The organism is Roseateles chitinivorans (assembly GCF_050632235.1).
GTDB classification, from domain to species: domain Bacteria; phylum Pseudomonadota; class Gammaproteobacteria; order Burkholderiales; family Burkholderiaceae_C; genus Roseateles; species Roseateles chitinivorans_A.
Genome location: NZ_CP192584.1, coordinates 2266955 through 2379043, shown reverse-complemented (window position 1 = coordinate 2379043; position 112089 = coordinate 2266955). Strand labels below are relative to the sequence as shown.

At 69.7% G+C, this 112089-nt stretch carries 97 protein-coding genes, 6 tRNA genes and 5 pseudogenes (2 of these 108 only partly in view); 42 read left to right on the top strand and 66 right to left on the bottom strand.

Annotated elements, in window-relative coordinates; translation table 11 throughout:
* The 3 genes in view from ACQ859_RS10720 to ACQ859_RS10710 are tightly spaced (at most 23 nt apart) and all read right to left on the bottom strand, a layout consistent with a single transcriptional unit that may run on beyond the window.
* Positions 1–585 carry the 5' portion of a substrate-binding domain-containing protein gene (locus tag ACQ859_RS10720; RefSeq protein ID WP_431265757.1) on the bottom strand. The gene continues 1041 nt to the left of window position 1, outside the view, so the window shows 585 of its 1626 coding nt (coding positions 1–585); the start codon lies at positions 583–585; its stop codon lies beyond the left edge, outside the window.
* Positions 582–1838, bottom strand: coding sequence for a toxic anion resistance protein (locus ACQ859_RS10715; RefSeq protein WP_431265756.1), 1257 nt, complete (start codon positions 1836–1838; stop codon positions 582–584). Before ACQ859_RS10715 ends, ACQ859_RS10720 begins: the two co-directional genes overlap by 4 nt.
* A 23-nt stretch (positions 1839–1861) precedes the next feature.
* Positions 1862–2986 (bottom strand): hypothetical protein, encoded by a 1125-nt coding sequence (locus tag ACQ859_RS10710; protein WP_431265755.1) that lies wholly within the window; start codon positions 2984–2986, stop codon positions 1862–1864.
* Between the two features lie 361 nt (positions 2987–3347).
* On the opposite strand from ACQ859_RS10710, the gene ACQ859_RS10705 reads away from it, so the two are divergent.
* Positions 3348–3875: a Csu type fimbrial protein gene (locus ACQ859_RS10705; protein WP_431265754.1), complete on the top strand. Its 528-nt coding sequence runs from the start codon at positions 3348–3350 to the stop codon at positions 3873–3875.
* 101 nt (positions 3876–3976) lie between these two features.
* Here ACQ859_RS10705 and ACQ859_RS10700 read toward each other — a convergent pair whose 3' ends face one another.
* The 5 genes from ACQ859_RS10700 to ACQ859_RS10680 all read right to left on the bottom strand — a co-directional run bounded on the left by ACQ859_RS10700 (position 3977) and on the right by ACQ859_RS10680 (position 8949).
* Complete coding sequence (locus ACQ859_RS10700; RefSeq protein WP_431265753.1) at positions 3977–5131, bottom strand: diguanylate cyclase domain-containing protein; 1155 nt, start codon at positions 5129–5131, stop codon at positions 3977–3979.
* Between the two features lie 257 nt (positions 5132–5388).
* A tRNA-Val gene (locus tag ACQ859_RS10695) sits at positions 5389–5465 on the bottom strand.
* Between the two features lie 104 nt (positions 5466–5569).
* Positions 5570–5646 (bottom strand) — tRNA-Val (locus ACQ859_RS10690).
* 117 nt (positions 5647–5763) lie between these two features.
* Entirely contained in the window at positions 5764–8037 is a 2274-nt protein-coding gene (locus tag ACQ859_RS10685) for a RelA/SpoT family protein (protein ID WP_431265752.1), read from the bottom strand.
* Positions 8038–8082: 45 nt separating this feature from the next.
* The gene (locus ACQ859_RS10680) at positions 8083–8949 is read right to left on the bottom strand and encodes an alpha/beta fold hydrolase (RefSeq protein WP_431265751.1); all 867 of its coding nucleotides are present in this window, start codon (positions 8947–8949) and stop codon (positions 8083–8085) included.
* A 48-nt stretch (positions 8950–8997) separates the two neighbouring features.
* Between ACQ859_RS10680 and ACQ859_RS10675 the strand changes: the two genes are divergently transcribed.
* On the top strand, positions 8998–9768 hold the full coding sequence (locus tag ACQ859_RS10675; RefSeq protein WP_431265750.1) for a 3-hydroxybutyrate dehydrogenase: 771 nt from the start codon (positions 8998–9000) through the stop codon (positions 9766–9768).
* 3 nt (positions 9769–9771) lie between these two features.
* Here ACQ859_RS10675 and ACQ859_RS10670 read toward each other — a convergent pair whose 3' ends face one another.
* Positions 9772–10188 carry an SIMPL domain-containing protein gene (locus ACQ859_RS10670; protein ID WP_431265749.1) on the bottom strand — a complete coding sequence of 139 codons (417 nt, stop codon included), beginning with the start codon at positions 10186–10188 and terminating at the stop codon, positions 9772–9774.
* Positions 10185–10511: an SIMPL domain-containing protein gene (locus tag ACQ859_RS10665; RefSeq protein ID WP_431265748.1), complete on the bottom strand. Its 327-nt coding sequence runs from the start codon at positions 10509–10511 to the stop codon at positions 10185–10187. The genes ACQ859_RS10670 and ACQ859_RS10665 overlap by 4 nt, the downstream gene beginning before the upstream one ends.
* A 237-nt stretch (positions 10512–10748) precedes the next feature.
* Here ACQ859_RS10665 and ompR point away from each other — a divergent pair, with 237 nt between their 5' ends.
* Both ompR and ACQ859_RS10655 read left to right on the top strand, forming a co-directional pair.
* On the top strand, positions 10749–11477 hold the full coding sequence (ompR, locus tag ACQ859_RS10660; protein WP_431258583.1) for an osmolarity response regulator transcription factor OmpR: 729 nt from the start codon (positions 10749–10751) through the stop codon (positions 11475–11477).
* Positions 11478–11481: 4 nt separating this feature from the next.
* The gene (locus tag ACQ859_RS10655) at positions 11482–12807 is read left to right on the top strand and encodes an ATP-binding protein (RefSeq protein ID WP_067269270.1); all 1326 of its coding nucleotides are present in this window, start codon (positions 11482–11484) and stop codon (positions 12805–12807) included.
* Between the two features lie 65 nt (positions 12808–12872).
* Here the strand turns inward: ACQ859_RS10655 and ispF are convergent, their stop codons facing one another.
* The 4 genes from ispF to ACQ859_RS10635 form a co-directional block, all read right to left on the bottom strand.
* A complete protein-coding gene (gene ispF, locus ACQ859_RS10650) occupies positions 12873–13364 on the bottom strand; it encodes a 2-C-methyl-D-erythritol 2,4-cyclodiphosphate synthase (protein ID WP_431265747.1) in 492 nt (163 codons plus the stop codon).
* 92 nt (positions 13365–13456) lie between these two features.
* Positions 13457–14212, bottom strand: a complete 756-nt coding sequence (gene map / locus ACQ859_RS10645; RefSeq protein ID WP_431265746.1) for a type I methionyl aminopeptidase — start codon at positions 14210–14212, stop codon at positions 13457–13459.
* Complete coding sequence (ispD, locus tag ACQ859_RS10640; protein WP_431265745.1) at positions 14209–14958, bottom strand: 2-C-methyl-D-erythritol 4-phosphate cytidylyltransferase; 750 nt, start codon at positions 14956–14958, stop codon at positions 14209–14211. The genes map and ispD overlap by 4 nt, the downstream gene beginning before the upstream one ends.
* A gap of 84 nt (positions 14959–15042) precedes the next feature.
* On the bottom strand, positions 15043–16005 hold the full coding sequence (locus ACQ859_RS10635; protein WP_431263498.1) for an IS110 family transposase: 963 nt from the start codon (positions 16003–16005) through the stop codon (positions 15043–15045).
* A gap of 282 nt (positions 16006–16287) precedes the next feature.
* Here ACQ859_RS10635 and ACQ859_RS10630 point away from each other — a divergent pair, with 282 nt between their 5' ends.
* The 6 genes from ACQ859_RS10630 (at position 16288) to ACQ859_RS10605 (ending at position 24904) form a co-directional block, all read left to right on the top strand.
* Complete coding sequence (locus tag ACQ859_RS10630) at positions 16288–17346, top strand: RNA methyltransferase (RefSeq protein ID WP_431265744.1); 1059 nt, start codon at positions 16288–16290, stop codon at positions 17344–17346.
* Positions 17347–17501: 155 nt separating this feature from the next.
* Positions 17502–20969, top strand: a complete 3468-nt coding sequence (gene mfd / locus ACQ859_RS10625; RefSeq protein ID WP_431265743.1) for a transcription-repair coupling factor — start codon at positions 17502–17504, stop codon at positions 20967–20969.
* A 183-nt stretch (positions 20970–21152) separates the two neighbouring features.
* Positions 21153–21572: a hypothetical protein gene (locus tag ACQ859_RS10620; protein ID WP_431265742.1), complete on the top strand. Its 420-nt coding sequence runs from the start codon at positions 21153–21155 to the stop codon at positions 21570–21572.
* A complete protein-coding gene (locus tag ACQ859_RS10615; RefSeq protein ID WP_431265741.1) occupies positions 21559–22140 on the top strand; it encodes a PIN domain-containing protein in 582 nt (193 codons plus the stop codon). Before ACQ859_RS10620 ends, ACQ859_RS10615 begins: the two co-directional genes overlap by 14 nt.
* A 133-nt stretch (positions 22141–22273) precedes the next feature.
* Positions 22274–22996, top strand: coding sequence for a phosphoserine phosphatase SerB (serB, locus tag ACQ859_RS10610; RefSeq protein WP_431265740.1), 723 nt, complete (start codon positions 22274–22276; stop codon positions 22994–22996).
* Positions 22997–23155: 159 nt separating this feature from the next.
* Entirely contained in the window at positions 23156–24904 is a 1749-nt protein-coding gene (locus tag ACQ859_RS10605; RefSeq protein WP_431265739.1) for a putative bifunctional diguanylate cyclase/phosphodiesterase, read from the top strand.
* A 33-nt stretch (positions 24905–24937) separates the two neighbouring features.
* Here ACQ859_RS10605 and rraA read toward each other — a convergent pair whose 3' ends face one another.
* The 4 genes and pseudogenes from rraA to ACQ859_RS10585 form a co-directional block, all read right to left on the bottom strand.
* Positions 24938–25474, bottom strand: coding sequence for a ribonuclease E activity regulator RraA (gene rraA, locus ACQ859_RS10600; RefSeq protein WP_431265738.1), 537 nt, complete (start codon positions 25472–25474; stop codon positions 24938–24940).
* 4 nt (positions 25475–25478) lie between these two features.
* The gene (locus ACQ859_RS10595; protein ID WP_421036040.1) at positions 25479–25709 is read right to left on the bottom strand and encodes an RNA-binding S4 domain-containing protein; all 231 of its coding nucleotides are present in this window, start codon (positions 25707–25709) and stop codon (positions 25479–25481) included.
* 36 nt (positions 25710–25745) lie between these two features.
* A complete protein-coding gene (locus ACQ859_RS10590) occupies positions 25746–27470 on the bottom strand; it encodes a thiamine pyrophosphate-binding protein (RefSeq protein WP_431265737.1) in 1725 nt (574 codons plus the stop codon).
* A gap of 147 nt (positions 27471–27617) precedes the next feature.
* Positions 27618–28882, bottom strand: a pseudogene (locus ACQ859_RS10585) (MFS transporter).
* A gap of 69 nt (positions 28883–28951) precedes the next feature.
* On the opposite strand from ACQ859_RS10585, the gene ACQ859_RS10580 reads away from it, so the two are divergent.
* The 7 genes from ACQ859_RS10580 to ACQ859_RS10550 all read left to right on the top strand — a co-directional run bounded on the left by ACQ859_RS10580 (position 28952) and on the right by ACQ859_RS10550 (position 36638).
* Entirely contained in the window at positions 28952–29821 is an 870-nt protein-coding gene (locus ACQ859_RS10580) for an AraC family transcriptional regulator (RefSeq protein ID WP_431265736.1), read from the top strand.
* Between the two features lie 12 nt (positions 29822–29833).
* Positions 29834–30946, top strand: a complete 1113-nt coding sequence (gene nadA / locus ACQ859_RS10575) for a quinolinate synthase NadA (protein ID WP_431265735.1) — start codon at positions 29834–29836, stop codon at positions 30944–30946.
* 111 nt (positions 30947–31057) lie between these two features.
* Positions 31058–31345, top strand: coding sequence for a late competence development ComFB family protein (locus ACQ859_RS10570; RefSeq protein ID WP_431258597.1), 288 nt, complete (start codon positions 31058–31060; stop codon positions 31343–31345).
* A 354-nt stretch (positions 31346–31699) separates the two neighbouring features.
* Positions 31700–32968: an HlyD family secretion protein gene (locus tag ACQ859_RS10565; protein WP_431265734.1), complete on the top strand. Its 1269-nt coding sequence runs from the start codon at positions 31700–31702 to the stop codon at positions 32966–32968.
* A 75-nt stretch (positions 32969–33043) separates the two neighbouring features.
* Positions 33044–33370, top strand: a complete 327-nt coding sequence (locus ACQ859_RS10560) for a hypothetical protein (protein ID WP_431265733.1) — start codon at positions 33044–33046, stop codon at positions 33368–33370.
* 157 nt (positions 33371–33527) lie between these two features.
* Positions 33528–34472 carry a hypothetical protein gene (locus tag ACQ859_RS10555; protein WP_431265732.1) on the top strand — a complete coding sequence of 315 codons (945 nt, stop codon included), beginning with the start codon at positions 33528–33530 and terminating at the stop codon, positions 34470–34472.
* Between the two features lie 15 nt (positions 34473–34487).
* Complete coding sequence (locus ACQ859_RS10550; protein WP_431265731.1) at positions 34488–36638, top strand: peptidase domain-containing ABC transporter; 2151 nt, start codon at positions 34488–34490, stop codon at positions 36636–36638.
* Here the strand turns inward: ACQ859_RS10550 and nadB are convergent.
* Both nadB and ACQ859_RS10540 read right to left on the bottom strand, forming a co-directional pair.
* Positions 36575–38188 (bottom strand): L-aspartate oxidase, encoded by a 1614-nt coding sequence (nadB, locus tag ACQ859_RS10545; protein WP_431265730.1) that lies wholly within the window; start codon positions 38186–38188, stop codon positions 36575–36577. The two genes, ACQ859_RS10550 and nadB, sit on opposite strands and share 64 nt — an antisense overlap.
* Positions 38189–38234: 46 nt before the next feature.
* Positions 38235–39215, bottom strand: a complete 981-nt coding sequence (locus tag ACQ859_RS10540; RefSeq protein WP_431265729.1) for a GlxA family transcriptional regulator — start codon at positions 39213–39215, stop codon at positions 38235–38237.
* 243 nt (positions 39216–39458) lie between these two features.
* On the opposite strand from ACQ859_RS10540, the pseudogene ACQ859_RS10535 reads away from it, so the two are divergent.
* Both ACQ859_RS10535 and ACQ859_RS10530 read left to right on the top strand, forming a co-directional pair.
* Positions 39459–40714, top strand: a pseudogene (locus ACQ859_RS10535) (MFS transporter).
* An 82-nt stretch (positions 40715–40796) separates the two neighbouring features.
* Positions 40797–41015, top strand: coding sequence for a hypothetical protein (locus ACQ859_RS10530; protein ID WP_431265728.1), 219 nt, complete (start codon positions 40797–40799; stop codon positions 41013–41015).
* 79 nt (positions 41016–41094) lie between these two features.
* Here ACQ859_RS10530 and ACQ859_RS10525 read toward each other — a convergent pair whose 3' ends face one another.
* Positions 41095–41874: a YkgJ family cysteine cluster protein gene (locus ACQ859_RS10525; RefSeq protein ID WP_431266511.1), complete on the bottom strand. Its 780-nt coding sequence runs from the start codon at positions 41872–41874 to the stop codon at positions 41095–41097.
* A gap of 52 nt (positions 41875–41926) precedes the next feature.
* On the opposite strand from ACQ859_RS10525, the gene ACQ859_RS10520 reads away from it, so the two are divergent.
* Positions 41927–42199 (top strand): hypothetical protein, encoded by a 273-nt coding sequence (locus ACQ859_RS10520; RefSeq protein WP_431265727.1) that lies wholly within the window; start codon positions 41927–41929, stop codon positions 42197–42199.
* Positions 42200–42215: 16 nt separating this feature from the next.
* Here ACQ859_RS10520 and ACQ859_RS10515 read toward each other — a convergent pair whose 3' ends face one another.
* Entirely contained in the window at positions 42216–42590 is a 375-nt protein-coding gene (locus ACQ859_RS10515) for a response regulator (RefSeq protein WP_431265726.1), read from the bottom strand.
* 412 nt (positions 42591–43002) lie between these two features.
* Positions 43003–44421, bottom strand: coding sequence for an aldehyde dehydrogenase family protein (locus tag ACQ859_RS10510; protein ID WP_431265725.1), 1419 nt, complete (start codon positions 44419–44421; stop codon positions 43003–43005).
* A gap of 113 nt (positions 44422–44534) precedes the next feature.
* Between ACQ859_RS10510 and ACQ859_RS10505 the strand changes: the two genes are divergently transcribed.
* Positions 44535–45458 carry a LysR family transcriptional regulator gene (locus ACQ859_RS10505; RefSeq protein WP_431265724.1) on the top strand — a complete coding sequence of 308 codons (924 nt, stop codon included), beginning with the start codon at positions 44535–44537 and terminating at the stop codon, positions 45456–45458.
* A 150-nt stretch (positions 45459–45608) separates the two neighbouring features.
* Here ACQ859_RS10505 and paaZ read toward each other — a convergent pair whose 3' ends face one another.
* The 11 genes and pseudogenes from paaZ to ACQ859_RS10450 form a co-directional block, all read right to left on the bottom strand.
* Positions 45609–47657, bottom strand: a complete 2049-nt coding sequence (paaZ, locus tag ACQ859_RS10500) for a phenylacetic acid degradation bifunctional protein PaaZ (protein WP_431265723.1) — start codon at positions 47655–47657, stop codon at positions 45609–45611.
* A 94-nt stretch (positions 47658–47751) separates the two neighbouring features.
* Complete coding sequence (locus ACQ859_RS10495) at positions 47752–48915, bottom strand: ABC transporter substrate-binding protein (RefSeq protein ID WP_431265722.1); 1164 nt, start codon at positions 48913–48915, stop codon at positions 47752–47754.
* 117 nt (positions 48916–49032) lie between these two features.
* Positions 49033–49695 (bottom strand): TetR/AcrR family transcriptional regulator, encoded by a 663-nt coding sequence (locus ACQ859_RS10490; RefSeq protein ID WP_431265721.1) that lies wholly within the window; start codon positions 49693–49695, stop codon positions 49033–49035.
* A 129-nt stretch (positions 49696–49824) separates the two neighbouring features.
* Positions 49825–50903: pseudogene (paaE, locus tag ACQ859_RS10485) on the bottom strand (1,2-phenylacetyl-CoA epoxidase subunit PaaE).
* Positions 50904–50912: 9 nt separating this feature from the next.
* Positions 50913–51500, bottom strand: coding sequence for a 1,2-phenylacetyl-CoA epoxidase subunit PaaD (gene paaD / locus ACQ859_RS10480; RefSeq protein ID WP_431265720.1), 588 nt, complete (start codon positions 51498–51500; stop codon positions 50913–50915).
* A gap of 11 nt (positions 51501–51511) precedes the next feature.
* Positions 51512–52285, bottom strand: a complete 774-nt coding sequence (gene paaC, locus ACQ859_RS10475; RefSeq protein ID WP_431265719.1) for a 1,2-phenylacetyl-CoA epoxidase subunit PaaC — start codon at positions 52283–52285, stop codon at positions 51512–51514.
* Positions 52286–52295: 10 nt separating this feature from the next.
* Complete coding sequence (gene paaB, locus ACQ859_RS10470; RefSeq protein ID WP_088408956.1) at positions 52296–52601, bottom strand: 1,2-phenylacetyl-CoA epoxidase subunit PaaB; 306 nt, start codon at positions 52599–52601, stop codon at positions 52296–52298.
* Between the two features lie 80 nt (positions 52602–52681).
* Positions 52682–53683 (bottom strand): 1,2-phenylacetyl-CoA epoxidase subunit PaaA, encoded by a 1002-nt coding sequence (gene paaA / locus ACQ859_RS10465; RefSeq protein ID WP_431258617.1) that lies wholly within the window; start codon positions 53681–53683, stop codon positions 52682–52684.
* Between the two features lie 79 nt (positions 53684–53762).
* On the bottom strand, positions 53763–55073 hold the full coding sequence (paaK, locus tag ACQ859_RS10460; protein ID WP_431265718.1) for a phenylacetate--CoA ligase PaaK: 1311 nt from the start codon (positions 55071–55073) through the stop codon (positions 53763–53765).
* Positions 55074–55126: 53 nt separating this feature from the next.
* Positions 55127–55594, bottom strand: a complete 468-nt coding sequence (gene paaI / locus ACQ859_RS10455; protein ID WP_431265717.1) for a hydroxyphenylacetyl-CoA thioesterase PaaI — start codon at positions 55592–55594, stop codon at positions 55127–55129.
* The gene (locus tag ACQ859_RS10450) at positions 55594–56466 is read right to left on the bottom strand and encodes an enoyl-CoA hydratase-related protein (RefSeq protein ID WP_431265716.1); all 873 of its coding nucleotides are present in this window, start codon (positions 56464–56466) and stop codon (positions 55594–55596) included. Before ACQ859_RS10450 ends, paaI begins: the two co-directional genes overlap by 1 nt.
* A 151-nt stretch (positions 56467–56617) precedes the next feature.
* On the opposite strand from ACQ859_RS10450, the pseudogene ACQ859_RS10445 reads away from it, so the two are divergent.
* Positions 56618–57228 (top strand): annotated as a pseudogene (locus ACQ859_RS10445) (phenylacetic acid degradation protein PaaY).
* 125 nt (positions 57229–57353) lie between these two features.
* Positions 57354–58247: a hypothetical protein gene (locus ACQ859_RS10440; RefSeq protein WP_431265715.1), complete on the top strand. Its 894-nt coding sequence runs from the start codon at positions 57354–57356 to the stop codon at positions 58245–58247.
* A gap of 3 nt (positions 58248–58250) precedes the next feature.
* Here ACQ859_RS10440 and ACQ859_RS10435 read toward each other — a convergent pair whose 3' ends face one another.
* Positions 58251–59213, bottom strand: coding sequence for a carbohydrate kinase family protein (locus ACQ859_RS10435; RefSeq protein WP_431265714.1), 963 nt, complete (start codon positions 59211–59213; stop codon positions 58251–58253).
* A 171-nt stretch (positions 59214–59384) separates the two neighbouring features.
* Between ACQ859_RS10435 and moaA the strand changes: the two genes are divergently transcribed.
* Genes moaA through ACQ859_RS10420 form a run of 3 tightly spaced genes read left to right on the top strand, consistent with a single transcriptional unit; the run spans position 59385 to position 61685 of the window.
* Positions 59385–60521, top strand: a complete 1137-nt coding sequence (gene moaA, locus ACQ859_RS10430; RefSeq protein WP_431265713.1) for a GTP 3',8-cyclase MoaA — start codon at positions 59385–59387, stop codon at positions 60519–60521.
* Positions 60521–61141, top strand: a complete 621-nt coding sequence (gene mobA, locus ACQ859_RS10425; RefSeq protein WP_431265712.1) for a molybdenum cofactor guanylyltransferase MobA — start codon at positions 60521–60523, stop codon at positions 61139–61141. Before moaA ends, mobA begins: the two co-directional genes overlap by 1 nt.
* Positions 61107–61685 carry a GNAT family N-acetyltransferase gene (locus tag ACQ859_RS10420; protein ID WP_431265711.1) on the top strand — a complete coding sequence of 193 codons (579 nt, stop codon included), beginning with the start codon at positions 61107–61109 and terminating at the stop codon, positions 61683–61685. Before mobA ends, ACQ859_RS10420 begins: the two co-directional genes overlap by 35 nt.
* A 161-nt stretch (positions 61686–61846) precedes the next feature.
* On the opposite strand, the gene ACQ859_RS10415 is transcribed toward ACQ859_RS10420, so the two are convergent.
* Complete coding sequence (locus tag ACQ859_RS10415) at positions 61847–62614, bottom strand: YceI family protein (protein ID WP_431265710.1); 768 nt, start codon at positions 62612–62614, stop codon at positions 61847–61849.
* Between the two features lie 180 nt (positions 62615–62794).
* Here ACQ859_RS10415 and ACQ859_RS10410 point away from each other — a divergent pair, with 180 nt between their 5' ends.
* Together ACQ859_RS10410 and ACQ859_RS10405 are read left to right on the top strand one after the other, a co-directional pair.
* Complete coding sequence (locus ACQ859_RS10410; protein WP_431265709.1) at positions 62795–63325, top strand: DUF962 domain-containing protein; 531 nt, start codon at positions 62795–62797, stop codon at positions 63323–63325.
* A gap of 130 nt (positions 63326–63455) precedes the next feature.
* Entirely contained in the window at positions 63456–63884 is a 429-nt protein-coding gene (locus ACQ859_RS10405; RefSeq protein WP_431265708.1) for a CBS domain-containing protein, read from the top strand.
* 12 nt (positions 63885–63896) lie between these two features.
* Here the strand turns inward: ACQ859_RS10405 and ACQ859_RS10400 are convergent, their stop codons facing one another.
* The 20 genes and pseudogenes from ACQ859_RS10400 to tolB all read right to left on the bottom strand — a co-directional run bounded on the left by ACQ859_RS10400 (position 63897) and on the right by tolB (position 84259).
* On the bottom strand, positions 63897–64475 hold the full coding sequence (locus tag ACQ859_RS10400) for a nitroreductase family protein (protein ID WP_431265707.1): 579 nt from the start codon (positions 64473–64475) through the stop codon (positions 63897–63899).
* A gap of 11 nt (positions 64476–64486) precedes the next feature.
* Positions 64487–66124 carry a phosphonate ABC transporter, permease protein PhnE gene (gene phnE, locus ACQ859_RS10395; protein ID WP_431265706.1) on the bottom strand — a complete coding sequence of 546 codons (1638 nt, stop codon included), beginning with the start codon at positions 66122–66124 and terminating at the stop codon, positions 64487–64489.
* A pseudogene (locus ACQ859_RS10390) lies at positions 66121–66935 on the bottom strand (phosphonate ABC transporter ATP-binding protein). The gene phnE and the pseudogene ACQ859_RS10390 overlap by 4 nt, the downstream one beginning before the upstream one ends.
* 15 nt (positions 66936–66950) lie before the next feature.
* Entirely contained in the window at positions 66951–67838 is an 888-nt protein-coding gene (locus tag ACQ859_RS10385) for a putative selenate ABC transporter substrate-binding protein (RefSeq protein ID WP_431265705.1), read from the bottom strand.
* A 17-nt stretch (positions 67839–67855) separates the two neighbouring features.
* Positions 67856–68743 carry a putative selenate ABC transporter substrate-binding protein gene (locus tag ACQ859_RS10380; RefSeq protein ID WP_431265704.1) on the bottom strand — a complete coding sequence of 296 codons (888 nt, stop codon included), beginning with the start codon at positions 68741–68743 and terminating at the stop codon, positions 67856–67858.
* Positions 68744–68928: 185 nt separating this feature from the next.
* A tRNA-Sec gene (locus ACQ859_RS10375) sits at positions 68929–69024 on the bottom strand.
* Positions 69025–69040: 16 nt separating this feature from the next.
* Entirely contained in the window at positions 69041–71098 is a 2058-nt protein-coding gene (selB, locus tag ACQ859_RS10370; RefSeq protein WP_431265703.1) for a selenocysteine-specific translation elongation factor, read from the bottom strand.
* The gene (selA, locus tag ACQ859_RS10365; protein WP_431265702.1) at positions 71095–72558 is read right to left on the bottom strand and encodes an L-seryl-tRNA(Sec) selenium transferase; all 1464 of its coding nucleotides are present in this window, start codon (positions 72556–72558) and stop codon (positions 71095–71097) included. The genes selB and selA overlap by 4 nt, the downstream gene beginning before the upstream one ends.
* Positions 72559–72578: 20 nt before the next feature.
* Positions 72579–73586 carry a formate dehydrogenase accessory protein FdhE gene (fdhE, locus tag ACQ859_RS10360; protein ID WP_431265701.1) on the bottom strand — a complete coding sequence of 336 codons (1008 nt, stop codon included), beginning with the start codon at positions 73584–73586 and terminating at the stop codon, positions 72579–72581.
* The gene (locus ACQ859_RS10355; RefSeq protein ID WP_431265700.1) at positions 73583–74203 is read right to left on the bottom strand and encodes a formate dehydrogenase subunit gamma; all 621 of its coding nucleotides are present in this window, start codon (positions 74201–74203) and stop codon (positions 73583–73585) included. Before ACQ859_RS10355 ends, fdhE begins: the two co-directional genes overlap by 4 nt.
* A 17-nt stretch (positions 74204–74220) precedes the next feature.
* Positions 74221–75201, bottom strand: coding sequence for a formate dehydrogenase subunit beta (fdxH, locus tag ACQ859_RS10350; RefSeq protein WP_431265699.1), 981 nt, complete (start codon positions 75199–75201; stop codon positions 74221–74223).
* 9 nt (positions 75202–75210) lie between these two features.
* On the bottom strand, positions 75211–78279 hold the full coding sequence (fdnG, locus tag ACQ859_RS10345; RefSeq protein WP_431265698.1) for a formate dehydrogenase-N subunit alpha: 3069 nt from the start codon (positions 78277–78279) through the stop codon (positions 75211–75213).
* 373 nt (positions 78280–78652) lie between these two features.
* Complete coding sequence (gene apbC, locus ACQ859_RS10340; protein WP_431265697.1) at positions 78653–79747, bottom strand: iron-sulfur cluster carrier protein ApbC; 1095 nt, start codon at positions 79745–79747, stop codon at positions 78653–78655.
* A gap of 163 nt (positions 79748–79910) precedes the next feature.
* Positions 79911–79986 (bottom strand) — tRNA-Lys (locus tag ACQ859_RS10335).
* Positions 79987–80150: 164 nt separating this feature from the next.
* A tRNA-Lys gene (locus tag ACQ859_RS10330) sits at positions 80151–80226 on the bottom strand.
* 47 nt (positions 80227–80273) lie between these two features.
* A tRNA-Lys gene (locus ACQ859_RS10325) sits at positions 80274–80349 on the bottom strand.
* Positions 80350–80445: 96 nt separating this feature from the next.
* Positions 80446–81225, bottom strand: coding sequence for a tRNA threonylcarbamoyladenosine dehydratase (locus ACQ859_RS10320; RefSeq protein WP_431266510.1), 780 nt, complete (start codon positions 81223–81225; stop codon positions 80446–80448).
* 82 nt (positions 81226–81307) lie between these two features.
* A complete protein-coding gene (ybgF, locus tag ACQ859_RS10315) occupies positions 81308–81952 on the bottom strand; it encodes a tol-pal system protein YbgF (protein ID WP_431265696.1) in 645 nt (214 codons plus the stop codon).
* Positions 81953–82125: 173 nt separating this feature from the next.
* The gene (gene pal / locus ACQ859_RS10310; RefSeq protein WP_431265695.1) at positions 82126–82656 is read right to left on the bottom strand and encodes a peptidoglycan-associated lipoprotein Pal; all 531 of its coding nucleotides are present in this window, start codon (positions 82654–82656) and stop codon (positions 82126–82128) included.
* Between the two features lie 277 nt (positions 82657–82933).
* Complete coding sequence (gene tolB / locus ACQ859_RS10305; RefSeq protein WP_431265694.1) at positions 82934–84259, bottom strand: Tol-Pal system beta propeller repeat protein TolB; 1326 nt, start codon at positions 84257–84259, stop codon at positions 82934–82936.
* 260 nt (positions 84260–84519) lie between these two features.
* Between tolB and ACQ859_RS10300 the strand changes: the two genes are divergently transcribed.
* Positions 84520–85119 carry a hypothetical protein gene (locus ACQ859_RS10300; protein ID WP_431265693.1) on the top strand — a complete coding sequence of 200 codons (600 nt, stop codon included), beginning with the start codon at positions 84520–84522 and terminating at the stop codon, positions 85117–85119.
* On the opposite strand, the gene rng is transcribed toward ACQ859_RS10300, so the two are convergent.
* The 9 genes from rng to ACQ859_RS10255 form a co-directional block, all read right to left on the bottom strand.
* Entirely contained in the window at positions 85098–86591 is a 1494-nt protein-coding gene (rng, locus tag ACQ859_RS10295) for a ribonuclease G (RefSeq protein ID WP_431265692.1), read from the bottom strand. The genes ACQ859_RS10300 and rng overlap by 22 nt on opposite strands.
* Positions 86592–86705: 114 nt before the next feature.
* A complete protein-coding gene (locus tag ACQ859_RS10290) occupies positions 86706–87314 on the bottom strand; it encodes a Maf family protein (RefSeq protein ID WP_431265691.1) in 609 nt (202 codons plus the stop codon).
* Between the two features lie 7 nt (positions 87315–87321).
* Positions 87322–87792: a 23S rRNA (pseudouridine(1915)-N(3))-methyltransferase RlmH gene (gene rlmH, locus ACQ859_RS10285; protein WP_431258647.1), complete on the bottom strand. Its 471-nt coding sequence runs from the start codon at positions 87790–87792 to the stop codon at positions 87322–87324.
* A gap of 4 nt (positions 87793–87796) precedes the next feature.
* On the bottom strand, positions 87797–88765 hold the full coding sequence (rsfS, locus tag ACQ859_RS10280) for a ribosome silencing factor (RefSeq protein ID WP_431265690.1): 969 nt from the start codon (positions 88763–88765) through the stop codon (positions 87797–87799).
* Entirely contained in the window at positions 88766–89410 is a 645-nt protein-coding gene (nadD, locus tag ACQ859_RS10275; protein WP_431265689.1) for a nicotinate (nicotinamide) nucleotide adenylyltransferase, read from the bottom strand.
* A 28-nt stretch (positions 89411–89438) separates the two neighbouring features.
* The gene (gene hemF, locus ACQ859_RS10270) at positions 89439–90374 is read right to left on the bottom strand and encodes an oxygen-dependent coproporphyrinogen oxidase (protein ID WP_431265688.1); all 936 of its coding nucleotides are present in this window, start codon (positions 90372–90374) and stop codon (positions 89439–89441) included.
* Positions 90371–91012, bottom strand: a complete 642-nt coding sequence (locus tag ACQ859_RS10265) for a 1-acyl-sn-glycerol-3-phosphate acyltransferase (RefSeq protein ID WP_431265687.1) — start codon at positions 91010–91012, stop codon at positions 90371–90373. The genes hemF and ACQ859_RS10265 overlap by 4 nt, the downstream gene beginning before the upstream one ends.
* Before the next feature lie 42 nt (positions 91013–91054).
* The gene (gene purD, locus ACQ859_RS10260) at positions 91055–92338 is read right to left on the bottom strand and encodes a phosphoribosylamine--glycine ligase (RefSeq protein WP_431265686.1); all 1284 of its coding nucleotides are present in this window, start codon (positions 92336–92338) and stop codon (positions 91055–91057) included.
* The gene (locus ACQ859_RS10255; protein ID WP_431265685.1) at positions 92335–93060 is read right to left on the bottom strand and encodes a YebC/PmpR family DNA-binding transcriptional regulator; all 726 of its coding nucleotides are present in this window, start codon (positions 93058–93060) and stop codon (positions 92335–92337) included. Before ACQ859_RS10255 ends, purD begins: the two co-directional genes overlap by 4 nt.
* A 105-nt stretch (positions 93061–93165) precedes the next feature.
* Here ACQ859_RS10255 and ACQ859_RS10250 point away from each other — a divergent pair, with 105 nt between their 5' ends.
* The 13 genes from ACQ859_RS10250 to ACQ859_RS10190 all read left to right on the top strand — a co-directional run bounded on the left by ACQ859_RS10250 (position 93166) and on the right by ACQ859_RS10190 (position 112068).
* Positions 93166–94791, top strand: a complete 1626-nt coding sequence (locus ACQ859_RS10250; RefSeq protein ID WP_431265684.1) for a helicase HerA-like domain-containing protein — start codon at positions 93166–93168, stop codon at positions 94789–94791.
* Complete coding sequence (locus tag ACQ859_RS10245) at positions 94739–98101, top strand: hypothetical protein (protein ID WP_431265683.1); 3363 nt, start codon at positions 94739–94741, stop codon at positions 98099–98101. The genes ACQ859_RS10250 and ACQ859_RS10245 overlap by 53 nt, the downstream gene beginning before the upstream one ends.
* 223 nt (positions 98102–98324) lie before the next feature.
* On the top strand, positions 98325–98843 hold the full coding sequence (locus ACQ859_RS10240; RefSeq protein WP_431265682.1) for a DUF6622 family protein: 519 nt from the start codon (positions 98325–98327) through the stop codon (positions 98841–98843).
* 147 nt (positions 98844–98990) lie between these two features.
* Entirely contained in the window at positions 98991–100151 is a 1161-nt protein-coding gene (locus ACQ859_RS10235; protein ID WP_431265681.1) for a sensor histidine kinase, read from the top strand.
* Positions 100152–100174: 23 nt separating this feature from the next.
* Entirely contained in the window at positions 100175–101038 is an 864-nt protein-coding gene (locus tag ACQ859_RS10230; RefSeq protein WP_431265680.1) for a LytR/AlgR family response regulator transcription factor, read from the top strand.
* Positions 101039–101111: 73 nt separating this feature from the next.
* On the top strand, positions 101112–102941 hold the full coding sequence (locus tag ACQ859_RS10225) for a glutamine--tRNA ligase/YqeY domain fusion protein (RefSeq protein WP_431265679.1): 1830 nt from the start codon (positions 101112–101114) through the stop codon (positions 102939–102941).
* A gap of 165 nt (positions 102942–103106) precedes the next feature.
* Positions 103107–104375, top strand: coding sequence for an efflux RND transporter periplasmic adaptor subunit (locus ACQ859_RS10220; RefSeq protein WP_431265678.1), 1269 nt, complete (start codon positions 103107–103109; stop codon positions 104373–104375).
* 81 nt (positions 104376–104456) lie between these two features.
* Positions 104457–105188 carry an ABC transporter ATP-binding protein gene (locus tag ACQ859_RS10215; protein WP_431048130.1) on the top strand — a complete coding sequence of 244 codons (732 nt, stop codon included), beginning with the start codon at positions 104457–104459 and terminating at the stop codon, positions 105186–105188.
* Positions 105189–105211: 23 nt separating this feature from the next.
* Positions 105212–106618: a TolC family outer membrane protein gene (locus tag ACQ859_RS10210; protein ID WP_431265677.1), complete on the top strand. Its 1407-nt coding sequence runs from the start codon at positions 105212–105214 to the stop codon at positions 106616–106618.
* 18 nt (positions 106619–106636) lie between these two features.
* On the top strand, positions 106637–107950 hold the full coding sequence (locus tag ACQ859_RS10205) for an ABC transporter permease (protein WP_431265676.1): 1314 nt from the start codon (positions 106637–106639) through the stop codon (positions 107948–107950).
* 18 nt (positions 107951–107968) lie between these two features.
* Positions 107969–109201 (top strand): ABC transporter permease, encoded by a 1233-nt coding sequence (locus tag ACQ859_RS10200; RefSeq protein ID WP_431265675.1) that lies wholly within the window; start codon positions 107969–107971, stop codon positions 109199–109201.
* Positions 109202–109312: 111 nt separating this feature from the next.
* Positions 109313–110662 carry a sigma-54-dependent transcriptional regulator gene (locus ACQ859_RS10195; RefSeq protein WP_431265674.1) on the top strand — a complete coding sequence of 450 codons (1350 nt, stop codon included), beginning with the start codon at positions 109313–109315 and terminating at the stop codon, positions 110660–110662.
* Positions 110659–112068, top strand: coding sequence for a sensor histidine kinase (locus ACQ859_RS10190; RefSeq protein WP_431265673.1), 1410 nt, complete (start codon positions 110659–110661; stop codon positions 112066–112068). Before ACQ859_RS10195 ends, ACQ859_RS10190 begins: the two co-directional genes overlap by 4 nt.
* A gap of 3 nt (positions 112069–112071) precedes the next feature.
* On the opposite strand, the gene ACQ859_RS10185 is transcribed toward ACQ859_RS10190, so the two are convergent.
* On the bottom strand, positions 112072–112089 hold the 3' portion of the coding sequence (locus tag ACQ859_RS10185) for a DUF3297 family protein (RefSeq protein WP_431265672.1). It continues 228 nt past the right edge of the window; only the last 18 of its 246 coding nucleotides appear in the window; its start codon lies beyond the right edge, outside the window; the stop codon is at positions 112072–112074.

The window sequence follows — 112089 nt, the reverse complement described above, 5'->3', positions numbered from 1 at the left end:
CTCGGTCTTGCCCGACGATGCGGCGGCGACCGCGAAGAGCGCGCTCATGCCCGAGTTCGAGCTGGCCGCATTGGTCATCGCATAACGCAGCTTGCCGGTGCTCGCGGCCTTGGCGATGTCGGCCCAGGTCGGTGCCCGCTGGCCCCAGCCGAGTTCGGCCAGCTTGGCCGCCTTCACGCCGAGCGCGATGCGCGAATAGAAGAGCTTCTCGCGCGCCAGCGGCGGCGTCTGCAGGGCCAGCGACGGATAGGCGCCGTTGGGCGGCAGGATCGCGTCGAAGCGCTCGCCGGCGTTGATCCGCTCGACGATGTCGAGCGTGCCGGCGTAGCTCATCTTCACCGTCACGCCGGCCGATCGCCCGGCCGCGACGATCGCCGGCTCCAGGTCCTTGACCTCGGAGCCCGCGAGCACGGTGAAGGCAGCCTCGGCGTCCACCACACCGGCCGCATCGGCCGTCGGCGCGTCGGACTCCCGCTTGCCGCAGCCGCCGAGCGCCAGCGCCGTCGACAGCAGCGCCGCCCACAGCAGCGTGAAGGACCGCCCACCGGGCAACCAGCCGATCACCGAGCGGCGCGCGCCGCTCACAGCGACACCTCTCCCGACGCCTGCAGCGCCGCGGCGGACTCCTGGCGCCGCACCCGGTCCAGGTAGGCCCGGCTCTTGGCGACCTCGTCGGACAGCGTGTCCACCGTCGTCTGCATGGATGCCAGCGCCTTCGTCTTGAAGTCGGCGATGGTGTCCATCGTCTGGTAGATGTTGGTGAAGGCCAGCTGCAGCTTCGCGATCTCGATCGTGCTGGACGCGGCCTGCTGATGGATCGCGGCGCTCTGGTCGCGCAGCATCTCGCTGGTGCCGGCGATGAGGTTGCCGGTCGTGGTGTTCAGCGCCGAGATCTGGTCCAGCACCAGCTTCTGGTTGTTGAGCGCCTGCGCGACGATGACCGCCGTGCGCAGCGCCGACACGGTCGTGGTCGTCGCGCGGTCGACGCCCTTCACCAGCTCCAGGTTGTTCTTGCGGATCAGGTCCAGCGCCAGGTAGCCCTGGATGTTCACCGCCTGCTGCGTCAGCAGGTCCGTCACCTTCTGGCGGGTGTAGAACAGCATCTCCTCGCGGACGACGCGGGCCTTCTCACCGTCCGAGAGTTCGAGCTCGCGCGCCTTCGTCTCGAGCTGGCCGTCGAGCGACCGGCCGATGTGGATGTACTTCTCCAGCCGCTCCATCAGCGTCCAGAGGTTGACCTTCTCCTGCTCGATGGCGGCGTTGTCGCGCAGCAGTTCGTCCTTGCCGCCCTTGAGCGCCTCGATGATGCCGTTCAGGTGCGACTGCGAGGACTGGTAGCGGTCGAAATAGTCGGCCAGCCTGTTCCCCAGCGGGATGAAGCCGAGCAGCTTGCGCGCCGAGAACAGGTCGCCCTGGCGCGACGGGTCGAGGTCCTCGACGGTGCGGCGCAGGTCGACCAGCGACTGCCCGATCTGCGCGCCCTGGTCGAGGAGACCGCTCTTCAGCGAGCCGACGGGCCGGTCCAGCATCCGGTTGGACGCGGCGGACGCGGCCTCGATGTCCTTGCTGCCCATCGCGTGGATGCGCTCGACGGCCTGCTTGAAGGTCGGATGCTGCGCGTCGTGCGTCGTGATGTCGTCGATGAACTGGCGCACCTGGCCGTCCAGCTCGGCGACCTCCTCCGGCTTGAGCCGGACCTTGCCTGCGGCCGCCTCGGCGGGCACGACCTGCACCGGCGCGGGCGGCTCCAGCGTGAAGGACTGCGGGGGCTGGAGCTGGTCCAGCGCGGCATTGCCGGTCGTTGTCGTGGTCTGCATCGGGGTCTGGGAAGCGGTCATGCGGTCCTCCTCGGGATGAAGCGTCACTTGAACCGGGCCTCGACGCCCTGGATCATTCGTTCGAGCCATTCGTGGCTGGGCGGGTCGACGACGTCGACGAGCACCGGCGGCACCTTGACGCCGCGCTGGGCCCAGGTCTCCGGGCCCTTCACGTCGCCGCCGGTGCGGAAGCCGTATTCATGCGCGAGCTCGCGCAACTTCGGATCGGTGTCCAGCGCCTCGCCCAGACGGGCGCCCTTCTCGTTGTAGGGCACCAGCACATGCTTGGAATACACGGTCGGGCGCGGGTAGAGCACGACCATGTCGCCCTTGAGCCGGTCCGGGTTGCGCAGCCAGAACTCGACCATCTGCGACTCGTAGGCCGCCAGCAGCGGCGCCTTGCCCATGCCCAGCGCCAGGTAGTCCTCGAACGGGCCGGCGGAGCTCTGCTCCTGGAAGCCCTGGCGCAGGAACAGCGGCGCGACCAGCGGCAGGACCTTGTCGACCTCCTCCTGGCTCTGGACGATCTGCTGCTGGTTGGCCAGGTAGCTGGCCAGCGCCAGGTACATCGCCGCCGAGTTGGAGGTGCGCACGTCGGTGGAGTTCACCAGCACCGCCTTGCCGGTGGCGAAGGCCTCGCTCTTCTTGAGGTCGCGCCAGCGGGCGTTCTGCTCGATCAGCGTCATCAGCCGCTGGAGGTCGACGATGTAATAGAAGTCGCCCTCGCGCTGCGCGATGCCGTTGGCGACCAGGATCTCGGCGATCGGTTTCCAGCTGGCGAAGACGATCGGCGTATAGAAGGGCGTGTAGACGTTGGCGGCCTTGGCGGCCGTCTTCAGCTGCTGCCCCGCCGGCGCGCCCGACGGGAAGCCGAAGTCGTACTTCGCGGCGTCGAAGCGGCCGGCGATGGCGCGCGAGCCGGCCTTCTCCACCGTGACGCTCAGCCCCCTGGCCGCCAGCGCCTGCTGGACGCGCGGGTCGTTGAAGAACGCTTCCTTCTCCGAGCCGATCAGGCCGCGCAGCGACACCTGGCGGTCCCTCACCTGCTGGGCGGAGACGGCGGCGACCTTGTCCTGGTCTAGCCGCGCGTTGGAATACCAGACGCCGCCGCCCACCGCGGCGAGGAGCGCGATCGCCAGCACGGGGGCGATCAGTTTGCGGATGTCCAAGGTGACGAGCCCCTGAGAGCGCGTGGAAGCTCACGCTGCCGGGGACGATATCGCCGGGTGATGACGGAAATATGTCACACGCCTGTCATGAGCCCGGACCCTGCGAGCAGCGCCAGCCCCGAGGGCAGCGAGCGGTGGTGGGGCCGGAATGATGCGGGAGGTTCGCGGACGCGAGGCCTCCTGCGTCGTGGAGTGCCCACGCTTGGCAAATCGAAGTCTGCGGGCCGGTGCTCCCCCACAACCGTCGGCACTTTCCCTACAAGACCGTGCGGGTCCCGCCCGACCCCTGGTACCGCTATCGGCTTCTGTTGGTAACGAGGCGTGAGAACGAAGATTCATTCATCGCAAACAGGGGGCCAACATGAACACGATCTCGAAGCAAGCCAGCAAGTTCAAGCACGTCGCCATCGGCCTGGGCCTGGCGGTTTCCGCCGCCACGGCAGTCAACGCCACCACCGCGCAGAACACCTTCCAGGTGACCGCGACGATCACCAGCTCCTGCACGGTGTCCGGTTCGGCGCTGAACTTCGGCAGCGCGATCGACCCCCTGGCCGCCGGTGTGCCGCTGGACGCCTCGTCCACGCTGACGATCACCTGCTCCAACACGACGCCCTACGCGGTGTCCCTGAACGCCGGCGCGAACGCGGGCGGCGCGTCCAACTTCACGTCCCGCACGATGAAGAGCGGCGCCAACACCCTGGGTTACCAGCTGTACATGGATTCGGGCCGCACGACCGTCTTTGGCGACGGCACCGCCAGCTCCAGCACCAAGAGCGGCACCGGCAGCGGCTCCGCCCAGTCGATCAGCGTCTACGGCCGCGTGCCGTCGCTGGCCGGCGTGGTGCCCGGTTCGTACACCGACACCGTGACCGTCACGATCACCTACTGATCAAGGTCGGGATCGGCATCCCGATCCCGATCCGGACATGGGGCCCGGTTCGACACCGCCCCCGCTCGAACCCCAGGACCCGCGTCCCCCGGAAGCTCCGTTCACGCCCGCAAGGGCGTCCGGAGCTTTCTTCTTTTCTTCTCTTCGTAGGACATGTCGTCCGCGGCTTCGAGCAGACGCTCGTAGCGGGTCAGGCCGTCGCCGACGGCGTAGCCGATGGACGCCCCCACGCTGACCATGCCGCCGTCGATCGCGATGGGTTCCGTCAAGGCCTGCAGCAGGCGCTGCCGGATCTGGGCCAGCCGGAATTCGTCCGGCGCACCGGAGAGCAGCAGCACGAACTCGTCGCCCCCCACCCGCGCGGGGACGTCGCCGTCCCGGCATTGCGCCCGCAGCCGCTGGCCCACGGCGCGCAGCACGGCGTCGCCTGCCGCATGGCCGTAGCGGTCATTGACCGGCTTGAAGTCGTCGAGGTCGAAGACGATGACGCTGATCGGCAGGCCGGCAAGCTCCTGCGCCCGACGTTCCAGCGCGCGGCGGTTGGCCAGGCCGGTGAGCAGATCCGTGTCGGCCGACGTGGCCAGCTGGGTCATGTCGCGGTCGCTTGCGCGGACCAGTCGGCTCGCGTAGACGATCATCCCGAGCGTGAAGGCGATGAACAGCGCCGCGAGCGCCAAGGCCGAGCGCTTGACCGACAACAGCCCGCGCGACTGCTGCTCCTGGCGCTCGGCGAGCAGGGCGCGCTCGGCGCTCTCCATGGTGTCGAGCAATTGCCGCAGCCGCTTGGCGGAATCGTTGGCGATGCGCGCGTCCAGGCCGTGACGCAAGGCGTCGGGACCGTCGCGCTCCGCAATCACCGCGGAAGACAGGTACCAGCCTGTGATCTCGAGCGTCTCGGAGCCCACCTCCATCGCCAGCGCCGATTGCGCACGGTTGTCCTGCACCAGCGAATCCAGCTTCTCGGCGGCCCGACGTGCATCGCCCGCGCCGCCGCGCAGCCGCTGCAGGGCTTCGGGCTGCGGCACCAGCGCGTAGTTGCGCAGCGCGACGCCGCCCCGCAGCAGGCTCGATCGGAGCTGGTTCAGTTGATCGAGCACTTCATGGGTGTGGGCGACCCAGTCGTTGGCATCGCCGTAGCGGCGTGCACTGTCGACCAGGACGCCGGCGGCGCCCAGCACCAGAACCAGGGCGACCGCCTGGGACAGCTGCAGGACGCGCGCGATGCGCCGGAGCAAGGGGTTGGAGACGGTCGCCAAGAACGTGTGCGAGTACCAGGATCGGCGCATCCTAGCGCCGGGACCGGAACGCCGCAGGGCGGAAAAGCAGGGCCTTCGCCGATCATCACGGCCATCGCACAAGCCGCAGGCCGGCAGCAGGCCCATGCCCTGCGACGGCAGGAAAGACCGAAGCCACCAAGCGAAACGCCCGCTCGCGGCGGGCGCACAAAGCAGAACGCCCGCTTGCGGCGGGCGTTTGCTGAGGTCTCGAGTCCCGGAGGACCTTCTACCAATTCTGGTAGGCGCGATTGGATTCGAACCAACGACCCCCACCATGTCAAGGTGGTGCTCTAACCAACTGAGCTACGCGCCTGAAAAACTCGGCCGACGGTGGTTAACCCGCCGGTCCGTAAAACAAATCGCCCGTTGAAGCGGGCGATCCGTCTGAGGTTGTCCCTGAGGACTGCCTACCAAATCTGGTAGGCGCGATTGGATTCGAACCAACGACCCCCACCATGTCAAGGTGGTGCTCTAACCAACTGAGCTACGCGCCTGGAGAAGCCTCGCAGTATAAGCCGGATTTTCAGGCCCGTCCAGGAAGCTGCGGCAAAAAGAACAGCAGTCGCACGGCGTCCTCGACAAGACCGCGAGCGGCAGACCCTGAGAAGACGTCAGCGACGCCGCGCGCTGCGGATGCCCGAGACCTGGGACAGCGCCACCAGCGTCTGCTGCAGGCGCTGCGCATCGCTCACCTCGACGGTGAAGTTCATCCGCGACAGGTCGTTGCGCAAGGGCTTGCCCTTGCCGCTCTGCTGGTTCACCGAGATCACGTTGAGCTTGTCCTTCGCGAACAGCTCCAGCACGTCGCGCAGCAGCCCGGGCCGGTCAGTGGCTTCGACGACCAGGTCCACCGGGTACATCGCGCCCTTGCCCGCCCGGTCCGGCGCGGGCTCGCCCCACGCGACGGCGATCACGCGCTCCGGCGCCGACTGCGCCATCTGGCGCAGGTTGGCGCAGTCGCAGCGATGGATCGCCACGCCCTTGCCGCGGGTCACGTAGCCGGTGATCGGATCCGGCGGCGCCGGCCGGCAGCAACGCGCGAGACTCGTCAGCAGCGAGTCTACCCCCACCACCAGCACGCCGCCCTTGGGCGTGCGCCCTTCCCCGACCGCGCCCTTCGTGTGCCGCTGGACGAGCAGCTCTTCCTCGTCCGCCTCCGGCACCGGCGGACGCAGCAGCGTCTCGATGTTGCGCAGCGAGTATTCGTCCTTGCCGACGACCTCGAACAGCGCCTCCGCGCTCTTGAAGCCGAGCCGCCCCGCCAGGTCGTCGAGCTTGATCGCCGTCTTGCCTTCGCGCTGCAGCAGCTTCTCGACGAGCTCGCGGCCCTTCGAGATCGTGTGCGTCTGCACCTGCGCGTTGAACCACGCCCGCACCTTCGCCCTGCTGCGCTGGCTCTGCAGGTAGCCGAGCTCCGCGTTCAGCCAGTCCAGCGACGGACCGCCTTCCTTCAGCGCGACGATCTCCACCGTCTGGCCGCTCTGCAGCGGCGTGTTCAGCGGCACCATCTGGCCGTCGACCTTCGCGCCGCGGCAGCGGTGGCCGAGGTCGGTGTGCACCGCATAAGCGAAGTCCACCGCCGTCGCCCCGGCGCACAGCTCGACCACGTTGGCCTGCGGCGTGAACACGTAGATGCGGTCGTCGAAGCTGGCATCGGTCTCGGCGACGTAGTCGCGCTCCCAGGCGAGCAGTTGCCGCAGCACCGCCTTGCGGGCCTGCGCGACCTGTTCCTCGAACTCGCCCGCCGCGCTCACGCCGGCATAACCCTTCGTGCCCGCTTCCTTGTAGGCCCAGTGCGCCGCGACGCCGTGCTCGGCATGCTCGTGCATCTCGCGCGTGCGGATCTGCACTTCCATCGGGCGGCCGTCCGCGGCGATCACCACCGTGTGCAGCGACTGGTAGCCATTGGGCTTGGGACGCGCGATGTAGTCGTCGAACTCGCCGTCCACCGGCCGGTAGCGCTCGTGCAGCTGCGCGAGCACTGCGTAGCAGTCCGCCACCTCCGGCACGACGACGCGAAGCGCGCGCAGGTCGAAGACGCGCTCCAGCGTCAGCCCCTTGCCGCGCATCTTCTTCCAGATGCTGTAGAGGTGCTTGGGCCGCCCCTGCACCTGCGCCTCGATGCCATGGCCCTGCAGTTCGCGCTCGAGCGCGGCCCGCACCGACTCCACCGACTGCTCGCGCTCGACGCGCTTCTCGTGCAGGCCCTTGGCGAGCTGGTGGTAGTTCTCCGGTTCCAGGAAACGGAAGGCGAGGTCCTCCAGCTCCCACTTGATCTGCCAGATGCCGAGCCGGTTGGCCAGCGGCGCGAAGACCTGCAGCGACTCCGCCGCCAGCTCGCGCGGGCACGGCGTCTTGCTCGCGGCGAACCAGCGCAGCGACTGCAGCCGCGACGCCAGCCGCAGCAGCACCACGCGCAGGTCGCGCGAGAACGCCAGCAGCATCTTGCGCACGAGCTCGGTCTGCTCCTGCCGGCGCTGTTCCTCGACGCGCGCCTCGCGGGCCGCTCGCTGGATCTGCACCAGCCGCCGCGTGTGCGCGACCAGGCTCGCGTCGCTCTCGCCGAAGGCCTTGGCGACGATCTCTTCCGGCTTGTTCAGGTAGTCGCCGGCGTACACCAGGTAGGAGGCCGCCTGCATGGACGGCGCCGCGCCGACGCCCGCCAGGATCGCCGCCACGCCGTCCGCGTGGTCGAGCGCCGGCTCGCCGGTGCCCAGCAGGTGATCGGCCAGCAGCGGTTCCGCGAACGCACGGGCGCGTCGCACCGGATCGACCGCTTCTTCAGCGCGCGGCTGCGCCGCCGGCAAGCGGTGAGGCAGGTCCCCGTCCAGCAGGGCCACGATGGGCGCCGCCTGGTCCTGCCGCAGCCCCAATTCCGTCTTCATTCGTCGTTCATCCGTGTCGTCGGGGGCGCGAAGGCCGCCGGGACGTCATCCGCGGGCCAGGAACTGCTCCACCACGCGGATCTGTTCGTCATGCACCAGCGTCGGCGCATGGCCGACTCCGGGGAACTCGTGCAGCTCGGCGCGCGGGCCGCGCTGCGTCATCAATTCGGCGGTCGTGCGCGTCAGCAGGTCCGAGTCGCCGCCGCGCAGCAGCAGCGTCGGGCAACGCACCGCATCGTAGGCCGCCCAGAGCTGCGCCTCGCCGGCCTTCGCCAGTTCGGGCGTCAATCCGGCCAGACCTTGTCCGATGCGCGGGTCGTAATGCAGCCGGCAGCGGTCGCCGTCCGGCTTGAACATCGCCCGCGACAACGCCAGCCACTGGTCGTCCGTGTGCGGCCCGAAGCTCTGCGAGATGCCGCGCAGGTAATCCGCGCCCTGCTGGCAGTTCTCGAACTGCGGCGCGCGGCCCAGATAGCTCGCGATGCGCTGCAGCGCGACGAACTCGATCGTCGGTCCCACATCGTTGAGGATCAGGCGCTTGACCGGGCTGGCCGGCATCGCCGCCAGCGCCAGGCCGATCAGCCCGCCCATCGAGGTACCCAGCCAGTCCACCTGACCCACGCCCAGGCGGGCCAGCAGCGTGACCATGTCCGAGACATATTGCGGCAGCTGATAGTTGCGCGGATCGCCCAGCCATTCCGACTCCCCGCGCCCGACGACGTCCGGGCAGATCACCCGGAAGCGGTCGCTCAGACGCCGCGCGATCACGTCGAAGTCGCGGCCCTGCCGCGACAGCCCGTGCACGCAGACCAGCACCTGAGGATTGTCGGACCGCCCCCACTCCCAATACGCGACCTGGTGAAGGCCGCAAGGGCTCAGCGCCTGGACTTTTTTCAACAAGGGTTCAGACATCGCTCGTATCCTTTGTACCCATCCTAACAACCCTGAAGAGGACGCGGCATGTTGAAAGGCAAGACGGCGCTGGTCACCGGCTCCACGAGCGGCATCGGATTGGGGATTGCCCTGACCCTGGCCAGGGAGGGCGCGAACATCGTGCTCAACGGCTTCGGCGACCACGCGGGTCCGAAGGGACAGGTGGAGGCGCTCGGCGTGAAGGTGGGCTACCACGGCGCCGACATGAGCAAGCCCGCCGAGATCGAGGCGATGATGGCCTACATCGACCAGGAATTCGGCGGCTGCGACATCCTGGTGAACAACGCCGGCATCCAGCACGTGGCCAATGTCGACGAGTTCCCGCCGGAGAAGTGGGACGCGATCATCGCGATCAACCTCAGCTCCGCCTTCCACACGATGCGCCTGGCGCTGCCCGGCATGAAGAAGAAGAGCTGGGGTCGCGTCGTGAACATCGCGTCCACGCACGGGCTGGTGGCGTCGGCGGGCAAGTCGGCCTACGTCGCGGCCAAGCACGGCCTGGTCGGTTTGACGAAGTCGGCGGCGCTGGAAACCGCCCTGCTCCCCGTCACCGTCAACGCGATCTGCCCGGGCTGGGTGCTGACCCCGCTGGTGCAGAAGCAGATCGACGACCGCTCGGCCAAGGAGGGCCTCGACCCCGCCGAGGCCAAGCGTCAGCTGCTGGCCGAGAAGCAGCCTTCGCTGCAGTTCACGACGCCCGAGGAACTCGGCGCGCTGACCGTGTTCCTGTGCTCGGACGCCGCGGTCAACGTGCGCGGCCAGGCCTGGGCGATGGACGGGGGCTGGACCGCGCAGTGAGGGTCACTTCGTCATCAGCACATTGCCGTTGACGTTCACCGTGACGGTGGCCTTGCCGGACTCGGTCGGCAGGGCCTCGTCGGCGGAGGCGCTCATGACCTTCATGCGGGCCATGGGCGCCGCCATCATGGCCACCGGCTGGTCGGCGTTCACGCTGACCTCGCCGATCCGGTAGCCGGAGTAGCCGAACTGCTTCGCATACACGGCGGCCTTGGCCTTGTAGCTGGCGATGGCCTGGCCGACCACGTCGTCCTCGGCCTTCTCACGCGCCTCGCGCGACAGGCCGTAGCTCACGTTGGCGATGGCCAGCGAGCTGATGCGGCCGCTCAGCTTGGAGATGGCCTCGATGTCGCGGCCCTGCACCAGCAGCTCGACGCTGCCTTGCCAGCCGGTGATCTGCGGCGCGGCGCTTGAACTCACCCCTTCGGTTGGCCGTAGCGCGGGTAGACCGACAGGTTGCCGGCCTGCAGGTCGACCTGCCCCGGCTTGGCGACCTTGCGCGCCTCGGCCAGCGCGGCATCCAGCGCCTGCTTCAGTTCGTTCTGGACGGCGGCAGCCTCCTTGCCCTCGCGGGTGGTGGAGAAACGCAGCTGCAGCAGGTCGCGGGCCACCTCGGTCGTGGCCGAGGCGGACAGCGAGAGCACGTCGGTCCGCGCGGCCTGGGCCTGCGCCATCGCAGGCAGGACCGCCACCGCGCCGGCGGCGATCAGGGTGCGGGCGAGGATCTTGGAGCTTCGGATCATTCGGGTTCCTACGGAGAGTCCTGGTGGGAACCAGCATAACGTGTGAGGAAAGCGTCACGGTTGACCGGATCCGCCTGCCGTTCATCCGCCTTTTTGAGTCATTCATCGACCTCATCAGGGGGAATGGACCGGCTTGTTACAAAAGATGTAACTATTCAGTAAGGACTGATGCATCCCGCAAGCAGGCCGAAAAACTGCCCTTACAGTCCCGCTGTTACAAATTTCGGAGTGGCCGCCATGCAATCCACAACCCGCCCCAACCGCGTCCTGGTCGTGGACGACGACGCCCGCATCCGCGACCTCCTGCGCCGCTATCTCGCCCAGGAGGGCTTCGAAGTCCTGCTCGCCGAGGACAGCAAGGCGCTGAACAAGCAGCTGACGCGCGAAACCGTGGACCTGATCGTCCTGGACCTGATGCTGCCCGGCGAGGACGGCCTGTCGATCTGCCGCCGGCTGCGCGCCGCCGGCGACAGCACGCCCATCATCATGCTGACCGCCAAGGTCGAGGAAGTGGACCGGATCGTCGGCCTGGAAGTCGGCGCCGACGACTACCTGGCCAAGCCCTTCAACCCGCGTGAACTGCTGGCCCGCATCAACGCGGTGCTGCGCCGCCGTCCGCCGCCGGAAGCCCCGGGCGCGCCGTCCAAGGAACCGATGACGGTCCAGTTCGGCCCGTTCGAGTTCGACCTGGCGCTGCGCCGCCTGGCCAAGAACGGCGAGCCCGTGCCGCTGACCACCGGCGAGTTCTCGATGCTCAAGGCCCTGGTGCGCCACCCGCGCCAGCCGCTGTCGCGCGACAAGCTGGCGATGCTGGCCCGCGGCCGCGAGTTCGAGCCGTTCGACCGCAGCCTGGACGTGCAGGTCTCGCGCCTGCGCAAGCTGCTGGAAGAGGATCCGGCGCAGCCGCGCTTCATCCAGACGGTGTGGGGCGTGGGCTACGTGTTCGTTCCGGACGAGGCGGCCTGATCCCGTGGCTCCCCCGCGTCTGGCGCTGAACCTGTTCTGGCGCACGTTCGCGCTGCTGGCCCTGCTGCTGGCGGCCGGCGTGCTGGCGTGGCAGCAGACCTTCAAGGCCCTGGAGGCCGAACCCAAGGCCCTGGAGGCGGCGCAGCAGCTCGCCGGCCTGGTGAACCTGTCGCGCGTGGCGCTGACCAGCACCGATGCGATCAACCGCGTGGCAGTGGTGAAGTCGCTGGCGCGCAGCGAGGCCGTGTCCGTGGAGGTCGCCGAAGCGACCGACCGCTGGCTGCCCTACGAGAACTCGCCCTTCGCCCAGCGGCTGCGCAAGGAACTGGTCTCGCGGCTCGGCCCGCAGACGGTGCTGGCCAGCGGCCTGAACGGCGTGCCCGGGCTGTGGGTGAGATTCGACGTCGGTCCGGACCAGTTCTGGCTTCAGACGAATGCGGCGCCGCTGCAGGCCAACATCTCCGGCAACTGGTGGTGGATCGCGATCGCGCTGGGCGCGTCGCTGCTGGGCGCCGCGGCCATCGCGCGCCTGATCAACCAGCCGCTGCGCGAGCTGTCCATCGCCGCGAGCCGCATCCGCGAGGGCGAGTACGACTCGCGCCTGGACGAAAGCACCCTGACCAGCGAGATCCGCGAGGTCAACATGGGCTTCAACCGGATGGCGCGCGAGCTGGCCAAGATGGAAGAAGACCGCAGCGTGATGCTCGCGGGCATCTCCCACGACCTGCGCACGCCGCTGGCGCGGCTGCGGCTGGAAGCCGAGATGAGCGTCAACGACGAGCAGGCGCGGACCTACATCGCGCAGGACATCGACCAGCTCGACGCGATCATCAACAAATTCATGGACTACGCGCGGCCCAGCGAGCTGCAGCTGCAGGCGCTCAACCTGCGCGAGCTGGTGGAGCGCGAGGCGCAGGGGTTCCGCGACCCGCAGCAGATCCAGATCAGCGTGCGGCTCTCCGCGGCGCTGCGCATCTGGACCGACCCGACCGAGCTGGGCCGCATCCTGCTGAACCTGTTCGAGAACGCGCGCCGCTACGGCCATCACGGCGACGAGCCGACACGCGTGGAAGTCACCGCCGAGGCCGACAGCGCCTGGGTGCTGCTGACGGTGCGCGACCACGGACCGGGCGTGCCGCCGGACAAGCTCGCGAAGCTGACGACGCCGTTCTACCGCGGCGACACGGCGCGCACGGCGGCCACGGGCGCGGGCCTGGGCCTGGCGATCGTCGAGAAGTCGGTGCAGCGCCTGGGCGCGCAGCTGCGGCTGGCCAATGCCGACGACAGCGGCTTCGTTGCGCAGTTGCGGCTCAAGCGCGCGAGCGTCTGACCGCAGTCAGCCGGCCTTTCTTGCTCCCTCTCCCGCAAGCGGGAGAGGGAGTTCGACCGAGCGGTTCAGTCGGAGGAGCGCACCAGCAAGCAGACGGCCCGCGCCTCGATCGCCTTCAGCTCGCCGACCGGCCCCATCTTCTCGGCCGTCTTCGCCTTCACGTTGATCTGGCCGGCGTCGATGCCCAGCACTTCCGCCAGGCGCTGGCGCATCAGCGGAATGTGCGGCGCCATCTTGGGCTGCTGCGCAATGATCGTGCTGTCGAGGTTGCCGATCACCCATCCCAGGTCCTTCACGCGCCGGTAGGCCTCGGCGAGCAGCACCATCGAATCGGCGCCCTTGAACTCGGCGGCGGTGTCGGGGAACAGCTTGCCGATGTCGCCCAGCGCAGCCGCCCCGAGCAGCGCGTCGGTGATCGCATGCGCCAGCGCGTCGGCGTCCGAGTGGCCCAGCAGGCCGTGCGTGTGCGGCACCGTGATGCCGCCCAGGATCAGCGGGCGGCCGGTGACGAGCTGGTGGGTGTCCCACCCCTCGCCGATGCGGAAATTCAGAACCATGAGGATGTCGCGTTGAGTGACGCGTTGAGTGACGAGTCGAGTGACGCGTCCAGGGCTTGAAGCGGGCGGGTGGTGGCCCGGCGGACAAGGGGTCAATTCGGCAGCGCGTTCGTGACCACGAGCGGCCCGTTGCGGGTGACGATCATCGTGTGCTCGAACTGTGCGGACAGGTTTCCCTTGACGCCGGAGAGGGTCCAGCCGTCGGCCTCCTCGTCGACCCAGCGGCTCTTGGTCGACAGGAAGGGCTCGATGGTGATGACCATGCCCTCGGTGAGCACGCGGGTGTCGTTGGCGTCGTAGTAGCCGGGGATGCTCTTGGGCTCCTCGTGCAGCGAGCGGCCGACGCCGTGGCTGCAGAGGTTCTCGATGATCTTGAACTTGTGCCCCTTGGCGACGCGCTCGATCGCATGGCCGATGCGGTTGAGCCGCGCGCCGGACTTCACTTCCTTCATCGCCTGTTCCAGCGCGTACTGCGCGGCGAAGACCAGCTGCGTCTTGGTCGGCGTCGTCGGCGGGACGATGCGCGTGCCGCCGGTGTCGCCGAAGTAGCCGTTCAACTCGGCCGACACGTCGACGTTGACGACGTCGCCCTTCTGGATCACACGGTCGCCGGGGATGCCGTGCGCGGCCTGCTCGTTGATCGAGATGCAGGTGGCGCCGGGGAAGTTGTACATCACCCGCGGCGCGGACTTCGCGCCGAACTCGGTCAGCCAGCGTTCGCCCATCTGGTCGAGCTCCAGCGTGGTCATGCCCGGCCGGATCGCGTCCAGCATGCGGCGCAGCACCGTGGCGACGGCCTCGCCGGCGGCCTTCAGGCCCTGGATATCGTCATCGGATTCGACAGTCATGCGCGGCTCCTCAGCAGGCGTTCGGCCAACGCGAAGTCGGCGGGATAGGTGACCTTGAAATTTTCCATGGAGGCCTCGACCAGGCGCGGCGCGTGCCCGAGGGCCTCGATCGCGCTCGCCTCGTCGGTGATGCCGTCCAGCGGCCCGGCGAGCGCGGGCATCAGCAGGCCGAGGCGGAACATCTGCGGCGTCTGCGCGGCCCACTTGCCGCGCCGGTCGACGGTGGCGCCGACGCGCAGGGACGGCGTCGCGCCGGGGTCGGTGCCCGGACTCGCGGCCACCGCGTCCTTGAGCGTGTCCGCCACGGGCAGCGCGAGCAGGCCGCCGACCTCGTCATCGTCGCAGGCCTCGATCAGCGCCTCGACCCATTCCGGGCGGAGCAGGCAGCGGGCGGCGTCGTGGACCAGCACCCAATCCTGCGGCTGGGCGCCCCGTTCCCGCAAGTCCTGCAAGCCGGCGGCGACCGTGTCGGCGCGCGTCGCGCCGCCGGTGCGCGCGATCCAGCCGCGTTCGCCTTCAAAGCCGGGGACGGCGGATTCGAACTGGTCGTCGTCGGGCGAGAGCACGACCAGCGTGGCCTCGATGCGCGGGACGGCGTCCAGCGCCGCCAGCGTGTGCGCGATCATGGCGCGGCCGGCGAGCGGGACGTACTGCTTGGGGCGGTCGGCGCCGGAACGGCTGCCGACGCCCGCGGCCGGCACCAGCGCGAAGCAGCGCGGCGCAAGACCGATCGGAAAGGAACTCATGGGGTCGATTGTAGGGAGCGCCTCGCAGAAGCGCGCCGATGCCGGCATGAACTCCCTCTCCCGCATCGCGGGAGAGCAACCGTGTCAAGCGGCTTCGGCGTTTCTCCAGGGTTGGCCGGTTTTGAGGATGGCGTTGAGGATGATCAGCAGCTTGCGCATGCATGCGGTCATCGCCACCTTGAAGGGCTTGCCCGCCAGGCGCAGACGTTCGTACAACGCCTTGATGGGCCCGTTGCATCGCTTGGCCGTGAGTGCAGCCATGTACATCGCCGTGCGGATGTCCGCTCGTCCGCCCTGGATGTAGCGCTGGCCGCGCCGCTTGCCGCTGTCATCGGCAAACGGCGCCAGGCCCACCAACGCCGTCAGGCGCTTGCGGTCCAAGGTGCCCAGTTCGGGCAGGCGCCCCAGCAGCATCGTGACCGTGACTCGACCGACACCCGGCACGCTGTCCAACAGTTCGTACTTGGGCTGGTAGATCGTCGAGTCCTTCAAGCGACCGTCCAGATCCTTGTCGATCTCCTTGATCCGCTTATCCAGCCACTCGATGTGTTGCCGCACGCTCGTGCGTGCCACGTGCTTGACCGTGGACAAGCGGTTCTTCTCCTGCGCCCGCATGGTCACCAGCTGCGCTCGCCGATCCACCAGCTCGATGATCTCCTGCTGCGTCTCGCCCGGTAGCGCATACACCTGAGGACGAATGGCCTGTGCGAACCTGGCCAACACCTGAGCGTCCAGCCGGTCCGTCTTGGCAAGGACACCGGTCGCGCGGGCGAAGTCGCGCACCTTCTTGGGATTGACCACCGCCACGGCGATTCCAGCCGCGCACAGCTCACTCGCCAGCGCCGCCTCGAAGCCACCGGTGGCCTCCATCACCACCAGCGTGGGCCCCAGCTTCTTGAGCTGCGATACCAGCGCTGCTCGTCCAGACTCGTCGTTGTCCACTCGCGGCGACAACGCGCCAGACTTGTCGGCAGGCGCAGCGGGTACCTGAGCCAGGTCCAGCCACGCCTTGCAAACGTCAACACCGATGAAGATCTCTTCGCTCATGCCAGCGCCCTTCCTTGTGTTCGATACGGCCTCAATGGACCTCACAACCGTTCGGGCTGTCTGTTCATGACGAACCGAGGTCGGCCGCCACGACCCTCGCTCTCCCTCGGCATGGCGCCGAAGCGCCTACCCTGGGCTGGTCGGCCTGTGGCGGCCTGGGCGTACTTTGCTACATACAAGGGCGGGGGTGAGGGCCAGCGGCGGTGGAAGTGCCGCACGCCGCGGGCACGCCGATCCGATCGGCGAAAATCCCGTCACCTGCCCTCCCCTGCTCCGCATGCCGTGTTCGCCATCGCCGACATCCACCGCCGCCTGAGCGCACTCGGCGCCAACGAGGCGCACGCCGGGCGCGTGCTGCGCCACTGGGTCCAGGCCCGACCGCTGACCGAGGGGCGGCGCAAGCTCGAGCACTACCTGCCGCAGGCCGTGCGCGAGGCGCTGCCGGCGCTGATGGACGAACTGCACGGCCTGGCCACGCTCGTCGAGCGGCATCCGGGCGAGGACGGCTCGGCGCGGCTGCTCCTGAGGCTCAAGGACGGCCAGACCGTCGAGAGCGTGCTGCTGCCGCGCGACGGCCTGTGCGTGTCCAGCCAGGTCGGCTGCGCGGTGGGCTGCCGCTTCTGCATGACCGGCAAGGACGGCCTGCTGCGGCAGGTCACCAGCGCCGAGATCGTCGCGCAGGTGGCGCTGGCGCGGCGCGAGCGCTCGGTCAAGAAAGTCGTGTTCATGGGCATGGGCGAGCCCTCGCACAACCTGGAGGCGGTCATGGAGGCCATCGAGCTGCTGGGGCTCGAAGGCAACATCGGCCACAAGCACCTGGTGTTCTCGACGGTCGGAGACCCGCGCGCCTTCGAGCGCCTGGCCGCGGGACCGGTGAAGCCGGCGCTGGCGCTGTCGCTGCACACGACCAAACCGGAACTGCGCCGCGAGTTGCTGCCACGCGCGCCGCGCCTGACGCCGCGCGAACTCGTCGAGGCGGGCGAGCGCTACGCCCGCGAGACCGGGTATCCGATCCAGTACCAGTGGACGCTGATCGACGGGGTCAACGACGGCGAGGACGAACTCGCCGGCATCGTCGAACTGCTCAAGGGCAAGTACGGCGTACTGAACATGATCCCGTACAACAGCGTGCCCGAACTGCCGTACGCGCGGCCGGACTGGGACAAGGCGCGCGACATCGCCCGGCGGCTGCACCAGCGCGGCGTGCTGACGAAACTGCGCGATTCCGCCGGGCAGGACGTCGACGGCGGCTGCGGGCAGTTGCGGGCGCGCAGCCTCGACGCGGAGCCGGTATCGATGCGCGAGGCCCGCCGGTCGATTCCCATCGCCTCGGCGGGCTGAGCCTGCGTCGGCGCCGGAGCGCGCCGCCGCCGCGGCTCACACGACCCGCGCGCCGGGTACGCCGACTGCTCTTGTCGCTCCTGTCACGCCGTGTCGCGGCGGCCTCCCTACAATTCCGGCGGGCCCCTTTCCGGGGCCGTCCTCATTTGTGCGCCATGCAGCTGTCCACGATCTCCCCCGGCAAACGCTTCACCCTGCCCCGCCCCACCGGCTCCGCCGACGCGCTGCTGCTCGCCCGCTTCGCGCGGCAGCAGCTGGCGGCCGGCCGCCTGACGCTGGTCGTCACCGCCGAACCCGGCGACACGCAGCGCCTGGAGGACGAGCTCAAGTTCTTCGCGCCTGAACTGCGCGTGGCCGTCTTCCCCGACTGGGAGACCCTGCCCTATGACAGCTTCAGCCCGCACCAGGACCTGATCTCCGAGCGGCTGGCCACGCTGTGGCGGCTGCTGCAGGCCAACGGCAAGCCGGTCGCCGAGCGCGACCTCGACGTCGTCCTGCTGCCCGCGACGACCGCGCTGACGCGGCTGGCGCCGCCGTCCTTCCTCGCCGCGACCACCTTCAACTTCCGCCAGAAGCAGCGTCTGGACGAGGCCGGCCTGAAGCAGCAGCTGACCCTGGGCGGCTACCAGCACGTCAGCCAGGTCGTCTCGCCCGGCGAGTACGCCGTGCGCGGCGGCCTGATCGACCTCTACCCGATGGGCTCGCTGGTGCCCTACCGCGTCGACCTGTTCGGCGACGAGGTGGACTCGATCCGCGTCTTCGATCCGGACTCGCAGCGCTCGCTGTACCCGGTGCCGGAAGTGCGCCTGCTGCCCGGGCGCGAGTTCCCGATGGACGAGGCCTCGCGCAAGGCCTTCCGCGCCCGCTGGCGCGAGAAGATGGACGGCGACCCGACCAAGTCGCGCATCTACAAGGACATCGACACGGGCCTGGCCACCGGCGGCATCGAGTACTACCTGCCGCTGTTCTTCGACGAGGTCGCCAGCGTGTTCGATTACGTGCCCGCCGAGGCGGGCCTCGTCCTGCACGGCGAGGTCGACGAGGCGCTGCAGCGTTACTGGACCGACACCCGCGAGCGCCACCGCTTCCTGCAGCACGACCCGGACCGGCCCATCCTCGCGCCCGAGGAGATCTTCCTGAGGCCCGAGGAGTTCTTCACCGCGACGCACCGCCACGCCGTGCTGGCCGTGCGCGGTCATGAGGCCGTCGACTACGCGCGTCCGCTGCCCGACGTCAGCGTCGAGCGCGGGGCGCAGGAGCCGCTCGCGCGCCTGGCCGCGCACCTGAAGTCCACCGACTTCCGCGTGCTGCTGCTCGCCGAGAGCGAAGGCCGCCGCGAAAGCCTGCTCGAACTGCTGCGCGACAACAAGATCGATCCGCCGTCGGTGAAGGACCTCGCCGAATTCGAGGCCAACAAGGACGAGCGCTTCGCGATCACCGCCGCGCCGTTGGCCGCGGGCTTCTTCTGGTTCGAACCCGACGAGGGCCGCCAGATCCAGCTGTTCACCGAGACCGAGCTCTTCGCGACCACGCCCACCACGCGCCGGCGCCGCAAGCAGGAGCAGGTCAGCGACGTCAACGCGCTGATCAAGGACCTGTCCGAGCTCAAGGTCGGCGATCCGGTGGTGCATACCAACCACGGCATCGGCCGCTACCTGGGCCTGATCAACATCGACCTGGGCGACGGTCCGAGCGAGTTCCTCCACCTCGAGTACGCCGACAAGGCCACGCTCTACGTGCCCGTCGCGCAGCTGCACCTGATCAGCCGCTACACCGGCGTCAGCGCCGAGGAAGCGCCGCTGCACCGCCTGGGCTCGGGCCAGTGGGACAAGGCCAAGCGCAAGGCCGCCGAGCAGGTCCGCGACACCGCCGCCGAACTGCTCAACCTCTACGCCCGCCGCGCCGCGCGCGAGGGCCACGCCTTCCGCTACTCGCCGCACGACTACGAGGCCTTCGCCGCGAGCTTCGGCTTCGAGGAGACGCCCGACCAGCGCGCCGCGATCCACGCCGTCATCCAGGACATGATCAGCCCCAAGCCGATGGACCGGCTGGTCTGCGGCGACGTCGGCTTCGGCAAGACCGAGGTGGCGCTGCGCGCCGCCTTCGTCGCGGTGATGGGCGGCAAGCAGGTCGCGCTGCTGGCGCCGACCACGCTGCTGGCCGAGCAGCATTACCAGAACATCGCCGACCGCTTCGGCCGCTGGCCGGTCAAGGTCGCCGAGATGAGCCGCTTCCGCTCCGCCAAGGAGATCAAGGCGGCGATGGAAGGCCTGGCCGACGGCTCGATCGACATCGTCATCGGCACGCACAAGCTGCTGTCGGCGGACGTCAAGTTCAAGCGCCTGGGGCTGCTGGTGATCGACGAGGAGCACCGCTTCGGCGTGCGCCACAAGGAGGCGATGAAGGCCATGCGCGCCGAGGTCGACGTGCTGACGCTGACCGCCACGCCGATCCCGCGCACGCTGGGCATGGCGCTGGAGGGGCTGCGCGACCTGAGCGTCATCGCCACCGCGCCGCAGCGGCGCCTGGCGATCAAGACCTTCGTGCGCAGCGAGACCAGCGGCACCATCCGAGAGGCCATCCTGCGCGAACTCAAGCGCGGGGGCCAGGTCTACTTCCTGCACAACGAGGTCGAGACCATCGAGAACCGGCGCATGAAGCTCGAGGAACTGCTGCCGGAGGCGCGCATCGTCGTCGCCCACGGCCAGATGCCCGAGCGCGAGCTGGAGCGCGTGATGCGCGAGTTCGTCGGCGGCAAGCACAACGTGCTGCTGTGCTCGACCATCATCGAGACCGGCATCGACGTGCCCAGCGCCAACACCATCGTCATCAGCCGCGCCGACAAGTTCGGCCTGGCGCAGCTGCACCAGCTGCGCGGGCGCGTCGGGCGTTCGCACCACCAGGCCTATGCCTACCTGATGGTGCCGGACGTCGAGGGTCTGACCAAGCAGGCGGCGCAGCGGCTGGAGGCGATCCAGGCGATGGAGGAGCTCGGCTCGGGCTTCTACCTCGCGATGCACGACCTGGAGATCCGCGGCGCCGGCGAGGTGCTCGGCGAGCACCAGAGCGGCAACATGATGGAGGTCGGTTTCCAGCTCTACAACGAGATGCTGTCGGAGGCGGTGCGCTCGCTCAAGGCCGGCCGCGAGCCGGACCTGCTCAGCCCCTTGTCGGCGACCACCGAGATCAACCTGCACGCGCCCGCGCTGCTCCCCGACGCCTACTGCGGCGACGTGCACCAGCGGCTGTCGCTGTACAAGCGGCTGGCGACGGCGGACCGCGCCGAGCAGATCGACGCGATGCTCGAGGAGGTCACCGACCGTTTCGGCAAGCTGCCGGCGCAGGGGCAGACGCTGTTCGACACGCACCGCCTGCGCGTGCTGGCCAAGCCCTACGGCGTGCTGAAGATCGACGCCGCGCCCAGCGTCATCAACATCAACTTCCGGCCCAATCCGCCGATCGATCCGATGCGGGTCATCGAGCTGGTGCAGAAGAACCGCAACATCAAGCTGGTGGGCAACGAGAAGCTGCGCATCGACAAGGCGCTCACCGATCCGAAGGACCGCGCGCAGGCGGTGCGCGAGGTGCTGCGGCTGCTCGGCGCGCCGGTGGCGCAGGCCTGAGCCGAGGCCCGCCTTGCAGGGGTGAAACGGCGGCTCAGGCCGCCGTTTTCAATGGCGATCCGGAGAAGTGGTTGACCCTCACTTGAATTGCTGGAAGACGTCCGGCACGTCCACCAGTTCGAGTCAATGACGGCGGAGGAACCACTTCCTAGACTGACGGCTTCTCAACTTCTGGAGATGCCGATGCATCAACACCTGCCCCTCTCAACGACGGGCCAACCCATCGAATCGACGGCGGCCCGTCTTGCCCGGGAACAAGCGGAAGACGACGCCTGGGAGGCCGCGCGCGACGCCGAGATCGCGGGCAAGTACCGGGGGCGCGAGTACGCGCGGACCTGCCTCGCATGCCCGCACCTGCCGCCGGACGACCGCGTCAATGATCCGGACCCCTTGATCCGCACGCTCTGCGAGAGCAAGCGGTACCAGCGCGTCATGGTGCATGCCCGCGAGGGTTGCGAGACCTGCCCCTATCTGCCGGAAAACTACGGCAAGCCGGTGCGAGGCCGAGTGGGTGGCCTCGACGATTGGGGGGACGGTCCTGAAGAGGATCTCATTCGCCGCGCGCGCTACGAAGCCTGGGAGACGCATCATGCCGCTTGCTGAACCGCTGTACATGCTCGACACCAACATCGTGAGCTGCCTGATGGAGCCGCCGGAGAAGGCGCGCCGCCTTTGCTGCCAAGAGCGCTTCGACGCGCTGCGGGGGCGGATCGCCATCAGCGTGATCGTCCAGGCGGAGATCTTCGCCGGTCTTGAGAAGAACCCTTCTCCGCGCAAGGAGCGGCAATTGCACGAACTGATGCGTGGCGTCCATGTCGAATATCTGAGGCCGGATCTGTGGTTCTCTGATCTCTATGCCTGCATCCTGGCGCGGCTCGAGCGCTGTGGCGAACCGCTCCAGCAGTTCGACGTCGCCATCGCCGCGCACGCCATGGCGCTGGGCGCGACCCTGATCAGCAATGATCGGGGCTTCGAGCGCGTAGAAGGGCTCAAGCTGGAGAACTGGCTGGCGCCGGAAGAAGCTGGCAAGCGCCCGACGCTCGGAGTCGCCGAGCCGATCGCGGCATACGCATCGCGTTGGGGCGCGACGCGCTCAGCCCCGGCTCCGGCTTCAGCGGTCTGGATGTCTCGTTCACCGGCCGTCGGTTACGCCTCCTCTCATGCGCGCTGAGGCGTGCCTGGGCGAGTGCGCTAAGCTCCCGACCGTCCCCGCCGACTGATTGCCGAGACTGATCGAAGTGGTCTTCGGCGGGGATCATCCGCATTCAATACCCAGCCCAGTCCCTCCTGCCAGTCCCTCCTGCATGACCTCCTCGTCGACCTCCCCGGCCTCGCTCTCCCCGCTCGTCCTGCAGGGCTTCACGCCGCCGCTGGCGCTGCGCGACTTCAAGCTCGCCGCCTTCGACATGGACTCGACGCTGATCTCGATCGAGTGCATCGACGAGATCGCCGCCGCCGCCGGCCGCAAGGCCGAGGTCGCCGCGATCACCGAGGCCGCCATGCGCGGCGAGATCACCGACTTCAAGGACAGCCTGCGCCGCCGCCTCGCGCTGCTGAAGGGGGTCGGCGAGGATGCGCTGGCGCAGGTGCTGCGCGAACGGCTCACCTTCAATCCCGGCGCGCGCGAACTCTGCGCGGCACTCAAGGCCGCCGGGCTGAAGCTCGTGCTGGTCTCCGGCGGCTTCACCTATTTCACCCGCTTCGTCGCCGCCGAGCTCGGCATGGACTTCGTCCGCAGCAACGAGCTGGAGATCGTCGACGGCCGTCTGACCGGGGCCCTGGTGATGCAGGACTGGGGCGACATCTGCGACGGCGAGGAGAAGCGCCGCATGATGCTGGCCTGCGCCGGGTTGGTCGGCGCCACGCCCGCGCAGTGCATCGCCGTCGGCGACGGCGCGAACGACCTGCCGATGATGGGCGCCGCCGGCCTCTCCGTCGCGTACCACGCCAAGCCGAAGGTTCGCGAGCAGGCGATGGTCGCCATCAACGACGGCGGACTGGACCGGCTGCTCGACGTCCTCCGCTGAGGCCCTTGCCGGCAGGCGTCGGGCCTGCGATGCTTCCGGGATACAGGGAGCAGCGATGCGAGAACAGCACGCGACAAGATCCGACGAGCAGGCCGACATCGACCACCTGCAGCGCGACGTGCTGGAAGCCGTCGCGCTCGGCGCCCGCTGGCGGCGGTGATGGACCTGCTGTGCCGGGCCGTCGAGACCCTGGCGCCGGAGGTGATCTGCTCCGTGCTGACGGTCGACGAGGACGGCCGGGTGCACCCGCTGGCCGCGCCCAGCCTGCCGACCTCCTTCAGCGGTGCGCTGGAGGGCTTCTCGATCGGCCCGCGGGCCGGCTCCTGCGGCACCGCCGCCTGGCGCCGGCAGCCGGTCGAGGTGACCGACATCGAGAACGACCCGCTCTGGACGGACTTCCGCGAACTCGCGCGGTCGCATGGACTGGCCGCCTGCTGGTCGACGCCCATCCTGCTGGGCACCGAGCAGGTCGTCGCCACCTTCGCGCTGTACTACCGCGAACCGCGCGCCGCCGCCCCCTTCCACCGCCGCATGGTCCAGGCCTGCACGCAGCTGTGCCAGATCGCGTTCATGCACGACCGCCACCAGCGCGAGATCGAGCGCCTGGCCTACTTCGACGGCGTCACCGGCCTGCCCAACCGCACCCTGCTGGCCGACCGGGCCCGGCAGACCCTGATGCAATCCTCGCGCACCGAGGCGCCGGCCGCGCTGCTGCTGCTCGACATCGACCGCTTCAAGACCGTCAACGACTCGCTCGGCCACGCGGTCGGCGACCAGGTGCTGAAGCACATCTCCGCGCGGCTGCTGGGCACGCTGCGCGACAGCGACACGCTGGCGCGGCTGGGCGGCGACGAATTCGTCGTGCTGCTGCCGGGCTGCTCCGCCGAGGACGCGATGCATGTCGCGGCCAAGCTGCGCGCCGCGCTCGAGGCACCGATCCCGCTCGACGACAGCCACGCCCGCGTGCAGATGACGGCCAGCATCGGCGTCTGCGCCTATCCGCGCGATGGCCTCGACCTCGACCAGTTGCTGAAGAACGCCGACATCGCGATGTACGAGGCCAAACGCGCCGGCCGCGACTGCGCGCGCTTCTTCCTGCATGCGATGAACCAGGCGCTGGACGAGCGGCTCGACATCGAGGCCGCGCTGCGTCACGCCTTGTCCAACCAGCTGCTGCAACTGCACTTCCAGCCCAAGGTCCGCCTGACCGACCGCGCGCTGGTGGGCGTCGAGGCGCTGCTGCGCTGGCACGACGCCGCACGCGGCTGGGTGCCGCCGGACCGCTTCATTCCGGTCGCCGAGGAAAGCGGCCTGATCAATGCGCTGGACGCCTGGGTGCTGGCGCACGCCTGCGCGCAGCTGGCACGCTGGCGGGCCGAGGGCATCGCGGTGCCGGGGATGTCGGTCAACGTCTCACCGCAACGCTTCCACCAGGACGACGTCGCCGCGCATGCGCGGGCCCTGCTCGCGAAGCACGGCCTCGCAGCCAGCGATCTGACGCTGGAGGTCACCGAGCGCCTGATGCTCGACGACACCAGCCGTCCACGCGAACAGCTGCAACAGCTCCACGAGATGGGGGTCGGCGTGTCGGTGGACGACTTCGGCACCGGCTACTCGAGCCTGAGCTACCTGAAACGGCTGCCGGTGACCGAGCTGAAACTGGACAAGAGCTTCGTGCGGGATCTGGAGCAGGACGCCGACGACCGTGCGCTGTCGAGCGCGGTGATCGGGATCGGGCGCTCGCTCGGGCTGACGGTGGTCGCGGAAGGCGTGGAGACCGAGGGACAGCGCGACATCCTCGTCGCCATGGGCTGCGACGCGGCGCAAGGCTGGCTGTTCGGTCGGCCGATGGCGGCCGAGGCGCTGTCCGGATGGATCGCCGCGCGGGCCGCGGCGCCCGGGGCCTGACCCGGCCCGCGTCGCCCCCGGCGGTGAGCCCGGTCAGCCCGCCGCGTGCACCGCCGCCGGCGTGATGACGACGCCGTCCTCGTCGGCATAGAGCCAGTCGCCCGGCCGGATCCAGACGCCGTCGATCTGGACGGGCTGGTCCGACAGGCCTTGCTCGCAACGCTCGGTCGGCATCGGCACATGCCCCAGCGCGAAGATGCCGACGGTGGCCGCGCGCAGTTCCTCGAGGTCGCGCACCGCGCCGTGGACCAGCACGCCGGCCCAGCCGTTCTTCGCCGCGCTGACCGCGAGGTTGCCGCCCAGCAGCGATCGCCGCAGCGAGCCGCCGCCGTCCACGACCAGCACACGTCCCGCGCCAAAGCTCTCCACGGCCGCCTTGACCTGCGAGTTGTCGTCCAGGCATCGCACCGTCGCCACCGGGCCGGCGAAGCGCGGATGGCCACCGTAGCTGCGATACCGGCTGCCCGGCAGCCAGCGCGTGTCGCCGCTGGTGTCCGCCTTCAGCGAATCGCAGAGGTCGCAGGTCGAGAAACGGATCGCGGCGCGGGTCGAGGCACTGGGACTGGTCATCGGGTCATTCCTCCGGGTCGTTCAGGATCTCGATGCGTTCGCCGTTGAACTCGACCACCTGGCCGGCGCGGATCTTGGCGGTCTTGCGCAGATCGACCTGACCGTCGACGCGCACCTGGCCCTCGGAGATGAAGTGCCGGGCCTCGCCACCGCTGCTGGCCAGCGAGGTGGCCTTGAGCAGCTTGTCGAGTTCGATGTATTCGCCGCGCAGGGCGAAAGGAATAGGTTCAGACATGGGTCGATTCTCCGTCAGAGGCGGCAGCCATCGACGTCACGCGGACTTCCGCTTCAGCGCCGCTTCACGGATGCTGCTGAGGGTCGCACGCGAGGTGGAGATCTCGACCGGCAACTTCAGGTGGATCAGCGTGGGGACCTGCGACGAGAGCGCCTGCCGCAGCGCGGGCTCGACCTCCTCGGTACGGGCCGCGGTGAAGGCCGCCCAGCCGTAGGCGCGCGCCAGCGCGGCGAAGTCCGGGTTGTGCAGGTCGCTGCCGCTGACGCGGCCCGGGTACTCGCGTTCCTGGTGCATGCGGATGGTGCCGTAGCTGCCGTTGTCGACGACCAGGCAGATCAGCCGCCGCGCGCCGTGCGCCATCGCGGTCGACATCTCCTGGCCGGTCATCAGGAAGTCGCCGTCGCCGGCGATGTTGACGACCCAGCGCTCGCGCTGCAGCAGCGCCGCCGCCACGGCGGCCGGGAAGCCGTAACCCATCGCCCCGCTGGTCGGCGCGAGCTGCGTGCGACCGCCCTGATGCAGCGCGGTGTAGCGGTGGAAGCGATGCAGCCAGCCGCTGTAGTTGCCGGCGCCGTTGGTGAAGATCGTCTCGGCGGGCAGCAGCCGGTCCAGCAGGTGGATGACCTCGGCCAGGTCCATCGGGCCGACCGGCAGCGCCTGCTGGTTGCGCTGGTAGTCGGCATGCGCGTCGCGCGACCACTGCCGCCACGGCAGTTCCTCCTGGTCCGCCGGCGGGCGCAGCTGCTGCAGCGCCAGCGCGGCGCCGCTCATGCTGGCCTGGATCATCTGGTCGGCGGCATAGACGCGGCCGAGCTCCTCCGACCCGGCGTGGATGTGCACCAGCTGCTGCGCGGGCCGCGGCGCCTTCAGCAGCGTGTAGCCGCCGGTGGTCATCTCGCCCAGCCGCGGCCCGATCGCGATGACGAGGTCCGCCTCGCCGATGCGCTTGGCCAGCGCCGGGTTGATGCCGATGCCGACGTCGCCCGCGTACAGCGGATCGCGGTTGTCGTAGAGGTCCTGGAAGCGGAAGGCGCAGCCGACCGGCACCTGCCAGGCATGGGCGAAGTCCTGCAGCGCGGCGCAGGCCTCGGCCGTCCAGCCGCCGCCGCCGGCGATGACGAACGGCCGCTGCGCGCCCTCGAGCCGCGCCTGCAGCTCGACGAGGTCGGCCGGCGCCGGCCACGCGACGGCGGGCTTGGCGCGCGGCAGCACCGGCGCGTCGGTGAGCTGCGTCAGCATGTCCTCGGGCAGCACCAGCACGACCGGGCCGGGCCGTCCCTGCATGGCGGTGTGGAAGGCGCGCGCGACGTATTCGGGCAGGCGATGCGGGTCGTGCACCTCGCCGACCCATTTCGCCATGCCCAGCGTGCCGGGGCCGAACATCTGGCGGTAGTCGACTTCCTGGAAGGCCTCGCGATCGCGCTGGTCGGACGCCACCTGCCCGATGAACAGGACCATCGGCGTCGAATCCTGGAAGGCCGTGTGCAGCCCGATGCTGGCGTTGGTGGCGCCGGGCCCGCGCGTCACGAAGCACACGCCGGGCCGGCCGGTCAGCTTGCCCTGCGCATCGGCCATGAAGGCGGCGCCGCCTTCCTGCCGGCAGCCGATGAAGCGGATGCGCTCGCGATGCTCATGGAAGCCATCGAGGACCGCGAGGTAGCTCTCGCCCGGCACGCCGAAGACCTCCTGGATGCCTTGCTCGATCAGGGCCTCGACGAGGACGTGCCCGGCGGGGCGGCGGACGGTGCGGTGCTGATCCATGACGGACGACTGTAGCGAGCGGCCCCGCCATTGCAAGCAGGCGGGATGTCCCCTGTTGCGGCGCGGATGCGACTTGCGGACCGGCACCTTCCGGGGTCAAGTGTTGCCTGGCGTCCGACACCCCAAAAGACTTCCCCCTGAGGGGTGTCAGCGCTTCCCCTGGCGCACCAGGCTCGCCGCACCGATGCCCAGCAGCAGCGCGAACGACGCGCCGAAGAACACGGCGTTGTTCCAGTGGCGGTCCATCAACGCGCCGAAGATGGGCGCGGCCACTGCGAAGCCGGTGTCCAGGCCGGAGTACACCGTGCCGTACACGCGACCCGTCGCTCCGGGGGCGCGGCGCGCTTGATCAGCATGTCGCGCGACGGGCCCGCCAGACCGGTGCCGAAGCCCGCCGTCGCCGCCGCGATCAAGGCCGCCGTCGCCGGCAGCCAGCCCGTGGCCGTCAAGGCCAGCAGCGCCGCGGCGACGAACATCGCGCCGGCGATGTTGCGTTCCAGGTTCTGCGACTTCGCCACCAGGAAGCCGCCCACGATCATCCCCGCCGCGCCCGCCAGCATGTAGCCGGTCACGACGAAGGCGGTGCTCGCCAGGCTCACGCCGTACATCGCCGACAGCGCCGGCGACGCGAAGCTCTGGATCGCGCTCAGCGCCGAGGTCGTGAAGAAAAAGAACGAGAAGCACAGCCACACCGACGGCAGCTTCAGGAAGGCCATCGGATGCTCGTCCACCGGCGCCTTCGCCGCGCCCGCCTTCTCATGGCCCCACGAGCCCTGCGTGTCGTCGATCGCGTCGCGCTTGAAGACCAGCAGCGCGATCACGAACAGCGCCCACGCCGCGGTCGCGACGTAGCCCAGCCGCCATTGACCGGTCGCCTCGTGCATCGAGATCAGCAGCACCGGCGCCACGGCCCAGCCGAGGTTGCCCGTGATGCCGTGCACCGAGAACGCATGCCCCAGCCGCTGCTGCGACACCCGCTTGTTCAGGATCGTGAAGTCCACCGGATGGAAGGGCGAGTTGCCCAGGCCCGCCAGTGCGGCGGCGAGTGCCAGCCCCGCGAAGCCCTGCGCCGTGCCCGCGGCCAGCGACGCCAGCACGAAGCAGCTGAGCGCCGCGAACAGCACCGGCCGCGCGCCCGTCTTGTCGACCAGGAAGCCCGACAGCGCCTGCCCCACGCCCGAGATCACGAAGAAGATCGTCACCAGCAGGCCCAGTTCCGAATAACTCAGCCCGAACTCCCGCATGAACACCGGGAACAGCGGCGGCAGCAGCATGTGGAAGAAGTGCGAGGTGCCGTGCGCCAGACCGATCAGGCTGATGGTCTGGATGTCTCGTGTCCGGCTCTGTGCAGCGCTCTGTTCGGGGCTCGGCGACAGGCCGGCCGCGTCGGCGGTGGTGGTGGCGGTGTTCATGCACGGCATGGTGACAGGGCCTTCACGTCGGAATTACGATAGCCGGACAAGTTCTGTCGAGTTTCCGCCATGAACCTTCCGACACCCCGCCCCACGCCTCGCCCCCTCCAGCACCCGACGCCGACCCTGACCCGTCGCACCAGCCTGCCGCCGCTCGATCCGCGCCGCTATGCGCCGAGCGCCGCGCGCCCGGTGCGCGCCAAGTCGCGCAGCCTGGACGGGTTCATGGACATCCAGGCCCACCTCCACACCTGGGGCCAGTTCGTGTTCTCGGTCACCGGCGTGGTCCGGGTCAGCACCGACCGCGCGACCTTCCTGGTCCCGCCGTCGCGCGGCGTCTGGATTCCGGCCGGGGTCGTCCACGCCGTGACCGCCGTCGAGCGCTGCGAGCTGCGCACCCTCTACCTGCTCGATCCGCCCAATGACGGGGAGGTCTGGGCGGAGAACCGCGTCCTCGAGGTCTCCCCGCTGCTGCGGGAACTGGCCGTGCAGCTCGCCCACGACGAGATCGAGCCCGCTGGAACGGCGACCGGAGCCGTGGCCGACCGCGAAGGCTGGATCGGCAAGCTGATCCTCGACGAGATCCGCCGCGCGCCCAGCCTGCAGCTCGGCGTCGCGCTGCCCACCGACAAGCGCCTGCGCCGCCTCTGCGAGGCCGTGCTGGCCGAGCCGATGCGCCATGCCAGCCTGGACGGCTGGTCGGCAGAGGTGGGCGCGAGCGCGCGCACCGTCTCCCGCCTGTTCCGCCAGGAACTCGGCAGCAGCTACGCGCAGTGGCGCCAGCAGGCGCTGCTGGCCGAGGCGCTGCGGCTGGCCGCGCACCGCAAGCCGATGCAGGTCATCGCCGCGGAGCTCGGCTACGCCAGCGCCAGCGCCTTCACCGCGATGGTGACAAGGACGGTCGGCATGCCGCCGAGCCGGTTTTTCGGCCACACCTAGAATTCCGCCACTATGGAACAGGTTCTCTACGACTTCGCCCGCCAGGATGCGGACGGCGCCACCTGCACCGCCCATGCGTGGGCCAAGGTGCCGGCACCGTTGACGCCCAGCCAGCGCTCGCAACTCAAGGCGCGTGCCGCCGAACTGCTCAAGGCCAAGGGGGCGGTGCTCGTCGCCCATTACTACGTCGACGGCGACCTGCAGGACCTCGCGCAGGAAAGCGGCGGCATCGTCTCCGACTCGCTGGAAATGGCGCGCTTCGGCCGCGATCACGCGGCGCAGACGCTGGTCGTCGCCGGGGTGAAGTTCATGGGTGAGAGCGCCAAGATCCTCAGCCCCGAGAAGCGCGTGCTGATGCCCGACCTGGACGCGACCTGCTCGCTGGACCTGGGCTGCCCGGCCGACGACTTCGCCGCGTTCTGCGACGCGCATCCGGACCGCACGGTGGTCGTGTACGCCAACACCAGCGCCGCGGTGAAGGCGCGCGCGGACTGGATGGTCACCAGCTCCTGCGCGCTGGAGATCGTCAGCGAACTCAAGGCCCGCGGCGAGAAGATCCTGTGGGCGCCCGACCGCCACCTGGGCCGCTACATCCAGGAGCAGACCGGCGCCGACATGCTGATGTGGAACGGCGCCTGCATCGTCCACGACGAGTTCAAGGGCCTGGAGCTGGAACTGCTGCGCGAGCAGCATCCGGACGCGATGATCCTGGTCCACCCGGAGTCGCCAGCCTCGGTGGTCGCGCAGGCGGACGTGGTGGGATCGACCTCGGCACTGATCAAGGCCGTGGTCGAGGGGACGGCGCGCGAGTACGTCGTCGCCACCGACAACGGCATCCTGCACGCGATGCGCCAGATGGCGCCGGGCAAGGTGCTGATCGAGGCGCCGACGGCGGGCAACAGCGCGACCTGCAAGAGCTGCGCGCACTGCCCGTGGATGGCGATGAACGGCCTGCAGGGGCTGGTCGACTGCCTGGAGCGCGGCACCGGCGAGATCGTCGTCGAGGAGGCGATCCGCGTCGAAGCGAAGTCCTGCATCGACCGCATGCTGGACTTCACCGCCAAGCTGAAGGCGAAGAAGGCCGCGGAAGCGGGGGCGATGGTGCCGGGCATCGGCGCCGCCTGACCGTCCTTCGACGGGCGCCCCGCGTGAACGGGTGTCCGCGGGGGCTTTCCATTTGCACGAGGGGCGGCCTATGCTGTGGCTCATCCCAGTTGCCCGACGCAGGACGTGCTCATGGACTTCACCTCGCTCTACAACCATCACGAACGCGAAGTGTTTGCCGCGGTGATGGAGACCGCGCCGCAATTCCCCGAGATCCACCGCGAGGCCGAGCTGCTGGCCGACGTGGCCTGCGTCGCGCTGAACCGGCTGCCGCCGCGCTACATCCGCCATGCGGTCGACTACTCCTTCTACCTGACCGAGCAGGAACGGCTGGACGTCGATGCCGCGATCAAGGAGGCGGTCAGCTACGCCTACAACTTCGTCCAGGCGCGCAGCGTGCTGCGCACGAAGGCGCGCTGAGCGCGAATCGAATACCCCGACGGCGCGTCGGGGCACTTGTCGCCGATTGCCAGTCCGAATGCCGTCATCGGTCAGCCCCGTTGACCCAAAGGCATATCGGAACGGCAGTTTCCGGTGACCCCCATCGACTAGGCAGAAGTACCGGCTAGGCGCGCCCGGCCGCCCCTTCCTAACCTGCTCCGAAACACAGCCCGCACCCGGCGGGCCACGCATCGCCACCCCCGTGGCGATCGCGGGATTCGGAGTCATGGAAGCCTTGTTTCGCCCTGAAGTCCTGAACGGCGCCGAGCAGTCCCCCTGGGCACCGCCCGGCTGGACCCTCACCCGACGCTCACCGTCATCGCGACCGCCGCCGTGGTCGCGGCCCTGCTGCTGCTCGCATTCGCCGGCCTGGGCCGGATCGCGCGCAAGGTCACGGTGCCGGGGCTGGTCGTGTCGCCGGCGGGCAGCATCCAGGTCGTGGCACCGGTCTCGGGAACGATCCGCGGTCTGCACCTGGCCGACGGCGACGCGGTGCGGCCGGAGCAGCCGCTGTTCTCGATCTCCGCGGCGAAGAGCTCGCGCAACGGCACCACCGGCGTCCTGGTCGCCCGGGAGATCGCGACCCGCGGCCGCTCGCTGGCCGACGAGGCCGCCGCGCAGCAGGCCCTGGCCGCCTCGCGCCTGGGATCGCTGCGGGCGAGGCAGGTCAGCCAGCGCGCGGAGATCGGTCACAACGACGCCGAGTCGGTCCTGCTGAACCGCCGCATCGAGCTCGCGGCGGGCAGCGTCCGCCGCTTCGAGTCGCTGGCGCAGGACGGCTTCGTGTCCTCGATGCAGGTCCAGCAGCGTCAGGAAGAACTCCTCGACCTGCAGGCCCGGCTGGAATCCGTCGCCCGGAGCCGCGCCGCGCTGGAGCGCGGTGTCCTCGAGATCGACGGCGAGATCGACGCGCTCGACGCCCAGCGCGCCGCGGAGCGGGCCCAGTTCGAGCGGCAACGCGCCCTGATCGCCCAGGAGTCGGCCGAGAACGACGAGCGCCGCGAGGTGCTGGTCGCCGCACCGATCCGCGGCTCGATCGGCGCCCTGACACTCCACGACGGCCAGGCCGTGCGCGAGGGTCAGGTCTTGCTGACGCTGGTCCCGGAGGACGCGCAGGCCGTTGCTCCTGCCGATGTCTCCGCCGATGTCCAGACCGAGGCTCGGGCCGATACGGAGGGGCAGGACGGTCCGGATCGCCAGGATCGCGGCGGCCGCCAGACACGGCTGCTGGAGGTCGAGCTCTTCGCGCCCAGCCGGGCCGTGGGCTTCGTCGCGCCGGGGCAATCGGTGCGGCTGCGGCTGGCCGCGTTCCCGTACCAGAAATTCGGCATGCAGCGGGGCCGCGTCACCGCGGTCAGCCGCACGCCGCTGGCCGCCGACGAACTGCCGGCCGGCCAGGCCGCGGCGCTGATGCAGGCCACGCGATCGAACGAACCGCTGTTCCGGATCAAGGTCCGGCTGGCCTCGGTTTCGGTCCGCGCCTACGGGACGCGCTTCCCGCTGCGGCCGGGCATGGCCCTCGAGGCGGACATCCAGCAGGAGTACCGCGCGATCTGGGAATGGATGCTCGAGCCGCTGTTCGCGGCGGGCGAGCCGGCCTGAACGCGAGACGTCTTCACCACGCGTCGACGGGCTGAACGCGTTCCCAATCAGCCCGACCCCCTTGAAAGGATCACCATGACCATTCGACTCCTCACCGAGCACGAAATTTCCCGGATCAGCGGCGGCGACAGCCTGCTGCGCAAGGCGCTGCAAGGCTGCCTCAACGGGGGCATGGCCGGCGCGGGTGCCGCCGCGGACGGCGCGAAGTGGAACGGCGGCGGCGCGGGCTGTCTGGCCGGCGCCTCCGCAGCGATGGTCGGGGCGGGCGGCGCCCGCCAACAGGCGGCCGGCTACCTGGCGGGCGCGGCGTTCGGCCCCTACGCCGGCTCCTCGAGCAACCCCGTCGCCGGGAACTACGAGAACTCGATGGACCTCCAGAGCTCCCGCTTCACCAGCGTCTGAAGGCGCAGGCCCCGGCGTCGGCGATGACACCGGGGCGGCGCACGCCGCCCCGGTCCGCCGTCGACGCCCTGCGTGCTGCTCCTCGCGGCCGACGCACGCCAGCGCTCAGCGTCCGTCGGCCGCCTCCACGTCCACTTCCTCCGCGATCGGAACGCCCATGTGCATTCACCGCCTCCGCTTCAACGCACGGCTGGCCGCGCGCTTCGCCGCAGCCGCCGTGCTGCCCCTGCTCCTCGCCGCGTGGACCCCGCCCGCGAGCGCGCAACCCGTCTGGCGGCTCGACCGCGCCGGCCAGCAGGTCTTCCTCATCGGCACCAAACTCACCGGCGAGGCCGGCGAGCGCCTGACGCCGCCAGTACAGAAGGCGCTCGCGGCCTCCGAACGTCTCTACCTGCAGGTCGAGGACGGCGGTGACTGGCGCCTGCCGCCCGCGTGGCGCGGCGCCACGGATGCCGTCTTCCAGGAGACCGTGATCCACGACTGCGAGCGCTGGAATCCGCTCGATCAGGCCGCCCAGGGCAGCCCGGGGATCTCCGCGGCCTACGCCGTCTGCCTGCAGGCCTTCGCGTCCGACCTCGGCCAGGAGGTCCGGTACGGCACCGAGGCGCTGCTCGTCGAGGCGTTCCGTCAACTGGGCAAAGCCGGCCCGCTGCGCAGCCTCCAATCTCCCGCCGAGGTCGTGCTCGCCAGCTTCACCGTGCCGGTCGAGGCCAGCCTGCGCGCGGCCATGGGCGACAAGCCGAGCGCCGGGTCCGTGGCTCGCGACCTCGCGCGCGAAGCCGCCGCCTTCGCGGCGCCGACCGACGCGCCCATGACCCACATCGCGCTGGAGGACTACGACGCCCGGCGCGCCGATCCCGTGATGCTCGAGCGGCTCGTCGAGCGGCCCAACACCGTGTACGTCGCGCGCATCGTGGAGGCCGCCGGAGACGTGCCGATCGCGGTCGCGATGGACTACACGCGTCTGTTCGGCCCGCACGGTCTGCTGAAGAAGCTCTCCGAGGCCGGATTCACCGTCACGCGACTGCCCGCCGAGACACCGACTTCGATGCCGATGCCGATGCCGATGCCGATGCCGCAGTCGAAGTCGAAGTCGAAGTAGACGCCCGGGGACTCGATGAAGACCCAGCTCCAGTCCGAATCGGCCGAATGCGGACTCGCCTGCCTGGCGACGGCCGCCGGCCTGTCCGGGCTGTGCGGCGACCTCGCGACGCTGCGCCAGCGCTTCCCGCAGAGCCGGCGCGGCATCGACCTCGCCGGGCTGGTCGAACTCGCCCACGAGGTCGGGTTCCAGGCCACCCCGGTCCGGGCGGACCTCGACGACCTCGCCCATCTGACGCTCCCTTGCGTGCTGCATTGGGACCTGACGCACTTCGTGGTGCTGCACCGGGTCCGGCGGGGCCGGTTCCACATCGCCGATCCGGCCGTCGGCGACCGCGTTCTGACGCGCGAGGCGTTTTCCCCGCACTTCACCGGCGTCGCGCTGCTGCTGGCGCCCGCGCTCGACTTCACGCCGATGCCGGTGCGCGCCGGCATCGCCTGGCGCCGCGTGCTGGGCCGGATCCAGGGGCTGCCGCTCGCGCTCGGACGCATCGCGGCGGTCGCCGTGGTCCTGGAGGCGTTCACCGTGACCGCGCCGCTGCTGCAGCAACTGGTGATCGACGACGTGCTGGTCTCGGCGGACGCCGACCTGCTGACCGTGCTGATGATCGGCTGTCTGCTGCTGATGCTCCTGCAGACCCTGCTGGGTCTCGCGCGCTCCTGGATGGTCCAGATGCTCGGCCAGGACCTGGCGTTGCAGCTGTCGGCAGGCGTCTTCGCGCGGCTGGTGCGTCTGCCGCTGGCGTTCTTCGAGCGCCGCCAGATGGGCGACATCGCGTCGCGCTTCGGCGCCACCGGCGCGATCCAGCGCGTCCTGACGCAGCGGCCGGTCGACGCGCTGCTCGACGGCCTGATGGCTGTGGCGGCGCTCGGCATGATGCTGCGCTACTCGCCGCCGCTGGCCGGCATCGTCGTGGCGGCGGTGGCGCTCTATGCGCTGCTGCGCTGGGCGGCCTTCGCGCCCTATTGCGCCGCGGCGGCCGAGCGCCTCGCCGTCGAGGCGAACGAGCAGAGCTACTTCCTGGAAACGCTGCAGGCCATGCCGGCGCTGAAGCTGTTCGGCCGCGAACGGCAGCGCGAGGTCAGATGGCAAGCCCTGTTCCGCGAGGTCCAGCGCCGCGACGTGCGCACCGCACGCATGAACATCGTGTTCTCCGCGGCCAACGCGCTGATCCTCGGCCTGGAGAACCTGCTCGTGCTGTGGCTCGGCGCGCGCCTGATCCTCGCGCAGGGCACGCCCGGCGCGGCGCCCTTCACCATCGGCATGCTGTTCGCCTTCATCGCCTACAAGACGCAGTTCGGCGGCCGCGCGAGCGGGCTGATCGATTTCGTGGTCGAGCTCAAGACCTTGTCGGTCCAGACGGACCGGCTCGCCGACATCGTCCTGGCCCCGCCCGACGAGGACGACGTGCCGGTCGCGGACCTGTCGCATCTGCCGCCCGGCATCGAACTGCGGGACGTCAGTTTCCGCTACTCGGACCGGGACCCCTGGGTGCTGGACAAGGTGTCGCTGCGCATCCCCGCCCATGAGCATGTGGCGCTGGTCGGCCCGAGCGGGTCGGGCAAGAGCACGCTGATGAAGATCGCGCTGGGACTGCTGCGTCCGACCGAGGGGGAGGTGCTCTACGGCGGCATCCCGCTGCGCCAGGCCGGCGCCGCCAACGTGCGCCGGCTGATCGGGACCGTCATGCAGGACGACGCGCTGCTGGCCGGATCGATCGCCGACAACATCTCGTTCTGCGATCCGTCGGCGACCGCCGAACGCATCGAGGCGGCGGCCCGCGCCGCCGTGCTGCACGAGGACATCCTGCGCATGCCGATGGGGTATGCGTCGCTGGTCGGCGACCTGGGTGCCGGTCTGTCGGGCGGCCAGCGCCAGCGTCTGCTGCTGGCCCGCTGCCTCTACAAGACGCCGCGCGTGATCGCACTGGATGAAGCCACCAGCGAGCTCGACGCCGACAACGAGCGCAGCGTCGCCGCGACGCTGCGTCGAACGCGGGCGACGCGCCTGACGATCGCGCACCGTCCGGAGACGATCGCCGGCGCGGACCGGGTGGTGGAGCTGCGCTCAGGCGCGCTGCGGGTCCTGCGCGACCAGCGCGATCAGCGCGCGGGGCCGTTGCGCACCAGCACCGTCGGCAAGCTGGCCGGCAGCGTCCGCGGGTAGTCCCGGCTGTAGTGCAGCCCGCGGCTCTCGTGCCGCAGCAGCGCCGAGCGCACGATCAGCTCCGCGCAGTCGACCAGGTTGCGCAACTCCAGCAGGTCACGGTTGACGCGGAAGTTGGCGTAGTAGTCGTCGATCTCCGCGCGCAGCAGGTCGATGCGGTGCAGCGCGCGCTCCAGCCGCTTGGTGGTGCGCACGATGCCGACGTAGTTCCACATCAGCGAGCGCAGCTCGTCCCAGTTGTGGGCGATGACGACCTGTTCGTCCGCGTCCTCGACCTGGCTTTCGTCCCAGGCCGGCAGCGGCGCCGGCGGGAGCACCTCCTGCGCCAGGATGTCGGACGCGCAGCCCTGGCCGAGCACCACGCATTCCAGCAGCGAATTGCTCGCGAGCCGGTTGGCGCCGTGCAGGCCGGTATGGGCGGTCTCGCCGACGGCATAGAGGCCGGGCAGATCGGCGCGCCCGTGCAGGTCCGACACCACGCCGCCGCAGGTGAAGTGCACCGCCGGCACGACCGGGATCGGCTGGCGCGCGATGTCGATGCCCAGCGCGAGGCAGCGCGCATGGACGGTCGGGAAGTGTTCCTTGAGGAAGTCCTCGCCCAGGTGGGTGGCGTCCAGCCACACGTGGTCGAGGCCGTGCTTCTTCATCTCGAAGTCGATCGCGCGGGCGACCACGTCGCGCGGCGCGAGCTCGAGCCGCTCGTCGTGCGCGGCCATGAAGCGCGTGCCGTCGGGCAACTTCAGGTGGCCGCCCTCCCCGCGCAGCGCCTCGGTGATCAGGAAGCTGCGTTCCTGCGGGTGGTACAGGCAGGTCGGGTGGAACTGGATGAACTCCATGTTGGCGATGCGGCAGCCCGCGCGCCAGGCCATGGCGATGCCGTCGCCGGTGGAGGTGTCCGGATTGGTCGTGTAGCGGTAGACCTTGCCGGCGCCGCCGGTGGCCATCACCACGGCGCGCGCGGCGATCGCGTCGACGCGCTGGGCGTCCATGTCGAGCGCGTAGATGCCGTAGCAGCGCGACGGTTCCTCGCGCTGCACATGGCGCGAGGTGATCAGGTCCAGCGCCATCCAGCGCTGGCGCAGCTGGATGTTGGGATGGGCCTGCGCCTTGGCCAGCAGCGCATCGTGGATGGCCTTGCCGGTGGCGTCGGCGGCGTGGGCGATGCGGCGCACCGCATGACCGCCCTCGCGGGTCAGGTGCAGCCCGAGCGGCCCCTGCTCGTCGGGCGTGAAGGGCACGCCCTGCCCGACCAGCCAGCCGACGGCGTCGGCACTGCGTTCGGCGATGAAGCGGGCGGTGGCCTCGTCGACGAGGCCGGCGCCGGCCTCCTGCGTGTCGCGGACATGGCTCTCGATGCTGTCGTCCGAGCCGAGCACCCCGACGATGCCGCCCTGGGCCCAGGCGGTGGCGGCCTCGTTGAGTTCCCGCTTGGCCAGCACGATCACCGGCACACGGTCGGCGAGGTGAAGCGCCACGGTCAATCCGGCCAGGCCGGCGCCCACGATCACCACCGGCGCCAGCGCGGCGTCGGTCCGAACAGCTGCTGTCATCGTCATCGCCCCGTCATCGGGGCGTCATCGCTAGGGAGAGGGGATTCTAAGCATCGGGCCGCGCGGCGCCCGCGCCGCGCCGCATCAGCGAGGGCGGCAGCCGCTCATGCTTGTTCCAGTTGGCGCGCAAGGCCTGCACGCTGCCATAGCCGCAGGCGGCGGCGATGTTCTCCAGTGACAGCCGGGAACTGGCCATGAGCCGGCGCGCCAGGTCCATGCGCAGCGCGATCTGGTACTGCTTGATGCTCACGCCGGTCTCGGCAAGGAAGAGCCGGGCCAGATGGCGCCCGCTCAGGTGGACCTGCGCGGCCAGCTCGTCCAGGGTGACGCGATCGCCCAGGCGGCTGCTGATGGCGTCCTGCACCGCATGGATGCGCTGGTTGCAGTGGGACCGATGACGCATCGCGGCGGACAGCTCGGGATCGGCGCCGAAGCGGCGGAAGTGCACGACGTTCTCGCGCGCGACCTGGATGGCGATGTCCTCGCCGAACGCGCCGGACACCAGGTGCAGCGCCAGGTCGATGCCAGAGGTGACGCCAGCGGAGGTGAGCAGGTCGCCGTCCTCGACGAACACGCGGTTCTCCAGCACGGTGGCCGCCGGGACGGCCGCACGCAGCCGCGGGATGAAGCGGTGATGGGTCGTGCACAGCCGGCCGTCCAGGAGACCGGCGTCGGCCAGCAGGAAGGTGCCGGAGCAGACCCCGCAGATCCGCAGCCCCTCGGGCCGGTCACGGCCCAGCCGGCCCAGCCAGTCGACCGACTGGCGCCAGGCCGTCGAGCGCATCAACGCCGGCGTCAGCTTGCTGCCGATGACGAACAGCACCGAGTCCGGCGGCAGGACGCGCGGCAGCGGGCGGATGTCGGTCAGCGTCAGCGGCTGGAAGGCACCGACGGACGCCTCCGGCCCGATGCAACGCACGTCGATCGAGCCGGCCCCCATCTCGCCGACCGTGTGGATCACCTGCAGCGGTCCCGCCAGATCCAGCAGATGGGTCGACGGCATCGTCAGGAACTGGACATTTTTCATCGCCGTCGGATCCACAGGATTGTCGCTTCCCGATCATGTCCGATTTTTTGTCCTTCTGGGCCTGTTCGCTGCTGTCCGGTCAGCGGGACCGTCATTAACCTGATCCCACGACATCTCGCGACGGAGCAGCACCATGGCGCATCGACAGGCACACGACGGGCATCGCGACCACAGCGGAGAGATGGCCATCGGTCGCGTCGACCGCCTGCCGGCCGCGGACCACGGCGCGACCGAGGGGATCGCATGAAGCCGGTCGCCGCGTCCCGATCCTTGGTCTACGGCCTGGTGGCCGTGGGTTTCCTGGTGATGTTCTTTTCCACGAGCATCAAGAGCGTCTACCAGGTCTATTTCGCCGATCTGGCCACCCACTTCGGTCGGGGCCGTTCCGACTTCGCCTGGTCGGGCTCGGTGTTCATGCTGGTCACCGGCCTCGTGTCGCCGCTGGTGGGCGCACTGAGCGACCGTCACGGTCCCCTGCGCACCGTGGTGATCGGGTGTCTGGCGGCCGGCGCCGCGCTGGCGGGCGCCAGCGTGTTCGACCGGTCGCTGCCGGTCTTCGTCCTCGGCTACGGACTGCTGGCCGCGTTCGGGCTGGCGGCGATGACCTACGTGCCCATGGGCGTGCTGGTCGACCGGCTCTTCGAGCAGAAGAAGTCCGGCCTGGCCTATGCGGTGGTCACCAACGGCACGTCGATCAGCTTCATCGTGCTCTCCCCTTCTGGCTCTGGCTGGCGCCGAAGTCGCCGTGGCAGACGACCTTCCTGCTGGCCGGCGCTTTCATCGCGCTGCCGCTGGCGGGCCTGGCATGGTTCGCCGCGGCCAAGGCGACGGCGGCCGGTCTCGACGGCACCGCGGACCCGGCGGCGGCCTCCCCGCCGCCCGCCTGGCCGCTCCTGCGACGGGACCCGGGCTTCTACGCGCTGGCGATCGGCTTCATGGGCTGCGGCGCGAGCATGGCCTTCATCGATGTCCACCTGGTCGCGTTCTGGCAGGACCAGTCGGCCCCACGCGGACTGATGGGACTCAGCCTGAGCCTGCTCGGCGTGCTGGAACTGATCAGCGGGTTGCTGACCGGCTGGCTGGCGATCCGGCTGCCCCGGCGCGCGCTGCTGGGCGGGTTCTACCTGCTGCGGGCGTGCGCGGTGCTGATGCTGCTCGGCGCGTCGCAGGATCTGCGCACCCTGGGCTTCTCCATCCTGTTCGGCGCGACCTACCTCGGCACGGTGGTGCTGACCTCGATGTCCTGCCTGGCGCGTTACGGCGCCGCCATCAAGGGACGGGCCTTCGGCTACCTGTTCCTGGCACACCAGCTCGGCGGCTTCGCCTCGGTGCAGCTGGGCGCGTTCAGCCATGACCGGTGGGGCAGCTACCAGCCCTACATCGTCGGGCTGGCGATCCTGACGGCGGTGGGCGGCCTGACGAGCTGGCTGTTCCTGCGCGATCCGCGGGCCGAGCCTGCGCCGCTGGCCGGGCTGCCGGGCCCCGCATCCGCCGGATGAGCAACTGCACCAGGAACCACACCCCATCGATGTCATCCAGGGGAACGCCTGGATCGACAACCGGTTGAATCGAGGCGGCACCATGGACACCACCCAGCACGCGCTGATGAACGCCCTGTTCATGGTGGGCGTCGGCGCGCCGTTTCTCCTCTCGGCCCGCCGACCGCTGCCGCGATCCGCGCGAGCGATCCGGCTGGGTCTGGGCGCGCTGGCCGTGTGCGCGTCGCTGGCGGCGGATCCGCTCTCCGTCGCACTGCTGCGGGTCGACGGCGTAATGACCATGGCGGGCTGCGGACCTTGAGGCGGTCCCGCACGACTCGTCCACGAGGCAGGAGTCCCCGCAGGCGCCCCGCGCGCCGTGATCCGAAGGCCTGGGCAGGTCAACCCGCCCGTACATCGGTGCTGTTCGTCCCCACCGGAATGAACACATGCGCGACGCTGTCTCCACTCGCACCCAGCCGAGCGTCCGCATCGGCCAACTCGGCTTCGAGTTCAGCGCCGGCCACCCGTACTGCCCAGGACATCGGCGCCGGTTCACCGGTTCGCGCGCCGACCTTGGCGATGGCGTCCAGGAAGTCCTGCACCGCCGGGAGGTGAATGACGATGCCGTCGCCACGCCACCCCGCCAGATGGACGCCAAGCGCCTCGCAGATCGCGACCTTGGCCGCGGCGTCCCGCCCGAGTTCCCCCTGGAAGGCCTCGACCATCGTCTGGATCCCCGGCGGCATCCGTCCGTCCTCTTCCACGAGGATCACGCCGGCCGGCGGGTCCCAGGCCTCGGGCGGACAGGCTCGCGTGTCCTTGCGGAAGACGCTCAGCGGATGGGTCTGGGCGGGATAGAGGCGGCAGACCGCGGGGCGGTCGTCGTAGATGCGGCAGGCATTGTCGTCGGCGAGATTCGGACAGCCGGCCTGGAGGTCCGCCCCGAAGACCGGCGCGATGCGCAGCCCCATGCCGCCCGACCGGACCTCGACGCCGTAGTCGACCGGAAGTTGGAGGCCAGGACCCTCCTCCTGCTCGCCGGTGGCGGGAAAGGCCTCCAGCAGCACGGCCACGCGATGGCCGCGACGCAGCCAGGCGGCGGTCTCGGCCAAGGTCAGGGACATGAAACCGTGTCTGCCCCGGCAGCAGTCACCGCAGCCGACGCAGTTGAACCGGATGGGGGTCGGGTCATGTCCAAGATCGTGCCCAGGAAGTCGACGTGGCCGGAGTGTGGCCGAACATCGCCCGCCGCGCGATACCGGCGTGCCGATCGGGACCTGCGTGAGCGCAACGCGGATGTCGTGCGCGGAGGCCGGTTCGAACGACTACGTCGGGAATTCCACAAACACGCCGCTCATGACCAAGGACGCTCTTCTCTTCATTTGCCTGCTCGTGCTCGGCGTTGCCGCTCAGAACACGGCACATCCGATCCGGACCTATCTCGTGGGCTTGGCGGTCATCTACCTGCTGCGCAAGGCCTGCGAGCGATGGGGGCGACGCTAGGGGCGGGAACGGCCGGCTAGAACAGCGGCTTCTCGCCCGCCAGCACGCGCAGGTCGTCGAGCAGCTGCAACTGCTCATGCGCCTTGTCGTAGAAGCCGTCGGCGCCATGCTTCTCGCACAGCGAGCGGTAGAAGTCGGGGTCGCGGCTGCTGAGCACCCACAGCTTGCCGGTGTAGCCGCCGGCGCGCGCGCGCCTCAGCACATGCATGCCGGAACCGACCTGCAGGTTCAGGTCGAGCAGCACCACGTCGGGCTTGAGCACGGAGATCGCCTGGACGGCATCTTCCTCGCTGTCCGCATAGCCCACCACTTCCACGAACGCCAGTCCCTCGAACAATCGCAGGAACTGCTCACGGACAAACTCGGAATCCTCGACGAGCAAGACGCGCATGCCCTTCCCTTCCTCTCACTGAATCGTTCGCCACATTTTGGCGCGGCGCCGAATCACGCGCAGGCGTCAGGGGCGTCGACTTCGCAACGGGGCGTAAATCATGGGGATCTGGCGGGCGCTCCTCGCGCCAACGACGTCAGACCACCACGGCGATCACCGTGCACACGCCGCCCACGCCCGCCGCCGAAGCGAGGAAGGTGACGTCGCGCTGCTCGCTGCCCCCTTCCACGCCATCAGCGCGACGATGGCCAAGGTGGCGGTGAACAACAGGCCGGCGATGACGGGAGTGGTGAGGAAGTCCAAGATCGTTCGAAGCGGGGATGTCGGGAGGACGCAGTGTGGGCGGCCCGCGCCCATCGCTCAAGGTCGAACTTCCTTGGCTGCGATTCGGCTTTGCCGATGCCCCGGCGGATCAGGCCGGCGTGATCGTCTTCGGTTCGAGGAAGGCTTCCATGCCCGCCACGCCGAACTCGCGCCCCACGCCCGACTGCCTGACGCCGCCGAACGGCGCCAGCAGGTCCGGAGCCACCCGGTTGATCAACACCGTACCGGCCTGCAGACGCGCGGCCACGCGACGCGCGCGGTCCACGTCGGCCGAGAACACATAGGCCTGGAGGCCGTACGGCGAATCGTTGGCGACGTCGATCGCCTGGTCCTCCGACTCCACCGGCAGCACGGAAAGCACGGGGCCGAAGATCTCCTCGCGCGCGATGTCCATGTCGTTGCGGACGTCGGCGAAGACGGTGGGTCGCACGAACCAGCCACGGTCGAGTCCGCTTGGCCGGCCCTCGCCGCCGGCGACCAGCGTCGCGCCCTGGTCGAGTCCCCGGCGGATGAAATGCTGGACGCGCTCGTACTGCGCGCGGCTGACCATCGGCCCGATCGCGGTGGCCGGATCGCGAGGATCGCCGACGCGCAGCGCGTCGACAGCGGATCGGAGCCGATCCACGACCTCGGGCATCCGCGCCCGCGGCACCAGCAACCGCGTGCCCGCCACGCATGCCTGCCCGCTGTTCATGAAGGCCGCGCCCAGCGCGAGCGGCAGCGCGGTCTCCAGGTCCGCGTCGTCCAGCAGCAGGGAAGCCGACTTGCCGGTCAAGGCCAGGCTGATGCGCTTCATCGTGTCGACGGCGCCGCGGGCGATGAGCTTCCCGGTCGGCGTCGAGCCGGTGAAAGACAGCTTGGCCACACCCGGATGCGTGCCGATCTCAGCGCCGACATCGGCGCCTCGGCCGGTCACGACGTTGACGACGCCCGACGGCAGCCCCGCCGCGTGGATCGCACCGGAGACGACGTGCGCCTGCCACGGACTCAGCTCGCTGGGCTTGATCACCGTCGCGCAGCCGGCGGCGATGGCGGCTGCGAGCTTGCTGGCCATCGTGCCGGCGGCGCTGTTCCAGGGCGCGAAGAGCCCCGACACCCCGACCGGTTCCATCACGACGATCGATCCGCCGACGGTACGTTCGAACGCGTAACTCGAGAGTTTCCGCGCGGCGTCGCCGAAACACTGCGCGGCGTAATCGGCGACCCACTTCGCGCGGGCGACCGGACCGCTGTACTCGGTGATCGTCGCCTCGAGCAGCGCATCGGCGTGCGCCAGCATCGCGGCTTGCAGGCGCTCGAGCATCGCGACGCGCTCCGCCACGGTCGTGCGCCCGAACGCACGCTGCGCCCGCATCGCGGCCTCGACGGCACGGCGGGCATCTTCGCCACTCGCGAGCCGCGCACGGCCGACCACCGCCTCGGTGGCCGGATCCACGATGTCGACGAGCGCCTCGCCCGTCACCGGGACGAAGGCACCGTCGATGTAGTTCTGGTCGAAGGTCCGCATGACTTGTCCTTTCAGCAGGTGCCTCGGCGAATGCAGGGGCTCGATGGGACGACTGTAGGCAGCGGCCTTTATCTCGATAAGATGGTCAATGTCGGACGTTGAATCCCGATTCCATGAACAATGCGGGCATGCAGAAAGACAGCCTGACTGAATTCGAGGTGGTGCTCGCCGTGGCCCGCCGACAGGGATTCCGGCCGGCGGCGCTGGAACTGGAGATGTCGACCTCCGCCGTCAGCAACGCGGTCGCTGGCCTGGAGGCGCGCATGGGTGTGCGGCTCTTCCATCGCACGACGCGCAGCGTGTCGCTTACCGAGGCGGGACGACGCTTCGTCGACCGGATCGGCCCGGCGGTGGCGCAGATCCAGGAGGCCGTCGCAGCGGCGGACGACCGTGCGGGCGCGCCTTCCGGAACGCTGCGGCTCAACAGCTCGCTGGGCGCGGCGCAGATGGTGCTCCGGCCGGTCCTGGCGGAGTTTCTTCGAAGGTACCCCGACGTCACGCTGGACGTCGTCACCGAAGGCCGGCTGGTCGACATCGTCGCTGAAGGTTTCGACGCGGGGCTGAGGCTTGCGCCGCAGGTGCCACGGGACATGATCCGCGTGCAGATCGGCCTGCCGCTGCGGATGGCGGTCGTCGGATCGCCCGACTACCTCGAGCGGCATGGCACGCCGTCGACGCCCGCCGAACTCGCTCGCCACGCGTGCATCCGGGCGCGGATGCCAAGCGGGTCGCCGTCCCCCTGGGAGTTCGCGCGGGCGAAGCGCGGCAAGGCGCCGGCACACGAGACAGTCGACGTGCCAGGCCCGATGGTGTTGGACTCGCCGCTGCTGATGCTGGAGGCAGCGCGCGCGGGGCTGGGGCTCGCCCAGGTCGCCGAGTGGTACGTCGCCGAAGACATCGCAAGCGGGCGACTCCGCCGTGTGCTTGACGACTGGGCAGCGCCGCTACCGGCGCTGTGCCTGTATTACTCGGGCCACCGGCACATTCCGTCGACGCTGCGCGCGTTGATCGAGCTCATCCACGAGATCAATCGCTGAGGTCCGCGATGGACCGCCCACCTGCGCCATTCGGAGCGCAAGCCCTCCCAGGGCATGGGGCGTCCCGTCCGGGAACCCCAAGCCCTGTGCGGACCCCACACGAGCACCGCCCTGACACGGTCTGGTGCTCGCTGCCTGCGGGCCTGGGGGTCAGCCCTTCTTCGCCACCAGCGTCAGGATGTCGTAGCTCGCCACGAGCTCGCCGCGCTGGTTGGTGACTTGCACGTCCCAGGCGACGACGCCTTGCGGCGGCTGGTCCGGACGATTGCCGCGATCGATGCGGCGCTTGCAGGTGAGCCGTGCCTGGATCGTGTCGCCGATGGCCACGGGGTTCACGAAGCGCAGCGTGTCCAGCCCGTAATTGGCAAGAACTGGCCCCGGCGCCGGCGACACGAACAGACCCGCCGCCGCCGACAGCACGAAGTAGCCGTGCGCGATGCGCTGGCCGAATTGCGTGTCCTTGGCCGCGACCTCGTCGAAGTGCATGTAGAAGAAGTCGCCGCTGATGCCGCCGAAGTTGACGATGTCCGCCTCGGACACCGTGCGGCGGTGCGTCAGCAGCGAGTCGCCGACCTGGATCTCCTCGAAGTGCTTGCGGAACGGATGGATCGCGTCCTCGGTGACCTTGCCGCCGCGCACGTACTCGCCGGTGATGGCCGTGAGCATCGTCGGCGAGGCCTGCACCGCGCAGCGCTGCAGGTAGTGCTTGACGGCGCGGATGCCGCCGAGTTCCTCGCCGCCGCCGGCCCGGCCCGGCCCACCGTGCTTGAGCATCGGCAGCGGCGAGCCGTGCCCCGTCGATTCGCCGGCCGCGTCGCGGTCCAGCACCAGCAGCCGGCCGTGGAAGGCGGCCGCGTGATAGACGGCCTGCGCGGCCAGCGCCGGCGTCTTCGTGACCACCGAGCCCACCAGGCTGCCGCGGCCCTTGGCGGCGAGCGCCAGCGCCTCGTCGAAGTCGCCGTAGCTCATCAGCGTCGACACCGGCCCGAAGGCCTCGACGTTGTGGACCGCCTCGTTGTTCATCGCGTCGCGGCACAGCAGCAGCGTCGGCGCGAAGAAGGCGCCGTCGCCGACCCCCTCGCCCACCGGCGCGAAGCCATCACGCTCGCCGTAGACGACTTCATTCCCCTGCGCGAGTTGCGCCAGGCGCTCGGCCACGTCGGCCTGCTGCGCCTTGGACGCCAGCGCGCCCATGCGCACGCCTTCGACGGACGGATCGCCGACCTTGATCTTCGCGAGCCGCTCGCGCAGCGCCGCGGCGACCGCGTCGATCTGCGCCGCCGGCACGATGGCGCGGCGGATGGCCGTGCACTTCTGACCGGCCTTGGCGCTCATCTCCCGCATCACTTCCTTGACGAAGAGATCGAATTCGGGATCGCCCGGCACGACGTCCGGCGCCAGGATCGCGCAGTTGAGGCTGTCCGCCTCGGCGTTGAACGGCACCGAGCGGCGGATCAGGTTCGGATTGACGCGCAGCTGCGCCGCCGTGTCCGCCGAGCCGGTGAAGGTGACGACGTCCGTCTCCTCCAGCCGGTCCAGCAGATCGCCAGAACCGCCGATGATCAGCTGCAACGCGCCGGCCGGCAGCAGGCCGGACTGCTCGATCAGGCGCACGCAGGCTTCGGCGACGTAGCTGGTCGCGGTCGCGGGCTTGACGATGCAGGGCATGCCGGCGAGGAAGCTGGGCGCGAACTTCTCCAGCATCCCCCACATCGGGAAATTGAACGCGTTGATGTGCACGGCGATGCCGCGCTTGGGCACCAGCACGTGCGTGCCCATGAACTGGCCGAGCTTGCCCAGCGCCTGCGCGGGGCCTTCATGGACGATGTTGCTCGACGGCAGCTCGCGGCGGCCCATGGACGCATAGGCGAAGAGCGTGCCGAAGCCGCCTTCGATGTCGATCCACGAATCTGGCCTCGTCGCGCCGGTGTGCGCGGAGATCGCGTAGAGCGACTCCTTGTGTTCCTGCAGGTAGGTGGCCAGCGCCTTCAGGATCGCGGCGCGCTGCTGGAAGTCGAGCGCCAGCAGCGCCGGCAGCGTCTTCGTGCGCGCGAAATGCAGGCTCTCGCCGAAGTCGATTTCCTCGGCATGGGTCTGCGTCACCAACCGTCCGTTGACGGCGCTGTGCAGGCCGCGTGCGGCGGTGGAGCCGATCCAGCGACCAGCGATCAAGCTCTGAAGGACGGGGGTGGCGCTCATGACTGTCTCTCTTGAACTTCTGTTTGAACTTCGGTTCGAACTTCTGAAATGAACGAGGGCGGGACGTGGTGCGTCCCGCCCTCAGGTCAAAGGCTTACGGTTGATATTTCCAAGCGCCGTTCTCGATCTTCACCATCACGCGGGCGCGTTGGTCCAGACCCAGATGGTCGTTCGGCGACATCGTGAACACGCCGTGCGCGGCCGGCAGTTCCTTCACACCTTCGAGCGCGTCGCGCAGCGCCGCGCGGAACTGCGGCGTGCCCGGCTGGGCCTTCTTGATGGCTTCCGGAATCGCCGCCTGCAGCAGCAGGCCCGCGTCCCACGCGTGGCCGCCGAAGGTCGACACGCTGCCCTTGCCGTACGCGCCCTCATAGGCCGTCACGTAGGTCTTGGCGCTCTTCTTGGCCGGATGGTCCGCGGGCAGCTGATCGACGACCAGCACCGGGCCCGACGGCAGGAAGGTGCCCTCGACGTCCTTGCCGCCGACGCGCAGGAAGTCGTTGTTGGCCACGCCGTGGGTCTGGTAGTACTTGCCCTGGAAGCCGCGCTCCTTGAGCGTCTTCTGCGGCAGCGCCGCCGGCGTGCCGCTGCCGCCGACCAGCACCGCGTCGGGCTTGGCCGCCATGATCTTCAGCACCTGGCCGGTCACCGAGGTGTCGGTGCGGTTGTAGCGCTCGTTGGCGACGATGCTCAGGCCCTTGCTGGCGGCGACCTTGTTGAACTCGCCGTACCAGCCTTCGCCGTAGGCGTCGGCGAAGCCGATGTAGGCCACCGTCTTCACGCCCTGCGCCTGCATGTGGCCGGCGATGGCCAGCGCCATCATGATGTCGTTCTGCGGCGTCTTGAAGACCCACTTCTTCTTGGCGTCCATCGGCTCGACGATGCGGGCCGAGGCCGCCATCGAGATCATCGGCACCTGCGCTTCCGACACCGCGTCGATCATCGCCAGCGAGTTCGGCGTGACGGTCGAGCCGACGACCACGTCGACCTTGTGCTCGGTGATCAGCTTGCGGGTGTTGGCGACGGCCGTCGTCGTGTCCGACGCGTCGTCCAGGATGATGTAGTTAACCTTCTGGCCGGCGATGGTCTTGGGCATCAGCGAGAAGGTGTTCTTCTCCGGAATGCCCAGCGACGCGGCCGGCCCCGTGGCCGACACGGTCACGCCGACGTTGATGTCCGCCCACGCGCTGCCGCCCGCGCCCATCAGCGCGGCCCCCGTCATGGCCATGGCCAGCAGGGTCTTCTCGATGCGTTTCATGTCGTCTCCTTAGGAATATGTTTTTCAGGAACGCAAGGTCAATGAGGTACTGCTACTGCGATGACTGCAAGCTCCGGACGGATTGCAGGTCGACGGCGATGGTCCTCCGCGAAGCCTTCATGAGACTTGCGGCGCCGCCGGGTCGAGTTCGCCGCGCTCGTGGCGCGCCGGAGGATCGGTGAGCTCGGTCCGCACCGCGCCGAGCCCGCCGAAGAACAGGTCCGCCACCATGGGCGCGACCGCCTCGTAGGTCAGCGCGCCGTCGGGCCGCAGCCAGGTGAAGGTCCAGTTGATCATGCCGAACAGCAGCATGGTCAGGGGCTTGTGCAGATGCGCGCCGCGCAGCTCCGGCCGCACCGCAGCCACCGCGTCGGCGAAACGGCCCACGACCTGGCGCTCGACCGCGACCATGCGCTCGCGGTGCTCGTCGTCGAGGAACTTCAGGTCCTCGGTCAGCACGCGGTGCTCGTTCTGCGCCTCGCCGTAGGCCTGCACGAAGCGGTGGATCAGGCCGCGCAGGTGCTCCGGCGGCGGCAGCTGCTGCGCGCTGACCTCGTCGACCAGGTCGACCAGGTGCTGCAGGTGGTTCTGGCAGATCTGCGCGAGCAGCTCATGCTTGTCGCGGACGTAGTGGTACAGCGTGGGCTTGCTGACCGCGCAGGCCTCGGCGACCTGGTTCATCGAGGTCGCGGGGTAACCCTGGTTGGCGAAAAGTCGGGCGGCCTGCGCGAGGATCTCCTCGCGGGTGGCATCGAATCCTGGAGCTCGACCTCGGGCCATGGTGCTCAATCGCTTCTTAAACTTCTTGCAGTTGCAAACAACGAACCCAACCCAGCAGGACACGAAGATCCGGCTTTGCCGGGCTTCGGGGTCGCCCCTTGAGGGGCCGGCGAAGCCGGTAGGGGTGGGTCATCTCTCGTCGAACGAGATCACGACGCGGGGGTCAGGGCGTGCGCCTGACAGCTCAGGATGAATCCCGCCGCCACTTCGTGCTTCTCAAGGGCGAAATTCTTATCCATCCGGACCTCGCCCTCGATCAACTTGCAACGGCAGGTGGAACAGACGCCGGATTTGCAGGAGAACGGGACGTCCATGCCGGCCCGCGCGGCGGCGTCGAGCAGGCTGGGATCGCTCTTGCGGAACTCGATCTCGCGCGAGACGCCGTCGCGGATCACGACGACCTTGGCGGCCTCCGCGTCCTCCTCGTGGACCTCGTGCGACGCCGGGCGGCCGGTCTGCATCTCCGGGGTGCCGAAGCGTTCGATGTGGATGCGCTCCTCGGGGACGCCCGCCGCGCGCAGCGCGGCCTCGGCCTGCTCGTTCATCTCGAACGGGCCGCAGACGAAGACCTGGTCGATGCCGGCCGCAGGCACGGGACCGCTGAGGAAGTCGCTGAGCTTGGCCTGGTCCAGCCGGCCCGCCATCAGCGGCGAATCGACATGCTCGCGCGAGAACACGTGATGCAGCGTCAGCCGCGTCATGTAGCGGTTCTTCAGGTCCTCGAGCTCTTCCTTGAACATCGTCGTCGCCGGACGACGATTGCCGTAGATGAGCGTGAAGCGGCTCATCGGCTCGCGGGCGAGCACGCTCTTCATGATCGACAGGATGGGCGTGATGCCCGATCCGGCCGCGATGCCGACGAAGTGCCGGCCCGTCGCGGGCTCCAGCGGCACGTGGAATCGGCCCTGCGGCGGGAAGACCTGGATCTCGTCGCCGGCCTTCAGTTGCCGATGGATCCAGGTGGAGAAGGCGCCGCCGTCGACCTGGCGCACGCCGACGCGCAGCTCGCCATCGTCGACGCCGGCGCAGATGGAATAGGAACGGCGCAGGTCCTGGCCGTCGACGTCGCCGCGCAGCGTGAGGTACTGGCCTTGCGTGAAGCGGAAGGTCTCGCGCAGCGCCTCGGGCACGTCGAAGCACAGCACGACGGCGTCGTCGGTGTCCTGGTGCTTGGCGCGCAGACGCAGCGGGTGGAAGTGCAGACTCATGGCGATGGCTCAGATCGGCTTGAAATGTTCGAAAGGCTCGCGGCAGGCGACGCAGCGGTACAGCGACTTGCAGGCGGTCGAGCCGAAGGCCGACAACTGCTCGGTGTGCGTGCTGCCGCAGCGCGGGCAGGCGATGGCTTCGCGACGGCGGACGATGCGGATGGGTACGCCCTGCCCCGCGTCCACCGGTCCCGGCGGCGCGATGCCGTAGCGGCGCAGCTTCTCGCGGCCTTCGTCGGTGATCCAGTCGGTGGTCCAGGCCGGCGCGCGGCGCATCGTCACGGTCACCGTGCCAAAGCGCGACAACGCGTCGCGGACGCTCTGCTCGATCGCTTCGGTGGCCGGGCAGCCGGAGTAGGTCGGCGTCAGCACGACCTCGACGCCATCGGCGGTCTCGACCAGGTCGCGCACGATGCCGAGCTCCACCAGCGACACCGCCGGCACCTCGGGATCGAGCACCTGCGACAGCACCTCCCAGGCGGCGGACAGCCGTCCGCAGCCGAGGTCGGTCGCGCCGATGTCGGACGACGACGAGCGCGGTCCGACCGGCGTCAGGGACGACAGCCAGTCGAGATGCGACGGTGTCGGCGCATTCATCATGGCTCCGTTCACCACACCCCGCCGGGGTAGCTGCGCTGCAGCGATTGCATCGTCGCCAGCATGTGGCCCATGTGCTCACTGTGGACGCCGCGCACGCCGGTGTAGACGTGCGGCGTGTCCTTCGGCCGCGCGAGCTGCGCTTCGGCAAGGACCTGGTCCATCGCCGCATCCCAGTCGGGCTTCAGCGACGACCAGGCCGGGCCCAGGCCACTGGCTTCGGCTGCGGCGTCAATCTCGTCCGAGGCGAACAGCTCGTTGACGTAGGGCCACAGCTGCGCGAGGGCGGCCTTCATCCGCTGTGCCGACTCGTCGGTGCCGTCGCCCAGGCGCACGACCCACTCGGCCGCGTGCTGCTGGTGATAGCGGACTTCCTTCACCGCCTTGGCGGCGATGGCGGCGACCTCGGCGTCGCTGGACGCCTGCAGTCGCGTCCACATCGGCATCAGCCAGCAGGCGGCGATCAGGTTACGGGCCTGCGTGAAGGCGAAGTCGCCGCGAGGCAGCTCCATCATCACGGGGTTGAGGTAGTGACGTTCCTCGCGCAGGTAGGCGAGCTGGTCCTCGTCGAGCAGCTGCTCGTTGAGCTGGCCGGCGCGCGTCAGCAGCGCGCGCGACTGGCCCAGCAGGTCCAGCGCGATGTTGCCCAGCGCGAGTTCCTCTTCCAGGATGGGCGCGTGGCCGATCCATTCGGAGATGCGGTGCGACAGCACCAGGCAGGCGTCGCCGATGCGCAGCAGGTACTGGACGTCGGCGCGCTGGCCGGGTTGGACGGAGGCGTTCATCGTCCGGTCCTCACATGTGGTCCAGCGATTCGGGCAGGTCGTAGAAGGTCGGATGGCGGTACACCTTGTCCTCCATCGGGTCGAAGTACATCGACTTCTCGCCCGGGTCCGACGCGACGATCGCCGACGACGGCACGACCCAGATGCTCACGCCTTCCTGGCGGCGGGTGTAGACGTCGCGGGCCATCTGCAGCGCCATCTTCGAGTCGGGCGCATGCAGGCTGCCGCAATGCTTATGGTCCAGGCCCGCCTTGTTGCGGACGAAGACTTCCCACAGGGGCCATTCGTTGGCGCCGGTCGTTTGGTTGATGCTCATGATTCGGATGCTCTGAACGGTTCGTGGCGGAGACGGTGTGATCGCTCGTGGCGGCAGCGCTTGCGCGCGGCTGCGTTCGATCAAGCCGCCTTGGCTTCGGTGGCGCGCTTCTTCGCGTGGGCGAGCGCGGCGTCGCGGACCCAGGCGCCGTCGTCCCAGGCCTTGACGCGGGTGCCCAGGCGTTCGGTGTTGCAGGGGCCGTTGCCGCCGACGACGCGCCAGAACTCGGCCCAGTCGATCGCGCCGAAGTCGTGGTGGTCGCGCTCGGCATTCCACTTCAGGTCGGGGTCGGGCAGCGTGATGCCGAGCAACTCGGCCTGCGGCACGGTCGCGTCGACGAACTTCTGACGCAGCTCGTCGTTGGTCAGGCGCTTGATGCCCCAGCGCATCGACTGCTCGGAGTTGGGCGAATCCTTGTCCGCCGGCCCGAACATCATCAGCGACGGCCACCACCAGCGGTTCACCGCGTCCTGGACCATCGCCTTCTGCGCCTCCGTGCCCTCGCGCATCATCACCAGCAGGCTCTCGTAGCCCTGGCGCTGATGGAAGGATTCCTCGCGGCAGATGCGGATCATCGCGCGGGCGTACGGGCCGTAGGAGCAGCGGCACAGCGGCACCTGGTTCATGATCGCCGCGCCGTCCACCAGCCAGCCCACCACGCCGATGTCGGCCCAGGTCAGCGTCGGATAGTTGAAGATCGAGCTGTACTTGGCCTTGCCGGTGTGCAGCGCGTCCAGCATCTGGTCGCGGCTGGTGCCCAGCGTCTCGGCGGCCGAGTACAGGTAGAGCCCGTGGCCGCCCTCGTCCTGCACCTTGGCCAGCAGGATCGCCTTGCGCTTGAGCGTCGGCGCGCGCGTGATCCAGTTGCCTTCGGGCAGCATGCCGACGATCTCCGAATGCGCGTGCTGGCTGATCTGGCGAACCAGCGTCTTGCGGTAGTGCTCCGGCATCCAGTCCTTGGCCTCGATGAAGTCGCCCGCATCGATGCGGGCCTCGAAGGCCTCGTTGCGCTGCTGCTCCTCAGCGGTCTGCAGCTTGGTCGCCTGGTCCTGCGGACCGACGCTCATGGCTTGCGTGTACATGGATGCTCCTTGCTTCCTGCTTCGAAGCGGCGTCCTTGTGAGGCGCCGCCACGTGGCCATCGGATCGTCGTCCGACGGGTTACGAGTTCTTCGGTCTTTGGTCGACGACGCGGCGGGCCTTGCCGACCAGCGTCCGTTCAATCGAATCCGGCGCGCCGACCGTCACGCGGGTCGACACGCCGATCAGCGTCTTGATGCGGTGCTGCAGCGACTTCGACATCGCCTGCGCGTCGCCACCGCCTGCGGCGGACAGTTCGCAGCGCACTTCGACCTCGTCGAGGTGGCCGTCGCGGCTGACGACGATCTGGTACTGGCCCGACAGGCCCGGCTCGGCCAGCACCAGTTCCTCGATCTGCGTCGGGAACAGGTTGACGCCGCGGATGATCAGCATGTCGTCGCTGCGGCCGACGATCTTGCCCATGCGGCGCATGCTGCGCGCGGTCGGCGGCAGCAGGCGCGTCAGGTCGCGCGTGCGGTAGCGGATCACCGGCAGCGCCTCCTTGCTCAGCGAGGTGAACACCAGTTCCCCTTCCGAGCCTTCCGGCAGCACCTCGCCGGTCTCCGGATCGATGATCTCGGGATAGAAGTGGTCTTCCCAGATCACCGGGCCGTCCTTGGTCTCGATGCACTCGCTGGCGACGCCCGGCCCCATCACCTCGGACAGGCCGTAGATGTCGACCGCGTCGATGCCGGCCTTCTGCTCGATCTCGCGGCGCATCGCCTCGGTCCAGGGCTCGGCGCCGAAGACGCCGGTCTTCAGCGAGGACGAGCGCGGGTCCAGGCCCTGGCGCACGAACTCCTCGACGATCACCTGCATGTAGCTCGGCGTGACCATGATGACGTCGGGCTTGAAGTCCTGGATCAGCTGGACCTGCTTCTCGGTCTGTCCGCCCGACATCGGGATGACGGTGCAGCCCAGCCGCTCGGCACCGTAATGCGCGCCCAGGCCGCCGGTGAACAGGCCATAGCCGTAGGCGATGTGGACGATGTCGCCCTTGCGCGTGCCAGCGGCGCGCAGCGAGCGCGCGACCAGGTCGGCCCAGGTGTCGATGTCCTTCTGCGTGTAGCCGACCACGGTCGGCTTGCCGGTCGTGCCCGACGACGCGTGCACCCGCACCACCTGCTCGCGCGGCACGGCGAAGAGGCCGAACGGGTAGTTGTCGCGCAGGTCCTTCTTGGTCGTGAACGGGAACAGGCGCAGGTCGCCCAGATCCTTCAGATCGTCCGGATGGACGCCCTTCGCATCGAACGCGGCCTTGTAGTGCGGCACGTTCTCGTAGGCATGCTTGAGCGACCACTTCAGGCGCTGCAGCTGCAGCGCGCGCAGCTCATCCTGGCTGGCGCGCTCGATGGGCTCGAGGTGCTCGGGCTGGAAGGTCTTCACCGTCATGGGGTCTGTCTCCTGACCTGTCTTCTCGTTCCGGGGAGCGGGCGCCGTCGCGCTCAGCGCGCCGCCGCCAGTTCCGGCACCACGGGCTTGCCCTTGATGCGGTAGGACCGGCCCCGGAAGACCGCGATCAATTCGTCGCGTTGATTGGTGATGCGGATGTCGTAGACGCCGGTGCGGCCGGCCAGCGAGGTCTCGACGGCGGTCGCCGTCAGCACGTCGCCCAGCCGGGACGGCGCGACGATGTCGATCGCGAAGCCCGAGGCCACCGTCACCTCGTTGTGCGAGTTGCAGGCGAAGGCGAAGCACGAATCGGCCAGCGTCGTGACGAAGCCGCCGTGGCAAATGTCGAAGCCGTTGAGCATGTCCTCGCGCACCGCCATCGACAGCGTCGCGGTGCCGGGGCCGATGGCCTCGATGCGCATGCCCAGGCCCTTGGACGCGCGGTCGTTGGCGAACATGGTGTCGCGGACCGCTTCGGCCACGCGCTGCGCGTCCACACGGGGATCCAGGGGCTCGCTCATCAGCGGTCCTTGAAGGTCGGTTGGCGCTTGGTCAGGAAGGCGGCGGCGCCTTCCAGGTAGTCGTGCGCGTAGCCGAGCTGGCTCTGCAGCCGGGCCTCGAGCTTGAGGGCGTCCTCGAACTCCAGGTCCATCGAGGCATCGAGCGCCTCGCGCGTCTGCACGAGCGCCCGGGTCGGCATCTTCGCGAGCTTCTGCGCGGTGGCCATCGCCTCGCTCTGCAGCTCGGCATCGGCGACGCAGCGAGCGATCAGTCCCCAGGACTGCGCGTCGGCAGCGGGCAGCTTGTCGCCAAGCAGCGTCAGCTGCATCGCGCGGGCACGGCCCACGAGGCGCGTCAGCAGCCAGGTCCCGCCGCAGTCGGGCACCAGCCCGATCTTGGAGAACGCCTGGATGAACGACGCCGACTGGCCCGCCAGCACGAGGTCGCAGCCCAGCGCGAAGTTCGCGCCCGCGCCCGCGGCCACGCCGTTGACCGCGCAGACGGTGGGCACCGGCATGCTGCGCAGGCGCAGCGCCAGCGGGATGTAGTAGTGATCGAGCAGGTTGCCGATGTCCTTGGCCTTGGGCTTCTTGTGGGCGTTGGCCGTGCTGGCCGGATCGGCATGTTCATCGAACTCCGGCTTGATGTGCGGATCCGACAGGTCCTGGCCCGCGCAGAACGCGCGCCCGGAACCGGTGATGAGCACCGCCCGCACGGCCTCGTCGTGCGCCGCCTCGTCGAGCGCGACGCGCAACTGGCCGAGCAGGCCGGTCGTGAACGCGTTCAGCGCCTGCGGCCGGTTCAGCGTGAGGACGCGGACGGCGCCTTCGGTGCTGATCAGCAGCGGACTGTCTTCGGCAGCGGTGGATGGGGTCGTGGTGGCGGTGCTCATTCGGCTTGTCTCCTCGGCCGTCGATGGATTCAGCTTTTTCAGCTTTTGTGGATCGGCTTCTATTTACCGACCGGTCGGTAGATACTACGAGGCATCGCATCGCAAGACAAGGTCGGAAACCTGGGGTTACCACCTAGAAAGGAGCTGTTCCATGCCCTGCTACGCCATCGACGGGCTGTCGCCCGTCGTCCATCCGAGCGCCTATGTCCACCCGACGGCGGTGCTGATCGGGGACGTGATCGTGGGTCCTGACTGTTATGTGGGGCCTTGCGCCTCGCTGCGGGGGACTTCGGGCGCATCCGGCTGATGGACGGGTCCAACGTGCAGGACAACTGCGTGATCCACGGCTTCCCGGATTCCGACACCATCGTCGAGACCAACGGCCACGTCGGCCATGGCGCGGTGCTGCATGGCTGCGTGGTGCGGCACGACGCACTGGTCGGCATGAACGCGGTGGTGATGGACGAGGCGGAGGTCGGCGCGTACAGCATCGTCGCGGCCTGCGCCTTCGTGCGGGCGGGGCTGAAGCTGCCGGAGCGCTCGCTCATCGCGGGACTGCCCGCCAAGGTCGTGCGTCCGCTCACCGATGACGAGATCCGCTGGAAGCGCGTGGGTACCGAGACCTATCAAGACCTGGCGCGGCGTTGCCATGCGAGTCTGGTCGAGGTGATGCCACTGCCCGAAGAGGAAGCAGATCGGCCTCGTCTGCGGGTCGGCGGCCCGAAGACGCTGGTGGCCGACAGGCGCGCGACAGACAAATGACCAGTCGAAGCAATTGACCTGCATCTTCTAGTTAAATTCTGCAGCCCGATCCATCGGTTGCTGCGATGGTCACCAGGCGGACGAATCCGGAGCATGGGGAACTTCCCATCCGATGGAGTTCTGCCGTGCTTCCCTCCCTTTCCGCGCCCCGTTCCAGCAAGGCCTGGATCGCCACCGCCGCCCCGGCGCCAGGCAAGTCCCGGTCACATGCCAAGCCGCCCGCCGGCACGGGGAACATCCCGCTGGTCGACTCGATCGTGCGCGCCAGGAAGGCCTTGGCGGGCAGCATCAGCCGGGCGAGGCTCGTCGCCCGGCTCGACCGGGGCGACGCGGTCTACATCGCCTCGTCTCCCCAGGGCGGCCCCGTCGGCGCCCTGGAGGATCTGCCCACGGCCCCCATGGAGTACCCCTGCGACGGCGTGCCGGAGCCGGTCCGCCCCGTGCGTGCCCATTCCGGGACAGGCGCTGCCGCGCCACCCGCAAGTCCGCTCGCGGCGCAGCGCAAGAAGGATCTGCTGTGGGGCAGCGGTCAACCGGAAGGGCACACCCTCTCGACGGCCTTGCGAAAGCTCATCTGGGCCTGCGGACAGCCGCTGGACCTGCGTTCGTTGTGGACGCGATTCCTGCGACGGAACGGGGCCGATCCGATCCTCGAACTCAACAGGTCGCTGATGCCCTTGATCATCAAGATGCGCGAGGACTTCCGGACCGCCCATGATCTGCGGCGCGATTCCGCCGACGAACGGGACTTCGTGCGACAGACCTTGGAAGCGTATCTGCGACTCTGCCTCGCCCAGTCACCCGCCGACGAACTGAAACGGTTGAGATCACAGCTGAAGTCCGTGCGCGGCCCCTGGGTCCAGGCACAGTCGCGCCTCCATCGAGGACTGGTCGACGCCGCACGCCAGGCCGACGGTGCCGGACGGGACGGCGAAATCGTCATGTACCGGCAACTGCAGCGCCGCGCCGCGCTGGACGCGCTCACGCAGGCATTCAAGCTGGCGCTGCACGAGACCTGACGCTCACGCGACCTCTGCGCGCTGGACCTGCACGCGGTCGATCAGACCGCTCACCAGGCCGGCCGTCAGATCATGGACGCCGGCGCCCCCACAGGCCGCCGCACCGGCGGCGACCGCCCAGCGCAGGTGGTCCTCGGGATCCTGGGTGCCGCCGTTCATCAGGCTGTAGAGCAACCCGGCCATGGCGGCATCGCCGGCACCGAGGGTGTCGGCGACCTGGTCCAGCGGCGGCGGCGCGGCGCTGAGGTCGGCCTTCGGATGGAACAGCTGCGCGCCGCGCTCACCCAAGGTCAGCATGACGATGGCGCGTGGATTCCACGCGGCGATCTGCGCCAGCCCCAGATGGTGGTCCCGGCTGCGGAACAGGCCGCGCAGGTCCTCGTCCGAGACCTTGATGACATCCGCGAGCCGGCACATGCGTTCGAGCGTGCGGTCGTAGCGGGAGTCCATCGACATCCGGTAGTTCGGGTCGTAGCTGATGCGCACGCCCTCGTCCTTGAGCGACTCCGCCAAGGCGATCAACCGGGCCGCCAGCGGCTCGCGGGTCAGGCTGATCGAGCCGAAATGCGCCCAGCGCAGCGCCCGGCGCCAGCCGGCGGGCAAGGCATGGGGGCGGAAGTGCAGGTCGGCGCTGTCGTCGCCGACGAAGGCGTATTCGGGCGGATCGGCCTGATGGACGTAGGCCACCAGCGGCGACTTGGCGAACTGCTGGATGAAGCGCAGATCGAGGCTGGCATCGGCGCTGGCCTGCCAGATGGCCTGGCCGAACGCGTCCTTGCTGATGCCGCCGGCGAAGGCGCTGAGCTGCCCCAGGCGCGACATCGCGATGGCGACGTTCCAGGGCGAGCCGCCGCTGCGGCTGCGCCAGTGATCATGGCCGACGCGGATCATGTCGGTGAGGGCTTCGCCGAAGGAGACGAAGCTGGCCAGGTCCGCATGGACCACGGTCGTGGGGGTCAAGCTCATGCCGCGATTCGAACGCCGCCCGGCCCGCGGTGCAAGTGGCAGGTCCTACAGGGTGACGAGGGCGCCAGGACGAGGGCGTAGTGCACGGCATCGCCCCCGGACGAGGCGCACAGCGGCTTCCCGAAGGGCCTGCGCGGGCACGGGCGGTCCGGCGGCGGCACAATCCGTTCCATGACCGATGGTGTGATTCCGCTGCTCGATCTGCGCCAGATCGGGCGGACGCCTCCCGTGCCGCATCCGCTGCCCCCGCCGCGCACCGGCCCGTGGCTGGATGCGCGCGGCCGGCCGCTGCGCGACCTGCGGATCTCCGTCACCGACCGCTGCAACTTCCGCTGCAGCTACTGCATGCCGAAGGACGTGTTCGACAAGGACTACGCCTTCCTTCCCCACCGCGACCTGCTCTCCTTCGAGGAAATCGCCCGTCTTGCGCGCGTCTTCGCCCAGCTCGGCGTGCAGAAGCTGCGACTGACCGGCGGCGAGCCGCTGCTGCGCCGCCACCTCGAGGCGTTGATCGCCCAACTGGCCGCGTTGCGCACACCCGATGGCTTGCCGCTCGACCTCACGCTCACGACCAACGGCTCGCTGCTCGCCCGCAAGGCGCAGGCGCTCAAGGACGCCGGCCTGAAACGCGTCACCGTCAGCCTGGACGCGCTCGACGACGACATCTTCCGGCGCATGAACGACGTCGACTTCCCCGTCGCCGAGGTGCTGCACGGCATCGAGGTCGCGCAGGCGGTCGGGCTGGCCCCGATCAAGGTCAACATGGTCGTCAAGCGCGGCACCAACGACGACCAGATCGTGCCGATGGCGCGCCACTTCCGCGGCACCGGCGTGGTCCTGCGCTTCATCGAGTACATGGACGTCGGCATGAGCAACGGCTGGCGCATGGATGAAGTCCTGCCGTCCGCCGAGGTTCTCGCGCGGTTGCGCGAGGACGCCGACCTGGTCCCGCTCGCGCCCTCGTCCGACGGCGAGACCGCCACGCGCTGGGGCTACGCCGACGGCAGCGGTGAGATCGGCCTGATCTCCAGCGTCACGCAGGCCTTCTGCGGCGATTGCAACCGGGCGCGGCTCTCGACCGAAGGGCGGCTCTACACCTGCCTCTTCGCCGGCGACGGCCACGACCTGCGCGCGCTGCTGCGCGGCGACGCCGTCCACGAGGCCCGGACCGACGACGAGATCGCCGCCGCGCTCGGCGCGCTCTGGACGCGGCGCAACGACCGCTACTCGGAACTCCGCGCCAGCCTGCCGGCCGCGATGGACTCCGGCCCGGCGCGCCGCGTCGAGATGCACTACATCGGCGGCTGATGCGCGTCACCGCGCTGCTCCTCTGCGGCGGTCGCGCCACGCGCATGGGCGGCGTCGACAAGCCGCTGCAGACCTTCCGGGGCCGCCCTCTCGTCGAGCACGTGCTGGACCGCATCGCCCCGCAGACGGACGGTCGCGTGCTCATCAGCGCCAACCGCCACCTCGACGACTATCGCCGCCTCGGCCATCCGGTGCTCGAAGACACGCTCCCGGACTTCCCCGGGCCGCTCGCCGGCATCCTGACCGGACTCGAGGCGCTGGCCGCCCCCGCTGACGACTGGCTGCTCGTCGTCAGCGGCGACAGCCCGTGCTTGCCCGAGGACCTCCTCGCCCGCCTGATCGCCGGTCTTGGCGCCGGCCAGACGGCGGCCATGGCGCTGGGCCGCGAGGCACCGGGCGAGCCCTTGCGAAGCCAGCCGCTGGCGAGCCTGGTCCATGCGGCGCATCGCGCCTCGCTGGCCGCCGCCTTGCGCGCGGGCGAACGGCGCGTCGAAGGCTGGCTGTCCAGCCTGCCACTGGCACGGGTGGCATTCGATCGCCCGATCGATGGGCACGCCTTCGCCAACATCAACGACAGGAGCGAGCTTGAGCGACTTGAACGACTTGAAGGACTCCGATGACGCGGATCACGGCACCGGGGCGCCGATCGCGCTGCGCCTGCTGAACGAGGGCGATCTGCCTGCCTACAAGGCGTTGCGCGACGCGATGCTGAGCCGGCACGAGCAGGCGTTCACCTCCGACGCGGAGACCGAACGCGCCCGCGACGCCCTGAGCTACCGGGTGCGCCTGCATCCGCAGGCGGGCGGCAAGTCGCTGTTCACGCTCGGCGCGTGGCATGACGAGCGCCTCGTGGGCGCCTTGACCTGCGAGCACGAGAACCGGAAGAAGGTGCTGCACATCGCGCACCTGATCGGGATGATGGTCGACGACGACTACCGCGGACGCGGCATCGGCAAGCGCCTGCTGCGGCAGGCGCTGGCGCTGTTGCGTCGCGAGCCGCGCCTGGAGTCGGTCACGCTGAGCGTCACCGCCGGCAACCAGGCTGCGATCGCGGTCTACCGCCAGGCCGGTTTCACCCGCTACGGCCACCTGCCCCGCGCCATCCGCCTCTCCGATGGCCGTTACTACGCCAAGGACCTGATGAGCCTGGACCTCCGCCCCTGACCGAGCACGCCCCAGGCCGCCGGCCACGAGCGACAGTGGCGCCGGAACAGGCACAGGCCCTCCGACAGCGAGCGGCGGTGGGGCCGGAATGAGGCTTGGGGTCCCTGGAGGGGCGCCCCATGCCTCGTGGAGTGCCCACGCGAGGCCTCCCGCAGTCGACGTCAATCGCAGGCCTTCGCCGCCCGCGCCGCCACGTCGACGTCGACCGTCAGTTCATCCTGGATGGCAAGCAGCCCGCCGAGCACGGAGAACGGCGTGATGCCGAACTCGCTCTGACGCAGGACGAGCGCGCCCTGGGCGCGCAACGGCGCCTCCCCGGAGGGCCGGGCGATGCGCACGGGCACATCGATCTCGCGGACCTGGCCATGCCACCGCACCGCGAGCTTGACCGCGAGGACGGGGAACGCGCCCGCCACCGCCGTGCTGCGCAGGGAGATCGAGGGAAAGCGCTCGCCGTCAATCGCGCGAAGCATGTTGGTCCGGGTACCGGCGACATCGGACGCGGTGGGCACGCTGGCGAATTCGGCGCCGAGTCCGGCGCGCCACTCGGGCTTGTCGATCCCGACGTCGTCGAGCCGGAAGGCCAGTTCCACGCTGGCGCCGGCGATGCCGTCCGCGGGCAGGAAGACCTGCCCGGCCAGCCGCTCGACGCCGAGCACGTGGTTGTGCCCGACCTTGGCGAGCCGTCCCGCGCGGAACACATGGATGCGCACCTGCGAGTCCGCGGCGTCGACGCGGTAGAGCCGACCTTCGCCGCGCTGCTGCGCCGCGAGCCAGGCCGGACAGGACGATGGAAGCGCGTCGGGGCCCGCGCCGGACGCCACGGAAGCTCCGGCGGACGCCGCCGATCCCGCAGCGGCCGGCCGCGCATCGGTCGTCACCGCGTTTGGTGCACTGCCGCATCCCGCGACGCTCAGCGCCGCCGCCACGAGGGCGGCACCAGCCGCGCCTCGCCGCCGGGTCCGCAGACCCGGAGGCACCTCGCTTGCCCGCGTCAACACTTGCATAGGGGTAAACCAAGAGTGGTCAGACCCGCATTCTGAACGGCACAAACAAGCTGGTCGCACTAGCATTGCGACATCACGACGACACCTCGCACGGAGACTGCCATGGCACGCCAAGCCACCGACCTGATGGCGCAGTACGCCGCCTACCACCGCGACCGCCGCAACATCGCCACGCATTTCGTCGGCATTCCGCTGATCGTCTTCGCGATCGGCGTGCTGCTCGCACGGGCGCAATTCCACGTCGCCGACTGGACCGTCTCCGCCGCCTGGGTGGTGTGGGGCGCCGCGACGATCTGGTACCTGACACGCGGCAACTTCGTGCTGGGCCTGTCCACCGCGATCGTCAACGCGGTGCTGATGGCGCTGGCGCATCCGCTGGCCGCGGGCTCGGCCGGCGGCTGGCTCGCCTGGGGCCTGGGCAGCTTCGTCGTCGGCTGGATCATCCAGTTCGTCGGTCACTACTACGAGGGCCGCAAGCCCGCCTTCGTCGACGACCTGATCGGGCTGCTCGTGGGCCCGATGTTCGTCGTCGGCGAAGCGCTCTTCGCGATGGGCTGGGGCCGCGACCTGCTCGCCGAGATCGAGCGCCGCGCCGGCCCCACCCATCTGCGCGACCTGACCCACCCCGCCTGACCCTCGCGAGGTCACGACCTCGCCCCTTTGGGGGTCGGGTCTTGATGGGGCTTGCGGTGTGCCGCCAAGGCGCTTATCTTGGACCCTCGATGTCCCTCAGCAATTCGCCAGGATTTCGCCAGGAGGCCCCATGAAACCGGTGTCCGATCTGTTGAAGAACCGCGGCCCGAGCGTCTGGCGCATCACGCCGGAAGCGACGGTGTTCGATGCGCTGCATCTGCTCGCGCAACATGACGTCGGCGCGCTGCTGGTGATGGAGGGCGAGCGGCTGCTCGGCATCTTCTCGGAGCGCGACTACACCCGCAAGATCGCGCTGCAGGGACGCGATTCGCGCAATACGCAGGTCAGGGAGGTCATGACGGCCAACGTGTTCGTCGTGAAACCCAACACCGAGTGCCGCGAGTGCATGAGCCTGATGAGCCAGCGCAAGATCCGCCACCTCCCGGTGGTCGAGGGATCGACCGTCGTGGGCATGCTGTCGATCAGAGACCTGATGGACAACATCATCGCGGACGATGAACTCACGATCGCCCAGCTGCAAAGTTATATCTATGGCTGAGGGCTGAGGGCCCTAGCCGCCCCAGAACTGCAGCGCGCGTTCCGCGCCGTCCTTCGCCGCTCGCCGCTTCGGCGGCCTGTCCGACGGCGCCGGCGTGCCCATCGCGATCCAGCCGAGCAGCGTCTCACCCGGCTCGCAGAACGCGGCGATCAGCCCCGGATCGCGCGCCTTCGCCCCGCTCAGCATCTTTCCGCCGAAACCGAGCGCCTGCGCGGCGTTCAGGAAGTTGGTCAGCGCCCCGCCCACGCAGGCCCACTGCTCGTGTGCCGGCACCTGCGGATGGCCCAGGTCCAGCCGCGCGACGACCGCCACCGTCACCGGCGGACGCAACGCACGCTCCTCGTCCATCGACAGGCCGTCGGCATCCTTGCCCGCTCGGCGGGCGGCCTCGGCAAAGAGCGCCGCCATCGAGCGTTTCGCCTCGCCCCGCACGACCTTGAAGCGGAAAGGCACCAGCCCGGCGTGATCAGGCGCGTGCAACGCGGCATCGACCATCAGGCGCAGATGCTCATCGTCGGGTCCGGGCTCGATCAGGTATTTCGGCCCGACCGACGCTCGCGCGAGCAGCAGCTTCAGGGCGTCGTCATTCATGGCGGCTCTCTTCATCGATTCAACTGCCGGCGCGCCGCGTAGGAACAGGCGTCGACCAGCATCACCAGCGCCAGCATCGCCAGCAGCACGGTGCAAGTCTCGCGCATCTGGAACAGGCTGAGGTGCAGGCTCAGCATCTGGCCGAGCCCGCCGGCGCCGACGACACCCAGCACCGTGGCGGCGCGGATGTTGTTCTCCCACCGGTACAGCGTGTAGCTGAGCAGCTGCGGCGCGGCCTGCGGCAGCGTCGCGAACGCGAAGACCTGCCACCGGGACGCCCCCGCCCAGCGCAAGGCCTGGGCGGTCTGCGGCGGCGCGTTCTCGAGCGCCTCGGCCATCAGGCGGCCGAGCACGCCGGTGGTGTGCAGCGCCAGCGCCAGGGTGCCCGGCATCGGTCCCAGACCGGCGGCGACCAGCAGGATCGCCGCCCAGACCAGCTCCGGCACGCTGCGCAGCGCGTTCAGCAGCAGCCGGGAGAGCCAGCGCAGCGGCCCCGGCGGCCGGCTGGCCACCAGCGCGATCGCCAGCCCGGCCGCCGCCGCCAGCCCGCTGCCCAGCGCCGACATCGCCAAGGTCTCCAGCGCCCCCTGGCCGACGCGCGCGAGGAATGAGGGCGCCAGTTGCGGCGGGAAGAACTCCGCGATGAAACGGCCCATCTGCGCGAGCGCGCCCGCACCGAGCAGCTCGCCCCACCGCAGCGGCAGCGTCGCGAAGCTCGCGATCAGCAGCCCCAGCAGACCCAGCAGCAATCCACGCACGCCCCATCGCGCGGCCGGGCGCCCGGTCTGCCGCAGGCGTTCGGCGCCCTGCCCGGCCTCGCGCGCCGGCCGCAGCCAGGCGCTGACCCGGTCCGCCATCGCCACCAGCGCGATGAAGATCAGCAGGATGGTCGCGACCTCGGAGCCGGCGAACATCTTGGTCGCGTTGTCCAGCTGCTGCCCCAGGCCACCGGCGCCGACAAAGCCCAGCACGACCGAGGACCGGATCGCGCATTCCCAGCGGTAGACGGTGTAGCTGACCAGCTCGTCGGCGCAACCCGGGATCGTGCCGAAGAGCAGCGCCTGCAGCCGCCCCGCGCCGCCGCGCAGCAGCGCCTGCGTGGGCGCGGCGTCGGCGCTCTCGAGGATCTCCGCGTAGACCTTGCCGAGCATGCCGCCATAGGACAGCGCGATCGCCAACACCCCGGCGCCGGGCCCGAGGCCGACCACGCGGACCAGCATCAGCGCCCAGACCAGCTCCGGCACCGAGCGCAGCACGATCAGCACCAGGCGCACGAGCCAGCGCAGCGCCGCCGGCACCGGCCCCATGCGACCGACCACCGCGGACACCGACAGCCGCGCCGTCGCCAGCAGCGCCAGCGGCACGGCGATCACCCACGCGAGCGCCAGTCCCACCGTGGCCATCGCCACGGTGCGCCAGGTATCGGCCGCCAGCATGGTCAGAAATTCGAGGTCCACACGCGGCGTCAGGAACTGCGCGCCGAAACGCATCGTCGCGCGCAGGCTGCGTTCGTCGAGCAGTGCCCAAGGTCGGAACTCGCACCAGACCAGCAGCGGCCACGACAGCACGAGCAGCCCGACGGTCAGACCGAGACGTCGCGTGGCGGCGGGATCGCGGCGCCAGACGTCGGCGGCGGCGGCGGTGTTCATCGACACATCGCCTGAGGCAGCGACGCCGGCGGCAATGGGTCCTCGGCCACGGGCGGCGGCTCGTTCAGCAGGTCCGCGTAGATCCCGTCGAGCTGATGCGTACCGAGCGCCTGCGGCGGACCGTCGTACACGAGGCGGCCTTCGCGCAGCGCGATGACGCGCGGGAACAGCCGGCACGCCAGATCGACCTGATGCAGGCTGCACACGAGCGTCCGGTCCTGCGCCCGGGCGCTGTCCCGCAGCACTTCCAGGACGCGCTGCGCGCGTTGCGGATCCAGCGCCGAGAGCGGCTCGTCCGCCAGCCAGAGCCGCGCCTTCGACACCAGCAAGCGCGCGACCGCGACGCGCTGACGCTCGCCCCCGACAACTGGTCGACGCGCGACCAGAGCCGGTCGCCGAGTTCCATCCGGTCCAGCGCGTCGAACGCGAGCCGGGCCTGCGCCTCGGTCGGACTGAACAGCATGCGCAGGGTCTGCGCCATCGACGCGCCGGGCAGCTGTCCGGCCAGCACCGCGGTGACCACGCGCTGGCGCGGTGGCAGCGGCGGATGCTGCGGCGCCAGCATCAGCTCACGGCGCAACCCGTGCCGATCGCCGGACGACAGGGCCCAGGCGTCCTGGCCCGCCAGCCGCATCGTCCCGGCGACCGGCGCCAGCGCCAGCGCCATCGCGTGCAGCAGCGAGGTCTTGCCGGCACCCGACGCGCCGATCAGCGCGACCTGCTCGCCGGCCTCGATGCGCAGCGACAGCGGCTCGATCAGCGTGCGCGCGCCGGCCCGCAGATGCAGGCCCTCCAGTTCCAGCAGACGCATCGCGATCGCCTCAGTTCATTTCAGCAGGCCGGCATTCTCGGCGGCGGCCTTGATGCCGTTGTAGTTCTCCACCCGCGTCGGCACGTACTTCGTCGCGCGCTGCAGCTCGAGGATCTGGCGGCCCTCCGGCGTCGAGGCGTCGAGCCGCAGGAACGCCGCCTTGATCGCCTCGCGCGTCGCGGCCGGCATGTCGTCGCGAACGCTCCAGTTGGTGTCGTGGTAGGCCGGCGTGGTGAAGAAGACCGTGACCACCGAGGGATCGACCTTCTTCTCCGCCACCAGCTTGTGCCAGATGGACGCGTTCAGCGCGCCGGCATCCACCTTGCCCGAGACGACCGCGGCGACGGTGGCGTCGTGCGCGCCGGAGAACAGGAGGCGCTTGAGGTCCGTGTCGGGATTGATCTTCGCGGCCATCAGGGAGGAGCGCGGCATCAGGTGGCCCGACGTCGACAGCGCGGAGCCGAAGCTGAGCGACCTGCCGCGGAGGTCCTCGAGCTTCGTGATCCCGGACCGGGCCGCGGCGATGAAGACCGAGCGGAACTTGCCGTCGTCCTCGCGCTGGACCAGCGGGACGATGCGGCCTCCGGAACGCACATTCGCCTGCACGAACGTGAAGCCGCCGAGCCAGGCGAGGTCCACCTTCCCGCTCGCGATGGCGTCGACCGCGGCGGCGTAATCGGGCGAGGGGGTCCACTCGACCCGCAGGTCCAGTTCCCGTTCCAGGTAGCGGCCCAGCGGCGCGAACTTGAGCGCGAGTTCGGCGGGGGACTCATCCGGCACGGCGGTCACGCGCAGGCCACCCGGCGTCTGCGCGGGCGCGAGCCCGGCCGCCCCCGCCGCCATCAGCGCCGCGGCGACGGCGCCGCGCATCGCCTGGCCGATGTGTCGCAGCGTTCCGGGCATGGCGACCTCCGTTCAACTCACTTCAGCAGGCCCGCGTTCTCCGCGGCGGCCTTGATGCCGGCGTAGTTCTCGGGCTGCGTCGGCACGAACTTCGTCGCGCGCTGCAGGTCGAGGATCTCCTTGCCTTCCGGCGTCGACGGATGGAGCTTCAGGAACGCGGCCTTGAGCTTCTCCTTCGTCGCGGCCGGCATGTCGGCATGGACACTCCAGTTGTAGTCGTAATACGGCGGCGTGGTGAAGAAGACCTTGACCGTCGAGGTGTCGACCTTCTTCTCGGCGACGAGCTTCTCCCAGACGGAGATGTTCAGCGCGCCCGCGTCGACCTTGCCCGAGGCGACGGCCGCGACGGTGGCGTCGTGCGCGCCGGAGAAGGAGATGCGCTTGAGGTCCGCGTCGGGATTGATCTTCGCGGCCAGCAGGAACGAACGCGGCATCAGGTGGCCCGAGGTCGACGACGCGGAGCCGAAGCTGAGCGTCCTGCCTTTCAGGTCCTCCAGCTTCGTGATGCCCGACTTCGCGTCGGTGATGAAGACGGAGCGGAACTTCTCGTCCTCCTCGCGCTGGACGAGCGGGACGATCTTGCCGCCCGAGCGCACGTTGGCCTGCACGAAGGTGAAGCCGCCGAACCAGGCCAGGTCGATCTTCTTGTTCACGACCGCCTCGACGGCGGCGGCGTAGTCGGTGACGGGCGTCCACTCGACCTTCACGCCGAGTTCCTTCTCCAGGTAGCGGCCGAGCGGCGCGAATTTGCGGGCGAGCTCGGTCGGCGATTCGTCGGGGATGGCGGTCACGCGCAGCACCGGCTGCGGCTGTGCCAGCGCGGGCGCCGCGAGGCCGGCGGCGATCAACGACGCGGCGACGATTCCCTGCAGCGCACGGCTGACTTGTCGGAAGAGGCTAGGCATCAAAGGCTCCAGTCAAAACGGTCGAAGTCAAAGAAATTGCCGCCCCGAGGGCGGCCGCACGAACCAGCGACATCGGATTGCCGAAGCGAGCGGCCCGAGGTTGCGCCGAGGCGCGCAGCCGTACTCCCGTACGGCGAGCACCGCAGGCGCAAGATCGGGCCGCGCAGCCGGCAAGCCGATGTTGCTGGCGGAGAGGCGTGGGAGTCGAACCCACCCGACGGCGCGTGGCGCCGTCCACCGGATTTGAAGTCCGGCCGATCCACCAGGATCGTTGTCTCTCCATGGATCGTGGCGCGCTCATGCGGCCTCGACGGCGTCGACGCGGGTCGCGCCGCCGCCTTCATGACCGTCGATGAACAGGCGGCTGTCGGTTCGCAGCCGGTGCGCGTCGCCGACGCGCCGCAGCACGCCGACCTTGTCGAAGAATTCCAGCACCTGGATGGCGCGCTTGCGGCCAAGGCCGCTGCGGTCGCGGAACACCGCGGCCGTCACATCGCCGCCGACGGCCGAGGCCCGCGCGATGAGCGCCAGTTCCTGGATGGCCGCGGGCGCGTAGTACAGGTCCTTGACGACCTGGAACAGCTCGCCCCGCTGCGACAGCCGCGCCAGCGTCGTGCGCACCAGCGACTCCGGCTCGTGCGCGTCCTTGGCCAGGTCGCGCGCCCAGGCGCCTTCGAAGCCCGCCGACCGCAGCCGCGGCATCACCTTCTGCGCGAGACGCTCGTCGAGGGCCGACAGCTGGATGCCATGCGCGGGCAGGTGCGCCGCGGCGCCGCTGATCGTCACCTGTCCGGCCGAGGACATCCGCCGCACGAGCGACTGCCACAGCGGCTCGGCCATCCGGGGCGCCGCCAGCCGCCGCCAGCGCGCGAGATCGGGGCCGAGCTCCTCGGGCTGCTCCTCGTGATAACGCATCAGCCGCGCGAGCGCGACCCCTTCCCACTGTGCCGTCTGCGCGGCGCCGAGCGCCCAGGCCGGGCCGTCGGCACCGAGGACCACCGTCGACGCGCCGGCCGCGGCCAGCAGCGTCACGCGGGCGTCGCCGGCGACGCCCTGCCCCGCGGCGAACCGCGCGAGATCGACGCCCATCGGCGCCTGCGCCAGCAAGCCGGCGAGCCGTTGCGCGGGCGATGCGGCCGTGAGCGCGACGAGTTCCGCGAGCCGCTGCGCCGTGCGGCGGTATCGCGCAGGCGCCTGCGGGTCGAGCACGACACCGCCGGCGAGCGCCCGCGTCGCGGACGCGTCGCGCAGCACGACACGGTCGCCGGCCCACGCGCCGATGGGTCGATGCAGCACGAGCTGGACCAAACCTTCCTCGCCCGGCTGCAGCGCCTCAGCCGCCGCCACAGGGCTCACGCCCTCTCCCGCTTGCGGGAGAGGGCAGGGGTGAGGGCCAGCGACCTGCGCCGTACCGAAGCGTCCGAGCATCGCCACCGACCCGGTGACCGCTTCCGCGCCGACATGCACGTGCACCGGCAGGCCGCTTCGTAGCGCGCGGGCTTCCTCGGGCCACAGCCGCAAGCGCACGTCGAGGCGGTCCGTCCACTGCGCGATCGCCGGCGCGGCCAGCCATTGACCGCGCTCGACCTCGTCCTTCTCCAGGCCAGCCAGGCCGATGGCGACGCGTTGTCCGGCCGAGGCGCGTGCGGCCGGCTCGTTCTGCGCATGCAGGCTGCGCACGCGGGCGCGTCGCGGCGACTGCCCGGGCGGGGGCGGCAGCAGCAGGAGTTCGTCACCGATCGCCACCTCGCCGGCGTGCGCGGTGCCGGTGCAGACGGTACCGACCCCAGCGAGGCTGAACACGCGATCCACCGCCAGGCGGAAGCCTCGGCCCGCACCCTCGCGCGGCGGCAATACCTTGGCTTCGGCGATCAGGTGCTCGCGCAACGCCTGCACGCTCTCGCCCGCCGTCGCGGCCACCTCGAACACCGGCGCCTGCGCCAGCGACGTGCCGGCCACGAGCGCACGGATCTCCTCGCGCCGCTGCACGCGTATCGCGGCGTCGACGCGATCGCACTTGGTCAGCGCGATCGTGCCGCGCTGGATCCCGAGCAGCGACAACAGCGCCAGGTGCTCGCGGGTCTGCGGCATCACGCCGTCGTCGGCGGCGACCAGCAGCAGCGCATGGTCGATGCCGGTCGCTCCCGACAGCATCGTGTGGACGAGGCGCTCGTGCCCCGGCACGTCGACGAACCCGATGCGCAAGGCGTCGCCGGCATCCAGGAACGCGTACCCGAGCGCGATGCTGATGCCGCGCCGTTTCTCCTCGGGCAGCCGGTCCGTGTCGACGCCGGTCAGCGCCTTCACCAGCGTCGTCTTGCCATGGTCGATGTGGCCGGCGGTTCCGACGATCACGCGAGCGACTCCTTCAGCTGCGCGAGCTGCTCGATGAAGCCGGGCTCCTCCCGCGCCTCGTCGAGGCAGCGCAGGTCCATCCAGAGTTCGTCGGCCTGCACGCGGGCGATGACCGGCAGCGGCAACGCCCGCAGCGCCGTGAGCAGCTCGTCGAGCGCGCGTCCGATGCCGCGCCTGCCCGGCAGCCTCGGCGCCAGCACGAGGCCCGCCGACGGCAACGTTTCCACCGGCAGCGAGCCCGAGCCGATCTGCCCGCGCATCGCGCTCACGCGCGCGCCGAAACGCGGCGCGACGGCGGCCTCCACACGCGCCAGCAGCCGCTGCGCCTGCGCCTCGATCTGGTCGACCGGGCGCGTCAGCAGCCGCAGGGTGGGCAGGTCCTGCGTCAGGCGGTCCGGCTGCAGGTACAGGCGCAGTGTCGCCTCCAGCGCGGCCATCGGCAGCTTGGACAGCCGCAACGCGCGCTTCATCGGGAACTTGCGGATCTTCTGCACCAGGTCCCGGCGACCGACGATCAGACCGGCCTGCGGCCCACCGAGCAGCTTGTCGCCGCTGAAGGTCACGACGTCGCAGCCGTCGGCCAGCATCGCCTGCGGCAGCGGCTCGGCCGGCAGCCCCCATTGCGCCAGATCGACCAGCGAGCCGCTGCCGAGGTCCGTCATCAGCGGCACGCCCGCGGCCTTCGCGATCGGCGCGAGTTCGGCCTCGCTCACCGACGAGGTGAAGCCCTGGATCGCGTAGTTGCTGGTGTGGACCTTCAGCAGCAGCGCGGTGCCGGGGCCGATGGCCGACTCGTAGTCGCGCGCGTGCGTGCGGTTGGTCGTGCCGACCTCCACCAGCCGCGCCCCCGCCGCCGCCATCACGTCGGGCATGCGGAACGCGCCGCCGATCTCGACCAGCTCGCCGCGCGACACGACCGCCTCCTTGCCGCCCGCCAGCGCGGCGATGCCCAGCAGCACCGCGGCGGCGTTGTTGTTGACGACCGTCGCCGCCTCGGCGCCGGTGATGTCGCACAGCAGCGATTCGACGAGGCTGTCGCGATCGCCGCGCTCCCCGCGCGCGAGGTCGAACTCCAGGTTGTTCGGCGAGCTCATGCAGCTCAGCACATGGCGCAGCGCCTCGTCGGCCAGCAGCGCGCGGCCCAGGTTGGTATGCAGCACCGTGCCGGTGAGGTTGATCACGCGGCGCATGCGCGGCGCGAGACGCTCGACGCAATGGCGTTCGAGCTCGGCCGGCAGGTGATGGAGTTCATCCGTCGTCAGCGTGCCCGCCAACGCGCGCTCGCGCGAGGTCTCGAGCAGACGTCGAGCCTGCGCCGCGACGAAGGCATGACCGTGCCGCGCCATCAGGTGCGTCACCGCCGGATCGCGCAGCAGGCGATCGACGGAGGGGAGGTCCTTCGGGGCCGCGACCGGATCGGAACTTCTGACCGGGGAGCCTGCCGTCGGACCATGAACCATGGATGCCTCGGGCTTCACGCTCAGTGTCCTCCGGGATCCGGTGGAGAGGCGTCCGCCTCGCCGAGGATCAGCAGCGGATTGAAGCCCTGCCGCACCAGCCCCAGCTCGCCCACGAGCAGGTCCAGCGTCAGGCTCGCCAGATCGTCGGCCAGCGGCTCGACCTGGAGGTCCTTTTCCATGTGGACCTGCTTCAGGTAATGCCCGCAGGTCTCGCAGCATTCGGCGGCGACGGCCTCGGACTTCTTGCCGTCGGCGTCGACCAGACTCTGGAAGGTGATGCCCTTGGTGCCCTGGCAATGCGTGCACTTGATGCGCACGTAGTGCCACTGCGAACCGCACAGCGAGCAGGCCAGGAAACGCTGCCCCGACTGCTCCGCCGCGATGCGCGTGATCGAGGCCACCGGCCGCGAGCCGCAGCACGGGCAGACGGTGGGATCGTCGATCATGCCGAAAGGCGCGACGTGCTCGCCCTGGTCGCTCTCGTCATAGCGCGCCTGCAGCCGCACCACCAGCCGCGCCCAGTACACCTGCAGCGCCGCGGCGATCAGCGGCGCCGCCGCCGGGTCCAGGCCCGGCGCGCCGCCGGCGAGCAGCGCGCCCGCCTGCTGTTCCAGCCAGGCGTCGTCCGCCTCGCCGAGCTGCGTCACCAGCTGCTTCGCCGGATCGGGAATGGCGGCCTTGCCCATCGCGCCCAACAGCGCGCGGAGTTCCTCGCGCCATACCGCATCGCGCGGGAAGGTCGCCACATCCAGCGGCGGCAGCCCGCCCACCATCGCGCCGTTGATCAGCACTTCGTCAGGCAGACGCATCGCGTCGGTCCGCTTGAAGCGCTCATGCTGCGCCTGCGCCAGTTCGGCCACGAAGAGCAGGTAATCCCGCATCGCATGCCCCTCGGCCAGCTGCCTCAGGCGCACGGCGCGCTCGGCGAAGAGGCCGGGTTCCGGCACCTTCACCGGCGCGGCGCGCGCGCCGGCGTTGACCGCGATCTCTTCCGGGGTCATGACCCGGATGGGGCTGGAAGACGTCATGCGCGAGGCCGCTCCTTCACTTCCTTGTGCCACAGCGGGTGATGGTGTGCGGCCCAGGTATCGGTGACCGTACCACGGGTCATCGCCCGGAACGAGCCCTTGACCCAGATGGCCGCGTAAACGTGGATGATGATCGTCAGGATCAGGATGGCCGCCGAGGCCGCATGCAGCAGCACCGCGATGCGGCGCATCAGGATGTCGCCCTCGGGGAACCAGGCGTGCCAGAACATGAAGCCGGTGACGAGCAGGATGGTCAGCGTCACCACCATGATCCAGAAGACGATCTTCTGTCCGGCGTTGTACTTGGCCGCGGGCTGGACGCCTTCCTTGCCGGCGCCGGTGATCATGGTGGGGCTCTGGCGCATCCACTGCGAATCGGCGTCTATCCAGAGGTTGTATCGCCACATCCGCGCTGCAAGGAACGCGAACGCGACCACCATGCCCAGCCCCAGGTAGGGGTGCAGCACGCGCGTCCACGGGCCTCCGCCGAAGAGGTTGCTGAGGAAGTAGAGACTCGGATGGAAGAAGGCCAGGCCCGAGAGCCCGGCGCACAGGAACAGCAGCACGATGAGCCAGTGGTTGAGCCGCTGGCTGTCGCGATAGCGTTGCAGCAACATGAGGGTCTCCCGGTGGGTCAGAGGCCGCCGCTGGGCGGGGTGTACGAAGAGCGCCTCGGTTCGTCGCCCGGAGGGCCGTCAGGGCCCTCGCCCCGCTTGGCGCGCTCGTAGGCCAGTTCCTCCTCGGGATCGGGCTCGTCGTGTTCCGTCTTCTGCGGACCGACCTTCATGTAGTGGAAGAAGCCGGCCACCGCCGCGCCGACCATCGCAGCCACGGCCAGCGGCTTGGCCGCGCCCTTCCACAGCGACACGAACGGGCTGATCTGCGGATCCTTGGGCAGCCCGTGATAGAGCCCCGGCTGGTCCGCATGCTGCAGCACGTACATCACGTGCGTGCCGCCGACGCCCTGCGGGTCGTAGACGCCGGCGTTCTGATAACCGCGCTCCTTCAGGTCGACAATGCGCTCGGACGCGAACTCATGCATGTCCTCCTTCGAGCCGAAACGGATCGCGCCCGTCGGGCAGGCCTTCACGCAGGCGGGCTCCAGGCCGACGCCGACGCGGTCCGAGCACAGGCTGCACTTGTACGCCTTGTTGTCGGCCTTGCTGATGCGCGGCACGTCGAACGGACAGCCCGTCACGCAGTTGCCGCAGCCCACGCAGTGCTCGGAGATGAAGTCGACGATGCCGTTCTGGTACTTCACGATCGCGCCGGGCGCGGGACAGGCCTTCAGGCAGCCGGGATCCTCGCAATGCATGCAGCCGTCCTTGCGGATCAGCCACTCGAGCTTGTTCTCGACGACCTCCACTTCGGAGAAGCGCATCACCGTCCACGACTGCGGGGTCAGGTCGCGCGGGTTGTCGTAGGTGCCGTGGGTCTCGCCCACGTCGTCGCGCAGGTCGTTCCACTGCATGCAGGCGACCTGGCAGGCCTTGCAGCCGATGCACGAGGAGACGTCGATCAGCTTGGCGACCTCCGTCGTCGTGCGCCGCGCGTCGGGGCTGGGCAGCGTCGTCGCGGAGCGCTTGGCGATGTCGAGGGATTGCAATGAAGACATGGCGTTTCCTCACGCTTTCTCGATGTTGACGGTGAAGCTCTTGAACTCCGGCGTCTGGGTGTTGGCGTCGCCCACGAAGGGGGTCAGCGTGTTCACCAGATAACCGGGTTTGGCCACGCCGACGAAGCCCCAGTGATTCGGCAGGCCCACGGTGTGAACCCGCTTGCCGCCGACATCGAGCGAGGCCACGCGCTTGGTCACCACCGCCACGGCCTTGATGAAGCCGCGGTTGGAGCTGACCTTCACCTGGTCGCCGTTCGCGATCCCCTTGTCCTTGGCGAGTTCCTCGCCGATCTCCACGAACTGCTGCGGCTGGATGATGGCGCTGGTGCGCACGTTCTTGGTCCAGTAGTGGAAGTGCTCGGTGAGCCGGTAGCTCGTCGCCACGTACGGGAACTTGTCCGGCTTGCCGAAGGCCTCGCGGTCGGCCTTGAACACCCGGCCGGCCGGGTTGTTCATCGCCTTGGCGTTGGTCGGGTGCATCGGGTTGACCGTCAGCGGCGACTCGAAGGGCTCGTAATGCTCGGGCAGCGGACCGTCCACCATGCCGCTGGGCGCGAACAGCCGTGCGACGCCCTCGGCGGTCATGATGAAGGGCCGCACCGCGTCCTCGTCGTTGGGGTTGGCGTCCGGCCGGATGTCCGGCACGTCGGAGCCACCCCACTTGTCGGTGTAGCTGATCAGGCGCCGCTTGGGATTCCACGGCTTGCCGCTCGGATCGCAGGACGCGGCGTTGTAGAGCACGCGCCGGTTCGCCGGCCAGGCCCAGGCCCAGTTCAGCGTCTGGCCGATGCCCCACGGGTCGCTGTTGTCGCGCCGCGCCATCTGGTTGCCCGCCTGCGTCCACGCGCCGGCGTAGATCCAGCAGCCGCTGGCGGTGCTGCCGTCATCGCGCAGCAGCGCAAAGCCCGAGAGCTGCTCGCCTGCCTTCGCCAGCACCTTGGTCGCGTCCTTCGGATCGGTCACGTCGGCCAGCGCCTTGCCGTTGAACTCCATCGCCAGCTCCTCGGCCGAGGGGCTGTTCGGGATCTTGTACGGCCAGTTCAGGTTGACGATGGGATCGGGGAAGGCGCCGCCGTCCTTCTGGTACATCGTCCGCAGTCGCAGGAAGATCTCCGCGATGATCTCCGCGTCGCCCCTGGCCTCGCCGGGGGGCTCGGCGCCCTTCCAGTGCCACTGCAGCCAGCGCCCGGAGTTGGTCAGCGAGCCGTCCTCCTCCGCGAAGCAGGTGCTCGGGAAGCGGAACACCACCGTCTGGATCTCCTCCGTCTTCACGTCGTTGTGCTCGCCGTAGTTCTTCCAGAACTCGGCGGTCTCCGTATTGAGCGGATCGATGATGGCGAGGAACTTCAGCTTGGACAGGCTCTCGACCACCTTCTTCTTGTTGGGGAACGACCCGACCGGGTTGAAGCCCTGGCAGATGTAGCCGTTGACCTTGCCCTGGTGCATCAGGTCGAAGGCCTGCAGCACGTCGTAGCCCTTGTCCCACTTCGGCAGGTAGTGGTAGGCCCAGTCGTTCTCCTTGGTCGCGGCCTTGCCCCACCACGCCTTCTGCTGGCTGACGAAGAACTTCGGATAGTTCTGCCAGAAGCTCATCTGGTTGGGGCGCAGCGGCTTGAGCGCCTTGGTCTTGTAGTAGGTCTCGAGGTCCTGTTCCGAGTCCTTGGGCAGCGTCATGTAGCCGGTCAGCGAGGTCGACAGCAGGCCCAGGTCGGTCAGGCCCTGGATGTTGCTGTGGCCGCGCAGCGCGTTCATGCCGCCGCCGGGCTGGCCGATGTTGCCCAGCAGCAGCTGCACCAGCGCGCCGGTGCGGATGATCTGCGAGCCCTGGCTGTGCTGCGTCCAGCCCAGCGCGTACAGGATCGTCATCACCTTGCCGGGGACCGAGGTCTCAGCGATCTGCCGGCAGATCTCGACGAACTTGTCCTTGGGCGTGCCGGTGATTTCGCTGACCTTCTCCGGCGTGTAGCGCGAGAAGTGGGTCTTCATGACGTTGAGCACGCAGCGCGGATGCTGCATCGTCATGTCGACCTTGGCGAAGCCCTTCTCGTCCATCTCGTAGGCCCACGACGCGTTGCTGTAGGCCCGCTTGGCCTCGTCGTAGCCGGAGAAGATCCCGTCCTCGAACTTGTAGCCCTCATTGATGATGAAAGGCGCGTTCGTGTAGTGCCGGACGTACTCGGTCTGGATCTTGTTGTTGCTCAGCAGGTAGTTGATCACCCCGCCCAGGAAGGCGATGTCGGACCCCGCGCGGATCGGCGCGTAGTAGTCGCTCATCGCGGCCGAGCGCGTGAAGCGCGGGTCGACGACGATCAGCCGCGCCTTGTTGTGGTGCTTGGCCTCGATCACCCACTTGAAGCCGCAGGGATGCGCCTCGGCGGCATTCCCGCCCATGATCAGCACGAGGTCGGCGTTCTTGATGTCCACCCAGTGGTTGGTCATCGCGCCGCGTCCGAACGTCGGGGCCAGACTGGCCACCGTCGGTCCGTGTCAAACGCGGGCCTGGTTGTCGAACGCGAGCATCCCCGTCGAGCGCATCGCCTTGTGGGTGATGTAGCCCGATTCGTTCGAGGACGCGGAAGCGCAGATCATGCCGGTCGAGAGCCAGCGGTTGACGGGCTTGCCGTCCGCATTGGTCGCGATGAAGTTGGCGTCGCGGTCGGCCTTGAGCAGCTTCACGAAGCGGTCCATCGCCTCGTTCCAGCTGACGCGCTTCCACTCCTTGGCGCCGGCCTCGCGGATCTCCGGATACTTCAGCCGGTTGGGGCTGTGGACGAAGTCCAGCAGGCCCGCGCCCTTCGGGCACAAGGTGCCGCGGTTGACCGGATGATCCGGATCGCCCTCGATGTGGATGATCTCGGCGGTGACGTTCTTCGCCTTGTCCCCGAGCGAGTACATGATGATCCCGCAGCCCACCGAGCAATAGGGGCAGGTGTTGCGGGTCTCGGTCGCCCGGGCAAGCTTGAACTGGCGTGTCTCGGCCAGTGCGGCAGTCGGGGAGAACCCCAGCGCCACGAGGCTGGAGCCCATCACGGCCGCCCCGCTCACCCGGAAGAAGTGCCTCCGGTTCATGTCCATCTCTGTGCCTCCTGGGCTCGCCGTTCAGGCGACCTGGGTGAAATGCACGACCGTCACGCGGCCCGTTCGAGCATTTCGGCACAAAGCCACGGCTTTGTCCAATGAGGAGTCACCCGCTCACGAGAGGAAGAACCGCAGCGCGCACCGGGCTTGACGACGGCTTTTCCGGAGCGGATCTTTTGTGCGGTGCAGCGGGGGGCTCGTGTCGTCTCGGGGGTTGCATGCATCGATCGGAGCGTCCCGCCGCGCGAGCGGGTGCCCCTCGCCGCTCACAGTCTTCCCTTCGGTCAGGGTTCGCTATGAGGGCACCCGCTCGCGCGGCTCGCGTTGCAGTGCAGCACGGCGGCGAAGTAGACAACGGGTGCGGTGGGGGTCAGGTGTTTTTCGAGATGGTGATCGTCGGGAATTTCGACGAGTAGTCCTTGGCCTGGCCAGCAAGCTTCACGGCGATCTTGCGCGCGATCTGCTTGTAGGCCTGCGCGTGCGGACCGTCCGGCTCCGCCACGACCGTTGGCTTGCCGCTGTCGGCCTGCTCGCGGATCGACAAGGCCAGCGGCAGCGAGCCGAGCAGTTCCTGGCTGTACTGGTCCGCCATCCGCTGGCCGCCGCCGCTGCCGAAGATGTGCTCGGCATGACCGCACTGGCTGCAGATGTGGATGGCCATGTTCTCGACGATGCCCAGGATCGGCACGCCGACCTTCTCGAACATCTTCAGGCCCTTCTTCGCATCGATCAGCGCGATGTCCTGCGGCGTGGTCACGATCACCGAGCCGCTCACCGGCACGCGTTGCGACAGGGTCAGCTGGATGTCGCCGGTGCCCGGCGGCATGTCGATGACGAGGTAGTCCAGGTCGCGCCAGCGCGTCTGGCGCAGCAGCTGCTCCAGCGCCTGCGTCGCCATCGGGCCGCGCCAGACCATCGCCTGGTCGTCCTCGACCAGGAAACCGATCGACATCAGCTGCAGGCCGTGCGATTCCAGCGGCTCCATCGTCTGGCCATCGGTGCTCTCCGGACGCCCGCTGACGCCCAGCATCAGCGGCAGGCTGGGACCGTAGATGTCGGCATCGAGCAGGCCGACGGTCGCGCCTTCGGCCGACAGCGCCAGCGCCAGGTTGGCCGCCGTCGTGCTCTTGCCGACGCCGCCCTTGCCGGACGCCACCGCGATGATGTTCTTCACCCCAGGCAGCAACTGCACACCGCGCTGCACGGCATGGGCCGTGATCTTCGTGGTCACGCCGACGCTGACATTGCCCACGCCCGGCACCGAGCGCGCCGCCTCGACCAGCGCGGCACGCAGCGCGTCGACCTGGCTCGCCGCCGGGTAGCCCAGTTCGATCTCGAAGCTGACCGCGTCGCCCTGCACCTTCAACTGGCGGAGTTGCTTCGTGGAGACGAAATCGCGACCCGTGTTGGGGTCGACGACCTGTTGCAGGGCCTGCAGCAGCGTGGTTTCTTGGATCTGGGACATGTGGGGGAAGGCAGGTGCAGTCTGAGGAATCTGGCGGGCAGTCTAGCCGAGCGGACAAAACCCGATATCTGCGGGCGTTTGAGCGCACCCGCCCGGTGAGGATCCCGAGTTTCGTCGCGCCAATGACAAAAGGGGTTGCAGCACTGCTGCAACCCCTTTTATTTGGTGGGCCCTGAAGGATTCGAACCTTCGACCAACGGATTAAGAGTCCGCTGCTCTACCAACTGAGCTAAGAGCCCGAAAATCTTTTCGTCTTTCAAGTTTCTGTCGAAACTTGCGAAGCCGAGATTATGTCAGATATTTTGATCTCGTCACACCAGATCCCCTCTGACATCGTTTCGCCGTCCGTGAATCGCACGCAACATCTTGCGCCGTTCCGCTCTGACGATCCGACAAGGATCGGTGGTGGGCCCTGAAGGATTCGAACCTTCGACCAACGGATTAAGAGTCCGCTGCTCTACCAACTGAGCTAAGAGCCCCCGAGAAATCAACTGCCAGTCATTCCACTGACAGCCATCTGAAGCGATGGTGGGTCGTGCAGGATTCGAACCTGCGACCAACGGATTAAAAGTCCGCTGCTCTACCGACTGAGCTAACGACCCGAAGCCTGCTTCAAGCAGTCAATCACAAAGAGGTCCAGGTTGCCCGGGTCTTCTTTGCGTCGCTTCGAGGTGTTTGCCCCTCAGCAGAGCCTCACATTATAGGACGGTTTTTTGTACCCGCGCAAGCGTCTTCAAATACCTTGTCACCAGTTCGGCGGCGGCCGTCATGCCGAAGCCGGCGGTGACCGCGACGCTCGAGCCGTAGCCGTGACAGTTCAGGTTGCCATCGAGGTCGCAGGCGTCGACGCCGTCGGGTCGTTTCACCGGTTCGCGCGAGAACACGCAGGTCACTCCCATCGCGCCCAGGCGCGGTGCGGCGTGGAACTTGCGCAGCCGCTGCCGCAGGTTGGCCAGCAGCGGATCATGGGTCGTTTCGGACAGGTCGAGGATCTCGACGTCCTGCGGCCGGTGCTTGCCGCCCGCCGCGCCGATGCAGATCTGGGGCAGCTTGAGCGCCCTCGCCCACGCCGCGATCTGCGCCTTGGCCCGGACCTGGTCGCAGGCGTCGACGATGCCGTCGACCTGCACGTCGCCGAGCAGCGAGGGCCAGTTCTTGTCGTCGACGAAATCCTCGATGGTGACGACCTCGCAGCCGGGATGGATGTCCGCGATGCGCTGCTTGAGCGCCTCCGCCTTGGCCATGCCCAGCGTGCTGCCGAGCGCCTGCACCTGGCGGTTGATGTTGGATTCGGCGACGTGGTCGAGGTCGATCAGCACCAGCCGCGCGACACCCATGCGCGCCAGCGCCTCGACGATCCAGGAGCCGACGCCGCCCAGCCCCACGACGCAGAACCGCGCCGCGCGCAGCCGCGCGTAATCCCGGTCGCCGTGAAGACGGCGCAGGCCGCCGAAGCGGCGCTCCGCGTCCGCTTCCAGATCGAGGGGCCGTGCCCGGTCTCCAGACTCAAGATCGTTGCGCGCCGGAGCGCGTCCTCAACAGGTCAGATCGGCGCCAGGATCAGCGCAGTCCCGCCGCGCGTTCCTTGGCCGCCTTGGCGGCCTCGCTGCCGGGATAGGCCTTCTGCAGGTCTTCCAGCGTCTTGCGGGCGCTCTTGGTGTCCTTGAGCTCGATCTGGCAGTTGGCGATCGCCAGCAGGCTCTCGGCCGCGCGCGGGTGGTCCGGGTTCGCGGCGACGAACGCCTTGAAGGTCGCGATCGCGCCCTTGTAATCCCGCTTGCCGTATTGCGCATTGCCCAGCCAGAAGCGCACCGAGTCGGAGAAACCGCTCGCCGGGAAACGCGTCAGGAAGGACGTGAAGGCGGAGGTCGCCTCGTTGAAATCGCCGCGGCGGATCAGGCCCATCGCGGCATCGAACTGGCGCTTCTCTTCCGGATCGGCCTGGAATTCCTTGCCGTCCAGCGACACCTTCTGCGGCTCCAGCGGGCGCAGACGGTTGTCGAGCGTGGCCGACTGGTCGGTCACCTTGCGCTGGGTCTCGGACAGGTCGCGGGCCAGCTGTTCGTTCTGGCCGCGCATCTTGGCCAGCTCCGATTTCAGCGCCTCGATCTGTCCGGACAGGTCCAGCAGACCGCGTCGCGCGGTCTCGAGCTGGCCCTGCAGTTCCGTGACACGGGCACGCTGCGCGTCCTCGTTCTGCGCCATCTTGGTCCGCAGGTCGAGGATGGCCTTGCGGGCCTCGTCGTCCTCGAACAGCGCCGCCCGCGCGGGCCGGCGGCGCTCAGGGCCAGCAGCGCGCCGACCAGCGCGGCCTTGGCGGCCGGGATCGATGCGAACGGGAAGGAACGATGGAATCGCAGCATGCTCATGTCACCGGATCACTTGTCGCGCAGTTCGACGCGACGGTTCTTGGCCCACGCCTCTTCGTTGTGGCCCGTGTCGGTCGGACGCTCCTTGCCGAAGCTCACCGCCTCGACCTGGGTCGACGTCACGCCCAGCAGCGTCAGCGACTTGGCGACGGCTTCCGCGCGCTTCTGGCCCAGGGCCAGGTTGTACTCGCGGCCGCCGCGTTCGTCGGCGTGGCCTTCCAGGCTCAGCTGCAGCGTCTTCTTGTTGTTCAGACGCTTGGCGTGGTTCTCGATCAGGCTGCGGTACTCGTCCTTGACGACGAAGCTGTCGAAGTCGAAGAACACGACGCGCTGGTTGGACACGGCGGCGTCCAGCTGGGCGCCGAGGTCGACGGTCTCGACCTTGCGCTGCGCGTTGGCGTTCGGGTCGGCCACCTGGGTCTGTTGGGTCGGGACCGGTTCCTTGGTCTCGACCTTGGCCGGTTCATCCAGCTTGGTCGAGCTGCAGGCGGACAGGACAGCCGCGGCCACCAGGCCAAGCATCAGTTTTTCGATTTTCATGGGCATACGCTCCTAGGAGGTCAAAGCGGGCGGGAAGTTACGGTCTGGACATGGCGGTGAACTGCGCCGCCGGTGAAGCCGCGGGGAACAACAATTGTGAATCATCGGCTAACACATCCGTGGGGCAGGCCTGCCTGCACGGGCGGTTCGTCGAGTCGTCGCGATCACGCTTCGCACGGGACGGGCGAAGCGCGACGCCAACGTAGGCAATCCATGTGCCCGGCGTTGCGAAATCCTTCGATTCATCGAACGGAAACGAGGCCGGCATCGGGGACGCTCAGTTGCCGAACGGTCCCCACGCGGGTTCCCGGATGTCCGAGACCCCCGGCGTGGCCAGCTTGGCCTTGACCTTGCCGTCGAGCGTCGTCGTCATCAGCACGTCGCGGCCACCGGCGCGGGTGGCGTAGACGATCAGCTTGCCGTTGGGCGCGAAGCTGGGGCTCTCGTCCTCGCTGGTGTCGGTGATCTGCTGGACCTGGCCGCTGCCGAGGTCCATCACGCACAGCTTGAAGGTGCCGCCGCCCACGCGGGTGACGTAGGCCATCGTGCGGCCGTCGGGACTGATGGACGGGCTGATGTTGTAGCTGCCGCTGAAGGTGACGCGCTCCGCGCTGCCGCCGCCGGCGGGCATGCGGTAGATCTGCGGCGCGCCGCCGCGGTCGCTGACGAAGTAGATCTGCGCGCCGTCGGGCGAGAAGGTCGCCTCGGTGTCGATCGCCGAGGTCTGCGTCAGGCGCTTGGCGCCGGAGCCGTCCTTGTTGATCAGGTAGAGCTGCGAGCCGCCCTCGCGCGACAGCGTGACGACCAACTGCTGGCCGTTCGGCGAGTACGACGGCGCGCTGTTGGTGCCGCGGAAGTCCGCGACCTTGCGGCGCTTGCCGGTGCGCAGGTCCTGGATCCAGACCACGGCCTTGCGCGACTCGAAGCTGACGTACGCGACCTCGTTGCCGTCCGGCGACCAGGCCGGCGAGATGATCGCCTCGGGGCTGTTGAGCACGGTCTGCTCGCCCTCGCCGTCCGCGTCGGCGACGCGCAGCGAATACCGCGGACCGGCCTTGTTCACGTAGACCAGCCGCGTGGCGAAGACCCCGCGCTCGCCGGTGAGCTTCTGGTAGATCGTGTCGGCGATCTTGTGCGCCGCCAGGCGCAGGTCGCCGGCGACGACGGGGATGCTCTCGCTGCCCACGTCCGCGCCCTTGACCACATCCCAGAGCCGGTAGCGCACGTCGAAGCGGCCGTCGGCCAGCCGGGTCGCGGAGCCGGCCGCCAGCGCATCGGCGGCGCGCGCGCGCCAGTCGACGAACTGGGGCTGGGAGGTCTCGCTCATGCCGGTCTGGCCGGGCACGATGCTGAACTGGCCGCTGCGCTCGAGGTCGGCGCGGATGATCGCGGCCAGGGGCTGGCCGGTGGCCGATTCGTTGCTGAAATCGCTGATCGCGATCGGCAGCCGGGTGGCGCCGACACCGGCGATCTCGACCCGGAACTGCGCGAGCGACGGCATCGCCAGCCCCGCGGCCAGGCCGCCGAGCAGTCCACGGCGCGTCAAGGCGCTGATGCCGGGAGGGAGAAGAGCGGAGGGGGTGGCAATCGTCTTGGTGCTCATCGGCTTGCGGAACGAATGGAGGCCTGATTGTGCCCGAGGCCTGGACAGGGGTCGCAACACGGCGACGTTACAAAGGGCAAGGCCCACGGCAAGCGGCGCGCCACCCTCTCGAACAGGTCTTCCTTGAACAGGTCAGAGGCCGACCTCGATCAGCCGGTGTCGCTGGAGTCGTTGATGAACTCTGGTCATGGCGCCGCGCCAGCACGCTTCCCAAAATCAATTCTTTCGCTGGCGCACCGGATTCTCAGGGAGACATCACGATGACTGGCAGTTCCTTCAAGCACCTGGTCGCGGCAACGGCCCACTTCCATCGCCTGGTCCGCGCCCAACTGGTCACCGGCAGCGGCCTGGCCCATGCGCAGACGCAGATCCTCGGCGCTGCGCGGCTGGCCGGCCTGCTGATGTTCCGCAGTTTCCGCATCGACACCGGCGCGCTCGCGCCAGGCATGCGCGTCCCGTCGGCGGAGGCCGAGATCCACGGCGCCCGGCTGCGCGAGGTGCTGCTGGCGACCCTGCACCAGCTGGGCCATGTCCTCCACCGGGACGACGTCGATCCCCATTGCATGACGGCGGCGCTGTCGCGTCTCGCGTTCATCGAAGTGCACGAGCGCCTCACCCTGCCGGTGCTGGCCTATCTGGAGCACTCGCCGATGGGGATCCGGGATGCCGCGGTCGCCGCGGCCAGCGCCACCGCGGGCCTGATCCACGACCACGCGCCCGCGATGCCGGCACGGCAGGCGACGGCCCTCGCGCTCCACGGTTTCGAGGAGGGCCTGACGACGGTGCCATGGCCGCTCGCATCGACCTGCGCTGCCCAGCTGGGCAGCGGCGCCCTCGCTCACATCAAGACGATGTCGTAGTGCTCGGTCTGGTTCGTCGGCTCGGCGGTCAGCGAGATCGGCTTGCCGATGAAGTCCGACAGGCCGGCCAGGTGCTGGTTCTCCTCGTCGAGCAGCATCTCGACGACATTCGCCGCCGCCACCACGCGGAACTCCTTCGGATTGAACTGCCGCGACTCGCGCAGGATCTCCCGGAGGATCTCGTAGCAGATGCTGCGTGCCGTCTTGACCTGACCGCGCGCCTCGCAAGTCGGGCAAGGCTCGCAGAGCATCCGGGCCAGTGATTCCCGCGTGCGCTTGCGCGTCAGTTCGACCAGTCCCAGCTGCGTGAAACCGCCGATCGTCACCTTGGTGCGATCGCGGCTCAACTGCTTGCGGAACTCCTGCAGCACCGCGGTCTTGTGTTCCTCGCGGGTCATGTCGATGAAGTCGACGATGATGATCCCGCCCAGGTTGCGCAGCCGCAGCTGGCGCGCGATGGCGCCGGCCGCCTCGAGGTTGGTCTTGAAGATCGTGTCGTCGAAGTTGCGCGCGCCGACGAAACCACCGGTGTTGACGTCGATCGTCGTCATCGCCTCGGTCTGGTCGATGATCAGGTAGCCGCCCGACTTGAGGTCCACGCGCCGCGCCAGCGCGCGGGCGATCTCGGCGTCGATGTTGTTCAGGTCGAAGATCGGGCGCTCGCCGCGGTACAGCTCGAGCTTGGCGGTCGCCGTCGGCATGTAGGTCTCGCCGAACTGGCGCACCACGTCGTACTGGAGCTTGGCGTCGATCCGGATCGAATTGGTGCGGTCGCTGGCCAGGTCGCGCAGCACGCGCTCGACCAGGCTCAGGTCCTGGAACAGCAGGCTGCCGGGCGGCAGGGTCAGCGACTTGTCGCGGATCGAGTTCCAGGTCTTGCGCAGATAAGCGATGTCCGCGCCCAGCTCGTCGTCGCTGGCTTCTTCGGCATTGGTGCGCAGGATGAAGCCGCCCGTGTTGCCGTCGTGGACGCCGGCGGACACCAGCGTCTGCATGCGCGCGCGCAGCGCGTCGCGCGCCTCGGGCGAACCGATCTTCTGCGAGATGCCGATGTGGTTGTCCTGCGGCAGGTGCACCAGCAGCCGGCCGGCGATGGAGATCTGCGTCGACAGCCGCGCGCCCTTGGTGCCGATGGGGTCCTTGATGACCTGCACGGTCAAGGCCTGGCCCTCGTAGACCTGGCGCTCGATCGGCACGGCCTGCGCGGCTTCGCCATGCGGGCCGTGATGGCCGCGGGGATTCACGCCGTTCAGGTGCAGGTCCGCGACATGCAGGAAGGCCGCCCGCTCCAGCCCGATGTCGATGAACGCGGACTGCATGCCCGGCAGCACCCGCGCGACCTTGCCGAGGTAGACGTTGCCGACCAGGCCCCGTTCCAGCGTCCGTTCGATGTGCAGTTCCTGCACGGACCCGTTCTCGACCACAGCCACCCGCGTCTCCTGCGGGGTCCAGTTGATCAGGATGTCTTCCATGTTCTTGTACTCCAGCGTTCTCGTCAGCCTCGGGGCTGGCGGCAACGCTCGAGTCGCCTTCCGGAAAGCTTCGTCGGTCCAGGGTCCGCTGCCGCTCCGGTTTCACGTCCGTGGTCAGACGGGGAAACCGGCCTCCCGCAACAGCTCCGCCGTTTCAAACAACGGCAGGCCCATGATGCCCGAATAACTGCCGGCGATGTGTTCGATCCAGGCGGCGGCCTGACTTTGTATCGCGTAAGCGCCGGCCTTGCCCATGGGTTCGCCCGAAGCCACGTAGGCGCGCAGGCGCTCGTCGCCGATGGCGGCGAAGCGCACCTGCGACACGTTGAGGGCGCTCAACACGCGGCCGTCCGGCAGGCCGACGGCCACCGCCGTCAGCACGCGGTGCTCGCGGCCGGACAGGCTGGCCAGCATCGCCGACGCATGCGCGGCGTCATCGGGCTTGCCGAGGATGCGATCACCCAGCGCCACGGTCGTGTCGGAGCACAGCACCGGCGCGGACGGCAGGCCGCGGCGCGCGCGACGCTGCAGCGCAGCATCGAGCTTGGCGGCGGTGACGCGGCGCACGTAGTCGTCCGGCGACTCGCCATCGGTCACCGCCTCCAGCGCCTCGGCGTCCTCGTCGGCGCCGGGCAGCAGCAGTTCATGACGAACGCCGATCTGCGCCAGCAACTGCCGCCGGCGCGGGCTCTGCGAGGCGAGGTACAGGAAATCTGCGGACATCGTCAGTTCATTCGCGGTGATACGGATGGCCTTCCATGACGGACCAGGCCCGGTACAGGCCTTCGGCCAGCAGCACGCGGACGAAGGCATGCGGCAGGGTCAGGTCGGACAGGCGCAGCTTCTCGTCGGCACTCGACTTGATGCTGTCGTCGAGGCCGTCCGGGCCGCCGATGAAGATCGCGACGTCGCGCCCGTCGCCGCGCCAGAACTCGAGCCGCTGCGCGAGCTGCTTCGAGGTGACGCGCTCGCCGCGCTCGTCGAGGATGACGCGCCGGGCGCCCTTGGGGCAGGCGGCGTCGAGGCGCAGGGCCTCGGCCGCCATCAGCTGCTCGGTCGACTTGCCGGTGGTGCGCGGTTCCGCCTTCACCGCCTTGAGTTCCAGCCGCATCTCGGGCGGGAAGCGCTTGGCGAAATCCTCATAGGCCTCATCGGCCCAGGCCGGCATCTTCTGCCCGACCGCGCACAACACCAGCCGCACGGGGTCAGGCCTTGGCCTTGGACTTCGTGCCGGTCTTCACCGTGGTCTTCTTGGCGGCCGGCTTGGACACCGACTTGGCGGCCGGCTTTGCAGCCGGCTTCGCAGCCGGCTTTCTCGCGGCGGTGGCCGGCTTCGCGGCGGCGACCTTGGGCGACACCTTCTTCGTCGCCGGCTTCTTGCTGCCGACCTTCACCGTCTCGACCGGCGCCTGGGTGGCGGCGGACTTGCGGGCGGTCTTGGCGGCAGGCTTGGCCGTGGCCGCGGTGGTCTTGATGCTCGTCTTCTTCGCGGCAGGCTTGCCCGCCGGCTTGGCGGACTTGGTCGCGGCGGTCTTCGCCGGCGCGGCCTTCGTCGCCGACTTGGCGGCGGCGGACTTCGTGCCGGTCGCGCGCGTCGGGGCCTTCTTCGACGCGGCACCGATGACCTCGCCGTCGACGGACTTGACCTTGGCCGACTTCTTGCCGGCCTTGTCAGCCTTCTCGGCCTTCTCAGCCTTGCCCGCCTTCTTGTCCGAGGACTTGTCGGCCTTGTCGGCCTTGTCGGCCTTCTTGGCGGAAGACTTCTTCGCCTTCGGCGCGTCGTCCTCGTCGTCCATCGGCTCGGAGGCCTTGACCAGCTTGGTGCCGCCGTTGCCCAGCTTGAGCTTGACCGGCTTGCCGCCCCAGATCTCTTCCAGGTGGTAGTACTGGCGGATGGCGGGCTGCATCAGGTGGACCACGGCGGCGCCGCAGTCGACGATGATCCATTCGCCGTTGTCCTCGCCCTCGGTGCGCATGACCTGCATGCCGCGCTTCTTGACCGTCTCGCGCACGCTGGAGGCCAGCGCCTTGGTCTGCCGGTTGCTCGTGCCCGAGGCGATGATCACGCGCTCGAACAGGGGCGACAGGCGCTCGGTGTCGAAGACCAGGATGTCCTGGCCCTTCACGTCCTCGAGACCATCGACGATGGCACGTTCCAGTTTCTTGATGTCCATTCAGTTCTCACTGTAGAGACGGTGCCGGGAAATATAACCCGCCACCTCTTCGCCCACCACGGGCCCTACGTCAGCGCCCTCGGCCGCCAGTCGGCGGGCCTCGGTGGATGACCATTCCAGCGCCGGCATCGTCAGCCGGACCAGCCGGTGCGGCCGTTCCAGCAGCGCCGCCGGCGCCTGTACCTTGTCCTGCGCGCGGGCCGCGACGGCCAGCCCCATGCGCTCGACCAGTTCCTCCCAGCCGTTCCAGCTCGGGAAGCCGGCCAACTGGTCCTGCCCGAGGATCAGCCAGAGCGCGTCGTCGGGACGCTCCTGCTGATACTCGCGCACCGAATCGAGCGTGTAGCTCGGTCCGGCGCGTTTCATCTCGCGATCGTCGAGGACGAAGCGGGGATCCCCGCCCTGCCCCGCGATCGTCAACCGCACCATCTCGGCGCGGTCCGCGGCGGCCGCCATCCGGCGGCCCGCCTTCTGCCACGGCTGCCCGGCGACGATCCAGCGCACCTCGTCCAGCGCCAGCTGCTCGAGGGCCGCGTGCGCCAGCGCCAGATGCGCGCGGTGCACCGGATCGAAGGATCCGCCGAACCACCCGACCTGACGGACACGACCCGACCCCGTCGGGTTTACGGACGCGCTGTCGCTCACGGCTGATCCTTCCGGCTCACGCGCGCCTTCAGAACCACAGGTGCGTCGGCACCTCGTCCGCCCAGTCGCGGGGGCGGAGGAAGTCGCTGTAGAGCCTGGCTTCCGGCGAGCCCTCCTCCGGCTGCCAGTCGTAGCGCCAGCGCGCGACCGGCGGCATCGACATCAGGATGGACTCGGTACGCCCGCCCGACTGCAGCCCGAACAGCGTGCCGCGGTCGAAGACCAGGTTGAACTCGACGTACCGTCCGCGCCGGTATTCCTGGAAGTCGCGTTCGCGTTCGCCGTAGGCCAGGCCGTGCCGGCGATCGACGATCGGCTCGTAGGCGGGCAGGAACGCGTCGCCGACGGATTGGACCATGCCGAACGCGTTCTCGACGCCGCCCTCGGCGAAATCGTCGAAGAAGATGCCGCCGACGCCGCGCGGCTCGTTGCGGTGCTTGAGGTGGAAGTACTCGTCGCACCACTGCTTGAAGCGCGGATAGAGCGCCTCGCCGTGCGGCTCCAGCGCCGCGCGGCAGGTGCGGTGGAAGTGCTGCGCGTCGCGCTCGAAGCCGTAGTACGGCGTCAGGTCCATGCCGCCGCCGAACCACACGACCGGCTCGCGATCGGGCGGCAGCGCCGCGAACATGCGCACGTTCATGTGGACCGTGGGCACGAACGGGTTGTGGGGATGCAGCACCAGCGACACGCCCATCGCCTCGAACGGCGCGCCGGCCAGCTCGGGCCGGTGCGCCGTCGCCGAGGGAGGCAACACCCGGCCCCGCACATGCGAGAAGTTGACGCCGCCGCGTTCGAACACGGCGCCGTTCTCGATCAGGCGCACCAGGCCGTCGCCTTCGAGGCGGCCGCCGGGCTCGCGCTGCCAGGCGTCGGTGATGAATTCCTGACCGTCCAGACGCTCGAGCGTCGTGACGATCCGCTGCTGCAGACCGAGCAGGTAATCGCGGACCAACTGCGTATTCATCGGGGATCTCCGTCCTTGGATTTCAGCCGGATCGGTCCGGCGTTCTGGGGGTACTTGCCCTGGCGGCCCTGCAGCACCTCGGCGAACAGCGCGAAGTCCCGCGCCGGATCGCCGCTGACCTCGACGAAGTCGGTGAACAGCACCCGCTTCGTCGCGAAGTCGAACGAGGCCAGCCCGACCGGCACGCCGGCCTGCACGGCCACGTGGTACGCGCCGGACTTCCAGTGGTCGGCGTAGCCGCGCGTGCCCTCCGGCGCGACGATCAGCCAGAAGGACTCGTCGCGCGCCTTGGCGTCGCGCATCTGCTGGACCGTGTCGGCGACCATGCCGTTGGCCGAGCGGCGGTTCACCGCCACGCCGCCGATGGACCGCATCCAGCGGCCCACGATCGCCGGCTTGAACAGGCTGTCCTTGGCCCAGAACTTCAGCTGGAAGCCGAGGCTCCACTTCGTCAGCACGCCGATGGGGAAATCCCAGTTCGAGGTGTGCGGATAGACCATCACGACGCCCTGCTTCCCCGGCAGGCCGTCGTTGACGATGCGCCAGCCGAAGGCGCCCAGCACGGCGCGCGCGAGCGCGCTGCCGCCGGGCATCGGCGTCAGCGCGCCGGTCCATCGGCGGGGGGCGGAAGGGGCCACGTCAGGTCAGCGGTCGGGGCGGCGGTCGGCTCGGCGCCCGGGTCAGCGCTTGATGGCGCGGTAACCGATGTCCTGGCGGTACTGCTTGCCGTCGAACTGGATCGATTGCGCCGTCTGGTAGGCCAGCTGCTGCGCGTGGCGCACGGCCTCGCCCAGCGCGGTGACGCACAGCACGCGGCCACCGGTGGTCACGAGCTGACCGTCGTCCTGCATCGTGGTGCCGGCGTGGAAGACCATGGCCTCCTCGCCGTCCTCGGGCAGGCCGGAGATCGCGTCGCCCTTGCGCGGCGACAGCGGATAACCGCTGGCGGCCATCACGACGCCGAGCGCGGCGCGACGGTCCCACTGCAGCTCGACCTGGTCGAGCGTGCCGTCGGTCGCGTGCATCAGCACCTCGAACAGGTCGCTCTTCAGACGCATCATGATCGGCTGCGTCTCGGGATCGCCCATGCGGGTGTTGAACTCGACGGTGCGCGGCTGGCCGTGCGCGTCGATCATCAGCCCGGCGTACAGGAAGCCGGTGAACGGGGCGCCGTCGCGGGCCATGCCCTGGATCGTCGGCATGATGATCTCGTGCATCGCCTTGGCGTGGACGTTGGGCGTCACCACCGGCGCGGGCGAGTACGCCCCCATGCCGCCGGTGTTCGGCCCCTGGTCGCCGTCCAGCAGGCGCTTGTGGTCCTGGCTGGTGGCCAGCGGCAGGACGTGCTTGCCGTCGCACAGCACGATGAAGCTGGCTTCCTCGCCTTCGAGGAACTGCTCGATGACGACGCGGGCGCCGCCTTCGTTGTGGACCACGCCCAGCTTGTTGTCCGCCAGGATCCAGTCGATCGCCTCGTGCGCCTCAGCCAGCGTCATCGCCACGACCACGCCCTTGCCCGCCGCCAGGCCGTCGGCCTTGATGACGATGGGGGCGCCCTGCGCGTCGACGTAGGCATGCGCCTGGGTCGCGTCGCTGAAGGTCTCGTAGGCGGCGGTCGGGATGCCGTGGCGCTTCATGAACTCCTTGGCGAAGGCCTTGGAGCTCTCCAGCTGCGCGGCGGCCTTGGTCGGTCCGAAGATGCGCAGGCCTCGGGCACGGAACTCGTCGACGACACCGGCGGCCAGGAAGGCCTCCGGGCCGACGACCGTCAGCGTGATCTTCTGTTCGATCGCGAAGTCGGCCAGCGCCTTCACGTCGGTGATCGGCACGTTCTTCAGCAGCGGGTCGCGCGCGGTGCCGCCGTTGCCGGGGGCCACGAAGACCTGGGTGACGCGCTCGCCCTGCGCCAGCCGCCAGGCCAGCGCGTGTTCACGGCCACCATTGCCAAGGACCAGGACCTTCATTCGGACAGGCTCGCGTTGTTGTAGACGTCCTGGACGTCGTCCAGGTCTTCGATCACATCCAGCAGCTTCTGCATGCGGGCGGCATCTTCGCCGGCCAGATCGATGGTGTTCTCGGCGCGCATCGTGACTTCGGCGATTTCGGGCTTCAGGCCGGCCGCCTCGAGCGCGTTCTTGACGGCTTCGTAGTCGGCGGGCGAGGTCAGCACCTCAATGGCGCCGTCGTCGTCGGTCAGGACGTCCTCGGCGCCGGCTTCCAGCGCGACCTCCATGACCTTGTCCTCGGACGTGCCCGGCGCGAAGATCAGCTGGCCGCAGTGCTTGAACTGGAAGGCGACCGAGCCTTCGGTGCCCAGGTTGCCGCCGTACTTGCTGAAGGCGTGGCGGACTTCGGCGACGGTGCGGACGCGGTTGTCGGTCATGCAGTCCACGATGATCGCGGCGCCGCCGATGCCGTAGCCCTCGTAGCGGATTTCCTCGTAGGTCACGCCGTCGAGGTTGCCGGTGGCCTTGTCGACGTTGCGCTTGATGTTGTCGGCCGGCATGTTCGCGCCCTTGGCCTTCTCGATCGCCAGACGCAGGCGGGGATTCATGTTGATGTCGGCACCGCCGGCGCGGGCCGCGACGATGATTTCACGCGTCAGACGGGTCCAGACCTTGCCGCGCTTCTCGTCCTGGCGACCCTTGCGGTGCTGGATGTTCGCCCATTTGGAATGCCCTGCCATGTCCTCGTTCTCCTGTGACGCGGCCCGGAAGAAATTCTCCGGGGCGGCGCGGTGGTTGCTTCGTTAGACTGCGATTTTAGCTTTTTTGCCTCTGGAGACTTCCGCATGGCCGACCCGATCCTGCTGGCCCGCCACGGCGACATCGAGTGCCAGCTGTTGCCCGCGCTGGCCAACCGCCACGGCCTGATCACCGGCGCGACCGGCACCGGGAAGACCATCAGCCTGCAGAAACTGGCGGAATCCTTCAGCCAGATGGGCGTCCCGGTCTTCATGGCGGACGTCAAGGGCGACCTGACCGGCATCTCGCAGGCCGGCGCGCCGTCGACCAAGCTGCTGGCGGTGCTCAAGGAGCGCGGCTTCGAACCGCCGGCGGCTATCGCCTGCCCGACGACGCTCTGGGACGTGTTCGGCGAGCAGGGCCATCCGGTGCGGGCGACGGTCTCCGACATGGGGCCGCTGCTGCTGTCGCGGATGCTGGCGCTCAACGAGACCCAGGGCGGCGTGCTGCAGATGGTCTTCAAGATCGCCGACGACCACGGCCTGGCGCTGCTGGACCTGAAGGACCTGCGCGCGATGCTGCAGCACGTCGGCGACAACGCCAGCGAGTTCACGACGCAGTACGGCAACGTCTCGGCGGCCAGCGTCGGCGCGATCCAGCGCGGGCTGCTGCAGATCGAGGCGCAAGGCGGCGACAAGTTCTTCGGCGAGCCGATGCTCGACATCCACGACTTCATGCAGACGTCGGATGGGCTCGGTGTCATCAACATCCTGGCCGCGGACAAGCTGATGGCCGCGCCGCGGCTGTACGCGACCTTCCTGCTGTGGATGCTGTCGGAGCTGTTCGAGGCGCTGCCCGAGGTGGGCGACCTGGACAAGCCCAAGCTGGTGTTCTTCTTCGACGAGGCGCACCTGCTGTTCAAGGACGCGCCAGCGGCGCTGGTGGAACGGATCGAACTGGTGGTGCGGCTGGTCCGCTCCAAGGGCGTGGGCGTCTACTTCGTGACGCAGAACCCGCTGGACATCCCGGACACGGTGCTGGGGCAGCTCGGCAACCGGGTGCAACATGCGTTGCGGGCGTTCACGCCTCGGGACCAGAAGGCCGTCAAGGCGGCGGCGGACACGATGCGGCCGAAACCGGGGCTGGACATCGCGATGGCCATCACCGAGCTGGGTGTCGGCGAGGCGCTGATCAGCCTGCTCGACGAGAAGGGCCGGCCCACCATCACCGAGCGGGTCTTCGTGCTGCCGCCAGGGAGCCAGATCGGCCCGATCACGCCGGAGCAGCGCCAGGCGCTGATCAAAGGCTCGCTGGTCGCCGGGGTCTATGAGAAACACATCGACCGCGAGTCGGCCTATGAAAAGCTGACCGGCCGGGCGTCCACGAGCGCCGACGCGGCGCCGCAGCCATCGCAGGCCGGATCGCCGCGCGGTGGCGCCGGTGCGGGGGCTATCGCCGACGAGGCGGACGAGGCCTTCCGCCGCGCGCCGACCACGGGCCGCGGTGGCGCGCCCGCCCCGGCGCCCGCACAGGACGACGGCGGCGGGCTGCTCGGCGGCCTGAAGGACGTGCTGTTCGGCAGCACCGGCCCGCGCGGCGGGCGTCACGAGGGGCTGGCGGAGACGGCGGCCAAGTCCGCGCTGCGCAGCATCGGATCGTCGGTGGGTCGGGAGATCGTCCGTGGCGTGCTGGGCAGCCTGCTGGGCGGCGGCGGTACTAAGCGCCGCCGCTGAGCTGGCGGCGCCGGGCGCCGCCTGGGCGGCCGAGCCGGCCCGGGCCACGATCGCCCCCGCCGTCCTGCCCGCCGCGGCCGCAAGACCCGACCCCGGGCCGTCGGACATCGCCTGGGTCTGGGACCACCACGCGCCGCCGGCCAGCGCCACGGCCTGGGCAGTCACCGTCACGCAGATGCGGTTGACGCCCGACGGCATCGAGGAGCAACCGCGACGGCAAGGCCTGCCCCCGCCGGGCGGGCGCCCGGTGACGCCGGTCGTGCATGTGGACCCGCTGCCCCAGGGCCGGCGGCCGGTGCCGGCAGGGGAGCTGTACGACGGCGCGGGCGCCAGCGCGTCGCCGGGACGCGCGCTCACCGAGCGCCAGACCCGCGCCATCGTCCAGCGTGTGCTGGACGCGGCCTCCCGTTCGACGAGCGGCTGGGTGCAGCTCGACTTCGAGGCCGTGCCCTCGCAGCGCGACAGCTATCACGCGCTGGTGCGCCAGCTGCGCGCGGCGCTGCCGGCGTCGACGCGGCTGTCGGTGACGCTGCTGGCCTGGCAATGCCGCAGCAGCGCCTGGATCACGCCGATCGCCGCCGACGAGGTCGTGCCGATGTTCTTCCGCCTGGGTCGCGACACGGCCCGCTGGCAGCGGGAGCTCGCCGAGGGCGCGGACACGCTGCACCCGCGCTGCCGCCACGAGGCCGCGGGGTTCTCACCGCAGGACACGCCGCCGGCGGACTGGCAGCGCCGCTGGCCGAAGCGCTACTGGTTCAACCTGGCACGTGGCAAGACGACGCGTTGGCCGCCCGAATGGGAAACGCGCATCTGGGGCGATGCGACGGCCTCCCCGGCCGCGACCAAGGGGCCACGACGGGCACCGCCACGGCCGCCCACACGACAACGCCTGCAACGTCATCACGCTGAAGAGGGAGACGATTCGATGACCACGACCACCCGCGCCAGGATCCGCCTGACGACGATCGCGCTGCTGCTCGCCGGCGGGGCCGCCACGGGGCCGGCCCGCGCCAGCGGCTTCGACGACGCCAACGACTTCGTCGCGGAGAGCCGCACCGAGATCCGGCTCGACCGCTACGTGCAGGGCCAGCTGGGCGTGGTGCTGCCGACGTATTCGCGGCCGATGCTGTACACGGCCTGGCGTGCGATCGCGAGCGCCGACGCGCACCGTCCGCTGGTGCCGATTGCTGGCGAGTGGCTGGACAAGGCCTGCTGCGACGCGGGGGCTGGTCAGTCCTCCTGGGAGCCCGAACGGCATCCGCCGGTAGCGGCCTGGCTGGCTGCGCGCAAGGAACTCGTCGCCGAGCTGCCGCGCTGGCGACCGGGCTCGATGAAGGAGACCGCCCCGCGCTCCTACGTCGAGTTCCTGAACTGTCCGGATGGCGCCTACGCCTTCGCGGTCGAGACGCTGGCGAGGCTGCGCCAGCGCCCGGACGCGACGCCCGCCCGCCTGCGCGCCTGGGTCGACGGCCAGGACCTCGTCTTCGCGCAGTGCGCGCCCGACCTCGCGGCCAAGACCTTCCCGGCGCCGAAGACACCGCCCGTCGCGCCGCCGGCGCTGACGGACCTGCCGGCGGACGAGGCGCTCGCCTGGCGTCAGGCGCGCCAGTACCAGCGCGCGGCGTCCGCCTTCTACAGCGGCGATTGGGCGGCGGCCGAGAGCGGCTTCGCCGCCATCGCCGCCGACGACAGCCATCCGTGGCAGGCCTGGGCGTCGCTCGCGCGGATGCGGACGCTGGTGCGCGAGGCCACGCTGGCCCTGCCCGCGCAAGGCAACGACGACGGCGCGCCGCAGCGGCTGTCGCCGGTGCTGCTCGACCGGCTGCAGCCGATGGCCGCGAAGATCGCCGCGCATGCGGACTGGACCGTCCAGCGACAGGCGGCGGAGAACCTCCTGAACCTCGTCCGCGCGTTGACCGAACCGGAGCGGCGCTTCACGCAGCTCACCCGGGAACTGGCGACGCTAGACAAGGCGCCGTCGCCCCAGGCGCTGGCGGACTGGGCGCGCATCGCCGATCACTGGCTGGACGGCGGCCGGGAGGACGTGCGGAGCGCGCGGGTCGCCAAGCTGGACGCGCTGCCGTTGATGGACTGGATCCGGACCTACAAGGCCTGCGGTGCGTCCTCCACCGCGACCCCGACGCCGGCGGTGCCCCCGCAGGCGGCGCGCTGGAAGGCGAAGCCCGAGAGCGTGCTGTGGCTGATTCCGGCGATGGCCTGCGCCGACGGCGCCAGGCTGGTGAAGGAGGCGGCGACCTGGAAGGCGATCCAGGCGGCGGCCGATCGCGTGCCGGTGTCGCATCCGGGCTGGATGACGGTGCGACTGGAGCAGGTCCGCCTGTTGCGTGAAGCCGGCGAGTTCGACCGGGCGCGATCCCAGCTGGCCGCCTTGACGGCGGCGCCGGGCGGACCGTCGACGACGGCGCGCAACCTGATCGCCGAGCAAGCCCTGAAGCTGGCGGCGACGCCGGCCGACGCGCTGCCGTGGCTGAGTCGCGAGTACGGGGCCTGGTCGCGCTTCAACGCCGGCGATGTGCCTTATCCCTACGACTTCCCGCCGCCGAAGCGGCGTGCCCTGGCCTTCGACGGCGCGGAGGTGCTGGTGCGGCGCTTCACGCTGGACGAATGGAAGGCCGCCGCCGAGTCGCCGGCCGTGACGCCGTCGGTGCGGGCGCAGGTGGCCTTCGGGCTGTGGTGGCGCGCGGACCTGCTGGGCCGCGTGGACCTCGCACGGAGCGCGGCCTCGACCTTGGCGACGCTGCTGCCACGCGCGGACGGGGAGACCTTGACCGGCCCCTATCTCCGCGCGACGACGGACGCGGAACGCCGGGGCGCGCTGTGGCGCGCGTCGGTGACGCGGCCGCGGCTGTCGGCCTCCTTGAGCGACGGTTCGGGATCGGCCGACGTCGCCGCCGACCTCACGGCCGCCGACCCGCAGGATGCCGCGGCCGGCATGTGGTGCCGGCTGGACACGTCGGGCGGCGGGGTCGACCCGGCGGCCGAGCTGGAGCCGGACCCGGTGCCCGGCGCCGGATCCGGCTGGCCGGCCCTGGAGGCCGTGGGGCGGGAACGCGCCGCGCTGCGCACGGTCGGCAGCGCGACCGGCGCCTATGCGAAGTGGGTGCTGGCCGAGAGCAAGCGCCCGGACCGTCCGGCCGACCTGCCCTGGCTGCTGTACGTCGGCATCCAGTCGACCAAGGGCGGCTGCGTGGACAAGGACAACAGTGCCCAGTCCAAGGCCATGTTCCAGACCCTGCACCGCCTGTACCCGAAGTCGGAATGGGCGAAGCGCTCGCCGTACTTCTACTGAGGCACGGCTTCGGTACTGCCACCGCCGCTGGCCCTCACCCCCACCCTCTCCCGCAAGCGGGAGAGGGAGCAAGAGGCTTCAGTACGTCCACGGCCGCTGCACTTCACGCCGTCCGGCCACCGTTCGCGCCGGAACCGGACGCCCTGTCGCAATCCCATGGCCGGCCCGGGCGGGCTCGAAGACAGTCGATCCATCGACAACGCACAGCCTCACGGAGCCCGCCATGACCCCCACCCCGATCCAGATCCTGTCCCACATCCCCGGCTTCGTCTGGGCGATCCTGGTGATGATCCTGTACTTCGGCCTCAAGCAGACCCGCGACACGGCGATGCGCGCCAAGCGCCTGATCGTGCTGCCGGCGCTGTGGCTGGTGTTCGGCGCCTGGGGCGTCGAGAAGAGCTTCGGCCTGGACGGCCTGGCGGGCCTGGCCTGGCTGCTGGGCATCGTCGCCAGCGTCCTGACGCTGCGCGCACTGCGCTGGCCCGGCAACGTGCGCTACGACGCCGGCAGCCGCCGCTTCATCGTCCCCGGCAGCTGGGTGCCGATGGCGCTGATGGCCGGCATCTTCGTCCTGAAGTTCGCCTCCGGCATGAGCCTGGCCCTGCATCCCGACTACGCCCGCAACCTCGCCTACGCGATCGGGTTCAGCGCCACCTTCGGCCTGTTCAGCGGCGCCTTCCTGGGCCGCGCCCTCAACATCCTGTCCCACCGCCCGCAGGCGTCCGCCGCCATCGCGGCCTGAGCGGGCAGACACCGGCACGGACGCCGGCACGCCCCAGGGCGCACCCCGCCCCTGGGCGCCCCTCGCACGCCCCCCGGCGGACCGCCCGGTCCGCCCGGGAGCAACCACTAGCCGCCTCCCCGGCGCCATCGCCGACACTCCGCCCCCATGAGCCCCCTGCCCCTCTCCCCGCCCGTGCGCTGGATCGTCCGGCACGTGCTCATCGTGCTCACGCTGACCGTGGTCATCTCCCTGGCGCTGGTGGCCATCTTCAACCAGCCCCTGCGCCCGACGCTGATCTACTGCTTCTTCATCTCGCTGTTCTGCGCCGCCAGCATCAACCTGCTGCGCTACGGCCTGGGCTGGGTCCGCTGGCGGCTGCTGGACCGCCTCGGCCGCGCGCCGGCCGAACCCTTCGACTGGCCGGGCTGGCCGCTGATGGTGCTGTGCCTGCTGCTGGGCACCGCCGTCGGCTACAGCCTGGGCGTGGAGGTCGCCAACATGGTGACCGGCCTGCAGGAGAAGAGCCTGCTCTCCAGCCCCTTGCGCCGCGTGTTCAGCGTGATGGTGATCGCGCTGATCCCGGGCTTCGGCGCGACGCTGTTCTTCCTGTCCCGCCACCGCATCGCCGCGGCCGAGGCCCGCGCGGAGACCCTGCGCCGCCAGGCCGCCGAGACGCAGCTGCGGCTGCTGGAGTCGCAGCTCGAGCCGCACATGCTGTTCAACACGCTCGCCAACCTGCGGGTGCTGATCGGGATGGACACGGACCGGGCGCAGGCGATGCTGGACCACCTGATCGCCTTCCTGCGCGCCACGCTGTCGGGCTCCCGCGCCGAACGCCATCCGCTCAAGGACGAGTTCGCCCGCATCGCCGACTACCTGGCGCTGATGCAGGTCCGCATGGGGTCGCGGCTGCGTTTCGAATTCGAGCTGCCCGACGCGCTGCGCGAGGTCCCGGTGCCGCCGCTGCTGCTGCAGCCGCTGGTGGAGAACGCCATCAAGCACGGCCTGGAACCGCACGTCGGCGGCGGCACGCTGCGGGTGCGCGCGGCCGAGGCCGAGGGCCAGCTGTGGCTGGACGTCGAGGACGACGGCGCCGGTTTCGACGCCGAGGCCGCCCGCTCGCCCGAAGGCGGCTTCGGCACCGTGCAGGTCCGCGACCGGCTGGCGGTCGCGTGCGGACCGCAGGCACGGCTGGAACTCACCCGGCTGGACCTGTCGCGCCCGGCGGGCGGCGGCACGCGGGCGCGGATCCGCATGCCGCTGCTCTCGCCCACGCCCACGTCCACGTCCGCGGCGTCCGGCCCCGCCCCCGGCACCGCGCCCTGAACCGATCCGATCTTCCTGGAGGAATGCCCATGCCCACCGCCCTGATTGCCGAAGACGAGGAACTGCTGGCCGCGCACCTGCGGCAGGAACTGAAGGCGCTCTGGCCCGAGCTGCAGATCGTCGCGATGGCCGCGCACGGCGAGGAAGCCGTGACGATGGCGCTGACGCACCGGCCGGACGTCTGCTTCCTCGACATCCGCATGCCCGGCATGACCGGCCTCGAAGCGGCCGCGCAGCTCGCGGACGACTGGGAGGACACGGCGGCGGGCGGCTCGCCCTTCCCGCTGCTGGTCTTCGTGACGGCCTACGACCAGTTCGCGCTGCAGGCCTTCGACCGCGCGGCAGTGGATTACGTGCTCAAGCCGGTGCAGCGGGAACGGCTCGCGCAGACGGTGTCACGCCTGAAGGCCGCGCTCGCGCAGCGACAGCAGCCGCCCGCGGCCCTCGAATCGGCCATCGAGCAGTTGCGGGGACTGCTGGGCGTCCCGGCGGCCCCCGCGGCCGGGGGAACGGCCGCCGCGGCCCCGGCGGGCGCCCCCGCCGCGACGGGCGGCCCCGCGACGCCGCTGCGGCACCTGCAGGTCGGCGTCGGCGAGTCCATCGTGCTGGTGCCGGTCGACGACGTCGTGTACCTGGAAGCGGCGGACAAGTACGTCCGCGTGCTGACCGCCGACCAGGAGTACCTGGTGCGCATCTCGCTGCGCGAGTTGCTTCCCCAGCTCGACACCGACCGCTTCTGGCAGGTCCACCGCGGCCACATCGTGCACGTGGACGCGATCGAGCGCGTGCACCGCGACGACACCGGCAAGCTCACCCTGCGGCTGCGCCGCCGGCCCGAGCGGCTGGCGGTGAGCCGGATGTACGGGCATCTGTTCCGGGCGATGTGAACATCCACGCCCGGGAGAGGCCCTGCCGGACGGCACGTAGAATCGTCCGCCTCTCTTGAGACTCCACCCATCGATGTCCAGCCCTGACAAGACCGCCGGCGCGAACGCGCCCGACAAGACGGACGCCGCCGTCAAGCCCAGCAACTTCCTGCGCGCGATCATCGAGCGCGACCTGGAGCAGGGCTTCCAGCCGGCGCGCCACTTCGGCGGCAGCCCGGGCGACGCGGCGCACCACGCCGCCGGCCCGCTGGACCCGGCGAAGATCCGCACCCGCTTCCCGCCAGAGCCCAACGGCTACCTGCACATCGGCCACGCCAAGGCGATCTGCCTGAACTTCGGCCTGGCGCGCGACTACGGCGGCATCTGCCACCTGCGCTTCGACGACACCAACCCGGAGAAGGAAGAGCAGGAGTACGTCGACGCGATCAAGGAGATGGTCGCGTGGCTGGGCTGGCGCTGGGACGCGCCCGGCGTCGACGGCCAGGAGACCAGCCACCTCTACTACGCCAGCAACTACTTCGACCTGATGTACCGGGGCGCCGAGTACCTGGTGTCGCAGGGCCTGGCCTACGTCGACGAGCAGTCGCCCGAGGACATGCGCGCCAACCGCGGCGACTTCGGCACGCCGGGCAAGAACAGCCCGTTCCGCGACCGCACGCCCGAGCAACACCTGGCCCGCCTGCGCGAGATGCGCGACGGCAAGCACCCGGACGGCTCGATGGTGCTGCGCGCCAAGATCGACATGGCGTCGCCCAACATCAACCTGCGCGACCCGGCGCTGTACCGCATCCGCCGCGCGACCCACCACAACACCGGCGACCAGTGGTGCATCTACCCGATGTACACCTACGCGCATCCGATCGAGGACGCGCTGGAGTGCATCACCCACAGCGTCTGCACGCTGGAGTTCGAGGACCAGCGCCCGTTCTACGACTGGCTGGTCGAGCACCTGGCCGAAGGCGGCCTGCTCGCGCGCCCGCTGCCGCACCAGTATGAATTCGGCCGGCTGAACCTGACCTACGTCGTCACCAGCAAGCGCAAGCTGCGCCAGCTGGTCGAGGAAGGCCACGTGGCCGGCTGGGACGACCCGCGCATGCCCACGCTGGTCGGCATGCGCCGTCGCGGCTACACGCCGGAAGCGATCCGCGCGATGGTCGAGAGCACCGGCGCGTCCAAGACCAACGCCTGGATCGAGTACGCGGTGCTGGACGGCTACCTGCGCGCCGACCTCGAAGGCAAGGCCGCCCGCGCGATGGCGGTGCTGGATCCGGTGAAGCTCAAGCTCGAGAACTATGCCGAGATCTTCGGCTCGACCGACCACCGCGAGCCCTGCTCGGCGCCGGCCCATCCGCATGTGCCGGAACTCGGCACGCGGTCGTTCAGCCTCGGCCCCGAGCTGTGTATCGAGCGCGAGGACTTCATGGAAGTCCCGTCCAAGGGCTACCACCGCCTGTTCCCCGGCAACAAGGCGCGCCTGAAGTACGGCTACATCATCGAGTGCACCGGCTGCGAGAAGGAGGCCGACGGCACCATCACCGCGGTGCTGGCCAAGCTGGTCCCGGACACGAAGAGCGGCACGCCCGGCGCGGACGCGGTCAAGGTCAAGGGCGTCATCACCTGGGTCGGCGTGCATGAAGGCATCGCCACCGAGCTGCGCCTGTACGACCGGCTGTTCACCGAAGCCCAGCCCGACGCCAGCGACCGCAACTTCCTGGAGCTGCTGAACCCGGCGTCCAAGCGCGTGGCGACCGGCTATCTGGAACCGTCGCTGAAGGACGTCGCGCCGGACACCAAGGTCCAGTTCGAGCGCCATGGCTACTTCGTCGCCGATCGCGTCGACCACCGCGCGGGAGCGCCGGTGTTCAACAAGATCACCGGACTGCGCGACAACTTCGCGAAGTAAGTCTGTCCGGACACTGTCCGTCCGAGTGTCCGCGGACACTCGGCGGGCGGACCTCGATGACGGCAAGTCATTGATCTGACAAGGACTATTGAGGAATCGCGGCCTGGCACAGGGCTTGCGATCCAGTGCGGTATCGATCACACGACACCGCCCTCGGACACCTCAATGATTCGCGACACCTCCGGACAGGACGTCCCCCTCGCCCGCCCCCAAGGACGCCGCCGCCTCTGGCTGGCACTGGCCGGCGCGGGACTGCTGATCGCCGCGTTCGCCGCCGCGCCCGCCGTGCAGCGGATGCTGGGCAGCGGCAACTCGGTCAGCCTGCAGCGCCTGTCGGTCGCCCCCGTCGAGATCGGTCCGCTGGTGCGCGACGTCGCCGGCGAAGGCAAGGTCGTCGCCGCGATGAGCCCCACCGTCTACGCGCTGCACGGCGGCAACCTGGTGCTCAAGGTGAAGGCCGGCGACAAGGTCGCCAAGGACCAGCTGCTGGGCGTCATCGACAGCCCCGACCTGCGCGCCAAGCTCGCGCAGGAGCAGAGCAACGCGGACGCGCTGCGGACCGAGGCGCTGCGCGCCGAGGTGGACGGCCGCGAGCAGCGCGCCGCCCTGCGCTCGTCGTATGAGAACGCCGCGATCGACCTGCAGACCGCGCGCAATGACCTGGACCGCCAGACCAAGGCCTTCGACGCCGGCGCCGTCGCCGGCATGCAGGTCGAGAAGGCCCGCGACGCGATGGAGAAGGCCCGCATCACCGCGGCCCACGCACAGGCCGGGCTCGGTCTCAAGGACGACAGCCTGAAGTTCGAGCTCCAGTCCAAGCAGCAGGCGCTGCAACGCCAGCAGCTGCTGGTCAAGGACCTGGAGCGCCAGGTCGCCGAACTCGAACTGCACTCGCCGGTGGACGGCCAGGTCGGCCAGCTGCTGGTGGCCGAACGCGCCAACGTCGCGGCCGGCGTGGGCCTGCTCACCGTCGTCGACCTGACGGCGCTGGAAGTGCAGATGCAGGTGCCCGAGAGCTTCGCCCGCGACCTCGCCATCGGCATGCCGGGCGAGATCTCCGGCAACGGCCGGCAGTGGAAGGGCCTGGTCAGCACGGTCTCGCCGGAGGTCGTCAACAACGAGGTCGCCGCGCGCCTGCGCTTCGACGGCGCCACGCCCGACCAGCTGCGCCAGAACCAGCGCCTCTCGGTGCGCGTGCTGCTGGACAAGCGAGACAAGGTGCTGACCGTGGCGCGCGGCAGTTTCGTCGAGGACGGCGGCGGCCGCTTCGTCTACGTCGTGCAGGACGGGCAGGCGGTCAAGCGTCCGATCCGGCTGGGTGCGCAAAGCCTGTCCAAGGTCGAGATCCTGGAAGGCCTCAAGCCCGGCGAGCAAGTCGTCATCGCCGGCACCCAGGCCTTCGAGGGCGCCGAGCGCGTCACGCTGAGCCCGTGAGTCCGTGAGCCCTCGGCCATCGACGCTCCGCCGCTTCCTCTTTCAACGATTCCCACCCCATCACCGTCCGCGAGGAACCTCATGCTGAAGATGCAATCGCTCTCCAAGGTCTACCGCACCGAAATGATCGAGACCTACGCCCTGCGCGAGTTCAACCTGGACGTGCGCGAAGGCGAGTTCGTCGCGGTGACCGGCCCGTCGGGCTCGGGCAAGACGACCTTCCTGACCATTGCCGGCCTGCTCGAGGCCTTCACCGGCGGCCGCTACCAGCTCGACGGCGTGGACGTCAGCGGCATGGACGACACGCAACGTTCGCGCATGCGCAACGAGAAGATCGGCTTCATCTTCCAGGCCTTCAACCTGATCCCCGACCTGAATGTGCTGGACAACATCGAGGTGCCGCTGCGCTACCGCGGCATGAAGGCCGCCGAGCGCCAGCAGCGCGCCCGCGACGCGCTGGCCCGCGTGGGCCTGTCAGCGCGCGAGCGCCACTACCCCGCCGAACTCTCCGGCGGCCAGCAGCAGCGCGTGGCCATCGCCCGCGCGCTGGCCGGCTCGCCGCGACTGCTGCTCGCCGACGAACCGACCGGCAACCTCGACAGCGCGATGGCGCGCAGCGTCATGGACCTGCTCGAGGAACTGCACCGCGACGGCGCCACCATCGTCATGGTCACCCACGATCCGCAGCTCGCCGCGCGCGCGCAGCGCAACGTGCACGTGATCGACGGCCAGGTCGTCGACATCGCCGCCGAGCTCCACATGGACCCCGAGCTGCTGCGCGCGGCCAAGTCCTTCACACCGACGTCCGCCTGATCCGGTCCCGACCCCGTCCGACCATGAAACTGTCCTTCCCTTCAAGGCGTGCGATGGTCCCGGCGATCATGCCGGCGATCGCGGCGGCGCTGCTCTGCGCCGGCGGCTGCCTGCCGGCCGCCGCCGAGGACCTGCTCGAGATCTACGCGCAGGCGCGCGCCGCCGATCCCGTGCTGGCCGGCGCCCGCGCGGTGCGCGGCGAGCAGCAGGAACTCGCCGTCCAGGCCCGCGCGCAGCTGCTGCCGCAGTGGTCCGCGCAGTTGAGCGAATCGCACACCCGCGACGACGGCCGCCAGCATCAGCTGACGCACAGCCTCAACCAGGTCCTCGTCGACCTGAGCCGGCTGCGCAGCTGGGACGCCGCCAAGACCCTGGTCACCGCCGAGGACGCCCGCGTGCGCGCCGCCGAGGCCGATCTCTGCGCCCGCGTCGCCCGCGCCTACTTCGGCGTGCTGAACGCGCAGGCCACCTTGCAGACCGCGCAGGCGATCGAGGACGTCTACGGCCAGCAGGTCGCGCAGGCGCAGTCGCGCTTCGACGCGCAGCTGTCGGCCTCGCTGGACGTCGAACAGGGCCGCGCGTATTACGAGCTCGCCCGCGGCAACACGGCCTCGGTGCGCGAGGAGCTCCTCGACGCGCGCCAGGCGCTGGCGCAGATCACCGGCCGCATGCCGGGCGAGCTCAAGCCGCTGGCGCCCGACCTCGCGATGCTGATGCCCGATCCGGCCGATCCCGAGGCCTGGGTCACGCAGGCGCTGCGCGACAACCCGTCGCTGCAGGCCGCCGCGCTGGCGGTGAGCGCGGGCGACCAGCGCGTCGCCGCCGCGCGCGCCGCGCATCTGCCGACGCTGAGCGCGGGCCTCGACGGCCAGCGGCTGTCGGGCCCGGCCGTCGCGCCGCAGGACTCGGGGCGCTACACGACGACGGTCGGCCTGAAGCTGACGATCCCGATCTTCGCCGGCGGCGCGACCGAGTCGCAGAAGCGTCAGGCGATCTACCAGCGCGAGCAGTTGCGCGACGACCTCGAAAGCGCGCGCCGGTCCATGACACGCGAGACGCAGGCGCAGTACCAGGCGGTGCTGTCCGCGCTGAGCCAGATGCGCACGGCCGGCGCCGCGGTGCAGGCGGCGGAGAAGGCGCTGGCCTCCACGCGCAGCGGCCTGGACCTGGGTCTGCGCACGATGACCGACCTGCTGCTCGCGATCCAGACGCAGAGCAACGCCCGCAACGCCTGGGAACAGGCGCGCCATCGCTACGTGCTGTCCAAGCTGCTGCTGCAGCAGGCGGCCGGCGCGCTCGGCGAGCCGGAACTCGCGTCCGTGAACACGCTGCTGAGCGCCGCGCCCATGCCATCGCCCGCGACATCGCCCGCGACATCGACATCGACATCGACGTCGGCCAGGACGACGGCCTCGTCCATCAAGCCGTGAGCTGAGAGAGGACTCCCCATGCTGACCTACTACCTCGAACTCGCCCTGCGCGCCATGCGCAGCCACCGTGGCCTGACGGTGCTGATGCTGCTGTCGATCGCGATGGGCGTGGCCGCCTGCATGACGACGCTGACGGTGTTCCACGTCATGTCCGGCGATCCGATCCCGCACAAGAGCAGCCGGCTCTTCAACGTGCAGCTCGACGCCGAGTCCAAGCGCGACTGGAAGCCGGGCGACGAGCCCGAGCTGCAGCTCACCCGCTTCGACGCCGAGCAGCTGCTGCGCGCCAAGCGCGCGGTGCACCAGGTCATCATGACCGGCTCGTTCATCGCGGTCGATCCGGCCGGCTCGGGCGACGCCGCGCAGCCGCCGTTCTTCACCGGTGGACGCTGGACGACGGCGGACTTCTTCGCGATGTTCGACGCCCCGTTCCGCTACGGCAACGGCTGGTCCGCCGCGGACGACACCTCGGAAGCGCGCGTCGCGGTCATCTCCACCGAGCTCAACGACAAGCTCTTCGGCGGCCAGGACAGCCGCGGCAAAACGGTGCGGCTGCGCGACAAGGACTTCACCGTCGTCGGCGTGCTCAAGCCCTTCCGTCCCGCCCCGCACTATTACGACCTGACCCTGGGCGCCTACGCGAAGGCGGCGGACGTCTACATCCCGCTGTCGACCTCGCTGTCGCTGCGGTTCGGCGCCGCGGGCAACATGAGCTGCTGGGGCCGGACCGACGGCGTCGATCCGCGCTCGCCCAACGCGCCGTGCGCGTGGCTGCAGTACTGGGTGCAGCTCGACACGCCCCAGCAGGTCGCGGACTACAAGACCTACCTGACGCAGTATTCCGACCAGCAGCGCGAGGCCGGCCGCTTCGAGCGTCCGTCCAACCCCAAGCTCAGCGGCGTCAACGAATGGCTCGCGATCCGCAAGGTCGTGCCCAGCGACATCAAGCTGCAGGTGCTGCTGGCCTTCGGCTTCCTGGCCGTGTGCCTGACCAACACCGTCGGCCTGCTGCTGGCCAAGTGCCTGCGCCGCAGCGGGGAGATCGGCGTGCGCCGCGCCCTGGGCGCGCCGCGGCGCCAGATCTTCCTGCAGTTCCTCGTCGAGGCCGGCACGCTCGGCCTGGTGGGCGGCCTGCTGGGCCTGGCGCTGACCTGGGTCGGCCTGTGGGTGGTGCGGCAGAACCCGTCGGACTACGCCCAGCTCGCGCAGCTGGACTGGCAGATGCTGGCGACCACGCTGGGCGTCTCGCTCGCGGCCAGCCTGCTGGCCGGCCTGCTGCCCGCGTGGCGCGCGTGCCAGATCACGCCCGCCATCCAGTTGAAGACGCAATGAGGCCCTGAGGAGCTCACCATGGACATCCTGCCCATCCTGTCGACGCTCAAGCGTCACAAGACCGCCGCCGGCCTCATCGTGCTGCAGATCGCGCTGACCTGCGCGATCGTGTGCAACGCGCTGTTCCTGATCTTCCAGCGCGTCGAGCGCATCACCGCCGAGACCGGCATCGCCGAGTCGGAACTGGCCACGCTCTCGCTGTCCAGCATGGCGCGCGTCGAGAACCCCGAGCCGCAGACGCAGGCCGACCTGGCCGCACTGCGGCAGGTGCCGGGCGTGGCCTCGGTCACGCTGACCAACCAGTACGCCTATGGCCGCAGCTCCAACAACTCCGGCGTGCGACTGAGCGCGGACACCAACCAGTCCAGCCGCGTCACGGGCAGCCACTACACCGTCGGACCGGACTTCATCAAGACCATGGGACTGCGGCTGGTCGAGGGGCGCGACTTCGAGGCCAACGAGTTCGTCCCGGGCTCCACCCTGGACACCAATCCCGATCCGCGCGTTCCAGCGGTGATCATCAACAAGAAAATGGCCGAGCGGCTCTGGCCCGGCGAGTCCGCGGTGGGCAAGGCGATCTACGTCTACGGCAACGAGCCGCAGCGCGTCGTCGGCGTCGTGCAGGACCTGCCCTCGCCCAACCCGGGCTCGCAGGACGAGAACGCGCTGCACACGATGATGTTCCCGGTGCAGCCGAGCTTCCGGGGCGGCAACTTCATGATCCGCGTCTCGCCGGGCGCCAACCCCGAGACCGTGCTGAAAGCCGCGGGCGAGAAGCTGCTGGCCAACAGCCCCGGCCTGCGCCGCGTGATCCGCGACCAGGACGGCATCGTCAAGCTGCGCAGCAACTACTACCGCCAGGACCGCTCGATGATCCAGCTGCTGGCCGGCGTCTGCGTCGGGCTGCTGGTGGTGACGGCCTTCGGCATCGTCGGCCTGGCGAGCTTCTGGGTGCAGCAGCGCACGCGGATGATCGGCACGCGGCGCGCGCTGGGCGCCACGCGCGGCCAGATCCTGCGCTACTTCCAGACCGAGAACCTGCTGCTGTCCACCGCCGGCATCGTGCTGGGCATGGTCGGCGCGTACGGCATCAGCCTGCTGCTGATGCGCAGCTACGAGCTGCCGCGCCTGCCCCTCGTCTACCTGCCGCTCGGCGCGCTGGTGTTGTGGGCGCTCGGCCAGATCGCGGTGTTCGGGCCGGCGCGCCGCGCCGCCGCCCTGCCGCCGGTGGCCGCGCTGCGCGGCGGCTGAACGCCGGCTCATCGCTGTTGCGCCGTCCTCGTTCCGACGGCGGTTTCTCTGCGGCGCGGGGCTCCCGCGCCGCCTCTCATCCCGGTCCCCGCTTGCTATGCTGCGCCTCCAATGAGAACCGTCCTGATCATCGATGACCATGCCGGTGTCGGCGAGGCGCTGACGCTGCTGCTCTCGCTGCACGACATCGAGGCGCTGTACGCCGCCTCGCCGGCCGAGGGCCTGGCGCTGCTGGGGCAGCGCCGCGTCGACCTGGTGATCCAGGACATGAACTTCAGCGCCGACACGACCTCGGGCGAGGAAGGCCGGGCGCTCTTCCAGCAACTGCGCGCGGGCCACCCCGACCTGCCCATCATCCTGCTGACCGCCTGGACCCAGCTGGAGCAGGCGGTGGCGCTGGTGAAGGCCGGGGCGGCGGACTACCTCGCCAAGCCCTGGGACGACACCAAGCTGCTGGCGACGGTCGAGAACCTGCTGGAGCTGGCCGAGAACGGCCGCGCGCTGCGCGAGAGCCGGAACGAGCAGCGCCAGCGCCGCAACGAGCTGCGGCTGCGCTACCGGCTCGACGGGCTGGTCGTCGAATCACCGGCGCTGCTGCGCTGCCTGGAACTCGCGTGCCAGGTGGCGCGCTCGGCCGCGCCGGTGCTGGTCACCGGTCCCAACGGCAGCGGCAAGGAACGCGTCGCGGCGATCGTGCATGCCAATTCGGCCGTGGCCGACGGTCCCTTCGTCGCGATCAACTGCGGCGCGCTGCCGGGCGAGCTGATCGAGGCCGAACTCTTCGGCGCGGAGAGCGGCGCCTTCACCGGCGCGGCGCGGGCCCGCGAGGGCCGCTTCGAGGCCGCCGACGGCGGCACCCTGTTCCTCGACGAGATCGGCAACCTGCCGCTGGCCGGCCAGGTGAAGCTGCTGCGGGTGCTGGAGACCGGACGCTTCGAGCGCCTGGGCTCGAGCCGTTCGCGACAGACGACGGTGCGGGTGATCTCGGCGACCAACTCGGACCTGCGCGCGATGGTGCGCGCCGGCACCTTCCGCGAGGACCTGTACTACCGGCTCAACGTGATCGAGGTCGCGCTGCCGGGCCTGGCCGACCGCGTGGCCGACATCCTGCCGCTGGCGGAGCATTTCCTGGCCGGCCGCGCGACACTCGGCGACAGCGCGCGCGAGGCGCTGCTGGCGCACCCGTGGCCGGGCAATGTCCGCGAGCTGAAGAACGCCATCGAACGCGCCGCGCTGCTGGCGCCCGACCGGGTGATCGGCGAGCAGGACCTGGCGCTGCCGGCCGTGTCGCCGCTGACCGTGCCGCTGGGGTCGCGCAACCTCGACGAACCGAGCCGCGAGGCCGTGATCGCCGCGCTGGAATCCGCCTCGGGCGTGATCAGCCGCGCGGCGCAGTCGCTGGGCCTGTCCCGCCAGGCGCTGTACCGACGCATGGAGCGCTACGGGTTGGACATCGGATGAACGAGGCGTCGCCGCCCCCACGGCAACGCCCGGCGTCCCGACGATCGGGCTGGCACCGCTCGCTGCACATGCGGCTGGCGCTGTGCCTGATCGCGGCGGCCATCGCGGCCGTCCTGATCCACCTGACGCTGACCTTGTGGCCGGTGCCGCAGCTGCTCCAGTCGACAGGCCACGAGGCGCCCGGCACCTGGAGCGCCGCCGCGCTCGGACTGACGCTCCTGCTGATGCTGCCGATCGTCTGGGGCCTGGCCAGCCTGCTGTTGATGCCGCTGTCGCGGCTGCTGCGGGCGCTGGAAAGCACGGTGCTCAGCTACCGAGACGGCGAGTTCGGGAGCGGCATCGCCGCCGAGCCGCCCGGCGGCCTGTCGGAGCTGTCGACGCTCACGCGCCTGCACAGCGAGCTGGGCCTGGCCTTGCGCGAACAGCGTCGCCACCTGGCGCAGCGCGAGCTGCTGCTGGACACGGTGGTGCAGAACACGCCGGTGGCGCTGCTGCTGACCGATGCGAACGAGCGCATCGCCTACGCCAACATCGCCGCGCGGCAGTTGATGGACCAGGGCCGCAGCCTGGCGGGACGCGGGCTCGACGAGTTGCTGGTCCAGGCGCCGGAGGATCTGCGCCTGGCCTTCGCGGGCGCGCAGGACGGCCTGTTCAGCGTCATGCAGGACGGTCAGGAAGAGCGCTACCACCTGTCGATGCGCGACTTCCGGCTGCAGGGCCAGCCGCACCGCCTGCGGCTGCTGCGTCGCATGACGAAGGAGCTGTCGCGCCAGGAAGTCGCCAGCTGGAAGCGGGTGATCCGCGTGATCAGCCATGAGCTGAACAATTCTCTGGCGCCGATCTCCTCGCTGGCGCACAGCGGCGCGGAGCTGTCGCGCCGCGGCATGCACGAGCGCGTGCCCGGCGTCTTCGCCAGCATCGGCGACCGGGCCAGGCACCTGCACCAGTTCCTGGCGGGCTACGCGAGCTTCGCGAAGCTGCCGGCGCCGGTCCTGGCGCCGGTCGAGTGGCGCCCCTTCGTCGACTCGCTGGGGGCGCACTACGCCTTCGCGCTGACGGGCGAGTTGCCCGCGGTCCCCGGGCGTTTCGACGCGGCGCAGATGGAGCAGGCGCTGATCAACCTGCTGAAGAACGCGCACGAGTCCGGCAGCGCGCCGGACGGCGTGAGCCTGAGCGTCGAGGTGGCGCGCGAGGACTGGCGCGTCGAGGTCGGCGACCGCGGCCCCGGCATGACCGAGGCGCAGCTGTCGCAGGCTCTGATGCCGTTCTACTCGACCAAGCGCGGCGGCAGCGGGCTGGGCCTGGCGCTCGCGCGCGAGATCGCCGAGGCGCACGGCGGCCGCATCGCGATGGGCCACCGCGAGGGCGGCGGCCTGTGGGTGGCGATCAGCTGGCCGAGGCGCTGAGCGTCACTTGTAGAACGCTTC

What these genes read in the sequence shown, in the direction of transcription:
- ACQ859_RS10555 (WP_431265732.1), top strand. Translation starts at nt 33,528, where the DNA reads ATGTGCATTCACCGCCTCCGCTTCAACGCACGGCTGGCCGCGCGCTTC.
- ACQ859_RS10705 (WP_431265754.1), top strand. Translation starts at nt 3,348, where the DNA reads ATGAACACGATCTCGAAGCAAGCCAGCAAGTTCAAGCACGTCGCCATC.
- ACQ859_RS10620 (WP_431265742.1), top strand. Translation starts at nt 21,153, where the DNA reads ATGCATCAACACCTGCCCCTCTCAACGACGGGCCAACCCATCGAATCG.
- ACQ859_RS10715 (WP_431265756.1), bottom strand. Translation starts at nt 1,838, where the DNA reads ATGACCGCTTCCCAGACCCCGATGCAGACCACGACAACGACCGGCAAT.
- ACQ859_RS10570 (WP_431258597.1), top strand. Translation starts at nt 31,058, where the DNA reads ATGGACTTCACCTCGCTCTACAACCATCACGAACGCGAAGTGTTTGCC.
- ACQ859_RS10215 (WP_431048130.1), top strand. Translation starts at nt 104,457, where the DNA reads ATGCTGAAGATGCAATCGCTCTCCAAGGTCTACCGCACCGAAATGATC.
- selA (WP_431265702.1), bottom strand. Translation starts at nt 72,558, where the DNA reads ATGGTTCATGGTCCGACGGCAGGCTCCCCGGTCAGAAGTTCCGATCCG.
- ACQ859_RS10665 (WP_431265748.1), bottom strand. Translation starts at nt 10,511, where the DNA reads ATGATCCGAAGCTCCAAGATCCTCGCCCGCACCCTGATCGCCGCCGGC.
- ACQ859_RS10540 (WP_431265729.1), bottom strand. Translation starts at nt 39,215, where the DNA reads ATGAAAAATGTCCAGTTCCTGACGATGCCGTCGACCCATCTGCTGGAT.
- ACQ859_RS10685 (WP_431265752.1), bottom strand. Translation starts at nt 8,037, where the DNA reads ATGAAGACGGAATTGGGGCTGCGGCAGGACCAGGCGGCGCCCATCGTG.
- ACQ859_RS10240 (WP_431265682.1), top strand. Translation starts at nt 98,325, where the DNA reads ATGACCCCCACCCCGATCCAGATCCTGTCCCACATCCCCGGCTTCGTC.
- ACQ859_RS10675 (WP_431265750.1), top strand. Translation starts at nt 8,998, where the DNA reads ATGTTGAAAGGCAAGACGGCGCTGGTCACCGGCTCCACGAGCGGCATC.
- ACQ859_RS10410 (WP_431265709.1), top strand. Translation starts at nt 62,795, where the DNA reads ATGGCACGCCAAGCCACCGACCTGATGGCGCAGTACGCCGCCTACCAC.
- paaD (WP_431265720.1), bottom strand. Translation starts at nt 51,500, where the DNA reads ATGAATGCGCCGACACCGTCGCATCTCGACTGGCTGTCGTCCCTGACG.
- ACQ859_RS10580 (WP_431265736.1), top strand. Translation starts at nt 28,952, where the DNA reads ATGAACCTTCCGACACCCCGCCCCACGCCTCGCCCCCTCCAGCACCCG.
- ACQ859_RS10405 (WP_431265708.1), top strand. Translation starts at nt 63,456, where the DNA reads ATGAAACCGGTGTCCGATCTGTTGAAGAACCGCGGCCCGAGCGTCTGG.
- rraA (WP_431265738.1), bottom strand. Translation starts at nt 25,474, where the DNA reads ATGACCAGTCCCAGTGCCTCGACCCGCGCCGCGATCCGTTTCTCGACC.
- nadA (WP_431265735.1), top strand. Translation starts at nt 29,834, where the DNA reads ATGGAACAGGTTCTCTACGACTTCGCCCGCCAGGATGCGGACGGCGCC.
- rng (WP_431265692.1), bottom strand. Translation starts at nt 86,591, where the DNA reads ATGGAAGACATCCTGATCAACTGGACCCCGCAGGAGACGCGGGTGGCT.
- ACQ859_RS10595 (WP_421036040.1), bottom strand. Translation starts at nt 25,709, where the DNA reads ATGTCTGAACCTATTCCTTTCGCCCTGCGCGGCGAATACATCGAACTC.
- ACQ859_RS10290 (WP_431265691.1), bottom strand. Translation starts at nt 87,314, where the DNA reads ATGTCCGCAGATTTCCTGTACCTCGCCTCGCAGAGCCCGCGCCGGCGG.
- rsfS (WP_431265690.1), bottom strand. Translation starts at nt 88,765, where the DNA reads ATGGACATCAAGAAACTGGAACGTGCCATCGTCGATGGTCTCGAGGAC.
- ACQ859_RS10220 (WP_431265678.1), top strand. Translation starts at nt 103,107, where the DNA reads ATGATTCGCGACACCTCCGGACAGGACGTCCCCCTCGCCCGCCCCCAA.
- ispD (WP_431265745.1), bottom strand. Translation starts at nt 14,958, where the DNA reads ATGAGTTCCTTTCCGATCGGTCTTGCGCCGCGCTGCTTCGCGCTGGTG.
- apbC (WP_431265697.1), bottom strand. Translation starts at nt 79,747, where the DNA reads ATGTCCCAGATCCAAGAAACCACGCTGCTGCAGGCCCTGCAACAGGTC.
- paaZ (WP_431265723.1), bottom strand. Translation starts at nt 47,657, where the DNA reads ATGAGCGCCACCCCCGTCCTTCAGAGCTTGATCGCTGGTCGCTGGATC.
- map (WP_431265746.1), bottom strand. Translation starts at nt 14,212, where the DNA reads ATGACTGTCGAATCCGATGACGATATCCAGGGCCTGAAGGCCGCCGGC.
- ACQ859_RS10225 (WP_431265679.1), top strand. Translation starts at nt 101,112, where the DNA reads ATGTCCAGCCCTGACAAGACCGCCGGCGCGAACGCGCCCGACAAGACG.
- ybgF (WP_431265696.1), bottom strand. Translation starts at nt 81,952, where the DNA reads ATGGCGCAGAACGAGGACGCGCAGCGTGCCCGTGTCACGGAACTGCAG.
- ACQ859_RS10235 (WP_431265681.1), top strand. Translation starts at nt 98,991, where the DNA reads ATGAGCCCCCTGCCCCTCTCCCCGCCCGTGCGCTGGATCGTCCGGCAC.
- paaC (WP_431265719.1), bottom strand. Translation starts at nt 52,285, where the DNA reads ATGAACGCCTCCGTCCAACCCGGCCAGCGCGCCGACGTCCAGTACCTG.
- ompR (WP_431258583.1), top strand. Translation starts at nt 10,749, where the DNA reads ATGCAATCCACAACCCGCCCCAACCGCGTCCTGGTCGTGGACGACGAC.
- serB (WP_431265740.1), top strand. Translation starts at nt 22,274, where the DNA reads ATGACCTCCTCGTCGACCTCCCCGGCCTCGCTCTCCCCGCTCGTCCTG.
- mobA (WP_431265712.1), top strand. Translation starts at nt 60,521, where the DNA reads ATGCGCGTCACCGCGCTGCTCCTCTGCGGCGGTCGCGCCACGCGCATG.
- fdxH (WP_431265699.1), bottom strand. Translation starts at nt 75,201, where the DNA reads ATGTCTTCATTGCAATCCCTCGACATCGCCAAGCGCTCCGCGACGACG.
- ispF (WP_431265747.1), bottom strand. Translation starts at nt 13,364, where the DNA reads ATGGTTCTGAATTTCCGCATCGGCGAGGGGTGGGACACCCACCAGCTC.
- ACQ859_RS10680 (WP_431265751.1), bottom strand. Translation starts at nt 8,949, where the DNA reads ATGTCTGAACCCTTGTTGAAAAAAGTCCAGGCGCTGAGCCCTTGCGGC.
- ACQ859_RS10550 (WP_431265731.1), top strand. Translation starts at nt 34,488, where the DNA reads ATGAAGACCCAGCTCCAGTCCGAATCGGCCGAATGCGGACTCGCCTGC.
- moaA (WP_431265713.1), top strand. Translation starts at nt 59,385, where the DNA reads ATGACCGATGGTGTGATTCCGCTGCTCGATCTGCGCCAGATCGGGCGG.
- ACQ859_RS10435 (WP_431265714.1), bottom strand. Translation starts at nt 59,213, where the DNA reads ATGAGCTTGACCCCCACGACCGTGGTCCATGCGGACCTGGCCAGCTTC.
- paaI (WP_431265717.1), bottom strand. Translation starts at nt 55,594, where the DNA reads ATGAGCGAGCCCCTGGATCCCCGTGTGGACGCGCAGCGCGTGGCCGAA.
- paaA (WP_431258617.1), bottom strand. Translation starts at nt 53,683, where the DNA reads ATGTACACGCAAGCCATGAGCGTCGGTCCGCAGGACCAGGCGACCAAG.
- ACQ859_RS10190 (WP_431265673.1), top strand. Translation starts at nt 110,659, where the DNA reads ATGAACGAGGCGTCGCCGCCCCCACGGCAACGCCCGGCGTCCCGACGA.
- ACQ859_RS10515 (WP_431265726.1), bottom strand. Translation starts at nt 42,590, where the DNA reads ATGCGCGTCTTGCTCGTCGAGGATTCCGAGTTTGTCCGTGAGCAGTTC.
- ACQ859_RS10355 (WP_431265700.1), bottom strand. Translation starts at nt 74,203, where the DNA reads ATGTTGCTGCAACGCTATCGCGACAGCCAGCGGCTCAACCACTGGCTC.
- ACQ859_RS10590 (WP_431265737.1), bottom strand. Translation starts at nt 27,470, where the DNA reads ATGGATCAGCACCGCACCGTCCGCCGCCCCGCCGGGCACGTCCTCGTC.
- ACQ859_RS10495 (WP_431265722.1), bottom strand. Translation starts at nt 48,915, where the DNA reads ATGAAACGCATCGAGAAGACCCTGCTGGCCATGGCCATGACGGGGGCC.
- nadB (WP_431265730.1), bottom strand. Translation starts at nt 38,188, where the DNA reads ATGACAGCAGCTGTTCGGACCGACGCCGCGCTGGCGCCGGTGGTGATC.
- ACQ859_RS10530 (WP_431265728.1), top strand. Translation starts at nt 40,797, where the DNA reads ATGGACACCACCCAGCACGCGCTGATGAACGCCCTGTTCATGGTGGGC.
- mfd (WP_431265743.1), top strand. Translation starts at nt 17,502, where the DNA reads ATGCAGCTGTCCACGATCTCCCCCGGCAAACGCTTCACCCTGCCCCGC.
- ACQ859_RS10490 (WP_431265721.1), bottom strand. Translation starts at nt 49,695, where the DNA reads ATGGCCCGAGGTCGAGCTCCAGGATTCGATGCCACCCGCGAGGAGATC.
- ACQ859_RS10380 (WP_431265704.1), bottom strand. Translation starts at nt 68,743, where the DNA reads ATGCCTAGCCTCTTCCGACAAGTCAGCCGTGCGCTGCAGGGAATCGTC.
- tolB (WP_431265694.1), bottom strand. Translation starts at nt 84,259, where the DNA reads ATGAGCACCAAGACGATTGCCACCCCCTCCGCTCTTCTCCCTCCCGGC.
- phnE (WP_431265706.1), bottom strand. Translation starts at nt 66,124, where the DNA reads ATGAACACCGCCGCCGCCGCCGACGTCTGGCGCCGCGATCCCGCCGCC.
- pal (WP_431265695.1), bottom strand. Translation starts at nt 82,656, where the DNA reads ATGAAAATCGAAAAACTGATGCTTGGCCTGGTGGCCGCGGCTGTCCTG.
- ACQ859_RS10385 (WP_431265705.1), bottom strand. Translation starts at nt 67,838, where the DNA reads ATGCCCGGAACGCTGCGACACATCGGCCAGGCGATGCGCGGCGCCGTC.
- ACQ859_RS10450 (WP_431265716.1), bottom strand. Translation starts at nt 56,466, where the DNA reads ATGAGCACCGCCACCACGACCCCATCCACCGCTGCCGAAGACAGTCCG.
- ACQ859_RS10195 (WP_431265674.1), top strand. Translation starts at nt 109,313, where the DNA reads ATGAGAACCGTCCTGATCATCGATGACCATGCCGGTGTCGGCGAGGCG.
- purD (WP_431265686.1), bottom strand. Translation starts at nt 92,338, where the DNA reads ATGAAGGTCCTGGTCCTTGGCAATGGTGGCCGTGAACACGCGCTGGCC.
- ACQ859_RS10255 (WP_431265685.1), bottom strand. Translation starts at nt 93,060, where the DNA reads ATGGCAGGGCATTCCAAATGGGCGAACATCCAGCACCGCAAGGGTCGC.
- ACQ859_RS10560 (WP_431265733.1), top strand. Translation starts at nt 33,044, where the DNA reads ATGACCATTCGACTCCTCACCGAGCACGAAATTTCCCGGATCAGCGGC.
- ACQ859_RS10200 (WP_431265675.1), top strand. Translation starts at nt 107,969, where the DNA reads ATGGACATCCTGCCCATCCTGTCGACGCTCAAGCGTCACAAGACCGCC.
- ACQ859_RS10250 (WP_431265684.1), top strand. Translation starts at nt 93,166, where the DNA reads ATGGCCGACCCGATCCTGCTGGCCCGCCACGGCGACATCGAGTGCCAG.
- ACQ859_RS10205 (WP_431265676.1), top strand. Translation starts at nt 106,637, where the DNA reads ATGCTGACCTACTACCTCGAACTCGCCCTGCGCGCCATGCGCAGCCAC.
- ACQ859_RS10510 (WP_431265725.1), bottom strand. Translation starts at nt 44,421, where the DNA reads ATGCGGACCTTCGACCAGAACTACATCGACGGTGCCTTCGTCCCGGTG.
- ACQ859_RS10400 (WP_431265707.1), bottom strand. Translation starts at nt 64,475, where the DNA reads ATGAATGACGACGCCCTGAAGCTGCTGCTCGCGCGAGCGTCGGTCGGG.
- paaB (WP_088408956.1), bottom strand. Translation starts at nt 52,601, where the DNA reads ATGAGCATCAACCAAACGACCGGCGCCAACGAATGGCCCCTGTGGGAA.
- paaK (WP_431265718.1), bottom strand. Translation starts at nt 55,073, where the DNA reads ATGACGGTGAAGACCTTCCAGCCCGAGCACCTCGAGCCCATCGAGCGC.
- ACQ859_RS10230 (WP_431265680.1), top strand. Translation starts at nt 100,175, where the DNA reads ATGCCCATGCCCACCGCCCTGATTGCCGAAGACGAGGAACTGCTGGCC.
- ACQ859_RS10605 (WP_431265739.1), top strand. Translation starts at nt 23,156, where the DNA reads ATGGACCTGCTGTGCCGGGCCGTCGAGACCCTGGCGCCGGAGGTGATC.
- ACQ859_RS10615 (WP_431265741.1), top strand. Translation starts at nt 21,559, where the DNA reads ATGCCGCTTGCTGAACCGCTGTACATGCTCGACACCAACATCGTGAGC.
- ACQ859_RS10635 (WP_431263498.1), bottom strand. Translation starts at nt 16,005, where the DNA reads ATGAGCGAAGAGATCTTCATCGGTGTTGACGTTTGCAAGGCGTGGCTG.
- fdhE (WP_431265701.1), bottom strand. Translation starts at nt 73,586, where the DNA reads ATGACGTCTTCCAGCCCCATCCGGGTCATGACCCCGGAAGAGATCGCG.
- ACQ859_RS10300 (WP_431265693.1), top strand. Translation starts at nt 84,520, where the DNA reads ATGACTGGCAGTTCCTTCAAGCACCTGGTCGCGGCAACGGCCCACTTC.
- ACQ859_RS10505 (WP_431265724.1), top strand. Translation starts at nt 44,535, where the DNA reads ATGAACAATGCGGGCATGCAGAAAGACAGCCTGACTGAATTCGAGGTG.
- ACQ859_RS10210 (WP_431265677.1), top strand. Translation starts at nt 105,212, where the DNA reads ATGAAACTGTCCTTCCCTTCAAGGCGTGCGATGGTCCCGGCGATCATG.
- hemF (WP_431265688.1), bottom strand. Translation starts at nt 90,374, where the DNA reads ATGAATACGCAGTTGGTCCGCGATTACCTGCTCGGTCTGCAGCAGCGG.